Source organism: Sulfuricurvum sp., from assembly GCF_041651515.1.
Lineage (GTDB): Bacteria > Campylobacterota > Campylobacteria > Campylobacterales > Sulfurimonadaceae > Sulfuricurvum.
This window is the reverse complement of sequence record NZ_JBAZJF010000003.1, coordinates 1-115,343: the sequence shown is the minus strand read 5'-3', so window position 1 is coordinate 115,343 and position 115,343 is coordinate 1. Positions and strand designations below refer to the sequence as shown.

General features: G+C 42.2%; 114 protein-coding genes and 2 pseudogenes (1 of these 116 running past the window's edge). 59 read left to right on the top strand and 57 right to left on the bottom strand.

The features are described from left to right. The 3 genes from WC407_RS06090 to WC407_RS06080 all read right to left on the bottom strand — a co-directional run. Nucleotides 1-1,247 carry the 5' portion of a DUF4080 domain-containing protein gene (locus tag WC407_RS06090; protein ID WP_373021711.1) on the bottom strand. 250 nt of this gene lie to the left of the window's left edge, so the window shows 1,247 of its 1,497 coding nt (coding positions 1-1,247); it begins with the start codon at nt 1,245-1,247; the stop codon falls past the left edge of the window. 73 nt (nt 1,248-1,320) lie between these two features. Further along, nucleotides 1,321-1,506, bottom strand: a complete 186-nt coding sequence (locus WC407_RS06085; RefSeq protein ID WP_373021710.1) for a hypothetical protein — start codon at nt 1,504-1,506, stop codon at nt 1,321-1,323. Nucleotides 1,507-1,619: 113 nt separating this feature from the next. Beyond that, nucleotides 1,620-3,077 carry an acetyl/propionyl/methylcrotonyl-CoA carboxylase subunit alpha gene (locus WC407_RS06080; protein WP_373021709.1) on the bottom strand — a complete coding sequence of 486 codons (1,458 nt, stop codon included), beginning with the start codon at nt 3,075-3,077 and terminating at the stop codon, nt 1,620-1,622. 137 nt (nt 3,078-3,214) lie between these two features. On the opposite strand from WC407_RS06080, the gene ppsA reads away from it, so the two are divergent. The 6 genes from ppsA (at nt 3,215) to WC407_RS06050 (ending at nt 10,849) form a co-directional block, all read left to right on the top strand. Further along, nucleotides 3,215-5,617: a phosphoenolpyruvate synthase gene (gene ppsA, locus WC407_RS06075; RefSeq protein WP_373021708.1), complete on the top strand. Its 2,403-nt coding sequence runs from the start codon at nt 3,215-3,217 to the stop codon at nt 5,615-5,617. Between the two features lie 137 nt (nt 5,618-5,754). Beyond that, nucleotides 5,755-6,453, top strand: coding sequence for a DUF2231 domain-containing protein (locus WC407_RS06070; RefSeq protein ID WP_373021707.1), 699 nt, complete (start codon nt 5,755-5,757; stop codon nt 6,451-6,453). Further along, nucleotides 6,450-8,129, top strand: a complete 1,680-nt coding sequence (locus WC407_RS06065; RefSeq protein WP_373021706.1) for a 2-oxoacid:acceptor oxidoreductase subunit alpha — start codon at nt 6,450-6,452, stop codon at nt 8,127-8,129. The genes WC407_RS06070 and WC407_RS06065 overlap by 4 nt, the downstream gene beginning before the upstream one ends. After that, on the top strand, nt 8,126-8,986 hold the full coding sequence (locus WC407_RS06060; protein WP_373021705.1) for a thiamine pyrophosphate-dependent enzyme: 861 nt from the start codon (nt 8,126-8,128) through the stop codon (nt 8,984-8,986). The genes WC407_RS06065 and WC407_RS06060 overlap by 4 nt, the downstream gene beginning before the upstream one ends. A 13-nt stretch (nt 8,987-8,999) precedes the next feature. Next, nucleotides 9,000-9,173: a rubredoxin gene (gene rd, locus WC407_RS06055; protein ID WP_373021704.1), complete on the top strand. Its 174-nt coding sequence runs from the start codon at nt 9,000-9,002 to the stop codon at nt 9,171-9,173. 56 nt (nt 9,174-9,229) lie between these two features. Further along, a complete protein-coding gene (locus tag WC407_RS06050; RefSeq protein ID WP_373021703.1) occupies nt 9,230-10,849 on the top strand; it encodes a YcaO-like family protein in 1,620 nt (539 codons plus the stop codon). Here WC407_RS06050 and WC407_RS06045 read toward each other — a convergent pair whose 3' ends face one another. From WC407_RS06045 to WC407_RS06010, 8 genes are all read right to left on the bottom strand, one after another. Further along, complete coding sequence (locus tag WC407_RS06045) at nt 10,850-12,631, bottom strand: HD domain-containing phosphohydrolase (RefSeq protein WP_373021702.1); 1,782 nt, start codon at nt 12,629-12,631, stop codon at nt 10,850-10,852. An 80-nt stretch (nt 12,632-12,711) separates the two neighbouring features. Then, nucleotides 12,712-13,926: a hypothetical protein gene (locus tag WC407_RS06040; RefSeq protein ID WP_373021701.1), complete on the bottom strand. Its 1,215-nt coding sequence runs from the start codon at nt 13,924-13,926 to the stop codon at nt 12,712-12,714. 46 nt (nt 13,927-13,972) lie between these two features. Then, complete coding sequence (locus WC407_RS06035; RefSeq protein WP_373021699.1) at nt 13,973-14,551, bottom strand: hypothetical protein; 579 nt, start codon at nt 14,549-14,551, stop codon at nt 13,973-13,975. A gap of 67 nt (nt 14,552-14,618) precedes the next feature. Next, a complete protein-coding gene (locus WC407_RS06030; RefSeq protein WP_373021698.1) occupies nt 14,619-15,404 on the bottom strand; it encodes a polysaccharide deacetylase family protein in 786 nt (261 codons plus the stop codon). Nucleotides 15,405-15,441: 37 nt separating this feature from the next. Then, on the bottom strand, nt 15,442-16,227 hold the full coding sequence (locus WC407_RS06025; protein WP_373021697.1) for a hypothetical protein: 786 nt from the start codon (nt 16,225-16,227) through the stop codon (nt 15,442-15,444). A gap of 4 nt (nt 16,228-16,231) precedes the next feature. Then, the gene (locus tag WC407_RS06020; protein ID WP_373021696.1) at nt 16,232-17,368 is read right to left on the bottom strand and encodes an ABC transporter permease; all 1,137 of its coding nucleotides are present in this window, start codon (nt 17,366-17,368) and stop codon (nt 16,232-16,234) included. After that, nucleotides 17,361-18,284 (bottom strand): ABC transporter ATP-binding protein, encoded by a 924-nt coding sequence (locus WC407_RS06015; RefSeq protein ID WP_373021695.1) that lies wholly within the window; start codon nt 18,282-18,284, stop codon nt 17,361-17,363. The genes WC407_RS06020 and WC407_RS06015 overlap by 8 nt, the downstream gene beginning before the upstream one ends. Beyond that, nucleotides 18,271-19,233: an HlyD family secretion protein gene (locus WC407_RS06010; RefSeq protein ID WP_373021694.1), complete on the bottom strand. Its 963-nt coding sequence runs from the start codon at nt 19,231-19,233 to the stop codon at nt 18,271-18,273. Before WC407_RS06010 ends, WC407_RS06015 begins: the two co-directional genes overlap by 14 nt. A 120-nt stretch (nt 19,234-19,353) precedes the next feature. On the opposite strand from WC407_RS06010, the gene WC407_RS06005 reads away from it, so the two are divergent. Further along, on the top strand, nt 19,354-19,563 hold the full coding sequence (locus WC407_RS06005; RefSeq protein WP_373021693.1) for a hypothetical protein: 210 nt from the start codon (nt 19,354-19,356) through the stop codon (nt 19,561-19,563). Here WC407_RS06005 and WC407_RS06000 read toward each other — a convergent pair whose 3' ends face one another. The 6 genes from WC407_RS06000 to WC407_RS05975 all read right to left on the bottom strand — a co-directional run bounded on the left by WC407_RS06000 (nt 19,564) and on the right by WC407_RS05975 (nt 22,898). After that, entirely contained in the window at nt 19,564-20,829 is a 1,266-nt protein-coding gene (locus tag WC407_RS06000; RefSeq protein WP_373021692.1) for an NAD(P)/FAD-dependent oxidoreductase, read from the bottom strand. A gap of 47 nt (nt 20,830-20,876) precedes the next feature. Beyond that, nucleotides 20,877-20,999 carry a hypothetical protein gene (locus tag WC407_RS05995; RefSeq protein WP_373021691.1) on the bottom strand — a complete coding sequence of 41 codons (123 nt, stop codon included), beginning with the start codon at nt 20,997-20,999 and terminating at the stop codon, nt 20,877-20,879. A gap of 103 nt (nt 21,000-21,102) precedes the next feature. Further along, nucleotides 21,103-21,315 carry a hypothetical protein gene (locus WC407_RS05990; RefSeq protein WP_373021690.1) on the bottom strand — a complete coding sequence of 71 codons (213 nt, stop codon included), beginning with the start codon at nt 21,313-21,315 and terminating at the stop codon, nt 21,103-21,105. A 60-nt stretch (nt 21,316-21,375) separates the two neighbouring features. Then, nucleotides 21,376-21,654, bottom strand: a complete 279-nt coding sequence (locus WC407_RS05985) for a peptidylprolyl isomerase (protein WP_373021689.1) — start codon at nt 21,652-21,654, stop codon at nt 21,376-21,378. A 45-nt stretch (nt 21,655-21,699) separates the two neighbouring features. Beyond that, on the bottom strand, nt 21,700-22,614 hold the full coding sequence (locus WC407_RS05980; protein WP_373021688.1) for a DUF234 domain-containing protein: 915 nt from the start codon (nt 22,612-22,614) through the stop codon (nt 21,700-21,702). A gap of 77 nt (nt 22,615-22,691) precedes the next feature. Next, nucleotides 22,692-22,898 carry a hypothetical protein gene (locus tag WC407_RS05975; protein ID WP_373021687.1) on the bottom strand — a complete coding sequence of 69 codons (207 nt, stop codon included), beginning with the start codon at nt 22,896-22,898 and terminating at the stop codon, nt 22,692-22,694. Nucleotides 22,899-23,156: 258 nt separating this feature from the next. On the opposite strand from WC407_RS05975, the gene WC407_RS05970 reads away from it, so the two are divergent. The 3 genes from WC407_RS05970 to WC407_RS05960 all read left to right on the top strand — a co-directional run bounded on the left by WC407_RS05970 (nt 23,157) and on the right by WC407_RS05960 (nt 25,798). Next, entirely contained in the window at nt 23,157-23,576 is a 420-nt protein-coding gene (locus WC407_RS05970) for a hypothetical protein (protein WP_373021686.1), read from the top strand. A gap of 91 nt (nt 23,577-23,667) precedes the next feature. Continuing rightward, nucleotides 23,668-25,032 carry a phospholipase D-like domain-containing protein gene (locus WC407_RS05965; RefSeq protein WP_373021685.1) on the top strand — a complete coding sequence of 455 codons (1,365 nt, stop codon included), beginning with the start codon at nt 23,668-23,670 and terminating at the stop codon, nt 25,030-25,032. 13 nt (nt 25,033-25,045) lie between these two features. Next, nucleotides 25,046-25,798: an endonuclease/exonuclease/phosphatase family protein gene (locus WC407_RS05960; protein ID WP_373021684.1), complete on the top strand. Its 753-nt coding sequence runs from the start codon at nt 25,046-25,048 to the stop codon at nt 25,796-25,798. A gap of 19 nt (nt 25,799-25,817) precedes the next feature. Here WC407_RS05960 and WC407_RS05955 read toward each other — a convergent pair whose 3' ends face one another. Then, nucleotides 25,818-26,015 carry a hypothetical protein gene (locus tag WC407_RS05955; RefSeq protein ID WP_373021683.1) on the bottom strand — a complete coding sequence of 66 codons (198 nt, stop codon included), beginning with the start codon at nt 26,013-26,015 and terminating at the stop codon, nt 25,818-25,820. 151 nt (nt 26,016-26,166) lie between these two features. Between WC407_RS05955 and WC407_RS05950 the strand changes: the two genes are divergently transcribed. After that, complete coding sequence (locus tag WC407_RS05950) at nt 26,167-26,634, top strand: heme-binding domain-containing protein (protein WP_373021682.1); 468 nt, start codon at nt 26,167-26,169, stop codon at nt 26,632-26,634. A gap of 45 nt (nt 26,635-26,679) precedes the next feature. On the opposite strand, the gene WC407_RS05945 is transcribed toward WC407_RS05950, so the two are convergent. From WC407_RS05945 to WC407_RS05855, 19 genes and pseudogenes are all read right to left on the bottom strand, one after another. Then, a complete protein-coding gene (locus WC407_RS05945) occupies nt 26,680-26,835 on the bottom strand; it encodes a hypothetical protein (protein ID WP_373021681.1) in 156 nt (51 codons plus the stop codon). Nucleotides 26,836-26,936: 101 nt separating this feature from the next. Continuing rightward, nucleotides 26,937-27,488 carry a GNAT family N-acetyltransferase gene (locus WC407_RS05940; protein WP_373021680.1) on the bottom strand — a complete coding sequence of 184 codons (552 nt, stop codon included), beginning with the start codon at nt 27,486-27,488 and terminating at the stop codon, nt 26,937-26,939. Further along, entirely contained in the window at nt 27,485-27,685 is a 201-nt protein-coding gene (locus WC407_RS05935) for a hypothetical protein (RefSeq protein ID WP_373021678.1), read from the bottom strand. The genes WC407_RS05940 and WC407_RS05935 overlap by 4 nt, the downstream gene beginning before the upstream one ends. A 30-nt stretch (nt 27,686-27,715) precedes the next feature. Further along, a complete protein-coding gene (locus tag WC407_RS05930) occupies nt 27,716-28,330 on the bottom strand; it encodes a cupin domain-containing protein (RefSeq protein ID WP_373021677.1) in 615 nt (204 codons plus the stop codon). A 430-nt stretch (nt 28,331-28,760) separates the two neighbouring features. Continuing rightward, entirely contained in the window at nt 28,761-29,318 is a 558-nt protein-coding gene (locus tag WC407_RS05925; protein ID WP_373021676.1) for a hypothetical protein, read from the bottom strand. 139 nt (nt 29,319-29,457) lie between these two features. After that, nucleotides 29,458-31,338 (bottom strand): molecular chaperone HtpG, encoded by a 1,881-nt coding sequence (htpG, locus tag WC407_RS05920; RefSeq protein ID WP_373021675.1) that lies wholly within the window; start codon nt 31,336-31,338, stop codon nt 29,458-29,460. 100 nt (nt 31,339-31,438) lie between these two features. Continuing rightward, nucleotides 31,439-32,167: a tRNA pseudouridine(38-40) synthase TruA gene (gene truA / locus WC407_RS05915; protein WP_373021674.1), complete on the bottom strand. Its 729-nt coding sequence runs from the start codon at nt 32,165-32,167 to the stop codon at nt 31,439-31,441. Next, nucleotides 32,164-33,186: an LptF/LptG family permease gene (locus WC407_RS05910; protein ID WP_373021673.1), complete on the bottom strand. Its 1,023-nt coding sequence runs from the start codon at nt 33,184-33,186 to the stop codon at nt 32,164-32,166. Before WC407_RS05910 ends, truA begins: the two co-directional genes overlap by 4 nt. Beyond that, complete coding sequence (locus WC407_RS05905) at nt 33,179-33,928, bottom strand: A24 family peptidase (protein ID WP_373021672.1); 750 nt, start codon at nt 33,926-33,928, stop codon at nt 33,179-33,181. Before WC407_RS05905 ends, WC407_RS05910 begins: the two co-directional genes overlap by 8 nt. Beyond that, the gene (locus tag WC407_RS05900; protein ID WP_373021671.1) at nt 33,928-34,608 is read right to left on the bottom strand and encodes a di-trans,poly-cis-decaprenylcistransferase; all 681 of its coding nucleotides are present in this window, start codon (nt 34,606-34,608) and stop codon (nt 33,928-33,930) included. The genes WC407_RS05905 and WC407_RS05900 overlap by 1 nt, the downstream gene beginning before the upstream one ends. Further along, on the bottom strand, nt 34,605-35,873 hold the full coding sequence (gene coaBC, locus WC407_RS05895) for a bifunctional phosphopantothenoylcysteine decarboxylase/phosphopantothenate--cysteine ligase CoaBC (protein WP_373021670.1): 1,269 nt from the start codon (nt 35,871-35,873) through the stop codon (nt 34,605-34,607). Before coaBC ends, WC407_RS05900 begins: the two co-directional genes overlap by 4 nt. Then, nucleotides 35,873-37,177 carry a bifunctional UDP-N-acetylglucosamine diphosphorylase/glucosamine-1-phosphate N-acetyltransferase GlmU gene (gene glmU / locus WC407_RS05890; RefSeq protein WP_373021669.1) on the bottom strand — a complete coding sequence of 435 codons (1,305 nt, stop codon included), beginning with the start codon at nt 37,175-37,177 and terminating at the stop codon, nt 35,873-35,875. The genes coaBC and glmU overlap by 1 nt, the downstream gene beginning before the upstream one ends. Nucleotides 37,178-37,302: 125 nt before the next feature. Continuing rightward, entirely contained in the window at nt 37,303-39,483 is a 2,181-nt protein-coding gene (locus WC407_RS05885; protein ID WP_373021668.1) for a diguanylate cyclase, read from the bottom strand. A 36-nt stretch (nt 39,484-39,519) separates the two neighbouring features. Further along, the gene (locus WC407_RS05880) at nt 39,520-40,047 is read right to left on the bottom strand and encodes a methyl-accepting chemotaxis protein (RefSeq protein ID WP_373022062.1); all 528 of its coding nucleotides are present in this window, start codon (nt 40,045-40,047) and stop codon (nt 39,520-39,522) included. Between the two features lie 15 nt (nt 40,048-40,062). After that, a pseudogene (locus WC407_RS05875) lies at nt 40,063-40,203 on the bottom strand (chemotaxis protein); the annotation flags it as partial. Between the two features lie 438 nt (nt 40,204-40,641). Next, nucleotides 40,642-41,022 carry a PAS domain-containing protein gene (locus WC407_RS05870; protein ID WP_373021667.1) on the bottom strand — a complete coding sequence of 127 codons (381 nt, stop codon included), beginning with the start codon at nt 41,020-41,022 and terminating at the stop codon, nt 40,642-40,644. Between the two features lie 154 nt (nt 41,023-41,176). Further along, complete coding sequence (locus WC407_RS05865) at nt 41,177-41,842, bottom strand: response regulator transcription factor (protein WP_373021666.1); 666 nt, start codon at nt 41,840-41,842, stop codon at nt 41,177-41,179. Between the two features lie 89 nt (nt 41,843-41,931). Beyond that, the gene (locus WC407_RS05860) at nt 41,932-44,130 is read right to left on the bottom strand and encodes an ATP-binding protein (RefSeq protein ID WP_373021665.1); all 2,199 of its coding nucleotides are present in this window, start codon (nt 44,128-44,130) and stop codon (nt 41,932-41,934) included. Next, a complete protein-coding gene (locus tag WC407_RS05855) occupies nt 44,117-44,680 on the bottom strand; it encodes a biliverdin-producing heme oxygenase (protein WP_373021664.1) in 564 nt (187 codons plus the stop codon). Before WC407_RS05855 ends, WC407_RS05860 begins: the two co-directional genes overlap by 14 nt. A 352-nt stretch (nt 44,681-45,032) precedes the next feature. On the opposite strand from WC407_RS05855, the gene fliP reads away from it, so the two are divergent. Genes fliP through WC407_RS05835 form a run of 4 tightly spaced genes read left to right on the top strand, consistent with a single transcriptional unit; the run spans nt 45,033 to nt 50,039 of the window. Further along, nucleotides 45,033-45,740 (top strand): flagellar type III secretion system pore protein FliP, encoded by a 708-nt coding sequence (fliP, locus tag WC407_RS05850; RefSeq protein ID WP_373022061.1) that lies wholly within the window; start codon nt 45,033-45,035, stop codon nt 45,738-45,740. Nucleotides 45,741-45,757: 17 nt separating this feature from the next. Then, entirely contained in the window at nt 45,758-46,873 is a 1,116-nt protein-coding gene (trmA, locus tag WC407_RS05845; protein ID WP_373021663.1) for a tRNA (uridine(54)-C5)-methyltransferase TrmA, read from the top strand. Beyond that, nucleotides 46,870-48,705: a hypothetical protein gene (locus WC407_RS05840; protein ID WP_373021662.1), complete on the top strand. Its 1,836-nt coding sequence runs from the start codon at nt 46,870-46,872 to the stop codon at nt 48,703-48,705. Before trmA ends, WC407_RS05840 begins: the two co-directional genes overlap by 4 nt. Before the next feature lie 23 nt (nt 48,706-48,728). Continuing rightward, the gene (locus WC407_RS05835; protein ID WP_373021661.1) at nt 48,729-50,039 is read left to right on the top strand and encodes a phospholipase A; all 1,311 of its coding nucleotides are present in this window, start codon (nt 48,729-48,731) and stop codon (nt 50,037-50,039) included. An 18-nt stretch (nt 50,040-50,057) separates the two neighbouring features. Here WC407_RS05835 and WC407_RS05830 read toward each other — a convergent pair whose 3' ends face one another. Continuing rightward, entirely contained in the window at nt 50,058-50,570 is a 513-nt protein-coding gene (locus WC407_RS05830) for a rhodanese-like domain-containing protein (protein WP_373021660.1), read from the bottom strand. A gap of 147 nt (nt 50,571-50,717) precedes the next feature. Here WC407_RS05830 and WC407_RS05825 point away from each other — a divergent pair, with 147 nt between their 5' ends. The 6 genes and pseudogenes from WC407_RS05825 (at nt 50,718) to WC407_RS05800 (ending at nt 55,281) form a co-directional block, all read left to right on the top strand. Next, nucleotides 50,718-52,616, top strand: a complete 1,899-nt coding sequence (locus tag WC407_RS05825; RefSeq protein ID WP_373021659.1) for an ATP-binding protein — start codon at nt 50,718-50,720, stop codon at nt 52,614-52,616. Further along, a pseudogene (locus WC407_RS05820) lies at nt 52,617-53,474 on the top strand (methyl-accepting chemotaxis protein); the annotation flags it as partial. Nucleotides 53,475-53,477: 3 nt separating this feature from the next. Further along, nucleotides 53,478-53,939, top strand: a complete 462-nt coding sequence (locus tag WC407_RS05815) for a CZB domain-containing protein (protein ID WP_373022060.1) — start codon at nt 53,478-53,480, stop codon at nt 53,937-53,939. Next, the gene (locus WC407_RS05810; protein ID WP_373021658.1) at nt 53,936-54,307 is read left to right on the top strand and encodes a response regulator; all 372 of its coding nucleotides are present in this window, start codon (nt 53,936-53,938) and stop codon (nt 54,305-54,307) included. The genes WC407_RS05815 and WC407_RS05810 overlap by 4 nt, the downstream gene beginning before the upstream one ends. Before the next feature lie 126 nt (nt 54,308-54,433). Next, complete coding sequence (locus WC407_RS05805) at nt 54,434-54,877, top strand: DUF4395 domain-containing protein (RefSeq protein WP_373021657.1); 444 nt, start codon at nt 54,434-54,436, stop codon at nt 54,875-54,877. Then, nucleotides 54,877-55,281, top strand: a complete 405-nt coding sequence (locus tag WC407_RS05800) for an Rrf2 family transcriptional regulator (RefSeq protein ID WP_373021656.1) — start codon at nt 54,877-54,879, stop codon at nt 55,279-55,281. Before WC407_RS05805 ends, WC407_RS05800 begins: the two co-directional genes overlap by 1 nt. On the opposite strand, the gene WC407_RS05795 is transcribed toward WC407_RS05800, so the two are convergent. Together WC407_RS05795 and recO are read right to left on the bottom strand one after the other, a co-directional pair. Then, complete coding sequence (locus tag WC407_RS05795; protein WP_373021655.1) at nt 55,278-55,535, bottom strand: hypothetical protein; 258 nt, start codon at nt 55,533-55,535, stop codon at nt 55,278-55,280. The two genes, WC407_RS05800 and WC407_RS05795, sit on opposite strands and share 4 nt — an antisense overlap. A 48-nt stretch (nt 55,536-55,583) precedes the next feature. Continuing rightward, a complete protein-coding gene (gene recO, locus WC407_RS05790; RefSeq protein ID WP_373021654.1) occupies nt 55,584-56,201 on the bottom strand; it encodes a recombination protein RecO in 618 nt (205 codons plus the stop codon). 182 nt (nt 56,202-56,383) lie between these two features. Here recO and gltB point away from each other — a divergent pair, with 182 nt between their 5' ends. The 13 genes from gltB (at nt 56,384) to WC407_RS05725 (ending at nt 69,441) form a co-directional block, all read left to right on the top strand. Beyond that, nucleotides 56,384-60,817, top strand: a complete 4,434-nt coding sequence (gene gltB, locus WC407_RS05785) for a glutamate synthase large subunit (RefSeq protein WP_373021653.1) — start codon at nt 56,384-56,386, stop codon at nt 60,815-60,817. 6 nt (nt 60,818-60,823) lie between these two features. Beyond that, the gene (locus WC407_RS05780) at nt 60,824-62,206 is read left to right on the top strand and encodes a glutamate synthase subunit beta (protein WP_373021652.1); all 1,383 of its coding nucleotides are present in this window, start codon (nt 60,824-60,826) and stop codon (nt 62,204-62,206) included. After that, a complete protein-coding gene (locus WC407_RS05775) occupies nt 62,206-62,925 on the top strand; it encodes an inositol monophosphatase family protein (RefSeq protein WP_373021651.1) in 720 nt (239 codons plus the stop codon). Before WC407_RS05780 ends, WC407_RS05775 begins: the two co-directional genes overlap by 1 nt. A gap of 9 nt (nt 62,926-62,934) precedes the next feature. Further along, nucleotides 62,935-63,777, top strand: coding sequence for an acetyl-CoA carboxylase, carboxyltransferase subunit beta (accD, locus tag WC407_RS05770; RefSeq protein WP_373021650.1), 843 nt, complete (start codon nt 62,935-62,937; stop codon nt 63,775-63,777). Further along, a complete protein-coding gene (locus WC407_RS05765; protein WP_373021649.1) occupies nt 63,778-64,335 on the top strand; it encodes a thiamine phosphate synthase in 558 nt (185 codons plus the stop codon). After that, nucleotides 64,332-64,790, top strand: a complete 459-nt coding sequence (locus tag WC407_RS05760) for a 23S rRNA (pseudouridine(1915)-N(3))-methyltransferase RlmH (RefSeq protein ID WP_373021648.1) — start codon at nt 64,332-64,334, stop codon at nt 64,788-64,790. The genes WC407_RS05765 and WC407_RS05760 overlap by 4 nt, the downstream gene beginning before the upstream one ends. 9 nt (nt 64,791-64,799) lie before the next feature. Further along, nucleotides 64,800-65,153: an RNA polymerase-binding protein DksA gene (gene dksA, locus WC407_RS05755; protein ID WP_373021647.1), complete on the top strand. Its 354-nt coding sequence runs from the start codon at nt 64,800-64,802 to the stop codon at nt 65,151-65,153. An 11-nt stretch (nt 65,154-65,164) separates the two neighbouring features. Further along, the gene (locus WC407_RS05750; protein WP_373021646.1) at nt 65,165-66,190 is read left to right on the top strand and encodes a hypothetical protein; all 1,026 of its coding nucleotides are present in this window, start codon (nt 65,165-65,167) and stop codon (nt 66,188-66,190) included. A 57-nt stretch (nt 66,191-66,247) separates the two neighbouring features. Next, complete coding sequence (dusB, locus tag WC407_RS05745) at nt 66,248-67,237, top strand: tRNA dihydrouridine synthase DusB (protein ID WP_373021645.1); 990 nt, start codon at nt 66,248-66,250, stop codon at nt 67,235-67,237. Between the two features lie 142 nt (nt 67,238-67,379). Further along, nucleotides 67,380-68,273, top strand: a complete 894-nt coding sequence (locus WC407_RS05740) for a DUF2971 domain-containing protein (protein ID WP_373021644.1) — start codon at nt 67,380-67,382, stop codon at nt 68,271-68,273. Between the two features lie 100 nt (nt 68,274-68,373). Then, nucleotides 68,374-68,598, top strand: a complete 225-nt coding sequence (locus WC407_RS05735; RefSeq protein ID WP_373021643.1) for a hypothetical protein — start codon at nt 68,374-68,376, stop codon at nt 68,596-68,598. Beyond that, the gene (locus tag WC407_RS05730) at nt 68,599-68,886 is read left to right on the top strand and encodes a type II toxin-antitoxin system RelE/ParE family toxin (protein WP_373021642.1); all 288 of its coding nucleotides are present in this window, start codon (nt 68,599-68,601) and stop codon (nt 68,884-68,886) included. 90 nt (nt 68,887-68,976) lie between these two features. After that, nucleotides 68,977-69,441: a tetratricopeptide repeat protein gene (locus WC407_RS05725; RefSeq protein WP_373021641.1), complete on the top strand. Its 465-nt coding sequence runs from the start codon at nt 68,977-68,979 to the stop codon at nt 69,439-69,441. A 9-nt stretch (nt 69,442-69,450) separates the two neighbouring features. Here the strand turns inward: WC407_RS05725 and WC407_RS05720 are convergent, their stop codons facing one another. From WC407_RS05720 to WC407_RS05710, 3 genes are read right to left on the bottom strand one after another with little or no spacing between them, the layout of a single operon-like run. Next, nucleotides 69,451-70,350, bottom strand: a complete 900-nt coding sequence (locus WC407_RS05720; protein ID WP_373021640.1) for a hypothetical protein — start codon at nt 70,348-70,350, stop codon at nt 69,451-69,453. Beyond that, nucleotides 70,347-70,697 carry a flagellar motor switch protein FliN gene (gene fliN, locus WC407_RS05715; RefSeq protein ID WP_373021639.1) on the bottom strand — a complete coding sequence of 117 codons (351 nt, stop codon included), beginning with the start codon at nt 70,695-70,697 and terminating at the stop codon, nt 70,347-70,349. Before fliN ends, WC407_RS05720 begins: the two co-directional genes overlap by 4 nt. Before the next feature lie 3 nt (nt 70,698-70,700). Next, nucleotides 70,701-71,117 carry a chemotaxis protein CheX gene (locus tag WC407_RS05710; protein WP_373021638.1) on the bottom strand — a complete coding sequence of 139 codons (417 nt, stop codon included), beginning with the start codon at nt 71,115-71,117 and terminating at the stop codon, nt 70,701-70,703. Between the two features lie 120 nt (nt 71,118-71,237). Here WC407_RS05710 and WC407_RS05705 point away from each other — a divergent pair, with 120 nt between their 5' ends. The 10 genes from WC407_RS05705 to WC407_RS05660 all read left to right on the top strand — a co-directional run bounded on the left by WC407_RS05705 (nt 71,238) and on the right by WC407_RS05660 (nt 87,013). Beyond that, complete coding sequence (locus tag WC407_RS05705) at nt 71,238-71,975, top strand: sulfite exporter TauE/SafE family protein (protein WP_373021637.1); 738 nt, start codon at nt 71,238-71,240, stop codon at nt 71,973-71,975. A 3-nt stretch (nt 71,976-71,978) separates the two neighbouring features. Continuing rightward, on the top strand, nt 71,979-74,795 hold the full coding sequence (gene uvrA / locus WC407_RS05700) for an excinuclease ABC subunit UvrA (protein WP_373021636.1): 2,817 nt from the start codon (nt 71,979-71,981) through the stop codon (nt 74,793-74,795). 31 nt (nt 74,796-74,826) lie between these two features. Next, a complete protein-coding gene (locus WC407_RS05695; protein ID WP_373021635.1) occupies nt 74,827-75,642 on the top strand; it encodes an HDOD domain-containing protein in 816 nt (271 codons plus the stop codon). Between the two features lie 11 nt (nt 75,643-75,653). After that, a complete protein-coding gene (polA, locus tag WC407_RS05690) occupies nt 75,654-78,377 on the top strand; it encodes a DNA polymerase I (protein ID WP_373021634.1) in 2,724 nt (907 codons plus the stop codon). A 15-nt stretch (nt 78,378-78,392) separates the two neighbouring features. After that, nucleotides 78,393-79,298, top strand: a complete 906-nt coding sequence (locus tag WC407_RS05685; protein WP_373021633.1) for a hypothetical protein — start codon at nt 78,393-78,395, stop codon at nt 79,296-79,298. A 26-nt stretch (nt 79,299-79,324) separates the two neighbouring features. Next, nucleotides 79,325-81,040: an RNA-directed DNA polymerase gene (locus WC407_RS05680; protein ID WP_373021632.1), complete on the top strand. Its 1,716-nt coding sequence runs from the start codon at nt 79,325-79,327 to the stop codon at nt 81,038-81,040. Between the two features lie 12 nt (nt 81,041-81,052). Continuing rightward, nucleotides 81,053-81,349 carry a HigA family addiction module antitoxin gene (locus WC407_RS05675; protein ID WP_373021631.1) on the top strand — a complete coding sequence of 99 codons (297 nt, stop codon included), beginning with the start codon at nt 81,053-81,055 and terminating at the stop codon, nt 81,347-81,349. A 26-nt stretch (nt 81,350-81,375) separates the two neighbouring features. Continuing rightward, on the top strand, nt 81,376-82,728 hold the full coding sequence (gene gdhA, locus WC407_RS05670) for an NADP-specific glutamate dehydrogenase (protein ID WP_373021630.1): 1,353 nt from the start codon (nt 81,376-81,378) through the stop codon (nt 82,726-82,728). Nucleotides 82,729-82,803: 75 nt separating this feature from the next. Then, the gene (gene ccsA, locus WC407_RS05665; protein WP_373021629.1) at nt 82,804-85,914 is read left to right on the top strand and encodes a cytochrome c biogenesis protein CcsA; all 3,111 of its coding nucleotides are present in this window, start codon (nt 82,804-82,806) and stop codon (nt 85,912-85,914) included. 1 nt (nt 85,915) lies between these two features. After that, the gene (locus tag WC407_RS05660) at nt 85,916-87,013 is read left to right on the top strand and encodes a hypothetical protein (RefSeq protein ID WP_373021628.1); all 1,098 of its coding nucleotides are present in this window, start codon (nt 85,916-85,918) and stop codon (nt 87,011-87,013) included. Here WC407_RS05660 and dnaJ read toward each other — a convergent pair. Beyond that, complete coding sequence (gene dnaJ, locus WC407_RS05655; protein WP_373021627.1) at nt 87,006-88,121, bottom strand: molecular chaperone DnaJ; 1,116 nt, start codon at nt 88,119-88,121, stop codon at nt 87,006-87,008. The genes WC407_RS05660 and dnaJ overlap by 8 nt on opposite strands. A gap of 115 nt (nt 88,122-88,236) precedes the next feature. Between dnaJ and recR the strand changes: the two genes are divergently transcribed. The 6 genes from recR (at nt 88,237) to WC407_RS05625 (ending at nt 92,895) form a co-directional block, all read left to right on the top strand. Then, on the top strand, nt 88,237-88,806 hold the full coding sequence (recR, locus tag WC407_RS05650) for a recombination mediator RecR (protein ID WP_373021626.1): 570 nt from the start codon (nt 88,237-88,239) through the stop codon (nt 88,804-88,806). 126 nt (nt 88,807-88,932) lie between these two features. Beyond that, nucleotides 88,933-90,627 carry an acetolactate synthase large subunit gene (locus WC407_RS05645; RefSeq protein ID WP_373021625.1) on the top strand — a complete coding sequence of 565 codons (1,695 nt, stop codon included), beginning with the start codon at nt 88,933-88,935 and terminating at the stop codon, nt 90,625-90,627. Next, nucleotides 90,627-91,097 carry an acetolactate synthase small subunit gene (ilvN, locus tag WC407_RS05640; protein ID WP_373021624.1) on the top strand — a complete coding sequence of 157 codons (471 nt, stop codon included), beginning with the start codon at nt 90,627-90,629 and terminating at the stop codon, nt 91,095-91,097. The genes WC407_RS05645 and ilvN overlap by 1 nt, the downstream gene beginning before the upstream one ends. 8 nt (nt 91,098-91,105) lie before the next feature. Then, nucleotides 91,106-92,053, top strand: coding sequence for a UDP-3-O-(3-hydroxymyristoyl)glucosamine N-acyltransferase (lpxD, locus tag WC407_RS05635; protein WP_373021623.1), 948 nt, complete (start codon nt 91,106-91,108; stop codon nt 92,051-92,053). Nucleotides 92,054-92,069: 16 nt separating this feature from the next. Continuing rightward, on the top strand, nt 92,070-92,615 hold the full coding sequence (locus WC407_RS05630; RefSeq protein WP_373021622.1) for a hypothetical protein: 546 nt from the start codon (nt 92,070-92,072) through the stop codon (nt 92,613-92,615). A gap of 61 nt (nt 92,616-92,676) precedes the next feature. Further along, on the top strand, nt 92,677-92,895 hold the full coding sequence (locus WC407_RS05625) for a hypothetical protein (RefSeq protein ID WP_373021621.1): 219 nt from the start codon (nt 92,677-92,679) through the stop codon (nt 92,893-92,895). Nucleotides 92,896-92,937: 42 nt separating this feature from the next. Here WC407_RS05625 and WC407_RS05620 read toward each other — a convergent pair whose 3' ends face one another. The 6 genes from WC407_RS05620 to WC407_RS05595 all read right to left on the bottom strand — a co-directional run bounded on the left by WC407_RS05620 (nt 92,938) and on the right by WC407_RS05595 (nt 100,983). Further along, the gene (locus tag WC407_RS05620) at nt 92,938-94,104 is read right to left on the bottom strand and encodes a pyridoxal phosphate-dependent aminotransferase (protein WP_373021620.1); all 1,167 of its coding nucleotides are present in this window, start codon (nt 94,102-94,104) and stop codon (nt 92,938-92,940) included. A gap of 28 nt (nt 94,105-94,132) precedes the next feature. Continuing rightward, a complete protein-coding gene (locus tag WC407_RS05615) occupies nt 94,133-96,061 on the bottom strand; it encodes an EAL domain-containing protein (RefSeq protein ID WP_373021619.1) in 1,929 nt (642 codons plus the stop codon). Next, nucleotides 96,058-96,585 carry a hypothetical protein gene (locus WC407_RS05610; protein WP_373021618.1) on the bottom strand — a complete coding sequence of 176 codons (528 nt, stop codon included), beginning with the start codon at nt 96,583-96,585 and terminating at the stop codon, nt 96,058-96,060. The genes WC407_RS05615 and WC407_RS05610 overlap by 4 nt, the downstream gene beginning before the upstream one ends. Beyond that, a complete protein-coding gene (locus WC407_RS05605) occupies nt 96,582-98,594 on the bottom strand; it encodes a TonB-dependent receptor plug domain-containing protein (RefSeq protein ID WP_373021617.1) in 2,013 nt (670 codons plus the stop codon). The genes WC407_RS05610 and WC407_RS05605 overlap by 4 nt, the downstream gene beginning before the upstream one ends. 18 nt (nt 98,595-98,612) lie before the next feature. Continuing rightward, nucleotides 98,613-99,542 (bottom strand): GGDEF domain-containing protein, encoded by a 930-nt coding sequence (locus WC407_RS05600; RefSeq protein ID WP_373021616.1) that lies wholly within the window; start codon nt 99,540-99,542, stop codon nt 98,613-98,615. 235 nt (nt 99,543-99,777) lie between these two features. Next, entirely contained in the window at nt 99,778-100,983 is a 1,206-nt protein-coding gene (locus WC407_RS05595; protein WP_373021615.1) for an NnrS family protein, read from the bottom strand. Between the two features lie 180 nt (nt 100,984-101,163). Here WC407_RS05595 and WC407_RS05590 point away from each other — a divergent pair, with 180 nt between their 5' ends. The 6 genes from WC407_RS05590 to WC407_RS05565 are packed head-to-tail and all read left to right on the top strand — an operon-like array spanning nt 101,164 to nt 106,439. Next, the gene (locus WC407_RS05590) at nt 101,164-101,610 is read left to right on the top strand and encodes a cytochrome c (protein ID WP_373021614.1); all 447 of its coding nucleotides are present in this window, start codon (nt 101,164-101,166) and stop codon (nt 101,608-101,610) included. Nucleotides 101,611-101,619: 9 nt separating this feature from the next. Then, nucleotides 101,620-103,002 (top strand): cbb3-type cytochrome c oxidase subunit I, encoded by a 1,383-nt coding sequence (locus WC407_RS05585; protein ID WP_373021613.1) that lies wholly within the window; start codon nt 101,620-101,622, stop codon nt 103,000-103,002. Beyond that, nucleotides 103,002-104,768 (top strand): nitric oxide reductase activation protein NorD, encoded by a 1,767-nt coding sequence (locus WC407_RS05580; protein ID WP_373021612.1) that lies wholly within the window; start codon nt 103,002-103,004, stop codon nt 104,766-104,768. The genes WC407_RS05585 and WC407_RS05580 overlap by 1 nt, the downstream gene beginning before the upstream one ends. A gap of 12 nt (nt 104,769-104,780) precedes the next feature. Beyond that, nucleotides 104,781-105,572 carry a CbbQ/NirQ/NorQ/GpvN family protein gene (locus WC407_RS05575; RefSeq protein ID WP_373021611.1) on the top strand — a complete coding sequence of 264 codons (792 nt, stop codon included), beginning with the start codon at nt 104,781-104,783 and terminating at the stop codon, nt 105,570-105,572. Next, nucleotides 105,565-106,164 carry a cytochrome c oxidase subunit 3 gene (locus tag WC407_RS05570; protein WP_373021610.1) on the top strand — a complete coding sequence of 200 codons (600 nt, stop codon included), beginning with the start codon at nt 105,565-105,567 and terminating at the stop codon, nt 106,162-106,164. Before WC407_RS05575 ends, WC407_RS05570 begins: the two co-directional genes overlap by 8 nt. Nucleotides 106,165-106,175: 11 nt before the next feature. Further along, nucleotides 106,176-106,439 (top strand): cytochrome C oxidase subunit IV family protein, encoded by a 264-nt coding sequence (locus WC407_RS05565; RefSeq protein WP_373021608.1) that lies wholly within the window; start codon nt 106,176-106,178, stop codon nt 106,437-106,439. Here the strand turns inward: WC407_RS05565 and WC407_RS05560 are convergent. Beyond that, a complete protein-coding gene (locus tag WC407_RS05560; protein ID WP_373021607.1) occupies nt 106,434-106,847 on the bottom strand; it encodes an Rrf2 family transcriptional regulator in 414 nt (137 codons plus the stop codon). The two genes, WC407_RS05565 and WC407_RS05560, sit on opposite strands and share 6 nt — an antisense overlap. A 110-nt stretch (nt 106,848-106,957) precedes the next feature. Between WC407_RS05560 and WC407_RS05555 the strand changes: the two genes are divergently transcribed. Next, nucleotides 106,958-107,557 carry a bifunctional precorrin-2 dehydrogenase/sirohydrochlorin ferrochelatase gene (locus tag WC407_RS05555; protein ID WP_373021606.1) on the top strand — a complete coding sequence of 200 codons (600 nt, stop codon included), beginning with the start codon at nt 106,958-106,960 and terminating at the stop codon, nt 107,555-107,557. 22 nt (nt 107,558-107,579) lie between these two features. Here the strand turns inward: WC407_RS05555 and WC407_RS05550 are convergent, their stop codons facing one another. The 6 genes from WC407_RS05550 to WC407_RS05525 form a co-directional block, all read right to left on the bottom strand. After that, nucleotides 107,580-108,593 carry an Lrp/AsnC family transcriptional regulator gene (locus WC407_RS05550; RefSeq protein ID WP_373021605.1) on the bottom strand — a complete coding sequence of 338 codons (1,014 nt, stop codon included), beginning with the start codon at nt 108,591-108,593 and terminating at the stop codon, nt 107,580-107,582. Nucleotide 108,594: 1 nt separating this feature from the next. Next, nucleotides 108,595-109,341: a uroporphyrinogen-III C-methyltransferase gene (gene cobA / locus WC407_RS05545; RefSeq protein WP_373021604.1), complete on the bottom strand. Its 747-nt coding sequence runs from the start codon at nt 109,339-109,341 to the stop codon at nt 108,595-108,597. Next, on the bottom strand, nt 109,338-110,426 hold the full coding sequence (locus WC407_RS05540; RefSeq protein WP_373021603.1) for a cytochrome D1 domain-containing protein: 1,089 nt from the start codon (nt 110,424-110,426) through the stop codon (nt 109,338-109,340). The genes cobA and WC407_RS05540 overlap by 4 nt, the downstream gene beginning before the upstream one ends. Beyond that, nucleotides 110,423-111,544: a radical SAM protein gene (locus WC407_RS05535; protein WP_373021602.1), complete on the bottom strand. Its 1,122-nt coding sequence runs from the start codon at nt 111,542-111,544 to the stop codon at nt 110,423-110,425. The genes WC407_RS05540 and WC407_RS05535 overlap by 4 nt, the downstream gene beginning before the upstream one ends. Before the next feature lie 102 nt (nt 111,545-111,646). After that, complete coding sequence (locus WC407_RS05530) at nt 111,647-111,916, bottom strand: cytochrome c (protein WP_373021601.1); 270 nt, start codon at nt 111,914-111,916, stop codon at nt 111,647-111,649. Nucleotides 111,917-111,950: 34 nt separating this feature from the next. After that, entirely contained in the window at nt 111,951-113,591 is a 1,641-nt protein-coding gene (locus WC407_RS05525; RefSeq protein WP_373021600.1) for a cytochrome D1 domain-containing protein, read from the bottom strand. Between the two features lie 174 nt (nt 113,592-113,765). Between WC407_RS05525 and WC407_RS05520 the strand changes: the two genes are divergently transcribed. Continuing rightward, on the top strand, nt 113,766-114,407 hold the full coding sequence (locus WC407_RS05520; protein ID WP_373021599.1) for a Crp/Fnr family transcriptional regulator: 642 nt from the start codon (nt 113,766-113,768) through the stop codon (nt 114,405-114,407). 134 nt (nt 114,408-114,541) lie between these two features. Continuing rightward, nucleotides 114,542-115,009, top strand: a complete 468-nt coding sequence (locus WC407_RS05515; protein WP_373021598.1) for an HPP family protein — start codon at nt 114,542-114,544, stop codon at nt 115,007-115,009. Nucleotides 115,010-115,343 lie beyond the last annotated feature (334 nt).

Genomic DNA, 115,343 nt, shown 5'->3' with positions numbered 1-115,343 from the left:
AACCCATCAAAGACACTCTCTTCATTCCAAAGTAATTGAACCGTTGCGGTAAAATTACCGCTATTATAAAAAATATCCCAAAAACGGGCAAACCGTTTCATCTTCTGAATTTGTTCAAAACTCAAAAGATTATTTTGGAGAATATCATAGGGTGGTATATCGCTGTATACCATGCCATGCGCTTCATCATGACGAGAAAGTGTCGTACCGGAAAGATTTTTGAGGATACCGATCTGGATTTCACTGTGTGTTAGGGATACGAGCGTATTGAGATTGCGTCCAAATCCTTCTATACTCTCTCCCGGAAGTCCGACGATGAGATCGAGGTGCATATGTGCCGAGGTTTCCGTTTCTAAGAAGCGGAGGTTTTCATAAATTTTTTCCAGCCGCAACGGACGATTTATCCCTTTTGCGACAACCGGATCGAGAGTTTGAATCCCGATTTCAAGTTGGAGAGAACCTGCAGGGAACAGGGATATTTTCGATTTAAGAACATCGGGAAAGTGATCGGGTATCACTTCAAAGTGGGCGAAATACGGGGGTTCTTTTGAGAGGAAAAAATCGAGTATACGATTGGCGAAGGTCATATTGAGATTGAAGGTACGGTCAATAAATTTAAAACTTCGTGCTCCTCGCTGCCAGAGAATTTCAAACTCTTCGAGCAATTGATCGAGCGGAAAATTGCGTACTTTTTCATCGATAGAGGAGAGACAAAACTCACACTCAAACGGACAGCCTCGTGATGCTTCAACATAAATCATACGGTGTGCTACGTCTTCATCACTGTAGGCACTGTAGGGCAGATGAACCGTTTTAAGATCGATTAATGAAGGGCGGATGAAACGTTCATTCGGAATATCTCCGGCAAAAATATTCTTGCACAGTTCATAGAATGCTATCTCCCCCTCTCCGCTGATAATGAAATCTGCACGGCTGAAATCAACTCTATGAGGGAGGTGTCCTGCTTCTGGCCCTCCTAAGACAATGGTTGTTTGCGGCGAAACTTTTTTAATTATTTCGATCAGCTGAGCCGTTTCTGCCGCATTCCAAATATAAACTCCGATTCCGATAATACGCGGAGAATATCGGAGTAGATCCTCGGCAATGGTTTGTGTTTGGTCATTGATCGTAAACTCAACGATTTTGGCATGTTCTTGCAACTCTTTGAGGTTGGCATAAAGATATCGCAATCCGAGTGCCGTATGGGCATAGCGTGCATTAAGTGTGGTAAGGAGTATAGAAGTCATTGAGAAAGTATAGCTTATTTACGCTTTCTCTACTGTGCGAAAATGATAGTCTATGGGGATAAACCCCTATAGACTATGCTCGGATATCTAACGTTTGACCGATTCCGGTTACGGATGAACCTGAACTGGTAGCAGATGAAGAAACGGGGGCCTGAGCACTTTCAAGAACTTTTAAAATTTCTTGCCCTTGTATCTCCATCGCTTTTTTCATTGCATACAGTCCAGCACCGGTACTTGACGTCGAGTTAACAGAATCCATTGTGAATCCTCCTATGGTTTGGAGTTATACTACTATCGGTAAAAATAAGAAAAAAATGAAGTGAAAGAGAGGATAGAGAGAAGAGATATATCAATCTCTTCTTTCTGAAGTTTTTAGTGGCGGACGTTAAGCTTATTGGCTTTGATTGCGTTGATAATACCGGTAATTTGTTGCATTTTGGTCTCTTCATCTTCCATATTATGGATTGCGTCAAGATTAAAATGTTGTAATTTTGTATCAAGATAACCGGTGTCGAGTTTACCGTCAATGAAATCTTGGTCACGGACGATTTGGCGGTGAAGAGGGATATTGGTTGGAACCCCCTCAATGAGAAACTCATCCAATGCACGAGTTGCTTTACGCACCGCATCTTCCCATGTCAATGCGGAAACAATCAATTTACCGATCATTGAGTCATAGTTGGCAGGAATTTGGTAGTTGGTATATGCCATAGAGTCCAAACGTACTCCCGGACCACCCGGAGCCAAGTAATTGGTGATAAGACCCGGTGAAGGGGCAAACCCGAGTTTAGGGTTCTCCGCATTGATACGGAACTCAATTGCATACCCTTTGAGGTGAATCTCTTCTTGTAAGAATTTGAGTTGGTCACCTTCGGCAATAGCGATCATACGTTGGATCAAATCGATTCCTGAGATCACTTCGGTAACCGGATGTTCTACTTGAACACGGGTATTCATCTCGATGAAGTAGAAGTTATCGTCTTGGTCGACCAGATATTCGATGGTTCCGACACTTTCGTATCCGAGTTTGAACATTGCTTTGGTTGAAACACGGTAAAGTTCACGGCGTACCGCTGCATTAAGCAATGGTGATGGGGCGATTTCGATCACCTTTTGGTGACGGCGTTGAATCGAACAGTCACGATCTCCGAGATGAAGGACATTGCCGTATTTATCCGCAATGATTTGAATTTCGATATGGCGAGGGTTTTTGAGGTATTTTTCAATAAATACTTCGCCGCGTCCGAAGAAACGGATCGACTCATTGGTTGCCGATTCATACATCTCTTTGAATTCTTCGGCATTTTGAACGATACGCATACCGCGTCCGCCACCGCCAAAGGCTGCTTTAATAATAATGGGAAAACCAATATCGCACGCGATTTGTTCTGCATCGTCAATATTGTCAATCGGCTCATCGGTACCCGGAAGCATTGGGACGCCTACCGCGCGCATCGCTACTTTAGAAGCCATTTTGTCACCGAATAGGGCAATGTGTTCCGGTTTTGGTCCGATAAAAATAATACCATTGTCTTCACAGGCTTGAGCAAATTCAGCACTTTCAGAGAGGAAGCCGTATCCCGGATGGATCGCATCACAATCGGCTTTTTTGGCCAATGAGATAATGCGATCAAAGTCAAGATATGCTGCGATCGGGTCGCCAAGGATCGGATAACACTCATCCGCTTTGCGTACCCAAACGCCATTGATGTCTACTTCTGAAAAAACAACAACACTCTTAATGCTGAGCTCTTTACAGGCCCGGATGATACGAAGTGCGATTTCGCCACGATTGGCAATCAAAACTTTATTGATCTTTTTGGTTTTCACTTATTCCCTCATTTAGACGATGTTAAAAACGAAATAATAGCCGATTTTAGTTTAAACCGAGTCTTGCTTTCAGATAAAAACATTTTTTAGAGTCTTTTTTGTGCTATTCTTGTGCCATAAGTAGCAGAGGAGTTCGCATGAAATTAATCCGTCCTTTTCGTTCGTTAGGAATAGAAGATATTGCCATTGTCGGTGGTAAGAATGCTTCGTTGGGTGAAATGATAGCCTCGTTGAGTGAGCTGGGGGTCAATGTTCCGGATGGGTTTGCTATAACGGCTGAGGGGTATCGCCTCTTTGTTTCCTACAATAACTTTCAACCTAAGATCAGAGAATTTCTACTCGGAGTCGATTTAACGAATATTGACGCTTTGAAGCATTGCGGAGATAGCATCCGAGGTCTGATGCTCTCGGGAGAGATGCCGGAAGTATTAAAAAATGAGATAGCCTTGGCGTATAGTGAATTGGCACAACAATACGGTACCCCCTTAGTCGATGTTGCGGTTCGCTCTTCGGCAACAGCGGAAGATTTGCCGGATGCAAGTTTTGCCGGTCAGCAGGAGAGTTACCTCAATATTCGTGGCGAAACCATGCTGATTGAACACGTTAAGCGGTGTTTCGCCTCGCTCTTTACGGATCGTGCTATCAGTTATCGGCATAGTCGCGGATATGACCATTTCAGTGTTGCCCTTTCTGTAGGTGTACAAAAGATGGTACGCAGTGACAAAGCGAGCAGCGGAGTGATGTTTACTATCGATACCGAAAACGGTTCGGAAAATTTGATATTGATTAATTCTATATGGGGATTGGGAGAAAATATCGTCGGAGGGCGGGTAAATCCCGATGAATTTTATGTGTTTAAACCGACACTGAAGGCGGGAACCACATCGATATTAAAACGACAATTGGGGACAAAAGCATTAACGATGCGTTACGATGAGCGTCATCAGACGATCAATCTTGCTACTTCAGACGAGTTGCAGGGACGTTTTTCCATTAGTGATGATGAAGTTTCAACCTTAGCACGATATGCGCTGATCATTGAAGATCATTACACGCAAAAAGCGGGTGAATACCGTCCGATGGATATCGAATGGGCAAAAGACGGACTCAGTAATGAACTCTTTATCGTTCAAGCACGCCCAGAAACGGTGCAAAGCCAAAAAAGTTTTAGCAATATACTCGAACAATACCGTTTCGTAGAGACCCCTACGGCTAAAATTCTCTTCACCGGAAAAGCGATAGGAGAAAAAATCGGTACGGGAAAAGTCAAAATAATCCGTTCGGCACATGAAATAGATCGTTTTAATGCAGGTGATGTCCTTGTTGCCGATATCACTGACCCTGATTGGGAACCGATCATGAAAAAAGCCTCAGCCGTTATCACCAATCGCGGTGGACGAACGTGTCATGCGGCGATTGTGGCTCGTGAGATCGGTGTCCCTACCATTGTGGGGACGATTGATGCGACTGAGCGGCTTTTAGATGGGCTGGATGTGAGTATAAGCTGTGCTGAGGGTGAAAGCGGCAAAGTCTACAGCGGGATATTACCGTTCGAAATCATCCGTAACGATTTAGGACACATGATTGCTCCCAAAACCAAGCTTTATATGAATGTAGGAGATCCGGAACAAGCGTTTAAACTTGCAAAACTTCCGAACCAAGGTGTCGGTCTTGCACGGATGGAATTTATTATTAATACCTATGTTAATGCGCATCCTATGGCATTGGTCGAATTGTCGCAGGGTAAATCAATCAAAGATGAGAAAGGTGTTCGAGCCGCGATGCTGGGGTATGACGATCCCAAGCGCTTTTTTATCGATAAAATCTCTGAGGGGGTAGGGATGATTGCGGCGGCGTTTTATCCCAAGCCGGTGATCGTCCGTACCAGTGATTTTAAAACCAACGAGTATCGCAATATGACCGGGGGGAAAAATTACGAGAGGGATGAAGAGAACCCGATGATCGGTTTTCGAGGAGCCAGCCGCTATTATTCGCCGTATTACAAAGAGGCGTTTAAATGGGAATGCGAAGCCCTTAAAAAAGTACGGGATGATATGAAACTGGACAACGTCAAAGTCATGCTTCCGTTTGTCCGTACCCCCGATGAAGGGCGCAAAGCGATTGCGGTCATGAATGAAGCGGGATTAGTGCAGGGGGAAAATGGGCTGGAAATTTACGCGATGTGCGAAATTCCTGCCAATGTTATCCTCGCCGACCAGTTTTTAGAAATTTTTGACGGTTACAGCATCGGTTCAAACGATCTGACCCAGTTGACACTGGGAGTGGATCGCGACAGTACCCTTGTATCGGCGGTGTTTGATGAACGTAACGAGGCGGTGACGCGGATGCTCTCGATGGCAATACGCGCGTGTAAAGAGCGGGGAAAATATATCGGTATCTGCGGCCAGGCCCCCTCGGATTATCCCGAAATCACCCAATTTTTAGTCCAAGAGGGGATCGATTCGATCTCTCTTAACCCTGATTCGTTGTTAAAAATGTGGCAGGTAGTGAGTGCGATTGAAGCTAAAAAACAAGTTTGATATTTTGAATTAGTTTGTATCTATGTTTTATAATTTATAATTATTCATTAAAGTATCTCTGAGGGTTAGGGAGTATTGTGTAAATTCAATCAGATGTTCGTTTTGCATGAGCATTTACAAGGTGGAAGCAGGAATGTATGCAACAATTTACAGAGGAAGAGCTTCTAAAATATAACGGCAAGGATGGTATGCCCTCCTATATCGCCTTCAACGGTCAAGTATACGATGTTACTTCGTCCAAATTCTGGAAAGAGGGAACCCACTTTAAAAAACATTTTGCGGGGTGTGACCTGAGCGCCGAAATGGCGAATGCTCCTCACAGCGATCAGGTATTTGAACATTATCCGTGTGTCGGTCAATTTCTCCCCCCATCCAACAAAGTCCCAGAAACTAAAAAAGAGCGGTATCGGCAATGGTATATCAAATATCATCCACACCCCGCGGCGGTTCACTTTCCGATAGCATTGCATTATTTCAGTGCATTCGCCGATATTTTATTTTTAGCCAATCCCTCTAGTGAGTATGAAGCGGCTGTTTTTTTATCGTTTTTGATCGCTACCGGTATGGGATTTTTGGCTTTAATCACCGGTGTTTTTAGCTGGTGGATCAATTATGATTTTTCGACCTCAAAACCGTTTGTCATCAAACTGATCGGTGCCTTGTTTACCCTCATCATCGGTGTGATTCCGTTGATTCAGAAACTGCTAAATCCCGATGTCCCTTTTAGCACGGGAATGGACGGAATAACCTATCACACTATTATTTTTATTACGGTTGTCTCGATAACGGTTGTCGGGTATTACGGCGGAAAAATCACCTGGGGAGCAAGACAATGAGAGATTCGGTTTCGGTATTGATAGGGGGGAGTGCGGGGCAGGGGATCGCGAGTATCGAAACCCTTTTGACCCAAGGATTCAAGAGAGCGGGGTTTTATACTTTTTCGACCAAAGAGTTTATGTCCAGAGTTCGTGGCGGCAGTAATACGACGCTGATACGGATCTCCGATAAACCTGTCAATGCAGCTGATTTTAACGTCGATATTTTCGTCCCGTTGGATACGAACGCTTTTTTTCATGCGCAAAAGCGGATTACAAAAGAGACGTTTGTAATTGCCAAAAAAGGGGATATTGAGTGTGAATGTATTGTGTACGACCATGATTTAGCCGCGTTGGCGAAAGAGATCGGCAGTCCCATCGTCTCCAATACAATAGCTGCGGCAGTGGTATTTGGATTGCTCGGATGCGATGTTAATGCGTTGAAAGAGATTGTAGCGGAGTTATACAGTAATGAGATGCTGGAGGTTAATCTCAAAGCATTGGATGTCGGAGCGGCGCTGGTGCGAAATAACGGGGACTGCCGTTACTGCATCGAGCCAAATCACTCTGTTAAGCTTAAGAGAGACTTTTTTTTGAGCGGTACAGAAGGGGTCGGATTTGGAACCATTGCGGGAGGATGCAATTTTGTTTCCAGTTACCCCATGAGCCCCTCGACGGGAGTTTTGACTTTTTTGGCGAAGCAGAGTCAAACCTGTGGAGTATGCGTAGAGCAGGCGGAAGATGAAATTGCGGCGTTTCAGATGGGATTGGGTGTCTGGTATAGCGGCGGACGGGCAATCACGACGACGAGCGGTGGAGGCTTTGCTCTGATGGGAGAGGGGATGAGTCTCTCCGGGATGACCGAGACGCCGATGGTTGTTTATTTGGCACAACGACCCGGACCCGCGACCGGTCTTCCGACACGGACGGAACAGGGGGATTTGGAATTGGCCATCTACACGGGACACGGGGAGTTCCCCCGGATCGTGCTGGCTCCGGGCGATCCGAAAGCGTGTTTTGAACTTGCCCGTGATGCGTTTGACCTTGCCGACTTGTATCAGGTTCCGGTGATTGTACTGAGCGATCAATATTTGGCGGACAGCTGTTTTAACGTTGAGCGCTTTCAACTCGATGAAAAAAAGCCGATTAGCACGATTGTCAAAACCGATTCGCAGTATAAACGCTATCTTCTCACTGAGGAGGGGATCAGCCCGCGAGGAATCCCGGGATATGGGGAAGGGCTGGTGCTGGTCGATTCGGATGAACACACACAAGAAGGGCTGATTACTGAGAGTATGTCCGTGCGTAACGAGCAAAACGGTAAAAGGCTGAAAAAATATGAGTTGATTGTCGAGGAAGCCATGTCACCTGATGAGGATGGAGAAGGCGATATCGCCGTTATAGGATGGGGAAGCACCAAACATAGTATAAAAGAAGCGGTTGAAAGGTTAAAGGACGAGAGAGTTTCCTGTTTTCATTTTTTCTGGGTTCATCCGCTTAGCGAATCTCAGCTCGTGTCGCTCAAAAAAGCCAAACACATTATCGCAGTCGAAAACAACGCCACGGGGCAGTTTGCAAAACTCTTAAAGCTGCATGGGATTACCGTACACGATCAAATATTAAAATCCGACGGGCTAAGTTTTTTTGTCGATGAACTGGCAGAGAAACTCGCACTGTTGCTAAAGGAGATCCGATGAACACACGGTTTGACCGAATCGTAGAAGATAACGCATGGTGTCCGGGATGCGGGAATTTTTCGATACTTCAACATTTAAAAGAGGCGTTGGAGGAGATGGGGCTTGATCCTTTGATGAGCGTTGTTGTTTCGGGGATAGGGCAGGCGGCGAAAACACCGCAATATATGCATGTCCATATGTTTAACGGACTCCACGGCAGAGCATTGCCCGTCGCACAGGGAGTGAAAATTTCCAATCCCTCTCTTACCGTAATTGCCGAAGGTGGAGATGGTGATATGTACGGCGAAGGGGGGAACCACTTTATGGCGGCGATTCGTCGAAATGCCGCCATCATCAACATTGTCCATAATAATATGGTTTACGGTCTCACCAAAGGGCAGGCTTCTCCAACATCCCAGCGGGGATTTAAGACATCCGTACAAACTGAGGGGGTTCATGTAGAGCCTTTTAATCCGATCGCGACGGCGATATCACTCGATGCATCACTTGTCATTCGGACATTTTCAGGGAACAAAGAACACTGCAAAGAGATGCTCAAAATTGCCATTGCGCATAAGGGGTATGTTCTGATCGATATTTTTCAGCCGTGTGTCACTTTTAATAAAACCAATACCTTCAAATGGTTCAAAGAGAACGTGTATCTTTTAACGAGTGAATACGACCCAACGGATAAGGTCAAGGCGTTTGAAAAATCACTGGAGAGTCATCCGTTTCCTATTGGAGTTATTTATAAAAGTCCGCAAAAAGTTGTGTTGGAAGATGCTCTTCGGGATGAAAGTCACATAGGAAACAGACCGTTGTATCTGCATGAGATTGATTATGAGCGGCTTAATGAGGAAATGGAAAAATACATTTAATAAAGGACAGAAGATGAAACAATATGAATGCAATGTCTGCGGTTACATTTATGATCCGCAGATTGGAGATCCGGATGGCGGTATTGTTCCCGGAACAGCTTTTGAAGATATTCCCGATGATTGGGTATGCCCCGTCTGCGGTGTCGGAAAAGAAGATTTTAGCGAACTTGTAGTGCATTCATCATAACAATACGTAAACTCTTTTGGCTATACTTAGCGACAATTTATTTTAAGTGGATCAATATGAATTTAGTCTCCAAAAATGCCCCCGTCGAAGAGTCAATCGAGCGAATGCAAGCGATATTGAGCGAGATGGGATGCGCTCTGACGTTCTCGCAGGAGAAACATCCGCTGGAACATTGCTATTCCGTCAATTTGGCTTCGGTGGAAGCGCCGAAGCATATTTATTCCAACGGCAAGGGGACAATCTCTGAAGCTTCGATGGCAAGTGCGCTGGGCGAATACATTGAACGGTTGCAGACGAATAATTTTTTTATTGATTTTCATCTTCCGGAGCGTAAATACTATCCTGATGAGGTGGCATTTGAGGTAGGAGAATCGTATCTGAATGACGAATTGAGTGCGGTATATGATCCTAATGGGATGCTGAGCGATGAAGATTTGATCGACTTTAACAGTGACTATACGGATAAAATAGTTGCCTTACCGTTTGTGAAACGTTCCAGCGGTGAGAAGGTTTATATTCCTCTTAATATTTTGAGCAATCTCTATGTCAGTAACGGTTTGGCAACGGGTAATACCCCTTTTGAAGCGCAGGTACAGGGATTGAGTGAGATTTTCGAACGGTATGCCAAAATTGAGATCATTAAAAACGGCTATGCTCTTCCTAGCTACCCCGATGAAGTTGTCCGAAGCTTTGATAAATTGTATCATGATGTTACGGCTCTTCGCGAAGCGGGATATATTATCGAGGTGCTTGATGCCTCTTTGGGGGGTAAATATCCGGTTACTGCTATATCGCTCATTAATCCGAACAATGCGACCCTCTTCGTCTCATTCGGTGCCCATCCTATCTTGGAAGTGTCACTGGAGCGTACGATGACGGAACTGATGCAGGGGCGCGGATTGGATAATCTTGATGCGTTTGAAATACCGACGTTTGATATGAGCGTGGTCTCAGACAGCTTTAATCTGGAATCGCATTTTATCGATTCTAACGGCAAGCTGGGATTTGGATTTTTGAGCAGTAAAAAAAGCTTTCCTTTTACCTCATGGAGTTATACCGGTGAGGGGAGTGAGGATGAGTATGCGTATTTATACGCTATCGTCCGCTCTATGAATAAAGAGCTTTATGTGCGTGAATATGATTATTTGGGCTTTTACTCGTGCCAAATGATTGTTCCCGGAGTTTCGGAAGTCTATCCGATCGAAGATTTGACCTACAACAATAAAAACAGCGGAAAGTGGATTCGGGAAATGGTACTCCATTTCGATGAATTTGATCCCGAAGAGATTTTGGATCTCATCGATTCTCTCGAAGATACCCTGAATATGGAAAAATACATCGGTGTGATTTTTGAAAAGAATTTTACCATGGGTGAATTCAAAGCGCAAATTCATTTACTGGCCGATAATATGGACGAAGCACTAGCCTTACTCGAGTTCGGTACGAATAAGATGGGACATATCGTCGCTGAGCTTATCCGTATGCGAGAGCTTGAGCTGGAATGGACAGAGTATGAAGAGGCATTGTGTAATATCTATACGCAAGAAAAAGTGGAGCAGGCATTGTCGATTTTAGGGGGAGAAACATTCATAATTGATGTGACGTTACATCAAGATTATCACAATATGCTTGGGATGTATGATCGGTTGGAGGAGAAGAAAAACGTATTAGCATAGCTATTTTTGCTTGCTGATAGTCTCTTCTAGCTTGCTAATGCTGTCGATTTTTGCTTCGATTAAGTGAATGACGGTAACGGTAATCGTGATATCTATTTTTTGAAAATATTCGGATTTACTTAGACTTTCCGCCGAAAGATCGAGGTATTCAGGACTCAGTATAACAAAGGTATCTCCAAAAATACGATAAATATGATGGTGGTTGAAACGGTTTTTGAGGAGAGCTCCAAATTTTTCGAGGAGTATGTCTCCGCTGTGCCATCCGTTTTGACGATTTAGATTCATAAGATTTTCCAGTGAAATTACCGTTGCAAATCGAAACTCCCGCGTGTGCTGATTTATAGTTAGAATTGATTCGAGTGCCCAGTGGTTATTTAATCCTGTAAGTTGGTCTTTCAAATAGTAGGCAAACCGTTCCTCTTCAATTGCCGTTTTTGGGAATTGATCAGAAGCATCAATGGTAATTTGTTTCAGTACAGTGATTGCTGCATCCGCTACTTCGGGGTCAAACTGTGATCCTTTGAGTAATTCAATCTCTTTGAGTGCTTCATCAACGCTTTTACGTGGTTTGTATATCCGATCCGTGGTCATGGCATCAAAGGCGTCTGCCACGATCATTATGCGTGATAGAGGGGGAATAGCCTCTGCAGCAAGTCCATCCGGATACCCTGTCCCGTCATAGCGTTCATGGTGGTGACGCATAATCTCAGCGAGTTCTTTATACATATCGACTTTGGATAGAAGTTCATATCCGGCTATCAAGTGGTAGTTGATCAACTCTTTTTCTACCGGGGTAAGCTGCCCCGGTTTGAGTAAAATAGAATCGGGGATTGCAATTTTTCCGACATCGTGTAGCACAGATGCCTCTTTGATCTTTTGGACAATGGATTCATCATGATACAGAGCTCTTGCAATAATCTCACAATAATGGGAAACACGCTGTGAATGCCCCGCCGTGTAAGAGTCTCGTTTATCAATCAAATCAATGACTAAAGAAATCATACTTTGATAATTTTTGATTTTTTCAAGTTCTTTGTCGTATAACTGAAGTGCTTTATTTCGTATAATTCTAAATGCCGTGATAATGGCTGCTGATCCCAAAATCCACATCAAACTGAGCCAACCATACGTGTGGATCAAGGTCTGATACGTCATCGTTTCAAAGGCTTTGAGCGGGACGGAGATATCGATTCCACCGCGTATTTCTCCGATTTTGTTTTCGGATGGATTATGGCATTTCAAACAGCTCTTATCCGTGTACATAGGGATCATCATTCGTACATAGCTACCATCCTTGGTGTATTGCACGTCATCATAGTCGGTTTTGTCCGGATGGTTATGTAGATAGCGTAGGGCTTTTGATTCCCATTCGGTAGCTTTGTTATGTGGATTTAGAGGTTTGAGCGAAGTTATGCGCGTTTTTTCCCCGTATAATGTTCCATAATTTTCCATCATTTGCCGTAGGATATACGATGAATTCATCAAGGTAAGATGTTGACCCAAAGGGGTTTGGATATCCCGCTCCGGAATATGGGAGAGATAAGGGCTGGGGGGGGTGATCGCATTGATAGGGACATAAACACCACCGTGTGAAATGGTCCAGCTTCGAGTTGCAAGATCTTTGTTAAGAGCTGTTCTGGCAGTATTTTTTGCGAGGGTAATAATTTGCCGAGACTGATCACTCCAATAGAAGACGGCAGCCATGGCGACCAAAAAAGTCCAAATACTCAATGCTATAAAAAGCGATCGACGATACGAAATAATGGCAGCTTGCTTTTCCACCACCGATCCTCCTATTTATAGATAGTAATGTTATAGCACTTCAATTCTTTTAAGAGGATAAATGGCGAATATATACGGTTTTATTCACTCTCTTTTGGAGGTGTTAACGATTTGACATTGATCCGGCGTGGCGGACGTTTTGGTTCGCCTGTCGGTTTTGAAGTTCCTGAAGAGGGCTTTTTAGCGGCATCATACGGTTTTTTATCCCCATACGACTTCTTATCCCCGAAAGGCTTTTTAGCATCGTAGGGTTTTTTCTCTCCATAGGGTTTCTTGTCACCGAAAGCTGGTTTGTCCCCAAATGGTTTTTTACCTTCATACGGTTTTTTCTCACCGTTGTCAAAAGATTTTTTTCCTTCGTAAGGTTTCTTTTCATACGGCTTTTTATCCCCAAAAGAGGGCTTGTCTCCGTAAGGCTTTTTTTCATACGGTTTTTTACTATCGTAGGGTTTTCGCTCTCCGGAGAAAGGAGTTTTTTCCCCCTCAGTACGAGGTTTATCGGAATCTTTTTTATCGCCGAAAAATTTTGGCTTGCTTACATAGGGAGTTCGTGCCGCTTTTTCCGCATCGGTGCGAGGTTTACCATCGATGTAGTGATTGCGCTCGCGGGTTTTATTTTCAAAAATAGGCTTGCCGTTTTCATCTTTTCCTACAAAACGGGGTTTGGAATCTTTTTTCTCAAAGCCCCCCGATTTTGAATCGGAGAAGGGTTTTCTAGGGGGACGGGAATCTCCTCTCTCTTCACGTTTGAAGTCGGGACGATCACCGCGCGCTTTGTCGTCGCGTTTTGGTGCTCTTGGACGATCTTTTGAGCCTGACTCAGCTTTGGCTTCGCGCTCTGCTCGTCGTGCTGAGGCTTCTTCTTTGCTTTTTTGCTCTACTGCGATACCGAAATCCGGTTCAAATCCGCTGATAGCCTCTTGGGTGATAGTGCGCCCAAGAAGAGTTTCAATAGCGTAGAGAAATTTTTGGTCTTCGGCACCTAAGAGAATCAGGGCGTATTCGCGAGCCCGTGCGAATCGGGACATATAAACGATCGCTTTATCAGGGAGATCATAGCTGATAAGGATGTCGCAAGTGAGTTCACCCATTTGTGCCAGAAGCTCATCGGAAGTGAGGGTAATGTTTTTATCTTCCGGTACAGAAATAGTGGTTGGATCATTTGCCGTAACAATAAGAATCGATTTTCCGGCATATTCATTGATCAAATGAGTTAAAAGGGCATTTTTACGTGCACTATTACACGGATGGATTCGGTGGTTTTGGCGTTTAAGCGCGGGGGTTGCTGATGGCATAGGTAGTCCTTTGATTAATGACATTATACCCTAGGAGACCTATATATTAATTGCGTTGAAAATACTCCCCGTCTGTGGCGAAGAGTTTAAGGATTTTATTGTATTCGGCGTAGGCTTGTTTATAAAGATGCTGCGTGTGGTTGTTACTCTCAAACAGCTCAGTAGCACTCATACCGCTTTCCAGTGCATTTTTGAGGAGTTTGGTACGGCGCAGATAGGTAAAAGCAAGGTTGGGAAAATGTTCATGTATTTTTTCTCGGATCATGGCGGCATCATTGGAATTATCGATCATGTTTGCAAAGACAAGGATCGTTTTTTCTCGGAAAGCCTTAATAAAAATCAAGCTTTTCATAATGGAGTTCAAGTCGTTGGTTGTGGGGAGGAGAATAATATCCGATTGTCTGAGAATTTCATCGGCATGGGGATTTTCAAAACCTCCGAAGTCGTATACCGTATCGGGATAGAGGGGGATTTTATTCGGGTAATAACGGGCATTTTTGTATTTGGTCAGGACAACCGACATATCATTGGTTGCGTAGCGGTAACCCAGATCTTTTGCCAGTGAAAATGCTAAAGAAGTCTTGCCCACTCCCCCTTTTGTTGATGCGATAGAGATGATTGCCATGAGTACCTTCGGTAATTTTTTTCGTATCGTAGCATAAAGAGGATGTTATACTCAAAAAAAATGGCAATTAGCGATATGCCCTAATCCCCAGTAATTCATCAAGACGGAGAAAGCTATAGCCCATTTCCGTGAGTTTCTCGATAATTTCAGGGAGTGCTTCGACGCTCGAATTATTGGCTCGGCCGCTGTGCATCAGAATAATATCTCCGTTGCGGACATGGGTAATGACGTTTTCAATAATCGCATTTTTATCTTGCAATGCCCAGTCGAGAGAATCAAGCGACCAGAGGATTGCAGTGAATCCCTGTGCATTGATCGTATCTACCGTTTTTTGATTGATCGATCCGTAGGGGGGACGCATAAGAAGGGGATAGTGTCCGGTGAGAGTGTTGATGCGCTCGCTGGTGGTATTGAGCTCATAAGCGACCTCTTCTGAGGAAAGGGCACTCAATCGCGGATGGGTAAAGCTATGGTTCAATACAAGATGCCCCTCATTTGAAGCCCGTGTAACCGCGGTAGCGTTGAGATCTTCCATCGCTTGTCCGATCATGAAAAAGCCCGCTTGGACTTGATAGTGTTTGAGGATATCGAGCACTTTGTCGGTGTTGTTTTCATCCGGGGAATCATCAAACGTTAACGCGACTCTTTTAGCATCGGCTTTTCCGTTGACACGGACATTGGTGTAATTGCCCTCTTGGATAGGGGTGATGGTATCGTGCCGCCAAATATCCAAAAAAGTAGTGAGATTGGCATCCAGTTGGGGAGAAGAACCTCGAATATCGTAAATACCGTTTGTATCGGCAAAAAGGGTAAGGTTAAAGAGAAAAAAGAGAAAGAAAAAGAGTCTGTTCATACGGTTCATTTCGATAAAAATTGGTGGAATTATAGCGTTAAAATTCGTACACGGCCCCCGCTCCCCAAAATACTTGACGGGGTGAGTGGATATCTACAAAACTATCTACCTCTTGATACACCAGTAAGATCACATCGGGACTGATCTGGTAGTTTATTTGGAAGAGTCTGTCCCACTCGCTTCCTTTTGTATACGCATGTTTATCGGTATAGAGTATTTGTTCGGTTGAGAAAGAGAATTGATCCGGAAGATCGAGATCGATGTGCAAATCATAAATCATATTGGCTTCGCCACTGCCGTCAGGCCGTGATCCGTATCGGTTATTGGAAATTACTTTTTCAATATCAATGAGCCAATTCAGTTGAGAATCCATAAGAGTCGTACTGTCATTATATCTCCCCCCAATACCGGTGTATGAACGGATCATGGAGTGATTGGTGGGGGAATCATGCTCATATTCGATATACAGATCGATCACATCGTTGCGGTATCCGATAGTGAAGTCTTTATCAATTTCACTTAGAGCACTAAGGGAATTGGGGGAATCTTTGTCGGTCAAACAAGCAATATCAGTTTCCATAAAAAAAGTTTCACGTTGGAACTCGGCATCCAAATCATAACGGTTATACGCAGTTCCGCTAAGGTCGGGTCGAGCATTTAAGCTGCCGGGATTATTGAAAAAGTTGGTGATACTGCCATCTACACTGAGTGTTTCAAAGGTGTCGTTATCGTCAAATTCGGGGATATGGATCGTATGTTTGATTTTTGCAAACACCAATGTCGGGATTAGAGTTAATAGGAGTAAAAGTAGAAGTTTTTGCATGAATTTAATCTAGGGTCTTTTTATAGAATTTTACCGCAAAAAACATCATCACAAGGGTAATGATCATGAGCGGCCAAATATTCGGCCATAAGGTCGGCAGATCATTCCCTTTGAGAACCACTCCTCGAATGAGACGGTTGAAATAGGTGAGAGGGAGCAGTTCTCCAATATGTTGTGCCCATGAGGGCATTCCGGAGAAGGGGAACATAAAGCCTGATAGCATGATGCTGGGTAGAAAATAAAAGATCGTGAGCTGTAACGCCTGCAACATATTTTGTGCCAACGAAGAGATGGTGATGCCGATGGTGAGATTTACCGTGATAAAGAGTAGCGCAACTCCGTAGGCAAGGATAATCGAACCGTTAAAGGGGACATGAAAGACAAAGTATGATGCACATAGTATCAGAGTCGCTTGTAGAAGTCCTATAAAGACATAAGGGATGATCTTACCGGTCATGATTTCCAGCGGTTTTGCCGGGGTTGCAAGGAGATTTTCCATTGTTCCGCGTTCGCGTTCACGGGTTATGGCAAGTGCCGTCATCATGGTAAGCGTCATGGTCATGAGGGTTCCCATAAGTCCCGGGATGATGTTGTACTGATTGATACCGTTTGGATTGTAAAGGCGATGTACACGTATATCAAACGGCTTTGTTTGATAAGAAAGGGCTGAGAGTGCACCGTTTAAATCTTTTTTAGCGATTTGTGCCGCTATCCCCTCCATCGATAACAATGCGGTGGAAACCGTAACCGGATCGGTCGCATCGGCTTCGAGCAGCAGGGGCGGTTTTTCACCTCGCAGAAGCTTTTTAGTAAAATCAACGGGGATCGTAAGGATAAAGAGTATATCCCCTCGTTTTAATGCTTCTTGAGCTTCGCTCGGTGTTGTAAAGCGGGTATCTATAGCATAGTATTGTGATGTTTGCATGGTCGATATCAATGTGCGGGTAAACTCGCTTTCATCGTAGGAAACAACAGCGGTAGGGAGATGTTTTGGATCGGTATTGATAGCGAAGCCGAAAAGTGCCAACTGGATAATAGGGATGAGTACCATCATTGCAAACGTAATGCGGTCGCGTTTGAGCTGTAAGAATTCTTTGATGATAATTCCCCACCACCGTGAGAAGCTGAAAGCACTAGACATTCTCGTCTCCAAAATTATCTTTGGAGTTTTTCATCAGATAAATAAAAACATCTTCGAGGGAAGTTGGGATAGCGGTGTATCTATGCCCTTCTAATATCGTTTCGATTGCCTGAGGATTTTTTCCGCTGACATGAAGCGTTGAGCCGAAAATGACCGTTTGTTCGATTGCATCGTTTTGGGCAAGAAATTTGGAAATATTCATCAGGTTTTCACCTCTGACCTCGTAGGTGTATAGCCCCTGCGTTTGAATAATACTCTTTGCGCTTCCTTGCGCGAGGAGATTTCCATAGGCGATGTAGGCGAGTTTATGACACCGTTCTGCCTCGTCCATGTAGTGGGTACTTATGAGCACCGAAACCCCGGATGCCGCCAGCTCATGCAACTCTTCCCAAAAATCTCTTCGGGCACTGGGATCTACCCCTGCAGTCGGTTCATCCAGAAGGAGCAGTCTTGGGTGGCGAAGCATACATGCCGCGAGGGCAAGACGCTGTTTCCATCCCCCGGAAAGTGAGCGTGCCAACTGAGACGATCGTGAGGTGAGACCGAGCGTCTCTAGGGCTTCGTCAACAACGTGTTTGCGATTGGCAAGTTCATAGACCCGTGCGACAAAATCGAGATTTTCTCGGATACTCAAATCTTCCCAATAGGAAAATTTTTGGGTCATATATCCCACTTCGCGTTTGATGGCATCGCTTTGGGTCGCTATGTCATACCCCAAGCAATGACCGGTTCCGCTGTCTGGGGTCAACAATCCGCACAACATCCGAATGGCGGTTGTTTTTCCACTGCCGTTGGGTCCTAAAAATCCGACAATTTCTCCACGTGATACTTGTAACGAGAGATCTTTGACGACGTGTTTGTCACCGAAATACTTGTTCAAGCCTTGAACATCGATCGCATACTTATAGGGGTTCAAGGGAGATTTCCACAGGTTGACCCGGATGCAGCAGGGGTGCATATTTCAGATCGGGATAGGCTTCGATCATATAGATGAGTTTATCTTTGGTTTCATTGCTGTAAATGATGGGGGGAGTATATTCTGCTTCTGTTGAGATATAGGTGACACGCGCAGGGAGTTTTTTTCCATCGGAGCGAGAGTCGATAGTGATGTTTTGACCGATTGAGAGCTGCTCCGCAATTTTTTGGGGTACAAAAAATCGGATTTTAATGTTTTCAGGGGGGAGCAACCGTACGATGATCCCTCCCGCATTTACCCACTCCCCTTCTCGGTAGAGGGTATCAAAGACCAGTGCACTGCCCCGGGATTTAAGACTCTTTTCGTTGAGCTTCCATTGTGCTTGTGAGAGCGCGGATTGCAATTGTTTGATTCGAGCTTCTTGAGCTTTAAGCTGGTCGCTTCGTTTGGCAAGTTTGGCAACGTTCAACGAATCTCGGAGTTCTTCGACTTTGGCAGAGGTGCTTTTTTCCAAAGCGTTTGAGTCGTCAAATTGTGATTTTGAGAGGGCATTGGCACGGTACAGCAATTGATTCCGTTCAAATTGCAATGCTGCATTTTCAGCATTGGCGAGTGCTTGTGACAACTGGGCTTTGATGACACTCAGCTCTTGGGGACGAACCCCTTTTTGATAATCCTTCAGAGTAGCTTGGGCAACAGAGAGTTCAGATGAGGCTTGCTTGAGGGCTAACACTTCGCTCTCACATTCCAACGCGAAGAGATTGGAGTTTTTGGTGACATGATCTCCCCGTCGGACAAAAAGTTTATCCAGTTTACCGCTTTGGGAGGAAGAGATATTGACGAACTCCCCCTCTGCGTAGCCTTGATAGGTTTGCGGTGATTTTTCGGTGCACCCTACGAACAGAGTTGAGAGTGCGATCAAAGAGATAAAAAAAAGAGAATATTTCATAAAAAAGATTATAGCGCTTTTACTTTTTGTAAATACGTATATTGACCAACGGTTAACCGTTCAAGCTCATAATATGGTGTTAAGAGAATGTCGCAAGACAAATAAATCAAAGGGGCAACAATGGAAGCAATACAACAAGAGTTTGAATCTCGTAAGTCTGAAATCCTGCAAGGATTGAAACTTCTCTTTAAAGCAAATATGACGATTACCGATTGGGATATTCCTGAAGTCAATGATCGTGAAGCGGCTAAGATTTTGATTGCTATTATGCAAGAAGGATTGGATGAGATCAAAGCTGATATTGCGGCGGGAAAGTTTGATTATTATTAATCAGATACTTATATTCCCTAAATGTCCTGCCACGTACCCGCTGGCAAATGACCATTGTAAATTGTAACCTCCGCAAGGGCCGTCTAGATTCATTACTTCACCGCAGAAATAGAGCCCTTTGCGTATTTTGCTCTCCATCGTTTCAGGACGTATCTCTTTGAGCGAAATCCCGCCTCGGGTAATCATTGCCATTTTAAAACCGTCATGACCGATAACATTCAGCGGTGTCCATGCGAGGAGTTTGATGAGGTGATCACGCTGGATGCCGGGTAGCTTGTTAAACCCCATATCGGGATCAGCTTGGGCGAGGGTACATAGTGCGCGTGCAACCGATTCGGGAAGAAGGGTCATCATATGGGTTAATACAGATTGCTCCGGATTTTTGTATATCTCATCTTTGATGTGTGCGCGTATTTGCTCTTCATTCAGCCCTTTGGTCATGTTGATCAGCAGCGGTACCGAGCCGTATTTTTCGATCAAAGGGGTAATTTCACGAGCGACATCGAGGACGACGGGACCGCGTATACCGTTAGATGTAAAGATCAAATCTCCCTGCGCTCGGATATTTTTTGCTTTGCTTAGATCAATACGGATTTCCACCTTGGGTAAGGTGTCGGCGCGGCACTGTTCTACCCAGCTCTCTTTGACCCTTAGCGGCATCATGGCGGGGTAAAGTTCAGTGACTTTGTGCCCTACAGCTGCGGCAAGGGTAAAACCATCCCCCTCCGCCCCGAGTTGGGGATATCCTAAACCTCCGGTAGCAATTATGATATTCGGTGCACGGTAAATATCCTTAGACGTCTTAAGTCCGCTTATCTGTATACCATCATGCTCCAAGCTCTCGACGCGTGAAGAACAGATTAATGTGATACCCAGTCGTGCTATCTCCTCTTCGAGAGCAGCGATGATACTTACCGAGCTGTGGGATACCGGAAAAACACGATACCCATCGGGGGCATGGCTCTCAACTCCTATCTCAGCAAAAAAAGCAATCAACGCATGATGGTCGAAGGCATTCAGTGCAGGAGTCATAAACTTCCCCTCACGCCCAAATCGCGCCATGAAATCCTCATTAGAGAGGGTATTGGTAAGATTGCAGCGGCCACCCCCCGTAGCTTTGAGTTTAGCGCCTATTTTGGAGAGTTTTTCTAAGAGGAGGACTTTTTTACCGTGTCGTGCAGCTGTAATAGCCGCTATAAGGCCAGCCGCACCGGCACCGACAACAATCAGATCATAAGTGGTAAAAGGGTTTTGGGAATTTTGCATGCGCGATTATAGCGGTGCAGTGATCGAAAATCAAAGCGGGAAGGAAATTATCCATAAATGGCTATGGACTGAAACATTCCGAAGGTTCCCATTATGAGGTAGACAATCATCCCCTCTGTAATACCGACAAAAGTAGCAAATACGAGTTCGCGCCAAACCAAATTTTCCATATGCTCTCCCTTCTGAAAGCTATACAGGGCCAGTCTATATAAAAATAAACGAAAGGGAATAATAATAGTGTGAATAGGCTAATAATAATATTTGAAAACTAAATTAAATATCGGTGATTCTAACAAATGTCAGATATTGTTCCCCTTCTAAAATATTGAGGGATACCCCGTATCGTTGTGCAATGTGCTTTCGTTGCCCTTCGGTCAGTTCACTGAGGTGGATTTTGTAGTAATGGTGACCGCTATCGGAGGTCACTTGCATATGTAAAGAGTAAATCTCTTCGGGTGAGGGGTCATAGTGGATATATTTTTGCACAACATCTCCCAATAAGAATAGGGTGGTTGCCCCCAAATAGGAGCATTAGAACGAAGAAGATTACCCTCTGCTCGTTACTTCGAGTAAGTGGTAGCCGAATTGGGTTTTGATCGGACCGTATAATACACCGACATCACCGTTGAATACGGCACTGTCAAACTCTTTTACCATTTGACCCGGGCTGAATTTCCCCAAATCTCCCCCTTTGCGGCCGGATGGGCATTGTGAGTGATCGGCCGCTACTTCTGCGAAAGAGGCACCGTTTTCGATTTCTTGCTTCAGAGTGTTACACTCTGCTTCGGTCTTTACTAATATATGTCGTGCGGTTGCCCATGCCATGAGAATCCTTTTTTGATTGATATGTTTGGAATTTTACTAAAATTATCAGTATTTTTTGTTCGTATTGACGAGAAGATCTTTTTCATTCAGATCCTCCATCAATGTTTTAAGATTTTTGAGCGAGTAGAGCTTTAAGAAATCGCTTTTTTCTTTTTTGAACTCGCTTGAAAATCCGCTCTTCGAGAAAATGACATAGATGTCCGGATTGAGTTTCGCGTGGAGGCATTTCTCGTGAAGTTTGGTGAGTTCAGATTTATTGGCTTTGGCTTTGGAATATTTGCACGTTCCTGCGATAACTTTGCCCGATTTGGTTTGTCCCAGTATCTCTATCTCACCGTTTTTATCCCAGTAGGAACCGATTTTAGCCACCCAGTCCTCTTTGATGCTTTGTTTAACGAGGGCGATGACGAGCCCCTCGTACACGGTATCGAAAAACGTCTGTTTGGTATTCTCCCACTTCTCTTTCATCTCGGTGAAATCACCCTCTTTGATCCCTTTGTAATACGGTGAGACCGAGGAGAACCAAAAACGGAAGAATGGGGCACTAAAGACAAGTCGATCGGAGACCTCTTCGCTCTCATCGGCGGGCTCTTCTTGCGATTTCTCACGAATCAGCAATCCGAATTTGATCAAAAATGCGGCCGATTCTTCCCCCTCTTTCCGGGATAAGGCAGCACGTCTAAAGGCTGAATGCTCCCGTCGATCTCCGAGGGAAAGTGCCGTGAGGAGGGAATGATGTGCTTTGTTGCTTTGGGTAATCTTGGTTAAGTCGCCATGGATGTATCGGTAATTTGCCAATATTTTTTCTTCGATCAGCTCTTCGAGCGACTTGGTCATATCGACGCTCCATCCCATCCCTCCGAACACGGCAAAATACTCAATAGCGCGTTCGATATCCGTGGCTTCATTTTGAAAACAAAAGGAGCGAAATTGTTGTAAGAGGGTAGGGTGTTTGGACATAGATGAGAAGCCTTGGATTATTTTTCACCATTATAACCAAATGGGCAATAAGAATGTGGGCAAGAGCCGCATTCTCTTTACAGTTTTTCTGCCCCTTTTTGGGTCAAAACCAAGGTAACTCCGTCTTCTTTTACTTCGATTATCCCATCGCTTTTCAACTCTTCCATCGCAATACTAAAGGGACGATCTTGCTTGGAATCGATTTTTTTCAAAACAGCATTGATGACATCTTGCTTGGTCATGATATGGCCTGCAACCGCACGGCTGCTTATAAACCAGTTCATGAACATCGTTTTGATCTCATTTTTCTGTGTGGTTTCGAGAGACTCTTTTTTCGGGGGAGCTTTGCGTTGAAAATTGGGGGAGGGCTTTGAATAGGCTTTTTTAGGTTCTGATTTTCGATTGGTGTATGAAGGTTTGATAGGGTATCCTTGGTATCCGTTTAATAACCGTATTGTAATGATTTTTGCTAAAAATAGGGATACTTGCTAAAATAGTGATCTTTTTAACTGACTAATGAATCGTAATATGCAAGGAATGAAATGAAAGAATTGAGTGTAATTGATTTAAAGCTCGCATTTGAGCAAGATTTAAAAATGGCGCTCTACACCCTTGATAGATACAATATTGAGGCAAATTTGGCTTTAGTAGCGTGTGCGGATTACGATATTGATAAAGCACATCTGATTGAAAGCGTAAGACACAGCGATATCGCAAAAAAAATCAATGACCACTACATAGCGGTTTTATTTACGTTTGTGGATCATAATGGTGCCCGATGCGCCTTGGAAAAATTGCTTAATCGTTATGAGCAATATCATTTAAAAGGGAGTTTGATAATCTTGAAAAAAGGTGAAACCATAGAATCGGCTTGTGAACGGTTGTTACAAGCCAATCATTTCATCCATCAAGACCCTCACAATAAAATATTTTATGAATTCGACCATGCACTTGCTCAATAGAAAACGTATATTACAATTAACACCGCTGGAATTTTTAGAACGCTATAATCGATGATAGAATAGAGCAATAGGATAGGGAGGGTGGTAGAGAATGAACGCTATAACCTTTTATATTGTATTTCTTGTAGCTGCGCAAGTCGTGACAATGCTTCATATGCTCTATTTACGGAGAAACCATAGTACGATATTAGCATGGTTTATGGTCATACTCTTATTCCCTTTTCCTGCCTTTATCCTCTATTTTATTTTTGGTAATCGAAAGATACGACAAAAGAGCAAAAAAAAAGCGCTGATCCTTCATGGACAATATCAAACACAAAGTGCCCTTAATCCGATAGAGACGTTATTGGAAAGCCACTCCATTTCTCCTGTAACGATGCATAATGACATTCAACTCTGCTTTGAGGGGATGGAGGCTTACACCCTATTGATGCGCGAGATTTTGAATGCGAAAGAATCGATTTGGATAAGCACATTTATTTTCAGAAACGATTCTACCACCAAAATAATTTTGGAAGCACTCACTCGAAAAGCGTCACAGGGGGTTGATATCAAACTTTTAATCGATGCTGCGGGGTCCTATCTGCTATACCTATGGCAACGTCCGCTTCAGGCATTGAGAAATGCGGGGGGGAAAGCGGTATTTTTTATGCCGATTTTACGAGATCCGTTTAAAAACTATATCAACCTTCGCAATCACCGAAAAATTTATCTTTTTGACGGACATATCGTTTTAGCCGGCGGAATGAACATCGCGGAGGAGTATTTAGGTCCGAATCCGATGAAGAAACGGTGGATTGATATGATGTTTCGTATGGAAGGGGAAGCCGTTTTTTCGTATGTAGAGATTTTTGCCGCCGATTTTGAGTATGCAACGGAAAAAAAGATACTCATAAAAAAAAGGCTGACGCAGGGTGTTGAACAAAATGCCGTGCAGGTGGTTCCCTCGGGTCCGGATATGGCCAATGATGCTCTGTATGAAACGCTTCTGAGTGCTATCCATTCCGCTGTACAAAAGATATGGATTGTCAGCCCCTATTTTGTACCCGATGAGACGATTTTAAAAGCCCTTATGATTGCCAAACACAAAGGGATTGATGTGAAACTCATCGCACCGCGTACCTCAAATTGGATATCGGATTTAGGACGAAGCAGTTATATGCGTGAAGCCGAAGCAAGTGGAATCGAAATTTTCCTTTATAATGGCAATATGCTCCATACAAAAGCCATTTTATTTGATGATTATGCCGTTATGCTGGGATCGGTTAATATTGACAACCGGAGTTTATTTCTCAACTACGAAGTGGTCAGTTTTGTCTACTCGGAACGGGTCATTGTGCGTATGGAAGAGTGGATGGAGAATCTTTTGACACACTCGACAAAAGGGATAAAAAAGGGGTCTGTTAAACGGGTGATTCTGGAAAATTTCATGCGAATATTTTCGCCTCAATTGTAACGATGGGTAGCGCATGTTAACACCTGGCACAATGATTCACAGCACATCAGAACCCTACCGATATGAAACGCTCCCTCATGAGTTTGGACTTTTATGCTGGAATATCCACAAACAAAATCTCATGCTCCCTTTTAAACGCTATTTCGAGGAACTGCTTGAACGGTATACGATTGATCTCGTAGCATTACAAGAGGTTAAAATTAATTCTAACCGTACGGCTTCCTTTGAACGGTTTCATTTTGCCTTTGCCCCAAACATTAAATTTTTTGATCATGTCTACGGGGTATTAAACGGCTCACGCATTCGTGAGAAAGAGACCTTTTCCCTTCTCTCCACTCATCGCGAAAGCATGCTACAAACCCATAAAAGTGCAATCTTTTCGTATTATCCCCTCTACGACGGAGAGATACTTTTGCTGGTTAATCTCCATGCGATAAACTTCAGTACAACCCGGGTGTATCACAAAGAGATCGAAACCCTATTTGAAAAAATACGCCATCACCAAGGGGCGATGATTGTAACGGGGGATTTTAACAGCTGGAACAGAAAGCGAATGAATGTTGTTCTGAAATTGGCAGGAGCTTTGGATCTTCAAACGATTAAGATGGATCAAGCCCATTTGATTAAATCATTTATGAAATACAAACTGGATCATATTTTTTACCGAGGACTGCATTTAAAAGCGCATACGGTGATCGATAGTAAGCATTTTTCAGATCACAACGCATTGTACGCGCGTTTTGCATCCTTGTCGTCTATTGCCTAAAGGGAAATACCACACACACCTATGCAACAGTGTTGTTGTAACGGGCAAATTTTCTGCGCATCATCTGAAAATGGAGCAAGGAGACTGCTCCCAAAGCCGCTATTAAAATAATAAATCGGGAAGAATCCAAGCCGGCCGTTTTGGCTCCAAGGGCAATGCCAAAAAGAAGAAGTAAAAAGAAGGTTGTGAATCGGGAATAAAGTTTGGTTGTTTTCATCTCTACAGCTCACTTTTAAAATAGAAAAGCCATATCGGTTAGAAAATGATTTTATTTAGCGGGACGAAGGGTGATTATCGCAATTTGAGTGCTGTCGGTTACTTTAAACGGGTATGATTCCAGTTAAACTTGTAACATATAGGTGCAAAAGATGAAGATAGTAGTGTATTTTGTAATAGTTGTCGCAATCGCGATACAGTTTATTAGACCGGATTTTAACAATCCCGCAGTGGATGAGAAGGTTACGCTAAACGCCGATCCGCACGTTATGAGTACCTTGAAAACCTCATGTTATGACTGCCATTCCAGCGAAACAAAATACCCTTGGTATCAGAATGTTGCACCTGTCTCATGGATCATGTCGGATCATATTGTACGAGGGCGCAAGGCACTCGATTTTTCAAATTGGGCAAATATCGACCCTAAAGTTAAATTAGAACGATTAGAGCGTGCAAAACAAATGATCACTAATGAGATGATGCCAAAGCACGAATATCTTTGGATACATAAAAATGCCGTTTTAAACAAGGACGATAAACAAACGCTGGAACAATTTTTTGATGAGCAGATCAAAGAGTTGGGCGGTACACTTAATAACGTGGAAAAAGTGAAGATTTAATCACTTTGACCCGAATGTGCACTCAAGTATTTCCTCCCCTTTCTATTATTCCGTTTTTGCTTTGACGGAGGTTGCCCCTTCGTTTACTTCCCCTTTAGTCCAAGTGGTTGCACTCGAAGTATCTTCTTTCATCCCTTTCCAAGTAGCCGAGCATCCTGTGCAGAGCAGTAATGCGGTTGCGATAAGTAGTGTACGTTTCATGGTGACCCCTTTTTACGAATAAGTTAAAACAATTGTATCATTTAAAATAACACTTAATGTTAATTATTGTAACTAGAAGTGGCAAGTAAGAATTTGGTAGTTTATTGGGCGGTAAATTTCTGTCTCGTAACACTTCCCCAGTACGGATCATCATAGGAGTCTTCGGTATAAGCCGCTTCATTAAAATGTTCTATCGTTTTACGCCAAAACGCGGTGGCGTATTCGGCTCCCTGAATCTGTTTAATCTCCCAATCTCCGGGGTAACTTTTCCAGATGGCGTGGGCAAACTCCATTCCGATACCGTTTTTGCGAAAATAGGGTACAACGTAAAATTCACACACCTCGTAGGCTTGAGCCTCTTTGCACCGGATCGCAGCGATTCCGGCAGGGGTATCGTCGATGATGAGTAAAAAGCCCAGAGTATCGTCTCCTAGATGGGTATCGAGTTCGAACAGACCCGAAGCATTCGGTTTCTTTCCCGTGATAGGTGAGAATTCGGCTTCGTAGCATTGGACGAGGTTGTGATAGATAGGGGAATTGGTTTCGGTAACAGGGGTAATTTGCATGGGTCGTCGCCCTTTTGAATAATCGACGAATTCTGAAATATCTTCGCCGTTGTCAAATGCTTCATCAAATTCTTTAGCTGTTTTCATGCCGATTGCGGTGTTTTATCCAAAAGACGCATAAGTGTTCGTAGCGCTTCATTAACTGACTTGGAATCAGGAAATACTTTGGTCACGTCTTCATCGATTTTGACGATATTTACACCCTCATGGTACGCTTTTGCGTATTTGCCTCGAATGCCTTTGCTGAAATCGTATTCGTCCAGCATTTCAGGTTGTTTTTTCATTACTGTTCCTCATAAAATTTTTGTTCGTTTTTACAGATGACCCGTCTTGACTAAAATGACCGTCTCTTCTTCAACGTACGGGTAATGGTGGCTGAGGTGCGGGCTTCGAATCCAGCACCCTTTAGGGTATTTTCCGTGCTCATCCATAAACACTCCGCGCAGCACCAATATCTCTTCTCCTCCCCAATGCTTATGAGGGAGGAAGCGTTCGTTTTTGGGCCATTTGACGAGTGCGGTCTGATCGTGCAGCGGAATCACCTGCAGATTTCCCTGTCCGCTCAGCCAAGCGGTTGTAGGGGTGTGGATCATCACTGAGCTATCTGTGTCAAAATAGTTGGTTTTGCGAAAGACGATGCACCCCTGCGTCGTTCTGACCGATGATTCGTCTTCGGCGCTGAGTCGCAGATAGCTTCCTTGTGGGAACTCACCGAATTCGTTGATATAGCTCCCCTCCAGAACCAGCAATTCGACACTGTTAATTTTGGAGGACGGGCTTAACACCGTATTTGCTTTTAGCTCGATGAGGGCGGTCTCGGCATTGTCTCGGGAGGAGAGGAGTTTTTTGAAGACCCCTGCTTGATCTGTCGGTTCCCAGGAGAGTGTATCGGTATCGATTAATACGCGTTGATCGTAATCGCTGTTCATACTGGACCTATATGTATTTAGTTGAAGTTGTGTGGAGATTATAGCGTTTATGGTGTTATCTCTTTAGCAAGTCTAATCATACTTTTCTTTTTCATAAGAAAAGTACCAAAAGAAAATCGCCTTGCGACAAATCGCTGGCGGTACGTTTCGCCCTACGGCGAACGACCTTGCTCTGCGTAATGTCGCAAGACATAAAACTATTTGATGGAATGAGTTTCGCGTAATGCGAAAATAGTGGAAAATTTCCGTGATCCAAACCCTAGAGCCGTTCCGGAAGCAGTAGTGCCGAGAGGAACGAGCGTTCTTGGATCGCGGTATGCTCTTTTGGTATCTTTTCTCGCTAAAGAGAAAAGTACAGAGAAGGTTTGAAATGTGGGGTGAAGGAAGGGGACTAAAAAAGTAGCCTGTCCCCTTTTAGAAAGAAATAGAATCAAGTCGGAGTACTGTTTCTTTTTCCTCCCCAACCAGTAGCATCGAGATAAGTTTGAGATTGCATATTTGTAAAATCAATCATTTTTCCCAAAATTTCTAATGGATCTGTTCCTTTTGCTTTTTCTGTCTCATAGATAGAACGGCGTTGCACATCAATAACAGAAGCTTCTTTGTTAAACTTTGATATATAATTGTCGTCTACAATTTCTCCTGTACTGGATAATTTTCTAACGAATTCACCTTTACCATCACCAACGCCTCGTTGACCGCTAATGTCCCACATTATCATACTCGGTGATTTAGCCAGATCACTGGCAATTTTTTCTGCACTTGCTCGGTCAGAACTTGCTGCTCTCAACAAATTTTCCTGTGCAGGAGTTCTTTGCTGAGTAAAAACAGCATTATTTGCTGCCGCTGCAAGTGCCTTGGCTTCATCTGAAATAGTTACATTATCGAGATGGCCTGTTGTAGGCTTTGGAGAATCCAATTGTTCAGGTACAGGTTTATATGGTGTGTTATATGCATACGTAATATTGTTCAGAGCATTAATATCCATGAACTACTCTCCATTGTTAATATAATTATGGATTTATAAGCAAAAAATATACCAAGTATGAATATTTTGTGATCAGTGATAGAGAATGTATTCCCGATTTACCCACAAGGGGCATGTGAAGTCGGGAATGACGGAGATGTTATAGAGCCTTAGCCATAATACGGTTAAGACGTGCAATAAACCCAGCCGTATCTGCTAAGGTCTCACCCTCATAGAGTTTCGCTTGGTCAAGGAGAACGTGCGCCGCATCGTCGATGAGGTTCATATCTGCGCTATCAGAGAGCTTTTTGATCAACTCATGATTCGGGTTGATTTGTAGGATCGGTTTCGGAGCCGGAAAATCCCCGCCCATTTGCCCGAACTGTTTCATCATCTGCGCCATCATGTACCCTTGGTCTTCTTTATCGACTTTCAGACAGACGGCAGAGTCGGTGAGATCAAAGGTCGTTTCGACTTTTGATACGTTCTCGCCAAGAGCGTTTTGGAGCTGACCTACGAATGATTCCATCCCTTTGGCTTTCTCTTCGTGCTCTTTTTTCTCCTCTTCGGACTCTTCGAGGACGGCATCGACGACGTTTACGAATTTATACTCGTTGTACTCGCTTACCATCGGGAATACGATCGTGTCGATCTCTTCGTTCAATACTAAAACATCGATCCCTTTGGCTTTGAAACGCTCTAGGCTCGGAGAGTTTTTGAGCATTTGGAGAGACATTTTCGCAGAGATGTAATAGATCTCTTTTTTCTCTGCATCGACACCCTCTACGAATTTGCTGAACATGACCGGCTCGGCAGAGTTGAGGGTGTTGAGTTTGAGAAGCTCTAAGATTTTTTCACGGTTGCCCATGTCGCTGTAGAGTCCCTCTTTGAGGACGTTGCCGAACTCTTTGTAGAACGCGTCGTATTTCTCTGTGTCGTTTTCAGCTACTTTTGCGAGTTCGCTGAGGACTTTTTTGACCGATGCGTTTTTGATTTTCGCCATAACGCGGTTGCTTTGTAGGATTTCACGGCTGACGTTCAAAGGAAGGTCGGCTGAGTCGATCACCCCGCGAAGGAAACGCATATAGGTCGGCATAAGCTCTTTTTCATCGTCGGTGATAAAGACACGGTTGATGTAGAGTTTGATACCGCTTTGGTAATCAACGCGGTACAAGTCCATAGGTGCTTTGGCTGGGACGTAGAAGAGGGTGGTGTACTCTAGCGTACCCTCAGCCTTGTTGTGCATCCATAGTAACGGTTCGCTTGAATCGTGGGCGATGCTGGAGTAGAAATCTTTGTACTCTTCGTCGGTGATATCGCTTTTGCTGATCGTCCACAATGCGTTGGCTTTGTTGATCTGTTTGTTAACCGTTTCGTTGTGACCTTTTTCTTCGCCTTCAGCCGGTGCTACCCACTCCTCTTTGTCCATGAAAATCGGGAAAGGGATGTGGTTGGAGTATTTTTTGATGATGCTCTCGATACGGTGCGTCTCCAAAAACTCGCTCTCATCGTCTTTTAGGTGCATGATGATGCTGGTACCGTGACTGTCGCGCTCTGATGGCTCTAAGTCATACTCAGACCCTGCCATAGAAGACCATTTATAGGCTTGCTCCTCTCCGGCTTTGCGGGAGATAACTTCGACTTTGTCGGCTACCATGAACGCTGCGTAGAAACCGACACCGAACTGACCGATAAGGTTGGAATCTTTTTTCTGATCGCCGCTTAGTTTTTCCAAGAATGCTTTGGTTCCTGATTTTGCGATGGTTCCGAGGTTTTCAACCAAGTCCGCTTCGTTCATCCCGATACCGCTGTCGCTGATTGTGAGGGTTTTTGCCTCTTTGTCGATCACGATGTCGATACGAGGGGCAAAGTTTACCCCTTTGTAGGCGTCGTCGGTGAGGACGAGCATGTTAAGTTTATCAAGGGCGTCGGAGCTGTTGGAAACGAGCTCACGGACGAAAATCTCTTTGTTGGAGTACAAAGAGTGAATCATGAGATGCAAGATTTGTGAGACTTCAGTCTGGAACTGATGTTTTGCCATGTGACTAATTCCTTTAGATGTAATATTTTGAAGTGTGATTATAACAAAAGAGTCTTTGTAATGCAAGCACTATCAATATAGTTGAGTCAAAAAGACTAAACTAGTATTTGATACGTGTTAAATAGAGGCCATTATGGGGAGCGATATCGGTGGAGTGGCGCTTGATGCCGCTCAGCTGTTCGATCAGCTGCTCTTTGGTCGCTTTGCCTGCGGAGATGCGGAGTAAAAAACCGACCATAAGGCGGATCTGGGAGCGCAAAAATCCGTTACCTTCAAAAACAAGGATGAAATATCCTCGGTGGCTGTAAGCGTAGGCGCGGTAGATGATACGGGTGAAATGATCCATATCATTGCCGCTTTTTTTGAAGAGTTCGAAATTATGGGTCCCTACGAAACACCCGATTGCATCGGTAATGATCTCACGGTTGAGCTGGGGGATGAAAGAGACAAAATTGTCTTCAAACGGGTTACCGACTCCCTCTTTGATAATATAGCGGTAAACCCGTTTTTTGGCAGAGTAACGGGCGTGAAATTCACTCTCTACAAACTCTATTCGTCGGATACGGATGGAGGCGGGGAGCTGCATATTGAGCATTTCGGTGAGACGCTGTAAATCGTGCCAATAAAGGGGGAGATCGAGATGCATCACCTGATGGGTGGCGTGAACACCCCGATCGGTTCGCCCTGAGCCTTTGGGTGCGGTATGGATTTTGAGCCGTTTAAGGGCGATCAGAAGAGTTCCTATAACGGTTTCGTGCGTTGTGGGCTGCTGTTGGGATCCCATAAATGCAGAGCCGTTGTAGCTCATAGTGATTTTGACTCGATTCAAAACCGTTTACCTACCAAATTACGATAAAAAAGGTAGGTGCCGATCATCCACAAAAGGGCAACAACCCAGATGGTGTGAAAGCCGATCGCTTGGTAGGCAATAATGGCCGCCGAATAAAAAATAATGATTGAGACAAAGAGCCACAGGTATATCCACCGCTTTTGATGCCGGGCATGGACGATTCCCAATGCAATGATCAGGAAGATAGAGATAAAAGGGAAGAGACTAAGGAGGGTATTGGTTACGATACGCTGATTTTTACGCTCACGCAATTCGTTATTCGTCCAATAATCGATGGTATTTCGATAGACCGTCAGATCTGTGGTGAGCATATCATTGATATAGGCGGTTTTAAAAAGCATTTGCTTGAGCTTTTGGTCGTTATAGCTGAAACTCTCTCCATCGGTGAGCCGAAGCTTCAACACCCCTTCGGCATTGACCAACTCGGCTTGTTTGGCGACAATGAGTACTTCGTCTTTCATCTCTTTGTTATACAAGACGACATCGCTGAAAATTCGGTTATTCACATCACTTTTGTTGATGTAGAGCATCCAGTCGCCAAAGTGATGCCCGAATTCCGATGCGGTGAGATTGAATTTGGCTTCGGCCTTTTTTTGATCGATAAAATTGGCAGAGATGACTTTTATGTAGGGGGTTACGACTATGAAATCGACAAAGAGCAAAATTGAGAGGATAAATGCCGGTTTGGCTAATACCTTCGCGATAAAAATAGGTGAAATACCGAGCGAAAAAACGACGACCATTTCATTGTCATTTGACAATCGATAGAGGGTCAGTGCTGCTCCGACGACAAATGCGATCGGAAGGGTATAAAAGAAAAGCTCCGGCAGTACAAACAGGTAGAGTTTTCCCATTTCGAGAACACTGAGTTGGATCACCGATGTGTAGGTAGCCAGTTTGATCATAAAAATTACCGAAGCGATCGAAAACAGCGGCAAAAATATCGAGAAAAAGAGTATCGATAAATTCGATAAGATATAGTGGCGTAATTTATCCATATAACCCCGCCATATAAGCACTCACATAGGTGTCAAACATCAAAATAATCCAGGTTGCCATGGCTAAAAAGGGGATGAACGGGAGCTGTTTGGATTCATCGGTCTCATTTCGGGTCAGCAGCAGTGCAGGAAGAGCCAAAACTGCTGAGAGAAAAATGGCAGCGAGGGCGAGTTGTACCCCAAGCAATGCCCCCATGGTCGCGGCGATCATAATATCGGCTTCTCCCATGGCCTCTTTTTTGATGGCGTAGGAGAGGTAAAAACGAAGGAGGGTAAATCCCCCCGCAAACAGTAAGGCATTGGTAAAATTGTACCCGAGCTGCCCCAAGCTGCTTACACTGAGGATGGCAAGGGTGAGGGCGGTGAGATTGATGCTGTCCGGAACCATTTTGTATCGAAAATCGATAACGGAGAGGGCAAGGAGCATGTCAAAGACCAGAGCAACGGTGAGGGCTTGGAGGTTAATGCCGAGTTTTAATGCACTGAAGAGAAAAATCAAGGCACTTAGCGCTTCGATGATTGGATATTGGATAGAAATTTTTTCTCCGCAAAAAGCGCATTTCCCCCGTAAAAAAAGCCATGAGAGGATCGGTATATTGTGCCAAATCCGTAAAGGGGTGTTACAGCTCATACAGTGCGAAGCGGGGAAAGAGACACTTTCATCTCTCGGGGTCCGGAGTATGAGGACATTGAGAAATGACCCGACGGCAGCCCCCAGGATTCCTACGACAATCATTTCCATCAATTGATTCCTCCAAAGCGTCTCTCAACGGTTTTAAATTTTCTGATTATATCGTTTAACTCATTTTCGCTAAAATCGGGCCAAAGGGTATCGGTAAAAAACAGCTCCGCATACGCCGATTGCCAGAGTAAAAAATTGGACAGTCGGTTGTCTCCCCCGGTGCGGATAAGCAGATCCACATCGCTTGGGCAATCGAGGGCTTGCGTCAGCGATTCGGTGGTGATAGGTGCATTTGCTTCGCAGAGTTGGTTCGCCGCTCGGACGATTTCATCTTGCCCGCCGTAGTTGAGTGCGAGGCTCTGAACCAGTCCGGTGCAATGCTCAGTCGCTTCACGGACATGGGTAATGGTTTTGCGCAGGGACGAGGAGAAAAGGGATAGATCGCCGATCGGTTCAAAACGGATGTTCCCCTCCAGATAAGTGGGGAGTTCGTTTTTAAGATATTTTTCGAGAAGTTTCATCAAAAACTCGACTTCGAGTTTGGGGCGCTTCCAGTTTTCGGTACTGAAGGCATAGAGGGTTAGTCGTTCAATTTCGGGGTGGGTGGCACAGTAGGTTGTGATGGTGCGAACCACTTCAGCCCCTTTTTCATGTCCGAATGTGCGGGTTTTACCTTTGCTCTCAGCCCATCGGCCGTTTCCGTCCATTATGATGGCGATATGGCGAGGCTGATTGCTCATACCGACTCGGCTTGCGCTAAGATGTGAAAAGCAACGCTCAGCTTATCGGCTTTAGGGAGCCGTGTATTTCGGGATGGGGTGATAAAATCAATAAGATTGGAATCACCGCCAAAAGGGTTTGTTTCATCGATGACATTGAGACATACCGCATCCACTTTTTTCCGTTCCAATAAATTTTGGGCATTCAAGAGTGCCACGGCGGGATCGGTTTCGGCTTTGAAGGCAACGGTTTTGATCCCCTCTTTATTAAGAGATGCGATAAGATCGGTATTTTGATGCATTTCGATGTTCCAACTCTCTCCCAGCATCTCTTTTTTGAGTTTTCCGCTTTGAGGATGAGTCGGGAGATAATCGCTCACCGCCGCCGCCATAAACAAAAAGGGCTCTTTTTGAATCAAGGCAATCGGTGCATCATGAATAAGGGAAGCTTTGGAGAGTTTCCCTTTTTTGGCAATACGGATAGAGTCGGTAAGATATTCACTCATCTCCGCTGATCCTTCAACATCGATCGTATGGATACTCTTGGGCAAATCACTCTCCCATCGAGTCGCGATCAAGTTGACGTCGGCACCGCGTAAAAAGAGTGCCGTAGCGAGAGCCGATGCCATTTTTCCGCTGGAGAAATTACTGATATATCGGACATCATCGAGCCGTTCAATGGTTCCTCCACCTGTTACGATAACACGGCGATCCTCCCAAAAATCATTTTTGAGGAGAATGCGGGCAGTGTGATAGAAAATTTCCAAAGGTTCGGCCATGGCACCCTCACCGACAACCTGACAGGCTAACTCTTTGGTTTGGGTAGAGAGGATTTCATAGTTGGCAATGGCAAGCATTTTTTGGGAGGCTTGGATCATCGGGTTTTGGATCATATTAGTATTCGCCGAAGGGGCAATAAGTTTGAGTCCCGGAAAGGCTAACGCGCACTGGGTGAGGATCGTGTCTGCGATTCCATTGGCAAGTTTGGCAATCGTATTGGCCGTGGCAGGGGCAATCACCATTACGTCTGCCCAAGCGGAAATCTTGATATGGTTGAAATCATCCGCCCACGATTCATTCTCATCATCGAGAACACGATTACGGCTGAGGGCTTCAAAAGAGAGAGGTGCCACGAATTTTTTCGCTGATGGGGTCATAACTACCCGAACCTCGGCTCCCGCTTTGATGTAAAGACGGAGTAATTCGAGCGATTTGTACGCCGCAATCGACCCTGTCACTCCTAGGAGGATTTTTTTACCCGAGAGAAAATCAGGGGAGATAATCATCATTTCCCTTTTCCGAAAAATTTGGTGAAAAACCCGGCAACTTTTCGGATCGGGGTACGGCTGAGGATGAGAATATCGCTCTCATATTTACCGGATGTTACGGTGGTTCCTGCGGCGATCATGACATTATCGGCAATTTCGACCGGAGCAACAAGCTGGGTATCACTGCCGACGAAAACGTTTTTGCCGATGATCGTTTGGTATTTTTTCACTCCGTCGTAGTTGCAGGTGATGGTTCCCGCACCGATATTGCTCCCCGAATCGATGGTCGCATCGCCTAGATAGCTCAGATGCCCTGCTTTAACCCCCGTGAGGGTCGATTTTTTCACTTCGACGAAGTTTCCAACATGCGTCTCTTCCAATACGCTCTGCGGGCGCAAATGGGCCAATGGACCTACATCGGAGTTTTTAACGATGCTGTCTTCGATAACGCTGTGGGCTTTGATATGGGAGTTTACAATTAGGGTGTTACCGCACAGTCGTGCGCCGTTTTCGACGATACACTCCCCCTCGAACGTCACCCCTTCTTCGATATAAATAGTGTGAGGAAGCTGCATAATGACCCCCTCATCCATCCATCTCTTGCGGAGACGATCCATCATGATTATTTCAGCGTTGGCGAGGTCATTTTTGGAGTTGACCCCTTTGAACTCCACCTCTTCGACGATCAGCGGAGAGATACTTAACCCGTCAGTGCGGGCTAGGGCGATGACGTCGGTGAGGTAATACTCCGCTTGGGCGTTTGCATTGGAGAGACGGGGAATGTACGTTTCTAGGACATGGTGTTTGAACGCATAGACTCCCGCATTAACCGTATTGATCCCTTTTTCAGCATCAGAGGCGTCTTTCTCCTCGACGATTCTTTGGACTCGGTTATTGTCAATGACGACGCGCCCGTAGCCGCTTGGATTTTCGAGTTGAATAACGGACATGACGATGTCGCTATCCTTATTCATAAATGCATCAATTGAGGCTTTGGTCATCAGGGGCATATCGCCATTGAGTACGAGTACGTCGCCGTATTTAGGTTTGACCCCCATCATGGCTCCGCCGGTTCCGGGAAAATTATCGGTATCTTGGGTGATGAAAGTGAGGTTGTCAAAATGGTTTTTCATAGCTGCAATAACGGCATCTTTTTGGTGTGCGACGACGACAATCACATCATCGCTGATCTCACGCGCCGCTTTGATACTGTAGTAGAGCATCTGGCGTCCGCAAATCTCATGAAGTACTTTCGCTTTGGGCGATTTCATCCGGGACCCTTTTCCGGCGGCAAGAATAACGATGGAAAGGTTTTGAGACATTGCGACTCCTCTGATTAATTCGTGTAATTTTATCAGAATTTTCACAAAGGTTATTGATCCGTTAAGCCATGTTGAACGAATCCCATAGAGATTAATCCCTTTTTACCATAAGATTCTTCATTAGCTTAGAGCGTACAAACTCTATTTCTCCCTAGCTGCTTGGCTTTATAGAGTAAATCATCAGTATGTTTATAGATAAGATCACATGTGGAAAGTGGATAATTATTAGAAATAAATAACCCTAAAGAGATAGTAATATAGGGACTTGCACTATTTTTTTCATGTGGTATTGTTAACTTTTCAATATTACTACGTATCGTTTCGGCAAACTCGATTGCGTGGTCTTGCATTTGTGTTTTGAATAAGATCCCGAATTCTTCACCGCCTAATCTGAAACAATAATCATCTGCCCGTCGTAAAGAGTGTTTAATCGTTTCAGCTACTTTAATGAGAGCACTGTCCCCCATTTGATGTCCGTAGGTGTCATTGTAGAGTTTAAAATAATCTATATCAATGAGAATGAAACAGGCAATATCGTTGTTTCGTTTGGCACTTTTAATAAATTTAGGAAAAACTTCATTAAAATATCGTCGATTATAAATCGAGGTTAATCCGTCGGTAATTGAAATCTCTTCTATTTTCTTTTTATCGGTGAGATCGGTTCGAATAGCTGTGTAGCCGTATTTCGTCCCTTCTTCGGTATAGAGGGGGTATATTTTTGAATAAACCCAGTAATAGCTCCCATCTTTCTTTTTATTTTTAAGCTCACCCTCCCATACTTGATCGTTAATCAGCTTTTCCCATATTTCCGAGTAGATCTCTTTCGGCATATCCGGATGTTTCACAATCCGATGATTCTGTCCCATCAATTCTTCTTTTGAATAGCCGGATATGGTACAAAATGCTTCAGATGTATGCGTAATATCTCCTTTCAAATCGGTGCTGGAGGTTATGATGTTTTCATCGATGAGTTTGATATATTTTTTAGTTTCATTTTCCAGCTTTTTAGCTTCTGTTACATTTTTAGTGGTAATTAAAAATCGTTTTTTGTCCGGCATCAATGCTATTGCCATATTGACGATGACCTTTTTCCCATCTTTGACGATACAGGTTTTTTCGAAATTTTCCACAAACCCTTTTTCTATGACTTCGTCGACTATTTTAATCACACGCGGTACATCTTCGGGAACACTAAGACCTGCACAGCTTTTAGTATAGAGTTCATCGACACTGAATCCAGTCATAATAAGATAGGCATTATTGGCATATAAAAAATTGGTTTCTAAATCCGTTATGGTTATTCCGTCTTTGGAAGTAGCGAAAATGGCTTCTAATTCGGCATTCGATTTGTCCAATGCGGAAAGGATTTTTTGAAATCCATAATTTATCACCTGCATAATCAAAACAAACAATACAATGAGCAAAAGGCATAATTCCAATATAGTTTGCTGAAACTCATTGTACAAAATAGTTATATCTTGAATAAAGAGAGCCTTGGCTGTGACTTTGTCTGCAAAGTCATATAAATTAAAAGCATACACATTGTATATACGGTCATTATAGTTGATGGTTTTTGTGATGGTAAAATCGTAATTTATTGTTTTTAAATACCCAAGAATAGATGTATCTCTTAGAGTATTGGACTGAAGATGGTAGTTATGTATTGATAAATTATTTTTACAGCAAGTTGATTGGGCATTTTTTACGAGCAAAGCACCTTCCAAGCCATAAAAGTATCGCATTTCGCGTAATATCTGTTCAGGATTTGAACCAAACTCCAAGGCGCCGATATAATTTTTCTGCATAAAAATAGGGATTGCAAGTCGAAAGCTCAACCCGGTTTGACCTAATTCAAATCCGCTCACCGAACTTTTGCTATGATGTACTTTTGCTATCATCGGACGAATGTCAGCTATGCGGTCACCGTAATGATCAGGTTGATGCATCCGAAGAAAAGATGTTCCATCAGGAAGGTGAAAGTGCATGATTATGAGATAAGGATTTTCTTTTTGGAGCGTTTTCCATCTCCCTTTTGTCAAATCATATAATTTTTCTCTATTGTGTGCAGCAAATGTTTCTCTGACTCCGGGTGAATTTATATTTGCGATTGTTCGGTTGTAATAGAATTCTTTGTGCTTTGCTAGAATTTTTTTATACGATTCATGCATATTTTTATGGAAAGAGTTTTGTGCATTTTCAAGTTTATTTTTTTGATCAATGTAGATGGTGCCCACTAAAATCAGTACAAAGATTGTAAATAAAATACTTACCAACAAAAATGTTTTATTTTTTGCATTTAGTACCATATTTATCCAATCTATTGCTGGTATTTGGAGATTTCTCTAACTTAGTCGATCCATTGTATGAAGCAACTCTTCCATTTTGTTGTCTACGCTTCCTACATAGGTAGTGAGATCCATCATCTCATCCATGTTTTTATTAAGTGATTCACTGTTATCGGTGATTGCCTGAATTAAAATATTTATCGTTGCCGATGTTTCAGCTAGACTTTTTTGTGTCCGTTCAGCGAGCTTTCGCACTTCATCCGCTACAACGGCAAATCCGCGACCGTGTTCACCTGCACGTGCCGCTTCAATAGCGGCATTGAGAGCAAGAAGATTTGTTTGATCGGCGATATCGCCGATTGTGGTCAATATTTGTTTAGTCTCTTGCGCATTTCCGGCTAGTGATTGAAGGTTTCCGGAGAGTTCATGCTCTTTATTAGCAACTCTTTGTATGCGTTCTACGGTTGTATTGATCATTCCGTTAAGTTCAACAAACTCTTTGGCACGTAAAGATTCAATTGTATTTTTAAGCTGCTGGGTATTGTTATTCAATATCTCTTTGGCTTCAATATTTTGCTGTTCCATCGATTGCAATGCGCTACCCAACGCATTGATTTTTTTCAACATTTCAGCCATTTTGCCTTCAACATCAACCTTGGCGCGTGTCGAGAATTTCCCCTCACTTAAGGCTTCTAGCACCGTGATTGCTTGGTCGAGATTTTTTTCAGTCGCATCAAGCATAGCGTTCATTGTTTTTTTCAATAAATGGACATGGGGAGTTTTAGAATCACTCGCAACACGGCACATATAATGTCCTCTGCGAACTTTATCGGCAAGCAGTACCATCTCACCGGCGACTTTGGTGTCCTGTTCCAAAACTTTTTCATGCGTTTGAGCCAAATGGTTCAACTTTTCTTCCATAGTGCCGGGTTCTGCCGGATGCGCTTCCATTTGGTTGCGTTTAAACTGCATTAACTCTTCGAGTTCGCTCAATTGCTGTACCAATACTTTGGAATCTGAGGATGAAGCTACGCTCAAACCTATTGCTGTCCCCATAAGAACCACAATAACACCTCCGCTAATCCACGGAGAACCAATGGTTAGTGTTAATAGTAGACCTACAATCCCTAAACCCGATAAAATAATTAATTTTGTACCGTTATTCATACTGCTGCTGCCTTATCGCATTGTTTTATAAAGCGTTTCCGCTTTTTGGATTTCAGCCGGGGATGCTTTTCGTCGGCAGGACATATATCCCCCTTCACCATCACCGCAAGCGATATTCGGATAAACGGTTGCAAAAACCCAGTAAAATCCGCCGTTTTTTGTGGCATTTTTTACATACCCTTTCCACACTTTTCCGCTTTTGACGGTTTCCCATAAATCCCTGAAAGCCGCTTTGGGCATATCGGGATGGCGGACGATGCTATGCGGCTGCCCCATCAGCTCTTCGAGAGTGTATCCGGCAATTTTGCAAAAGTCTTCATTGGCAAAAAGAATTTTCCCTTTTGAATCGGTCTGAGATACCAAAAAATCGGTATCTTGAAGTATGTGTTCCATCGATTTTTTTCTCCTATGTTTATCGCTGAAAAATATGCAAAGCATAAAATAAACGATTCCAATTATTGAATAAGTAAAGGTTATTTTATCTGCAGGAATGTAAAAGAAGTGTAGTGAATCTTAATCGATACTTATAAGAACGTGTGATTGGCTTTTATGATAAAGAATACCCGACTTTTGGGATAGATCGAATAGTCATCGTCGGAATTTTCGCACGGAGATTTTTCACCAAACATTTGATAGCATTACGGTTGTTTAAAGCAGTTCCGTAGAGTACTTCTTCAATTTCGCTATAGGATACGATCTCTCTTTGATTATCAAGTAATAATTCTAACAGCGTAATCTCCAAGTTAGCCAGTGGAATGGTGTGCTCTCCAATACGAGCAGTTTTACTGGCATAATCATAGAAAGTTTCTTTTGCTTTATTGATGCCGACTTTTGTAGAGTGTTTTTTGATCTCTTTAGTATTCATTTTTTTTAAAAAAGAGTCTATTTTGTCGAATGTAATCGGCTTGAGAATGTATTCTTCCAACTGCAAGGGAATGGCTTGAAGCAAATATTGAATATCGGAATATGCACTTAAGATAACGATCGGTGTAACCTGATCATGTTGCCGAATTTTTTCAATCAATTTTAATCCGTCCAATTTAGGCATTTCGATGTCAGTAAAAATCAAATCAGGCATATACTCTTCATACAAACGCCAGGCTTCTTGCCCATCGTAGGCACTAAGCACTTGTTGGCACTTCTTACTCAGAAATAAAGTGAGATAATCATTGCTTTCTCGATCATCTTCAGCGATTAATATTGTTTTTATCACTTGAGATTACATCCTATTTAGCTGTTTAGCAAGATAAATTATAGTCAATTAATTTTACATACAGCAAAGAGATAGAGATCAAATGACATTTAAAAATTACGTACAGCTAAAAAGGTTAAGATAAAACATGTTTCATTAGAGGTGCTCATAGCACTTATTTTACCGCCGAAATGTTCTTCCACAATTAGTTTAGAAAGATATAAGCCTAGCCCTCGCCCTGTTCCATACGTTTTAGTTGAAAAATAGGGGGTAAATATCGCTTCGAGATGCTCACGAGGGACACCGCCTCCGTTGTCGCATATATTCAGATATATCTCTGTGTCTCTTTGCTCAAGTGTACAGTGTATGAAGGGAGACTCAATATTTTGTTCCATCAAGGCATCATAGGCATTGACCAGCAGATTGAGAATAACTTGTTTGAATTCGTTTTGGGAGCCGTAAATCTGTGCAGTATCGCCATCCATTCTGAACTCGATATTATGAGTGTGTAACTGTGGCAGGAGCTCATTATACACTTCATGAATCATTTGATGAATTGAAAAAGAGTTTTGTGTTGCATCGGGTTTGAAAAAATTACGAAAAGCATCCATGGTTTCTGACATGAAAGCTATTTTTTGCATACTTTTTTGTTTAATATCAGTAAGCATTTTTGGATTTTTATCGCATTCGCCGATCAATACGCTTAGGCTGTCGATGAGGATTGATAAGGCATTGAGCGGTTGTTTCCATTGATGAGAAATGGCACCGATCATGTCGCCCATCATGGCCATTTTTCCTTGTTGAATCAGAAGCTGATTTTGATGTTTTAAAGTACGATTTACATTGTCGAGTTCCACTATGGAGCCTAACTCTTTGTAAAGTTGTACTGCGAGAAGATGAGAGGGATTCCAAGGGATACTTTTCCCTCTTTGCTCAATCGTAAAAGTTTCAAACGATTTTCTCGGACTGATACGTTGTGAATGATTGATAACAGCTGCTTTGTCAGGATTGCCTGCCCATTTTAAAATTTGCACCCACTCACGACGAAACCAGATAATTTCAGTGCGAGGATTATGGGTAATAATGAGGCTTAAAACACCGCTGATCGAATCTGTAAGCAAAATATCACCCAGAGTGTGAGAGACAAAAAGATCGTTTTCATGAAAAGGATCGATCAAGCTTGAAAGTTCCCTGATATAGGCATGCGGGGGTACTGTTCCAAATACCGAACACTCGCTGTTTTGAAGCAAACATACCCCATCGCTCTCCATCGCTTCGAGCCATGATGAGCCAAGGGAAGTGAATGCTGTATGAAGATCGGATTGATCGGTGAGTGTTTGGAAAGCCTCTTTAAGAACGGAATAACGGTTTTTAAGACGGAAAAACAGTTGGGAGGACTCATTGGAAAGTCTTTCCTGAATGAGAGCGTTAAAAAGTCCTATAAACATCTCGCAATAGTGTCGTATGGTATATGCAAGGGGCAGCGGAGAGGGATGATGACACGCAAAAAGACCCCATAGCTTTCCATCGACGATAATTGAGAGACTCATGGAAGACGCAACATCCATATTTCGAAGATATTCGAGATGGATTGGCGATACGCTGCGCAGAGTGCTTTGACTCATATCGATCGGTTCACTTACAATGCTTTGGAGCGGAACCGGAACGTATGTGGCATTAGGGATGTAACGGATCAGATTGTTTCGATAGAGTTCTCGAGCCTGTGCGGGAATATCACCGGCCGGAAAATGGTGATTGAGATACGATTCCATAGGGGCGGTATTGGCTTCTGCGTTTACCCATCCGTTAAAATCTTTATCAAATCGGTAGGACATTACACGGCCAAAACCACTGAGGCGCTGCAAGGCTTGTGCTCCAGAAAGGCATAATTCATCGATTGAAGAGGTGTTTGTCAAGCCAATAGTTTCATTGACAAGAGATTGCGCCAGTGTGTCGGGAAAGAGATCGGCATTTAAGGCGGGTTCGGCTTCCAGAATAAGGGATGTATTATCGCGATGCATAGAAAAGATATAAAGAGACGACTCAATGGTGAAAATTTTCGGCAAAGGTTTAGCCGCATTTTGCTCTTCTTGCAACCACTGATGCAGAAAAGGGAAAAAAGTGTATAGCGACTGTGAGAGAATCTGTTGGGTGGAAAAAGTAAAAAAGTGATCGATATTGCTGCTTGCCGCGACAATGGTCATTGTCTTTATATCAACGGATAGAAAAAAACCGTGAGGCTGAATGGCTGAGGGAATGTGGATAGGCTCTTTGTCACATTCATTTAAATCTTGATTATTCAGTGTCATGGAAAATTTCCTCCAGTATTTCAAAAGCACGTACGGCGCCAGTTACAATTTCTTGGCGGATCGGTTCATTGTTATGTTGCTCCAGCAAGTCGATAAAGTTAATCCATTGCATCTCGGTATTTTCGCCATAGCCTTTTAGATATCGCATTGGCAGATGAGGTGCTTTTTTTTCAAGAAGAGCTGATAAAAATGCTCCCCCCTTTCGGGAACCTTCTAATACATAAAGCAGTCCGATTGCTTTACCTAGAGTGTCAAAATCTTCGAAGTATTCCGTATCAGTCGGTTCGAGAGTGATTCCTAAATCCATCAAATCATCTTGGAGCAAATGGATACGGCATCGTTGTGACATTTCAAATCCGTACGAATCGCCGAGCACGGATAACAGTTTCTTTTCACCTGAACGGCTGAAAAGTGCAAGATTTCCAAGGAGCCATCGGTACGGTTCATCCAAAGATTCATTATTGATAATGGCATGCATAAATGGATTGTCTTCTATACGTTGATGCAACGGGCGAGTTTCAGAAAAAAGTGTTTGTTGTAGAGAAGCCATTAATGAAAAATCCTTGGTAATTTAAAATATTATTAGACAGTTGTGACGTTAAATTAAATTTTTAAATAGAGATAATATCGTTTTTTAAATTTTTTATATATTTTAAAAAAGTTTTATAAAATTAGTCTTGGTGTAGGTTAAATGAAGTTTGGAATGATCCTAAAATACAACCGTTGGCAAAAGCTTCACGTACAGAGAGTGAGGCTGGATGTATTGCATTCCCAAAAAAATAACAAAATCTTTCTTGAAATTTAATCAAGATACACCCCTAGGTTGTGGTAATATCGCCTCATTAAAACTACAAAATATTTGCATGGAGATTCGTTTGGGTCGTTTAGTATTTTTGCTCTTGATGATCCCTTTTGCTTTATGGGCCGCTGACCCGCAGGTTCCGGCGATGAATTTCAATCTCACAGCCCCTGAAAATCCGCAGGAAGTCGTAAGCTCGCTGAATGTGCTGCTTATGCTCACGATTCTCTTTCTAGCTCCGAGTCTCGTTCTTGTGATGACTACCTTTACCCGATTTGTTATCGTATTTGGATTTTTGCGTCAGGCTTTGGGGACACAGCAAGTCCCCCCGACGCAGTTGTTGGTTATGCTCGCTCTTATCCTGACCGTCTTTGTTATGGAACCGGTCGCGACCAAAGCGTATGATGAGGGGATCAAGCCCTACAGCGAAAGCAAGATTTCCTACGATGAAGCATTTACGAAAACGACCGATCCGTTCAAAAACTTCATGGTGCGCAATACCCGTGAAAAAGATTTGGCCCTCTTTTTACGGATTCGTCATATGGAAAATCCTCAATCCATTAAAGAGGTCCCCTTAACAATTGTGATCCCTGCATTCGTCATCAGCGAGCTTAAAACGGCGTTTGAGATAGGATTTTTGCTCTTCTTGCCCTTTTTGGTTATCGATATGGTTGTCGCCTCCATCTTGATGTCGATGGGAATGATGATGCTCCCCCCTGTTATGATCTCGATGCCGTTTAAAATCCTCGTTTTTGTCATGGTGGACGGATGGAATTTGCTGATCGGCAATCTGATCGCCAGCGTAAAATAAAAAACAAGGTTTTATAAGTGCAGTGTGAGTATTTCGGGATTTGTGGCAGTTGTCGAGACTATGCTGAGGGGTATGAGGGACAATTGTCCCGTAAACTTTCGTCGGTACGTGAGATGTTCGCCCACTTTTATGAGGGTGAAATTAAAGTTGCTCAATCTCCTGCAGATCACTATCGCTCCCGCGCGGAATTTAAAATCTATCACAATGACGGGGTCATTTCCTACGCGATGAGCCGACTGGATCGTCAAGGTGCTGTGATGATCAACCAATGTTCGATTGTTTCACCGCTCATCGTATCGGTGATGGAGCGGTTGTTGATGGAAGTGGCTGATTTGGAGATAGGGCATAAGCTTTTTGGGGTTGATTTTCTCTCTTCATCAAGCGGTGAAGTATGTGTAAGCCTTTTGTACCATCGGCCATTGGATGAAGAGTGGAAAACCAAAGCATTAGTATTGCAGGAGCGTTTGGGGGTGTATCTCATCGGTCGAAGCCGCAGACAAAAGATGGTTTTATCCCAAGATTATGTTACGGAACATTTGAAGATTGATGGGCACGTGTACCGTTATGTCCATATCGAAAACAGTTTTACTCAGCCCAATGCCTCAGTAAATGAACAGATGATCGAATGGTCACTTGCCCAGTTGGAGGGTATCGGGGGTGATTTACTCGAACTCTATTGCGGCGCGGGGAATTTTACTATACCGTTTGCATCCAAATTTGATTCCGTATTGGCCACGGAGATTTCCAAAGCCTCTATCCTTGCTGCAAAACAAAATATGGAGTTAAACGGGGTACATAATATCGATTTTGTCCGCCTCAGCGCAGAAGAGTTCACCCAAGCGCTTGACGGTACTCGCGAGTTTCGCCGTTTAGAGGGGCTTGATGTAACCCATTATCACCTCAAAACCCTTTTTGTCGATCCTCCGCGTGCAGGACTGGGAGAAGAGCCGTGTGCATTTGCTTCGCGGTTTGACCATGTGCTCTATATTTCGTGCAATCCAGAAACACTGTTACGGGATTTGGAATTGCTCTCCTCCACCCATACGGTTGCGGCGATGGCAGCGTTCGATCAATTTCCTTATACTCATCACTTAGAGATGGGCGTAAAACTTATTAGAAAAGGGCTGACATGAGAGGATTGTTTATCAGCGTGTTAGCAGCGGGGTATCTGTACGGGGCATCAGAACCTCAAAGCATTCTTGGTGAAGTCGCTAAACTGCGTCAAAAATACGAAGAGTGCCGGCAAGGTCAGAGTGCCGTTTTAGGTATTGAGCCGAAGCTTTATCAGCAATGCGAAGCAGAGCGTAAAGATGCGACCGGAAAACTAAACGGATATCAAAGCCGTATAGCTTCGTTGGAGACGCAGATTAAGGAAAACAATGCCGCTCTTACGCGCCTTGAAACACAAAGCCGTGATTTAAATCATGAGCTTTCCCAAAAAATCGGCATTATCAAAAATATGGAACAGATGCTGACATCACGTGATAAACAGTATCGTGAAGCAGTAACGCAAAACGAGAGTTTACGGCAAAATATTAATACGGTAAAAGTAAGTAAAATTGAGCGAGAGAGTCTAAAAAGTGCCCTTGCAACTCTCAAAGAGGAGAAAGATGAACTTACGCGCAAGTTGAATAAAGCCGTTGCAGCGCATCCGGCTGCCGATGCCAGCGTGAAGCTTCAAACGATGCAAGCCGATCTCTCAAAAGCACAAGCGACAATAGCACGATTGCAAAGTGCCCCTACCCAAGCCGTATTAGCAGAAAAAGTGGTCTATAAAGACCGTCCGGTGATTCAAGAGAAGATTGTGACGAAAGTGGTCGAACCGACCGAGAAAATCAAAGCACTGCAAAGTGAACTCTCTGCTGCTCAAACCGTTATTGCTAATTTAAAGAGTACCTCCGGTGCAAAAGTGATCTATAAAGACCGTGTCGTGACACAGGAAAAAGTGGTTTACAAAGATCGTCCGGTGATTCAAGAGAAGGTAGTTTATAAAGACCGTCCCGTCGTTCAAGAGAAGATTGTGACCAAAGTGGTCGAGCCGACGGAGAAAATAAAAGCGCTGCAAAGTGAACTTGCCACCGCTCAAACGACCATTGCCAATTTGAAAAACGCTCCGGCAAAAGTGGTCATTAAAGAGAAAATCGTCCCACAAGAGAAAGTGGTTTATCAAGATCGTATCGTGACGCAGGAAAAAGTGGTTTACAAAGACCGTCCCGTCGTTCAAGAGAAGATTGTGACCAAAGTGGTCGAGCCGACGGAGAAAATCAAAGCGCTGCAAAGTGAACTTGCCACCGCTCAAACGACCATTGCCAATTTGAAAAACGCTCCGGCAAAAGTGGTCATTAAAGAGAAAATCGTCCCGCAAGAGAAAGTGGTTTATCAAGATCGCATTGTGACACAGGAAAAAGTGGTTTACAAAGACCGTCCGGTGATTCAAGAGAAGGTAGTTTATAAAGACCGTCCAGTTGTTCAAGAGAAGATTGTGACCAAAGTGGATGAATCCGCTCGCCGCCAGATCGATAAACTTTCCTTGGAGTTAGAACGTCAAAAAAGCAAGCTTGCTAAAGCTGTAATTCCTCCTCAGCCTAAACCGGTAGTTGTTAGAGCAGTCGCAGTTGCCGCACCTCAAACTGCCACGAAATTAACGGCGAAAAGTGTTACGGTACCGGAGAGTGCTAAAAAAACAGTTCCTCCGGTTTCAGCAAAACCTATCGCGTCAACTTCTACTCCTCCTGCTCCGAAAAAAAGGGGATCATCCGCCTATCGTATGGCAACCAATGCACCGATATACACGGCTCCCGGCGGAGCTCAGGTCGATACATGGGAAGAACGCCGATCTTTCACAGCGGGAAGTCCGTCAAACGGATGGGTACATATTACAGGGTACTTTGTCAATCGAGTGTGGACAGCGACGCGTGAGGATGAGAATTTGTGGGTAAAAGAGAGCGACGTTATCAAAAGATAAACTAATCAAGTCAAGGAGTGAATATGGATCGTCAAAGAGACACGGTATCTCCTGATATTAAAAGTTTGATCTTACTTTGCGTGTGTATTTTTTATCCATATTGGGCAAAGGCCGCTGAATATGTGGCGGACAGTAATCTCAGCGGTGAAAAATATTTTAATGAACATGTGTATGACAAGGCACTCCCGTTGCTTGAAGAGGAAGCAAATAAAGGGATCAAGCCTTCTATCTATCGTCTTGCCTATATGTATCAAAACGGCCTCGGTGTCGGGGTTAATTATAAAAAAGCGGCATTTTGGTTTCAGCAGGCTGCTTCAGAGTACAGCTATACCTTGACAGCAGAAACGGAAGAAAAAAAAGAAAAAAAATCTTTTTTTGAGAGTCTTCATGATCAGATGAATCCTGCTACCAACAAAGAGGGTACCGCCAATATATTGCGTCATATAGATACCAATACCTCCGAAACAGCTACCTTAGTGGACTCAATTCTTTACGGAGACTTCTTCGGACTGCGTCCGTATGAAACCAATTTTATTTTGCCGATCGGTTATTCGACCCATAAGTATCCGCATCCCTCATCTACTACCCCTCCTAATAACAATGCCGTTCAGCAAGATCAATACAGTAACACGGAAGCAGAATTTCAGATCAGTCTGACAAAAATGCTTATGTATAATCTTTTCGGCTGGAACGAAAATCTCAATTTTGCCTACACCCAAAAAGTGTGGTGGCAGAGCTACAGCAATTCGGCCCCTTTTCGTGAGACATTGTATTCGCCTGAAATTTTTATCGAATTTCCTGTATCGGGAGCAGTCAATGATATATACGGCCTGAAAGTTGCGCAATTGGGTTTTCTGCATGAATCAAACGGGCAGGACGGTTACCGTTCACGCTCTTGGAATCGCCTTTATCTTAGAGGGATGTGGCAGTGGGACAACCTTTTTCTCTCTACCCGTGTGTGGTATAAAATTCCTGAAAAGAAAAAATACAACGGATATTATGAGGGTGCCGTTAACCCAATATCGGGAACGTATGAGCCAAACTATCCGGGTGATGACAATCCGAATATTCAAGACTATCTCGGATACGGCGATATCACAATTAAATATCTGTACGAAAAACATGAAATCGGTGCATTGTTTCGCAATAATCTGAGTATTGGGGGAAAAAATAGGGGAGCAATCGATCTACACTGGTCGTACCCATTTTTAAATTCAGAAAATACGTTTTGGTATGTCAAGTTTTTTAATGGGTACGGAGAAAGTTTGATCGATTATGACCGGTCTGTCACTAAAGTGTTATTTGGCTTTTCTTTCTCCCGAGAGTGGTTTTGATAAAAAGAGGGGGAACTCTTAATACCCGTCATACGGCAATTTCGCCTCTTTCCATCCGAACATAAATCCGTTTTCCAAATTGTAGGCTTTGATCCCCTCTTTGGCGAGGAGATTGGCTGCCGCACTGGAACGGGGGCCGCTTCGGCATACGAGAATGACGGCATGAACATTACGCAATTTCATTGCCTTCATGACATCGGTGACGAAATTTTTGTTAAAGACCTCTTTAGCGTCATAGAGTTTTTGGATGTCAATGTGCCCTTTGGGTTTATCGGTTTTTAACTCAAATTCAGAACTTTTTACCCGCTCTTCGATCGATTTTGGGATGTAGGTCCACTCGTATGCGGGAATATTGATAAATCCCTCGCCGTGTCCCGTATAGATATACTCGAGGGTTGTGCGGACATCGACGATGATCGCTTCCCCTTTTTTTTGCATCTCATGCGCTTCGTTAGCGGTTAGATCCCCTTCATATATGTCATCAGCACTTAATGCCGTGCAAGCGAGCAGGATCAATAATATTTTTTTCATCGCACTTCCATTTGTGATATCTTGAATTATGGTGCGGATTGTATCGGAAAAAAATAATAGAAAGATGAAAATATACATTATAACGTCAGTGTAAGGGAACAGGGATATAATCTTAAGCAATAAAATAAATAAATACAATGTGGTACTATGGTAGAAGTCAGTCAAATCGTTTATGTCAGTGATTGGGTATTTAAAAATCAGGAGGGTGCGGTCTTAGACCCATTTTATGAGATTTTAAAAACGGTTGATGCTCATGTAACCATCAGAGGGGATTTTCCCAGCCAGTTTGATGACATAGATTTGCTTATCTTACATCCTACTTCTATGACTCCCGATGTCTTTGATACCATCAGTATCAGTAAATTCCGAAATCCCAATATCAAAACAGTAGTGATCTCCAGTGCACACGGCAGTGATCTGTTTTTACAGGCGATTGATGTCGGTGTGGATAAATATCTTCTCAAACCCCTTTTACCCAGTGCCGTTAAAAAGGTAGCTGAACGGTTGATTCACCACTCAATCGAGGCCAAACAGGCACAAAAGGCCTATAAACAAATTAATCTTATGTTCGGAGCCATATCAAAAACTTCTCTTTTAGTACGTATGGAAGAGAATGGGATAATTATCGAAGTGAACGATCTTTTGACCAAATTACTTGGTTTTCCCTCTGAATCGATGATTGATTCCCATTGGATGCGATTTGTCGAACGCCGATTTTGGGTCTATTTACGTTCTTTAATACGCGAAAGACTTAAAGCAGGGGAGATCCATCGGGGGATTATTGAATTGCTTAATGTAAATGGAGCGGCGGTTACCGTTGATGCCACCGTGTATGCAATACGTGACAAAAGAGGTGAGATTGAAGAGATTGTTTTTATAGGTCAGGATGTCAGTGAAATGAATCGGGCCATCTTGGTCAGTATGGAGCATCTGATTGATTATGATACGTCACTCGCTATCCTTTTTAACCATCGATATGAACCTGTTTTAGTCAATCGCAAATTTTTAGAGCTTAATGGTTATCAGAGCAGTGAGGATTTTTTTGCTTCGTGCGATGTATGGACATGGATGTCAGAAGATCATGATGTTCTGACTCCGATTTTATCTCATAAAAACTCTCAGAAAGAGATATTGGAAACGATCTTTATCCTTACACGCAGCGGTGATATTTCAGGCAGAATTGTTTCAGTGGATACGAATCAGACGAAACGCTATTATACGGTACACATTAGTTCTATGCCTAACCCTATGATTCGTAGTGAAGAGTATCATATCCTTTATTTTGTTGATGTCACGTATTTGGAACGGCTTAAAGAAGAGCGATTAAGCGATGCTAAACTGATTACCGTCGGACGGTTGGCTGCAGCGATTACGCATGAGATCAATACCCCGATTACCTATATTAAAGGGAATTTGGAATTGCTCAAATGGGAGTGCACAGATGCAATGAGTGATGCGGAAGAATTTTTCAAGTCGATTGATGAGGGGATAGTACGGATCGAATCGATTGTAAGTTCTATGTATGAATTTGCCGGTACGGGTAAAGAGGAGATGAAGCCGTGTAATGTCCATATGACATTGATTTATGCTTTACGCATTGTGATGAATCGGGCTAAACATGTTGTTCCTATTACGATTAACGGTGAGATATTTTCACCAGCTACCGTATACGATCCATCGGGATGTATGACCATGGGAATCTCGACTCGACTTGAACAAGTGTGGATTATTATTTTAAATAATGCTCTAGATGAATTTGAAAAAGGTACAATAGCGTATGAGAATCGTCATATCGATATCAAGTTTCACTGTGATTCCGAAGAGATCGTTATTCAACTCATCGATAATGCGGGAGGAATACCTGAATCGATTGTGAATGGGATATTTGATTTCGCAATCAGCGGAGAGAAAAAAAAGAGTATGGGTATCGGGTTGAATGTTGCAAAAGCCATTATTGATAAACATGGGGGAACGATCCGCGTCACTAATGAAAACCATGGTGCCGTATTCGAAATTATTTTGAAAACGTATGGGGAGAGCAAATAGATGTTTTTTGGTACAGAAGTAAAGAAATATAAGAAAGAAGCAGAAGAATTACGTATAGAACGTGATCGTTTAGCCGCCGAAGTACAACTTTACAAAGAGATTGCTGCGTTGAGTGACAAAGAGGCTGTCGTTGTTTTAAACGAAAGAGGCGAGGCGATCTTTTTTAATACACGAGCAGATGCGATTTCGAATAAAGAAGCGGTTATTAGAGAATTACTTACTGAGGCAAAAGAGATTGTTGTCGGAGAGTGCGAAGCTTCGGTTATAAGCAAAAACCTCGGGAACGGTACTAAAGGATTTATCTTAACCAAAGCCTCTATTGTCGGAGGTGAAGATAACCATCTCTTGGAAATGCATCAACAAAGTATCCGCGGTGCATTAAGTGCTACCCAAAAAGTATTTATGGATATTCTCGACAAACTCAAAGACATGGTGGAACAATCGCGTGAAACGGCACAAGGATCCGATGAGGGACTTAAAATTGCCAATCACGTGGACGCCGATATGAATAAATTGGCAGAATTGATGGAGGGGACTCTTTCGACGACAGCTGCTCTGGTGTCGCGTTCACATGAGGTATCGAGTGTTGTCTCATTGATCAAAGATATTGCGGACCAGACCAATCTTTTAGCCCTTAATGCTGCAATTGAAGCGGCACGTGCAGGTGAACACGGAAGAGGTTTTGCGGTTGTAGCCGATGAGGTACGAAAATTGGCGGAACGAACCCAAAAAGCGACCAAAGAGATTGAAATAGTTATTCAGTCGATGGAACAAGACACCAATGAAATCGAAACCGCTACCGAAGAGCTTTCCACTATCGTCTCGAGTACGAAAGGGGAGGTTACGCAGCTGTCGGATCGAATGGCAATCTTTCAACGTAATGCGTCTCGCAGTGTGTATGAGATTATGGATATCAGCAATTATATTTTTAGCAATTTGGCAAAAATTGATCATGTTATTTACAAAAACAATGTGTACGCTTTCTTATTTGGGCAAGAGAGCAATTTCAACGCAGTTGATCACCATAATTGTCGCCTTGGCAAATGGTACGATGGCGGAGTAGGAAAAGAGCAGTTTGGCACACTCAAATCCTATGGTCGTCTTGAAGGACCGCATGCACAAGTACATACGCAAGCTAATGCGCTAATCTCGGATTGCGGTGACGGAAAAAAATTGTGTTCACGTTCCCAAATTGAACAGCGTATTAAAACGATTGAAGAAGCAAGTACAGAAGTCTTTGCAGCATTGGATCTTTTGGTTGCGGAAAAAACAGAAGATTTGATGGGAACTGCCATTGAGCATTTATTTGGAGGATTAAAATGATACGTTTGATGATTGTGGATGATGAACCTTCTATCGGTACGATGTTAGAAAAAGCGTTAGGGCGATCAAAAGATTTTAAAATAGAGTATTATGATAATCCGATCAATGCTCTCTCACGATTTCGTGCCGGAGCGTATGATGGTGTTTTGCTTGATATTATGATGCCGCATAAAGATGGGCTGAGTGTCCTTGAAGAGATCAAGACCAAAGACCCTGAATGCGTTGTGATTATGATGACGGCGTATTCTACTTTGGATAAAGTATTACATTCACATAAAGTGGGTGCAGATCATTATCTTTTAAAACCGTTTGATTCCTTGGCAGCAGTAGAGAAAAAAGTTCGTGAATTGGTTCACGAACGTCATTGATTTTAGCATTGGGGGTAAGCCCCCTTTTTTTTTTTTGACCTGCAACTCTATACCATAGTAATTTAGTATGGATACTTGACAATAAGATATTGTTATTTTAATATGGTGATAAAAAAAGGAGATGTGATGGCTCAGCAATGCCCATTGATTTTTCGTCAAATTGATGCAAATACGGTTCGTATCAATACATTCTTTGTTATAAGTGTGGTAGCAGCTTATTTGGTTACCGGTGTGTTAAGTCTTTTGCTACTCTTAATAATCGATTTTTTACTTCGTTTATACGGATATAAACATTTTAGTCCGATTCAAAATCTTTCATTGATTATTCAAAAGAAGTTTTCTATACCTGCCAAAATGGAAGATGCGGGAGCCAAGCGATTAGCCGCTTTTTTTGGAGTCGGATTTACGGTAGCTCTGGTGATTTTTGATCTTCTCGGAATTAAGCTGGCTGTTGATGCTACTGCCGCTATTTATCTTTTTTGTGCAAGTTTAGAATTATTTTTCGGTTATTGTATTGCATGTAAAATATATTATATTGCCAAGAAAGTTTATCCACAAGGATTTAGATAATGGCAGCATTATCTTCTAAGGCAATCTATGGTCTTGCTGCGATGCATGTGTTGTGTCATGCACCGCGTGGAAGATCAATGCAGGTACGTGAGATTTCAGCTATGACACGAATATCTCATGGTTATTTGGAGCAGCTTCTCTCTATTTTGCGTCGAAATCATTTGGTGGTTGGTTTACGAGGAGCTTCAGGTGGATACAAACTTTCACGTCCTGCCAATGAGATTGAGGTAATTGAAATCATAGAAGCGTTAGAGGGGCCGTTTTATAATATAGAGGGTAATGTGGGGTCAAGTCTTATCTTAGAATACTTTTGGAGAGATATAGAAGATAAAATGCGTTCACTGTTCGAAATGAAACTTTCGGAACTCGATCAGGCGTATCAACCGCATTACTATGAAATTTAATGTTTATACGTGCCTGACGCTTCGATAAGACGACGGTTATGCACCATGATTGATTCAATTTCTGTTGCATTTTTATTATTATAAGGATGTTGTGTTTTTTTGCTATTGGCAGCATGAACTTCATGGTAAAAGTCGTTGAGGCTGCCCCCTTTTCGTTTTTTGGTAGAGCGGTATGCCGTAAACATATCAATGGGAGCGGCTTTAGGTTCAGAGTATTTTGAAAAGATAGCTTCAGCAGCTTTATTTTTACGCATAATTATCCAATAGTTCTAATATTCCCATCACAAGCAAATAAAGTTCCATTATAGACCTTCATTGACTACATACCACAGGCGTTCGATTTCTGCATCATCTAAAAACAGAGTAGATGCATGAGTGTAGAGCCATTCGAGTCCTTTAGTATTGATGGACAAGGTGTGTGAACACTCTTTGTGCGCCGGTAAAAAAGCACGTATCAACGAGACATTATCGGTGATAGGCTGATCACAAAAGAAGCACTCCATTTGACGATGCAGCCGCCCTTCGTAATCGAGTAATTTGACATACGATTCAATGGCTAGACGCTTTGGATTTTGATCACTCCATAAACGTGCCGCATTGTTTAGCAGTTCAAAATAAAACGATCCAATCTCTTCCGATTGCTGCAAATGAGGATAAAACAGCGAGATAAACTGCTGCCATAATCGTATCCGGTCATATTGGTTCATCCATGGGTATCCCAGATGGATAACATCACGCAATCGTCCGATGGAAGTTTTAATCGAATATTCAACTTCAAAGTCGATTTTAAATCCCATATTAATGGGGCTGTGGCGTGCTCCGAAAAAGCGATAAAGGGTCGTTAAGTCTTTTTCGGTTATGATAGTGACGATCATATCTTCATCGCGAGCGCGGTTGAGTTTTATGATAAATCCCTGCATATTTGGTTCTACTCTACACGCTTGACGCGAAATTTTTTTATAATCTTTGTCATTTTAATCATTTTTAACCTAAGAAACGTTAAAATAAGTAAATTTCATCTCCCTTTAGACTACTTATGTTTAAAAAGAGATTAAAAAATATCAATTTGCCGAAAACTTTCCGGTGAAAGGTGACGATTCCAGTGGAATACCGAGATTTATTACGTTCATTTAAAGATAACTGCGGATTTGGTTTGATCGCCAATATTAAAAACCGCCCCTCTCATGAGAATCTGGAAAACGCGATAACCGCATTAGAGCGGATGATGCACCGCGGTGCTGTTGCAGCAGATGGCAAAACCGGTGATGGAAGTGGACTGTTGCTCTCAATTCCTCATGATTTTATGCGTTCAACCGCATCAGAAAATGGGATAGAACTTCCGGAAATGTATGCTGTTGCGGTGATTTTTACCCGCGATGCTTCACAGTTGGCAACCTTTGAAAAAATTTGTGTCAATAATGACTTGAAAGTGGTTTTGAACCGAATTGTACCTGTAGATACGAATGCTCTTGGAGAACAAGCACTTGCATCGTTGCCTCAAATTCACCATCTTTTTATTACCGCTAATTCTTTAATGGCTTCTCGACGTTTTGATGCGTTGGTTTATCTTAGCCGTAAAGAGACCGAACATGCTTTGGTGGATGATGAAGATTTTTATATTGCATCAATGTCTTCACGGGTAATTTCGTATAAAGGGCTGATTATGCCCACTCATATTAAAGAATTTTATACTGATCTTCAAAATGAAAATTTCAAAATCTCTTTTGCCCTTTTTCACCAACGTTTTTCTACGAATACCCTTCCGAAATGGCGCTTAGCTCAGCCGTTCCGCGCCGTTGCACACAATGGTGAGATCAACTCGGTGGAAGCGAACCGTTTTAATGTTGCAGTCAAGTCCGAATCGATAAAAAGTGAAGTCTTCACCGATGAAGAGATTGCACGACTTCTTCCTATTCTTCAGCCGGGTGGATCGGACAGTGCAAGTGCCGATAACTTTTTTGAATTTTTGATCATCAACGGTATGGATTTCTTCAAAGCGGCACGTGCCGTTATCCCTGCTCCATGGCAAAATGCTCCTCATATGGACCCAAAACTGCGTGCATTTTATGAGTACCACTCTACCGTATTTGAAGCATGGGACGGTCCTGCGGCGTTTTCTCTCACCGATGGTCGCTATATCGGGTGTGTACTCGATCGTAACGGTCTTCGCCCTTCTAAATACATTATTACTCATGATGATACGCTCCTGATTGCAAGTGAATACGGAGTTATTGATATTTCCGAAGATCAGATCAAAGAGCGCGGACGATTGCAATCGGGTCAAATGATCGGATTGGATTTGAAATTCGGTAAAGTACTCAAAGATGAAGATATTAACCAATACCTAAAATCATCGAATCCCTATATGAAATGGCTCAACGACCACATGATCTATCTTCAAGAACATGTGGATGAGCAATACGTAACCCGTTGTGAATACGATGCGACAAACTTGATTGCACGTCAACGTTACTTCAATATTACCCAAGAGGTGGTTGAACAGGTTATCGAACCGATGATGCGCGATGGCAAAGAGGCAGTCGGATCGATGGGGGATGATACCCCTTTGGCGGCGTTCAGCAGCGTTCAACGTCACTTCTCTGATTATTTCAAACAACGTTTCGCCCAAGTGACCAATCCTCCGATTGACCCTATCCGCGAAAAAGTAGTCATGAGTTTGAATACCGGTTTTGGTGAAACTCATAATATTTTGGATGAGATCCCTTCTCATGCGAACCGCCTCAAAGCGATTTCACCGATCATTATTCGAGAAAAGCTCGAAGTGCTTAAATCGTTTGGGGATAAAAAATCTCCGAGATATCAGTCTTTTTATACGAATCAGGAATTTTCAACGACGTATAAAGGTGCCTTAAAAGCCGCGCTTGAAACGTTGGTGGATCACGTGGTCAAAGCAGTCCGCGAAGAGGGTGTCCGTATTGTTATCCTTGATGATAGCGGTTTTGACAAAGAACATAAAGCGATTCCGATGGCAATGGCGGTTGGACGAATCAGTCGTGCACTGTTGGATGCACGTATCCGCCATTTGGTATCGATTGTTGCGTGTACGTCCGAAGTGATCGATTCTCACGGTGCTGCAACACTGATCGCGTACGGTGCAAGTGCGGTTTACCCAAGCCTTCTGTTCGCTACGGTAGCCGCTCGTGCAGAAAACAGTGTCAATGAAGTGAACTGTTCGGAAGCCTTTAAATCGGTACACCACGCATTGAATGCCGGATTACTTAAAATTATGTCCAAAATGGGAATCGCAACTATCGCCTCTTATCGTAACTCAGGATTATTCGATGTTATCGGTTTGAGCAAAGAGATTGTACATGAGTGTTTCGGAGAGTCCCATGCAATGATTCCGGGACTTTCGTATGATGATATTGATGCGCGTTTGGAACGCAATCATAAAGATGCGTTTGAGGTGGGTGGATTTAACCGTATTTTTCCGCTTAAAATCGGGGGATATTACAAATTTTACAACGGACAAGAGCACCATGATTTCAATCCGGATGTAATTCACGCGATCCATCGTGTTTCCAAAACCGGCAAACGGGAAGATTTTGATAAACTCAGTGCATTGGTGAACGGTCGCGGACAAAAATTTATCCGAGATTTTTTCGAATTTAAATCGGACCGCCCAAGCATCGATATTTCTGAAGTAGAACCGAAAGAAGCTATTTTCAAACGATTCGCGTCAGCAGCAATGTCTTTGGGCTCGATTTCTCCGGAAGCACATGAGTGTGTGGCTGTAGCTATGAACACGATCGGGGCACAAAGTAACTCAGGGGAGGGGGGTGAAGATGCGGCACGTTTCGGAACCCTCAAAAACTCTAAAATCAAACAGGTGGCATCGGGACGTTTCGGTGTCACTCCTGCGTATCTTCGTTCTGCGGAAGAGATTCAGATTAAAGTAGCCCAAGGGGCAAAACCGGGTGAGGGGGGACAACTTCCTGGGCATAAAGTAAGCGGTCTTATCGCACGTCTTCGCTACACGATGCCGGGAGTAACTTTAATTTCACCTCCGCCGCATCATGATATCTATTCAATCGAAGATCTGGCACAGTTGATTTTCGATATGAAACAGGTCAACCCAAATGCAAAAGTAGCGGTTAAGCTCGTCTCTTCTGCAGGTGTTGGAACCATTGCTGCCGGTGTTGCCAAAGCATACGCAGATAAAATCATCATCTCCGGCGGAGACGGTGGAACCGGTGCAGCACCATTGACTTCGATCAAGTTTGCGGGGAATCCGTGGGAACTCGGTCTCTCTGAAGCGCATAATGCTCTCAAAGCAAATAATCTTCGCGGATTGGTTCACGTCCAAACCGACGGCGGACTTAAAACCGGTCAAGATATTGTTAAAGCGGCATTGTTAGGTGCTGAGAGTTATGCCTTCGGTACGGGTGCATTGACGATCATCGGATGTAAAATGCTTCGCATCTGTCACGTCAACAAATGTTCCGTGGGTATTGCAACCCAAAACGAAAAATTGCGTAGTGAATATTTTAACGGTACGGTTGAGCAACTTATCAACTATTTTACCTACTTAGCCGAAGATGTCCGTAAAATCATGGCTCAATTGGGTTATAAAACGATGGAAGAGATGGTCGGGAGAAGCGATTTGCTTAAAGTCGTTGATACCGAATTCGCGAAAAAATTTGACTTTAGTTCTGTTTTGCACCGCGAAGAGGGATTTAATACGTGTCAAGCTCCAAGCAATGAGCCGTTTGACAGCAATGAGTTTGAAAAAGAGGTTCTTTCCGAAGCGATGGATGCGATTAAAAATCCGGAACGTCCTATCCGTATGGTTCGTGACATTTGTAACTTAAATCGTAGCTTTGGTGCTCGAATCAGTGGAGAAATTGCTCAGTACTACGGGGATAGCGGTCTTAAATCCGATACGATTCGCCTCCAGCTCAAAGGTATTGCAGGTCAAGCCTTGGGAGCTTTCTTGATTAACGGGGTATCAATCCATCTCGAAGGGGTTGCGAACGACTACATCGGTAAAGGGATGCACGGCGGTAAAATCGTGATCAAATCCAAAAATCAAGGGGAGCGTTTCAGTGCCGGCGGTAACACCTGCCTGTATGGTGCTACTGGCGGTAAGCTCTTTATCTCCGGTTCAGTAGGGGAGCGTTTCGCAGTACGTAACTCAGGTGCATTGGCTATTGTTGAAGGTACTGGAGACAATGCGTGTGAATATATGACCGGCGGTGTTGTGGTAATTTTGGGTAAAACAGGTATTAACTTTGGTGCAGGTATGACCGGCGGTTTTGCGTTTGTGTATGACCGTGATCACAGTTTTGTCGAAAATGTTAACCGTGAGTTGATTGATGCACTCCGCATTGATACCGATGATGGGGATGAAGCACGTCATTATCTAAAGCGATTGTTAAAAGAGTACATTGCAGAAACGGAAAGTGAAATGGCGCAAAGCTTGCTCAAAAATTTCCGTGTTGAGATTCGAAATTTCTGGTTGGTTCGCCCGAAAAACTTAACCAAATTGCCACTTAATCCTGATAAAGGGGACTAAAATATTATGAGAGAATTTTTAACTATCGAGCGTATTGATCCGACAAAACGAGGTGTCGTTCAACGGCTCAAAGATTTTAGTGAAATTTATGAACCGATGGGGCAGAATGATGCTTCGTCTCAAAGTGACCGTTGTATTCAGTGCGGAGATCCGTTTTGTCTTAATAAATGTCCATTGCACAACTATATTCCTCAATGGCTAAAATCGGTTGCCGAGAAAGATTTGAAATTTGCATTTAACCTCTCCAATGAGCCCTCACCGTTTCCGGAAGTGATGGGGCGTGTTTGTCCGCATGATAGGTTGTGTGAGGGAGATTGTACCCTTAATGATGGACATGGTGCCATTACCATTGGATCCATTGAGACGTTTATCAATGAAGAGGGGTTTAAACACGGATTTAAACCGTATTTTCCCGGAATAACGACGGATAAAAAGGTAGCTGTTATTGGTTCTGGCCCAGCGAGCCTCTCTTGCGCTACTTATCTGCTTCGATCTGGAATTGCGGTAACGATGTATGAAAGAAGTGATCGTGCAGGCGGACTTCTCACCTACGGTATCCCAAATTTTAAACTGGATAAAAAGATTGTTGAACGTCGTATTGGGCTCTTAGTAGAAGCAGGTTTGAAATTAGTCGTGAATTGTGAAGTGGGTCGTGATATCGAATTAGACCAAATCGCTGATCAACACGATGCTCTCTTTATCGGTATTGGTGCGACTAAAGGCAAAGGTGCAAAAATTGCCGGTGAAAATGCTTCAAATGTGTATCCGGCTATGGAGTATCTTACTGCAATACAGCGTAAGAATTTTGGTCTTAGTTACGATAAAAAATTTGATTTTAAAGACCTTGAAGTGGTTGTCGTAGGTGGTGGTGATACAGCAATGGACTGTTTGCGTACGTCAAAACGCGAAGGGGCAAAAAATGTCACTTGTTTGTACCGTCGTGACGCACATAACATGCCCGGATCCGTTAAAGAGTATAAAAATGCAATCGAAGAAGGGGTAGAATTTGTTTTTCATGCTTCCCCCAAAGAGATCATTTTAAATGATTCTGGCAGAGCAGTCGGTATTCATATGGCAAAAACCGTTCTCGGGGCTAAAGATGAGAGCGGACGTCAAAAGATGGAAGAGGTTAAGGGGGGTGATTTTAATGTCAACGCAGACATTATTATCATGGCTCTCGGTTTTGACCCTGCTGTCCCTCCCTTCTTGGCAGAAAACGGCATTTCGGTTAATAACTGGGGCGGTATCATCATTGATGAAAAATACGAGACAACTACGCCGGGGATTTATGCCGGAGGGGATTGTTTCCGTGGTGCGGATTTAGTGGTAACTGCCGCTTATGATGGGCGAGAAGCGGCACGCTCAATTATTAAATCATTACTAAGCTAATGGACGATAATTTTATCGCTGCGGCCATTAATGCGTGCACTGAGATTCGCGCATCGGTATGCAGCGGTGATGAAGGGCTTTTTACCTCCTATTCGGTAGGACATGGCGGCGATATCAGCAGCGGAGCTGATTTACGTGCCGAATCAATCTGCTATCATCATCTTAGCTCGTACGGGGCATTGTTTTCCGAAGAGAGCGGTTGGATAAGTCCAAAGAGTACTATTAATATTATCTGTGATCCTATTGACGGAAGTGATAATTTTGCTTCCCATTTTCCCTATTACGGCGTTTCAATTGCCAGAGAGATAGAGGGAGTTACGACCGATGGACTTGTCTGCAATCTTGCAAACGGAGATATATTTATCCGGACTCCCAAGGAATATTACCGAACTTCATTGGATAATTTGACACTAAAAATCCCTATTGTTGCACCTCCTCATCCTAAAATTGGACTCTTTGAAAAATCCCCTGAACATCCGCAGTTGGCTAAAGTATTGATGGATGAAAAGCTGAAATTTCGCTCTCCGGGTGCACTTGCTCTCTCTTTAGCCTATGCCCCTTATGTTAATTATGTGCTATTTTTAGGTACAATGCGGCCATACGATATCCAAGCGGGTCTCTATTTAAGCCGCCATCTTCATACGTTTCAAAACGATCATGTTATCTTGCTTAGCCGGGATATTGAGGTATTTGAGCGTATCAGAGCGATTGTACAATAAGGAGATTTTTTGAGTCTATTTAACCTCTTCGGAGACTCCGAAAAGAAGAAACAACCTACGAAAAGCGAAGCACCATCACACTGGGTTAAATGCCCCTCTTGTCAGTCATTGATGTACTACAAAGAGATCGAAAAACAGAATCATGTGTGTCCAAAATGTGGTTTTCACCTCCGCATCGGCGTTAAAGAACGTCTTGCCCTTATTGCAGATGAGGGAAGTTTTGTTGAGTTTGACGGCAATCTTAAACCGACCGATCCGATCAGTTTCGTTGATAAAAAAAGCTATGCTGCACGTATTGATGAGGGATATGCTAAAAACGGTACTTACTCATCCGTTGTGAGCGGTGAATGCACCATTAATGATGTTCCCGTTCAACTGGTTGTTTTTGATTTTAACTTCATGGGCGGATCATTGGGCTCAGTTGAAGGGGAGAAAATTGTCCGCGCGATCAACCGTGCCATAGCCAAACGGATGGGTGTTATTATTGTCAGTGCCAGCGGCGGTGCACGTATGCAGGAGAGTACCTTTTCTTTAATGCAGATGTCTAAAACGTCTGCAGCTTTGGCAAAATTAGCCAACGCCAAGCTCCCTTATATCTCACTTCTTACCGATCCGACAATGGGTGGAGTCAGTGCTTCCTTTGCAACGCTTGGTGATATTATTATTGCTGAACCGGGTGCATTGGTCGGTTTTGCAGGTCAGCGGGTTATCAAACAAACCATCGGAAGCGATTTACCGGAAGGATTCCAACGTGCGGAGTTCTTACTCGAAAAAGGTTCGATTGATATGGTTGTAGCACGCAGCGAGCTCAAAGAGACGCTCAGTGATCTTCTCAAACTTTTACTCCCTTAAATGCGCCTTTACGCTCTTTGTGATATAGATATGCTCCGTGCCAACGGAGTTGACCTGGGCACCTTCGTCTCTCAAGCAAAAAAATACGACGCCGAGATACTTCAATACCGGAACAAACATGCAGACATTGCTACGATCAAAGGGGATTTGATTCTTTTGAGACAATTGTGGGATGGATTTTTGATTATTAATGATCACTATGAATTAGCCCCTTTTTGTGACGGTATTCATATCGGTCAAGAGGATTTGCTCACTATAGATTCTGATCCGGAACGTGCAATAAAAATTCTGAAATTGGCGATCGGTGCAGATAAAATTATTGGTCTTTCTACCCACAACGCCAACGAGATTGCAATCGCCAATACTTTGGATCTCAATTACATTGGTTTAGGGGCATTCCGGGCTACATTAACCAAGTCAGATACAAAGGTATTGGGGGATAGCTTAGATACGATTGCATCAGGTTCTAAGCATCCTGTCGCAGCTATTGGTGGGGTTAGATTGGAAGATAGATTTCAACATGTGACGTATAATGTAATTGGTTCAGGGCTACTGTGAATATTTCTATTGTTACGATTGCAAAAAAAGAGCGTTCGTTGTATGATCCTCTTTATCAAGAACAGATGAAAATGATCTCCCGTTTTGCTAAAGTGGATGATATAGAATTGTTCCCTAAAGAGGTCGTAAAGGCACATACTATCAGCCCTGAAGCATCTCAGATAGCATATTCGAAACTGTTATTACCGATGTTGGGTAAAAACTACTCGATAGCGTTACATCCGGAGGGGAAAAAAATAGATAGTTTTGCATTTAGTAAGCTTATAAGTGATAAAATTTCGTTGCAATTTTTTATAGGCGGGGCTTACGGCTTCGAGAAAAGTTTTGTGGATCAATGCGACGCTGTTATCAGTCTTTCTGATATGACAATGAGCCACAAAATTGCAAAAGCTGTTTTGCTGGAGCAAATCTATCGCGCCTATTCACTGTTGGCAAACCATCCGTACCATAAATGAGGAGCATTGATGAGAGATAATGAGCTGCACTACTTCGAAGAGATATTACTGGCACGTAAAATTCAGATTGTTAAAAATCTGACCGGCGTCGAGAGTGAGATGAAACAATTACGTGAGCTCGAACTCAATGACGAAGGTGACTATGCATCGGTCAGTAATGACAATATGGTAGAAAATGCTATTGGTGCACAACAGACACAAGAGCTCCAAGAGATTGAAGCGGCACTCTTCAAAATTAAATCAAAACAATACGGAATTTGCGAAATGTGTGAGGATGATATCGGTTTTCAACGGCTGAAAGTCAAACCTCATGCAAAATACTGCATTATTTGCCGACCAATCGTCGAAAAAAATAAAGGGTAGAGGGAAAATTAATGCAGTTAAAACGTTATACGATCGCTTCGCTAATTTTGATATTGCTTGTCGGTATAGCAGCATACAGTATTTCAAACGATTCAATCTCTTTTGATTTATTGGGAATGCATTTCCCTAATTTACCGATCGCATTTTGGGTAATTGTTCCTCTCCTGGTTCTTTATATTGCCAGCATGTTACACATGATGATTTATGCGTTGGTCGGAAATTTTAAACTTCGTCGTCTGAGTAAAGATAATGAAAAAATGATCGATGCGCTTCGTGATGCGTTACTGGGTGTAAGTGAGCGTAATTATGTGTATAAAACCGAAGCCTATAAACTGATAGGGAAGCTTATTGACAATTCGTTGCTCCTCCCTTTTAATACCCTTCGCTCTATCGGAAACGAAAAAATTGATGAAGCACTTCAATTGATGCGTGATGTTAATGAGAAGAAAAAAGTAGATATCAAAAAGTTTCATTTGTCCAACACAACATCAATCGCTATTCAAAATAATTTGAACCGTTTTGAACGGGGTGATATTGATGCCGATCGTATCCTTTCACGTAGTGAGGGCTACGGTGAAATTGTAAGTGCAAAAGCGTATGAAACGTATGTTCAGTCTGCTTCGGTCGGATCGATCCTAAAATACAAACACCTTTTTACAAAATCATCACTCCTCGATTTCGTACAGCGTATCAATGCAGCGGAAAACGGTATTGAAATGGGTAATGAAGAGCTTGTAAGCCTCTTGAGCGGTTTGAAACTGACGAATGAAGATTATATCGATGTATCCGATGCTATGTCAAAAAATATGCTTCCGGAACAGCGTATCCGTCTGTTTGAGATGCTTAGTGAGAAAAATGATGATGCGATGGAAGGGTATTTGTTTACGTTGTATGATCTTCAAATGATTGATACCGCCAACGAAATCCTCAATAATACATCCAAAGATGATTACCAAATTTTCAAAGCATACCGCGATCTCAAACGTGCCAATAAACATTACGACATTGCTATTTTTCTTCGTAGAAGCTGTAATTAATACTTTCAAACTTCGCCCTTAGGGCGATAATAATTTTTACCTCAGGTACACACTATAATGACTCCTAAACTCTCCTTTTCCTCTCCTGTATATGCCCTTGCACCTCTTGCCGGATATACCGATCTTCCGTTTCGAAACGTCGTCAAAAAATTCGGTGCCGATTTGACGGTGAGTGAGATGATCAGTTCAAATGCACTTGCACACGGTTCAACCAAGACCCTTAGAATGTTAGAACGCAGTCCGAATGAAGATCCCTATTCGGTTCAGATTGCCGGATCGGAAGAAGAGATCGTGCGTAGAGCGGTAGAGGTGCTTAATACTCAGGATGATATCGACATTATCGATCTTAACTGTGGGTGTCCGGTTCCGAAAATCGTTTGTCACGGTTCGGGGAGTGCGCTTCTCAATGATTTACCCCGTATGGCTCGCATTATCGAGATGATCAAAAAGACTTCGAATAAATCAACGCTGAGTGTCAAAATACGCCTTGGATTTGAGTCAAAAAATCATATTGAGATTGCGAAGCTTGTCCAAGAGTGCGGCGCTGATTTTCTGGCGGTGCATGGACGTACCCGTGCCGGTAAATTCAAAGCAGCAGTCGATTATGACGCTATAGCAGAGATCAAAGCTGCAGTAAGTATTCCGGTGATTGCCAACGGTGATATTGATTCCTTTGAAAAAGCGCAATGGGTTCTGGATCATACCAAGGCAGACGGTGTGATGATCGGTCGCGGAGCCGTAGGTGCTCCATGGATATTCCACCAGCTCAAAACGGGGAGTGCGACCGTCGATCCGATACTCAAGCACGCCATCATTATGGAGCATTTGGACAGTATGGTGAATTTTTACGGAGCGCGCGGCGTTGTGACATTCCGAAAACACGTTCATACCTACTCAAAAGGATATGAGGGGGCATCGGCAATGCGAGATATGGTCAACCGTATCGATGACCCTATCCACTTCCGAGCCGTCGTAGATGAGTTCTTCCTTACCCACCGTCAGATTGGGGAGGGGTTCAAAGCCTCGGATATGAGCTGTGAGTGTTAAATTCACTTCTTATTATTTCGATCTAAGATGTATATTGGAGATTGGTGATAGCTAATGTTTTTGTACCTTCACATATATTATCGAAGAATTCTTTCATACGTATGGTAAAGTATATATTTATAGTTAGTGTATAGGGAAAAGTATGAGTCTCTATAAATATTTAAGCATTGATATACTAAAAAAAGTAATCGCTGGAAAAATTCGTTTTACACAACCTGGAGCTTTTAATGATCCATTTGAAATGTTACCGGAACTCTATGTGCCAGAAAATTTCGATAAAAAAGAGATCAATATTAGATTTGATGTAATTGCTCCACGGCGAAATCCATCTATTGGCGATTTAAAGCTGGATTACGCGTCTGATTACTGTAGTGACATTACATCTAGAAAAATTTTAAAATCATTAAATCAATCAATAGGTATTTTATGTTTGTCAAAAAATCACGAGTCATTATTGATGTGGTCACATTATGCTGATAACTATTCAGGTGCAGTAATTGAGTTTGATGCTGAACATGAATTTTTCCAAGGGCAAATTGAGGTCCATTATCATGAGAGGCGGCCAATAAAAGACATTGGAACATACCTTAATAATAATGAAGCAATACCAATTTCCGAATTGTGCGTAAAATCAGATCAATGGATAGATGAGGCTGAAGTAAGATTGGTGAGAAGTCTTACTGATTGTATAAAAGACAAAGAAGGGGATAAGTTTCCAATATATGTAATGGATATACCTATCGATTGCATTAAATCGGTCATAATGGGTGAAAGAACTTTATTAGAACATCAAAGAGAAGTTTGGGAACTTGTTAAAGAAACTAATATTTCACTTTCGTTGGCTGCTATTTCAAACTGGGGATATGAATTTAGGCCAGAATTAATAAAATCAAATGAGCCTTACCCAAAAGTTAATCCTTTTATAAGTCCAAGAACTGCACATATATTTAAGGATTTTACTGGTGATTTAGGTGAACTAGCTCGCTGGATGATAGAAAATCATAAACTAAGTTGTATAGTAAATCAAACAGTATAAAGTATTAAGAAAATGGGGATGTCCTAAAACAAGAAAATCTCTTGATGAGTATAAGAAAAAATCTTTCGTTATAATGACAAATAGAAAATAGGAGGATAAGATGCATACGATCCGACTGAATATTCACGATACCATCTACGATAAGCTGATGGGATTATTGGAGATTTTGCCCAAAGACAAGCTTGAGATAGTCGAAGAGCATAATACATATCCTGCAATCTCTCTTGACGAGGCAAAACAAAAAGTTGAACGTGCTATCAACAATATTGCAAACAATGAAGGGTTGAACCTCAATACCGCCATCGACAAGGTTATGAAGTCCTAGATGACTTACTCAATCCTTGTTGAACCTGAAGATCTTCAAGACTTGAAAAATATCTTTCACTATATCTCAGAACAAGATTCCAAAAATAAAGCTGCCGATTTTATTAATGAACTTAGAAACGCTATCACGTCACTTTCCACCATGCCTTACCGATGCAGAAAAAGTTTTTATACCGATGATGAAAATACTAGAGATATGATTTATAAAGGGTATACGATTGTTTTTAATGTGCGAGAAGATAAGGTACATGTGTTAACGTTATTTAGACAAAAAACTTTTTTATTGTAACTCTTTGCTTCTCTTTTAAAGTAACCCTTCAACCATAGTTTTTCATTAGCCTCTTTGGGTACAATCGCCACAAAAAAAAGGTAATCCTATATGAATATTGATTTTTACAATGCGGGGATGAATGCTTTTGACGGTAAACGTTTTGAAGAAGCGCATGAGTGGTTTATGAAAGGGAGCGAAGATCCACGATGTTCGTATGCCCTTGCAACCCTCTATTATAACGGTCAAGGGGTAGAACGGAGTTTTGCCAAATCGACAGAATATTATGCCATTGCTGCAGAAGCGGGAATTTTACCGGCTCAGGTGAGTGCGGGATTTGCGTATGCCAATGCGATGGGAGTACCGGAAGATTTTGACAAAGCAGCCTATTATCTCAAAATGGCGGTTGCTCAGGGAGAGCCGGCGGCAAAAGTGACATTGGGGGAAATTTATGCCAAAGGATACGGCGGAGGGAGTCGTAAAGAGGCAGCGGTATTGATCAAAGAGGTTTTAGCCAGTACGGGCGGAGAAGAAGCGTATGACGTTTACAGCCGCTATGAGCTGCATAACGTATAAAAAAGGGTATTAATACCCTCCTGAAGCTTTCTCTTTATACGAATCAAACGGCTCGTCTTGTGCCGGGGCGAGTTGAAAATAGCCATCAAGCTCACGGTGTTTAGACTGCAAAAGGGTTTCAAAATCATTTTGGGTAATCGGAATATTATCTTGAAATTTGTCGAGCAAGAGCGTATTGTTGCCCAGTAATACCAGATAGCTTTGTGTCCCGTAATCGAGCATTGCAACGGTATGAGAAGGATCTAGCGTTTTTTGGAAGCGGATGTGAACGCCCCCTCCTATATCGGTAGATGCGGGTAGTGGGGTAGAGGGAGGCGTTGTAGGAGTTTTTGGTGTTTTGGCAAAAAGCCATGGATTTTTCGGTTCGTTTTGCATGGTTGCGGTACGTTTGGCAATGTTTTGTTTTAGCCAGAATAAAATACCGATACCAATCACTAAAATGGCAATAACAACGTAATAGCTTCGTTCAAACTCAGTGTCACTTTTGGTCGGTAATCCTCCGACGGTTGCCTCATCGATAGGCGGAGTCTCTGTTGATTGATTGCTTGCAGCAGCATTCATAAAACGAAGTCGCAATCCGTAGGAATCCGATGTTTTGGAGGCTTGCATAGTTACATTCGCAGAGGTATTGGCGGTTATCTCAATTTGTTCACCTTGCGGAGCAATGGAGAGTTTTTTGAGATATTTTGAATTGACACTTTTAATAATTGGAGCTTCAAGATATGCCCCCTCTAGTTTGATGATAACGGTGTCGTTTTGACGATTTTGACGTAAGACACCCTCATACGGAGTATCGAACGTCAGCATGACATCAACACGGTCATTTCGATCATAGATATTGTAACTTAGAACTTTAGAACCCCATAGCAATGGGGATAAAAGTAAAAAAAGGGCAATTATCGTTTTCATAGTCTCTCTTTTGATAGATAATAGAGTACGGCACTTGAATCAAGCACTTCGTTGATACGGATTGCAAGGTTTTTCTCATACACCATAACCTCGCCTTTTCCAATAATACGTCGGTTGACATAGGATTCGACACTCTCTCCTGCAGGCTTGCCCAGATCAATGACCGATCCTTTTTCGAGTTTTAGAATTTCTCCCAAGCTAAGTGTGGTTTGTCCCAAATCAGCGACAAATTCAACTTCCATATCGAGTAATCCCTCATAGTCCATCCAAGAAAGCTCTTTAATGGAATCGAACGGATGAAGATCTTTGATTCCGGTCAGTTCTTGTGGGGAAAGGGTTTCGTCCATGGGTTATAACCTTTTTATTGCAATCATCATATGGCCATTTTCTACGCCGATAAAACGGGTTTCATCTGCATCTAAATTCACTTCATTTAAAAAGAACGGAGTGGCTATTTTCATTGTTGTGTTATAACTTTCGGAAGCGAGTACTTTTGCACTTCCGACAATCATATTGGTTGTTTCCAACAGCATATCGACCAATGTTTGTTCATCACTTGCATCTTCTCCCAAAAAAATCTCAGCGATTGTTTGGATTAAAAGAGGATCGCAACCGATAAATGCGCGGTGAGCGCTTCCATCTTCCGTTTCAATATCAATATAAGCAAGAAGTGTTCTCATGCTATTGGACGTAGGAATAAGTTGATAGGGGAGTCGTATCTGATGAAGACAAAAATTTTCAGCGGCTTTAATAATGATTGGTAGCATCGCACCCTCTATTGGTATTCTTGTGGGAATTGATTATAGCGTAAAATCAAATGATATAAAAGAGTTTCCCTAAAGCCGGAAGCGAGTATAATCGCGCGATATGAACTGTAAAGCGAAATTATGACGATCGAATTAGCTGTTTTAGGAATTGTTGTCGGGACAATGTCGGGGTTCTTCGGAATAGGAGGAGGGACGGTGAATGTTCCGTTGCTTCTGTACCTTGGATTTGGTATTAAAGAAGCAATCGGCATTTCAATAATGCAGATGGTTGCAGGATCATTAATGGCGGCATGGCTTCACCAGAAACGCAAAACTTATTCAATTCATGAAATTAAATATTTTGGATTTGGGGGGATTGTAGGTGCTGTTATAGGGGCATTATTGGTCAAAATGCTCGAAGCATCATTTTTGGAATGGTTATTTTTAGGAATCGTTGCTTTTACGCTGGGACGATTGGCATTTTCGAATCCTGTACCGACACGTGAAGAAGTGGTTAATCGCCCTTTATACGCTGTTATAGGGGGTGGAATCGGAATTTTTTCGGGGATGTTGGGAGTCGGAGGATCGATTTTATTGACTCCGATACTGGTCAGTTTTATGGGATTTCCTCTTAAAAAAGCTTCGGCAGTCGGTCTTTTTTTCGTTATGTTTACCTCCATTTCCGCGTTTGTGACAATGGTGTGGTTGGGGTTGATCAATCTGTATGCAGGGCTTGTGATGGCATTTGCATCGTTGATTGGAATTTGGTTTGGGATTTGGTTGTTACACAAAATAAAAGTGACCCATTACAAGCAAATTCTTGTAGTATTTTATATCGTAATATTTATTTTAACAGCACACAAATTGATAGCGGGGTAAACCATGGACATGATCAAAATTATCGGTGCTAGAGAGCACAACCTTAAAAATATTTCTCTTGAAATTCCGAAAAACAAGTTGATCGTTTGTACCGGTATCAGCGGGAGCGGAAAATCAACTTTGGCTTTTGATACCCTATATGCTGAGGGACAGCGGCGCTATATCGAGTCACTCTCCTCATATGCACGGCAATTTTTGGATCGTGTCGGCAAACCGGATGTCGATAAAATCGAAGGACTAACCCCGGCTATCGCGATTGATCAAAAAACTACCTCTAAAAATCCCCGTTCAACCGTCGGAACGATTACGGAGATATACGATTACCTCCGTCTTCTGTATGCCCGTATCGGGGTGCAGCATTGCCATCTGTGCGGCAAAAAGATATCCAAAATGTCGGCACAGGATATTATCGATCAGGTGCATAAGCTCCCTGAAAACTCGAAAGTGGTTATCCTTGCCCCGTTGGTTCGGGAGAAAAAAGGCTCCTTCGCCGATATCCTCGAATCCTTGCGCCACAAAGGGTATGTCCGTGCCTCTATTGATGGGGTAATGGTCCGTCTGGATGAAGAGATAGAGCTTTCCAAAACGAAAAAACATACCCTTAAAGCGGTGATTGACCGTCTTGTTATTAAACCCGACAATCATGACCGTCTAGCACAAGATGTTGAAAAAGCGCTCAAAGAGAGTTACGGTGAAGTGGAGATCGAGATCCAAAATCACGAAGAGGTCGGGATGAGCGAGAAGCTGATCCACTACAGCGAGCACAGTGCCTGTTTTGACTGTAAAGTGAGTTTTGACCCTCTCGAGCCCCTTTCATTTTCGTTTAATTCTCCAAAAGGGGCATGCAGTGAGTGTGACGGGTTGGGGATTCGATATTCGCTCGATTACGACAAGATTATCGACTCTGAACTTTCCGTTGAAAAAGGGGCGATTAAAATCGTCTACGGCTTCAACAAAGGGTATTATTTTACCTTTTTGAAAGCGTTTTGTGCTACGGAAGGGATCAATATTACCGTACCGTTTTATACCCTCGAAGAGCATCAGAAAAAGGCGATTCTGCACGGAAGCGTCAACGAGGTGGAATTTAAATGGCAAGACCATCCGATAAAGCGAACCTGGCCGGGGATCGTCCGTATTGCATACGATATTTTCAAAGATGAAAAAGATCTTGCTGATTATATGTCTGAAAAACCGTGCAATATTTGTAATTCTCATCGTCTGAAACGTGAGTCACTGGCGGTTAAAATAGCCAATAAAGGGATCGGAGATGTCATCACGATGCCGTTAAAAGATTCGTATGCCTGGTTTGCAGATCCTAAAACGTTCGAGCATTTGAGTGAGCAAAATGCAATGATCGGCGCCTCGATTCTTAATGAAATCCGTGAAAGGCTCTTTTTCCTTTATGACGTGGGATTGGGATACCTCTCTTTGAGCCGTGATGCCCGTAGTATCAGCGGCGGTGAAGCACAGCGGATCCGTATCGCATCTCAGATCGGAAGCGGTTTGACGGGGGTGATGTATGTCCTCGATGAACCGAGTATCGGATTGCATGAGCGTGATACCCTTAAATTGATTCGAACCCTTCGTTCGTTGCAGGAAAAAGGGAATACGGTTATTGTCGTTGAGCATGATAAAGAGACGATTGAGCATGCTGACTTCATCGTCGATATCGGTCCGGGTGCCGGAAAATTCGGAGGAAGTGTTGTTTTTGCCGGAACCTTGGAAGAGATGAAAAAATCCGATACCCTCACCGCACAATACCTATCCGGACGGAAAAAAATCGAGTATTTTTACCGTAGAGAGCAAAAGGAATGGATGAGCATCAAAAATGTATCATTAAATAATATCAATAACCTCAGTGTCCGTATTCCGCTGCACAATTTTGTGTGTGTCACCGGAGTCAGCGGAAGCGGTAAAAGTTCATTGATCTTGCAGACACTTCTCCCCGTTACCCGCGAGATTCTTAATCATGCACGTAAAGTAAATCGTGTGGCCGGAGTCGAAGTTGAGGGGTTGGAAAAACTTGATAAAGTGATCTATCTGGATCAAAGTCCAATCGGGCGGACTCCGCGATCGAATCCGGCTACCTATACGGGGGTAATGGACGAAATCCGCAATCTGTTTGCTAAAACCAAAGAAGCGCAGATTCGCGGATACACAGCGTCGCGTTTCAGCTTCAACGTCAAAGGGGGACGCTGCGAGAAATGTCAGGGGGAGGGTGAAATCAAGATCGAAATGCACTTTTTGCCTGACATCATGGTCAAATGTGACGCGTGTCACGGCAGCCGCTATAACCTTCAGACGTTGCAGGTGGAGTATAAAGCCAAAACCATTTCCGATGTACTTAATATGTCTGTCGGGGAAGCGTTGCAGTTTTTTGCTCCGATTCCTAAAATTAAAGCAATCCTCCAAACACTGAGCGATGTAGGACTGGATTACATTACATTGGGACAAAACGCTGTGACCCTATCAGGCGGTGAAGCACAACGGATTAAACTGGCCAAAGAACTAAGCCGCCGCGATACGGGAAGCACCCTTTATATCTTAGATGAACCGACAACGGGATTGCATTTTGATGACGTCAATCGCTTGACGAAAGTACTCCATAATTTTGTCGAATTAGGGAACTCGGTGCTGGTGATCGAGCACAACCTTGACATGATAAAAAATGCCGACTATATACTCGATTTAGGGCCTGAAGGGGGCGATGGAGGAGGGTTGCTGGTTGCAGAGGGAGACCCTGAAAGTGTTGCTCGTGATTGGGAAAAAACCGGAAGTTTTACCGGAAAATATTTGGCTCTCGAATTAAGTAGGGTATAATACAAAACTTAACTTTTTTTATAGGATTAGAATGAAAAGTTCGATTATTGATAGTATTAAATCTTTGCCTCCACTTCCGAAAACCGTTATTGATATGCAGCGTGTTTGTAACGATCCAAACTCATCTATTCAGGATTTAGTCAAAACGGTTGAGCATGACCCGATGATCGTTGCCAATTTATTAAAAGCGGCAAATTCTCCGCTCTATAGTTTTCGTCGTGAAATCAATAATGTCGCTCAGGCTGTTTCATTGTTTGGAATGAGTATGACCCGCTCTATCGGTTTGGGGAATTCGGTTCGCAAACTTTTGAATGTTGATATGGAACCTTATGGTGTCAGCTCTGATAAATTTGCTGAAATTTCGTCAATGCAGGCGGCTTTGATGTACAAATGGTACACGCAGATCGATCGCCAAAAAGCGGATAAACTTTTTTTGGCTGCCTTTTTGCAGGAAACAGGAAAGATTATCATTGCCAGTGATGTTATTCAAGAAGACTTAGCCACCAATTTTAAATCCGATATCGAAATGGCTATCGATATCTCAAAAGTTGAATTTTCCTATGTTGAGGAGACAACGGCGACTGTTACGGCTGCAATCTTTACCCATTGGAATTTTGATAAAGAATTTGTTGAAATGATCGAATATTCGGATGCGCCGGACAAAGCCCCTGATGAGATCAAAGAGTTCTCTACGGCACTTAACATTGTTAAAACTATTATTCCGATCAATAACCCGTTCGGTGAACACGGAGTCGCTTTCGGGCTTAAAAAAGCAGAAGCTGCAGGATACGATATGGATAAACTTCAAAGTGCAGTTACGGCAATCTCTGAAACTTCCCGTTTGTAGTCGTGGGTACGATGGGTAAGTCTACCGTTACGGTAATTGATACTTTCGGCTTTTTTTTTCGTAGCTTTTACGCTCTTCCTCCTCTGAAAAATAAACAGGGTTTTCCTACCGGTCTGTTGACCGGATTTATCAATTTTATAGCCTCTTTACATAAAGATCACAGCAGTGATTATCTTATTTTCGCCCTCGATGCTAAGGGGCCTAGCTTTCGTTCCGAGATTGACCCTCAGTATAAAGCCAACCGTTCCCCCGCACCGGAAGAGCTGATTATGCAGCTTCCGATTGCAATTGATTGGATTGAGAAAATGGGGTATAAATCGCTGATGCAAAGCGGATATGAAGCGGACGATATGATTGCATCGGTTGTTCGTCATGCCCGTGCTCAGGGACATATTGTACGTGTCGTTTCGCACGACAAAGATCTCTATCAACTGATCGATGATGACCGGGTTGTATTGGTCGATGCGATCAGCAAGAAAGTGATGAACGAACGCCATTGTGACGAAAAATACGGTGTTCACCCTCGCCAGTTCATCGACTATCAAGCTTTGATCGGAGACACTGCCGACAATGTCCCAGGGGTTAAAGGGATCGGGAAAGTAACGGCACAAAAGCTTCTTGCTCAGTTTGGGACGTTGGATGAGATGTATGGACGTCTTGATGAAGTGACGCCGCCGCGTATTCGTGGATTATTAGAAACCTATCGAGACGATGCATTTCGCTCACGTGAGCTGGTACGTTTACGAGACGATGTTTTTGAGAGTCTTGATTTCAATGACTTTACAATGCATTTTGATAATCCGTTTCTCCCTATTTATGATGATTTAGTGCACTATGAGATGAACGCAGTATTGCGTACCCTAAAGGCAAAAGCACTCTTTGAAGAATCCTCTATACCGCTTAGTGTTTCTCCAAAAGTGGAACCTGTTGCTGCATGCATTACCCCGCAGGAAGGGTGTACTGTTTTAATTGACACTGAGGAAGCTTTGATCCGTTTGATTGCCTCTATTCCGAAAAATTCATTGGTCGCTTTTGATACGGAAACTACGGGTCTCAACCCTCATAACGATACGTTGGTTGGATTTAGTTTCAGCACGGATGGGAAAACGGGTTACTACGTTCCTCTGGCACACAGTTATCTTGGTGTCGGCGAACAAGTCTCATTAGAGAGCGCACGGCAGGCAATACGAGAGCTTTTTAACCACCGTATCATAGGACATAATATTAAGTTTGATCTCCATTTCGTTACCCGATTTTTAGGGGTAGATCGTTTGAGTATTCATGCAGATACGATGGTTCTTGCTTGGCTTACCGACTCGGCACGATCCCTCGCTATGGATAACCTTTCTCAGAGTCTTTTACATCATGAGATGATCCATTTCAAAGACACCGTCAAAAAAGGGGAAAACTTTGCCTCCGTTGCGATCGAAGATGCGTGTAAATACGCAGGGGAAGATGCTTACATTACCTATCGCCTCTACGACGTACTTCGTGAACAATTAGCCCTAAAAGGGGGGCAGGAAGCACTGGATGAAGCGTTTGATATTGAATTTCCTTTTGTCTTGACGTTGCTAGGGATGGAACGTGAAGGAATTGCCGTTGATACGGCGGTGTTAGAGTTATTTAAACAAGAGGTGGCTTCCGAGATCGCGACATTAATGGAGCAAATCCACAGTGCATGCGGAACGGTGTTCAATCTCAATTCCCCGAAACAACTCGGAGTTATCCTTTTTGAGACATTGGGGCTGGCGCACGGCAAGAAAACCAAAACCGGGTACAGCACGGATGAACAGGTTTTGGAGGGGCTTAAAGCGGAGCATACGGTGATACCGATGTTGCTTCAATACCGTGAATACCACAAACTCTACTCCACCTATATCGAACCGCTGATCGCATTGGGGCAAAACGATCCTGAATCTCGTATTTATACGTCGTTTGTCCAGACAGGAACGGCAACGGGGCGGCTCAGCTCCAAAAATCCGAACCTTCAAAATATCCCCGTCAAAACGGCGCTCGGGATGCGTATCCGTGAAGCGTTCGTTGCCCCTGCGGGTAAAAAATTGATCGGAATCGACTACTCTCAAATCGAATTACGACTTCTCGCACACTTTAGCAATGACACCGTATTGGTGAATGCTTTTAATGAAGGGCATGACATCCACATGCAAACGGCGATAGCGTTGTTTGGCGAAGCGGAAGCGGCGAGTAAGCGCAACATCGCCAAAACGGTCAATTTCGGTCTATTGTACGGAATGGGGCAGAAAAAGCTCTCTGATACCCTCGGAATCACGACGAAAGAGGCTAAAGAGATCATCGAGCGCTATTTCGAGACCTTCCCGAGTGTCAAAGGCTATTTCATCGGTATCGTTGAATTAGCTAAAGAGATGGGGTATGTCGAGACCCTCTTACACCGCCGCCGCTATTTTGATTTCGGTTCCGCCACCCCGATGCTCAAAGCGGCATACGAGCGCGAATCGGTCAATACGGTGTTCCAAGGCTCCGCCTCGGATCTCATCAAACTCTCGATGAACAAGATCGATACGATGATCCGTACTGAGGGTTTGCGTGCCCGAATGCTGTTACAAATCCACGATGAACTGATTTTTGAGGTGGATGAGGATGTCGCCGAGGTGTATGCCGCACGCTTTGTCGAGGTGATGGAAACGATTTTGGAACTCCGTGTTCCTCTAAAAACCTCGATGCATATTGGGAACCACTGGGGTGAGTTGAAATAGTTTTTAAAATAAAGTTTGGAAAAAATGGTACCAAAAAATTTATGGAAAAATAATGTTCTATATCAGTCTGAAAAACTTATAGAAGTCTATAGTAATAAATTGATTGAATTGTCGATATTTGATCACGCTAAAAATCATAAAAATGGAACTAACGGAGCTACTGGTGGCAAAAACATTGATGAAACAAAACAGCATTTTGCTGAAAGATTTTTAACATCATCTGCGAGAGTTCAATTTGTAGTAATTGACCCAAGAGAAGATTTTACAATAGTTTCAAATAATCTCAAAGCTACATTTGGCAGTGGTAAAATCTCAATATTAGATATTCCTGCGGGAACAGGTGCGGGAATATTATCTTTATTATCAAATTTAGCAGAACTAAGAATTAATTCTAAATTACCAAAATTACCTTTGCATATTAATATTCTAGGTGGTGATTACTCTCCATCTGCATTAAATATTTATAGTGATTTATTAAAAAATATAAAAAAAGAGTTAGAAAATCAATTAATATTTATTGAATATGATACTTATGAGTGGGATGCAACTAGCCCAGAGTCAACAAATCTATTAATAAGACGTTTTTTAAAAGATGAAAATAGTTATGAAGAGCATTATATATTTATGTCTGCATTTAGTGGTGTAGGAAGTAGTAATTACAAAAAGTTTGATAAGTCATTTGATTTTATGCAAACAGCTTTATCACATTTAAATACGACAATATTATATATTGAGCCAAATATGAAAGAAGCTAACAGTTTTTTAGAGTTTATACATAAATTACATACAAAACTAACAACATGGCTTTCAAAAGTTATTGATATTTCTATTGCAAAAGATGCTCGATTTGAATGGTATGATCCAATTACTGAGAATATCGCAAAAAGTGATATTTTACTAAAACAATATTTGAGAAAATGATTATGAATATTTACAGTAATCTTGCAATGAGATCACTCAACCAAGTAAAAACCATCAATCCAATCATGTATTTAGCTATCAGATGTTTTTTTGAAGATTTTACAGAATCAGCTGTCAAGAACAATTTATTTACTGATTTTATAAAAAGAAAACTTCAAGTTAGACAGCATTGGTCAACCAAAAAAAATAAGCTATTTAAAGAAAAAAATGCAGGGAAATATATTTATAGAGATACATTGTCTTTATCTCCGTTTGGAATCATTGCAGAATCATATTTAATGCGAATTATTTCACAACAATTTTATTTTGATGATATAGATTATGTCTATAGTTACAATCTGCCATTTCGGATTAATTCAACAAGAAACTATAATTACTACTTTGATGGTTATAAAAAAAGAAATAATGATATTTTAAATGTTTTAGAATCAGATAAAGACTTAATAGCTGTTGTACTTGATTTGGAAAAATTTTATCCATCTATAAATATAGAAATTGTAAAAAAATTATTCTTTCAAAAAATCAATTCTACTTCAGATAACACTACATATGAATTAGCAAAAAACTTAATAAGTTCTATTTTGGAACAATCACTTAAAGGTGTACCAATTGGTATGGACTTAAGCCATTTAATGGCACAAGTATATTTAGAAGAGTTAGATTATAAGCTTGCTGAAAAGTTTCCTAAAAAATATTTTAGATATGTTGATGATATTATCATTATATGTGATAAATCAGACAAAGAAAGTGTGATTGAATTTGTTCGAACAAATTTGCCAGATAGATTAAATATAAATGAGAAAAAAACAGATGAATTGAATTTTGCCGAATGGTCACTGCTTCATCAAAGTCATGATATGGTAGAAGGTAATTTAAATGAAGTATTAAATTTTATAACTGCATATATATCTATGCATCCATCAAAAATTGATAGTTTAGAAAAAGATATTAAAGCTTTAGGATGCAGTATTCCATTGAGCAGAATTAAAAAGCAAGCAAAAAGTAAAAGTTTTATATCCTATATCAAAAGCTTATTGAAAAATCATAGACGATATAGTATGTTTGAAATATATTTTGCAAAAAATGAATATATAGTTACTCAGCTAATAAATCTGCAAAAATTTTATTTGATCAAATTAAATAAACTTTTACAGCTTAATTATGACAATAGTAGTTCTGCAGAGAATAGAGCAAATACCCAACAATTAAAATACATACTCAATAGGCTATTATACCTATCTACAATAGAGGACTTATCAAGAATAAGAGATGCTATTCCACTAACCGAAAAATTTGAAGATACATTGGAAGTTATAAATGCTTTGGTTTCAAAAGATTTAACAAATGCAATTCAATATGGCGGTAAAGTTATACAAACTATATGCGAACTTTGGATTGAAAATGAATTTGATGTTATTGAGCTTAATAAAGAATATTTTGTACGAATTGAAAATATTAATGATGTTCTTGATTCTATAATTATTTTGTATCTTTATAAGATAATCAAATTTGATTTAATTGAAATATTAGATTTCCTTAATGAATACAATAAAGAATATATATATGTAGTTTTAGACGATAAATATGTTGTACAAAACAAACAGAATGATTTTTTACTTGAAATACAGGGATTATTACAAGGTCGAGATTTAGAAACAAAACATAATTTATTAATCACAAGATATGATAATGATGAAAGTATTCAGCTTGCTGGTTTGAATTTAGGGCTTACGTATTCATAAAGGAAAGACATCATGAAAGAGATCCGACCATCCACTCATCCGGGAGTCATCCTCAAACTCGAATTTGCCGAACCGCTTGGGCTTACGCAAGCACGCATGGCAGAAGACCTCTCAGTTGGGATCAAAACACTTAGCGAACTTTATAACCAAAAACGGGGTATCAGTGCGGTAATGGCACTAAAGCTCTCTGAATATTTCGGAACAACTCCACAATTTTGGATGACGTTACAGGATAATTTTGATTTGTATCAAGCGTATAAGCAAGAATATACATCGATTCAAAAGATTAAAAAACTGCAAGTGGCGTAAAAATTACTGATATGATAGGAGTATTTATGATCGAAAAAATCTTAGCCAATCTCGAAAAATCCAACTGTGCGACAGACAATATTTTTTTGCAGGCGGTGAGCGAAGTTCTCACCTCTTTGGAACCGATAGTTAAAAGTGATCCTCGTTATGAACAATACGCTATTTTAGAACGTTTAGTTAGCCCTGATCGGATAATTCAGTTTAAAATTCAGTGGCTGGATGATAATAATACTATCAATATCAACAATGGGTATCGCATCCAATTTAATAATGCTCTTGGCCCTTACAAGGGGGGATTGCGTTTTCATCCGAGTGTTACGACGGGAGTATTAAAATTTTTGGCATTTGAGCAGATTTTTAAAAACTCTTTGACAGGTTTACCGATTGGCGGAGCCAAAGGGGGAAGCGATTTTGATCCCAAAGGAAAGAGTGACTTTGAGATTATGAAGTTTTGCCACGCCTTTATGCGTGAACTTCACTCTTATATCGGTGCGCGTGTCGATGTACCAGCCGGAGATATCGGTGTTGGGAGCCGTGAAATCGGTTATTTATTCGGAGAATATAAGCATATTACCCATAATTATGACGGAGTTCTTAGCGGAAAACCTTATGCGTTCGGAGGCTCATTGATGCGTCCTCAGGCGACAGGTTACGGAGTCGTTTATTTCGCTCGTGAAATGCTCAAAGAGGAGTTACAAGAGTCTTTAGAGGGAAAAGTATGTACGGTAAGCGGTGCGGGAAATGTGGCTCTTCATACCATTGAAAAACTTCAGCAACTTGGAGCTATTGTAGTGACCTGCAGTGACAGTGATGGGACGGTATACGATTCAAACGGTATCAATTTATCATTGCTGAGACAGTTGAAAGATGAGGGGAAACGACATTCATTGGAAGAATATATCCAACAAATTCCGACTGCTCAATATACGAAGAAAGCCGATTATCCCAAAGATGCTCATGCCGTGTGGCAGTATCCGTGTTTCGCTGCATTTCCGTGTGCAACCCAAAATGAGCTTACCTTGAACGATGCACAAAAACTGATCGAAAATGGATGCGTTGCGGTAGTGGAGGGGGCAAATATGCCGACTCTGCCCGATGCAATCGAATGGTTACAGCGTGAGGGGGTACTTTTTTCGCCGGGGAAAGCATCCAATGCCGGAGGGGTTGCTGTGAGTGAGTTTGAGATGTCTCAAAATGCTTCCATGGAGAAATGGGATTTTGACAAAGTAGATCGCAAACTTGATGAGCTGATGCGTCAAATATATAAGAGGGTTGCATTGACGGCAAAAGAGTATGGAGTTGAGCGAAACTTCGTCGATGGAGCGAATATTGCAGCCTTTAAACGGGTAGCAGAAGCTATGCTACTTGAAGGTGTTTGATTTTCAAAATTCTCTTAACAAACATTTACCATTATACGACTACAATTGCACCAAAATTATATACATAGGTTAGACATGAATAAATTTTTCTCTCTCTTAAGCTCTATGAAAACGATGGCTGCCCTCATGCTCATTTTTGCCGTATCGATCGGCTATGCGACATTTGTCGAAAACGATTACGGGACGATGAGTGCAAAAGCGGATATTTACAATGCCCGATGGTTTGAAGTTCTTTTAGGCTTGTTAGCCGTAAATCTTATTTTGAACATTATCCGCTTTAAAATGGCTCGCCGTGAAAAAACATTGGTTTTTTTATTCCATGTTGCTTTTTTAATTATTCTTGTGGGTGCAGCGGTAACACGCTATATCGGCTACGAAGGGTCTATGCATATTCGTGAGGGACAAAGCAGTGATGTCATGCTCAGCAGTGAACCGTATGTCACGGTTGAAGTCGAGGAAGGGAATAATACTCGGAAATTTAATGAGCCTCTCTACCTCTCAAAACGTTCTCTTAATACCTTTGATAAAACGCTGGCTATAGGTGAGACACCTATCCGTATCAAACTTGACAATTATATGGGAGATGCTCGCTATGAAGCTGCTGCCGATCCCAAGGGGGAGGCAATTTTTAACCTAATGGTAACAGGAGAGCAGGGTGCACAGCAAATAACGCTGAAAAAAGGGGAATTTATCGAGGCCAACGATGTTGTTATCGATTTTGATTCCAATAAAACCTTTAATAAACCGGTTCTTGCAATAGGGGTCGAAGAAGATAAGCCCTTCGTAAATACTCCATTTGAAGTTGCAACCCTAAGTATGGATACCCAAAAAAGTGCCAAATTAAGTGTCGGGAAACATGAGTTGACAATGAGAACACTTTTTCAAACACCTAAGAGCGGTTTCGTATTACGCAAATTTTTCTCTAAAGGATCTATGAAACTGGTTTCGACTCCGGGTAAAAAAGGGCCTATGGTGCAAGGACAAGATGCATTGACCTTTAGTCTGGAACAGGGTGATAAAAAAGCTTCAGTCGTTGTTATGGGGACGGTAGGTCAAGTCGGAGAGGTCAAAACAACGAAACTCGCAGATACCACGATACGTGTCTCATACGGTTCAATTGAGCGTAAACTCCCTTTTGCTATTGCTTTGAACGATTTTCAGTTGGAGCGTTATCCGGGTTCAATGTCACCGGCATCGTATGCGAGTGAAGTGACTCTTATTGATCCTCAAGGGGCTGTGATTCCGTTTCGCATTTACATGAATCATATTCTCGATTACAAAGGATTCCGATTTTTTCAATCGTCGTATGATCAAGATGAGATGGGAACGGTCCTCTCGGTCAATCATGATCCGGGGACATGGGTTACTTATGTGGGGTATTTGCTTCTTGCTATCGGAATGTTTGGAGTGCTGATTGTGAAAAATGGACGTTTTAACGGATTGAGTGAGAAATTAAAATCGATTAATGCTCAAAAAGCTCTTGCTGCCTTGGCCGTAGTTTGTGTTACTTTTATGAGTTCGAATGCGATAGCTTCGGATAATGACAATCCGGTGATTCGGACGGCAAAAAGTTTTGATGCAGCACATGCAGAAAAATTTGGACATCTGATTGTTCAGGATGCCAGCGGGCGTATGAAACCGCTTGATACCCTTTCTCATGAGATTTTGGCAAAACTGTATCGTGACGATACAATAATGGGCTTGAGTTCCAATCAAGTTATTTTGGGGATGATGCTGCGTCCCGATGCGTGGCGTGAAATTGCTATGATTCGCACAAGTGATAAGGCGATCAATAAGGTTCTCGGTATCCCTGAAAATGTAAAAATGGCAGCATTTTCACAATTTTTTGAAACTCCAGATGACATGGGTGGCTATAAATTAGCGGCATTGGTGGATGAAGCGACACGAAAAGCTCCCGGCAAACGCGACAAATTCGACAAAACTCTTTTGCAAGTGGATGAACGGGTCAATGTCGCCTATATGGTCTATACCGGTGCATTGGTACGTATGTGGCCAAAACCAAATGATAAAAATCATAAATGGGATGCGACCATTGACGCATTACAGTCTTTACCGCCAAAAGAAGCCGAAATTGTTCGAATTCTTGCAATAACCTATTTTAGTGCTGTGGATGAGGCATTGAAAAGCGGTGATTGGAGTAAAGCGGACGAAGCATTAAGTCACATCGACAAATACCAGCGTTTTATCGGTGCCAGCGTTTATCCGAGCAAGACGAAAGTTAATGTTGAAATTCTCTATAATCAAACCAATATTTTTGAGCAATTATGGCCACTGTATTTTGTGGTTGGATTTACCCTTTTGCTTTTATCGTTTGTAAAAATTTTGAAACCCGCATTCAAGCTTGAAATTTTTACAAAAATAACGTTCGGATTACTCGTAGCTTTTTTTGCCGCTCATACAGCAGGATTGGCTATGCGTTGGTATATTGCAGGTCATGCACCATGGTCAAATGGATATGAATCGATGATCTATATCGGATGGGCAAGTTTACTTGCCGGATTTATTTTCTCACGTAAATCACCTATGACCCTTGCTGCTACAGGGATGATGACAGGATTAATTCTTTTCGTCGCACACCTAAATTGGATGGATCCGCAGGTAACGAATCTGGTTCCGGTACTTCAATCGTATTGGCTTAGCATCCATGTTTCGATGATTACGGCGAGCTATGGTTTCTTGGGTCTTGGTGCGTTGCTTGGAATGATTACGTTGATCCTTTTTATCCTAAAAAAACCGGAAAATGAGGCACGTCTTAGCTTGGCTATCAAAGAACTTAATGCGATCAACGAGATGAGTCTACTTGTCGGCTTGGTACTTTTGACGGTTGGAAACTTTCTGGGTGGAGTATGGGCAAATGAGAGTTGGGGTCGTTATTGGGGATGGGACCCAAAAGAGACATGGGCATTAGTGACGATTCTCGTCTATGCAGTTGTTTTACATATTCGATTTATCAAAGGTGCATACAGTGATTATGCCTTTAGTGTTATTTCATTGTTGGCATTTACCTCCGTATTAATGACCTATTTCGGGGTCAACTATTACTTAGCCGGTATGCATTCCTATGCGAAGGGTGATCCGGTGCCGGTACCTGATTTTGTACCATGGACTTATGCGGTGATTGCACTTGTGATTGCCGCCGCATACCCTAAGCGGATAACGCGATAATATGAAAGATGCGTTAAAAGAACTTTTTAACGCGTATAAACATCTCCCCGTCGGGGTGATGTTTTTTAAAGAAGAGAAACTCTTTTTTGTGAATGATCATCTTCGTACCACGTTACTCTTAGCGAATCTCCCCAGTGATGAAATTATTACGATTATCGGAAGTATGGTAGGGCTGGAAGATCCTTCACATGTGAATCTAAATAATTTTTTGTCCCATAATGACTTTTTGTTATATCGCGATCGTGTCATTCAAATTGAACATCAAAGTGTGGATAACATTACGGTATATGTATTGACCCGTCTCTCTGACAAAGTGATTGATGCTATTGATTCTACACGCTCCATTCGGATGCTGCGTCAACCAAAACTTCTTAGTGGTACTGTTAGTGTGGATGAACATGAGATATTAAGCCGTGCTCTTGGAAAATGGGAAGAGGGGCATTTTCCTTCTATTGTTTTGTATAAGGGAATCCCAATTAAAGGGGATTGCTCGATATTTGAAGCCGATAATGGGATTATCGGACTTAATGTGGAAAATAAGCAGCTTATAGCGGCTCAAATCGGTGCGCAATGGCTTATCGGATCCCAAAAGAATTCAATGCTGTTCGGAGAAGTTTGTCGTTATGATCTGAATTCTAATCGTATTTGGCTTGAGAATCTTACGATCACCTCAGAAGGGTTTCATTTACGTAATCTCATACGGTATGAAACAGAAGAGGGTGATCACATGATAATTTCTATTGCCGGGAAAAAGAGATCATTATCGTTACTTGATGTATCTGAAAAAGGGCTATCGATCCAAACGGATGATACGGCAGCCTTAGTCGCTTTTTCAGCAAAGGTCGGTAAAAGAGTAAAAGCAATATTGTTTTTGGGAGGGGAAAGCATCGAAATTGATGCCGAGTGGCTCAGTACGGTTGCATTGGATGACTCTTCAATGATGAAAGCAGCATTTGCGATCAACTATGACGTGCACAATGGAAATATTTTACGCAATTGGCTGAATGCTCAGCAACTCCGTCTTATTAAGGAAGTTCGAAACTTTGTTCAAATGATCCCCTCCCAAAAGAAGGAACCTTTGTCTGAATGGGTTATTTAAACCATCCTTTAACACGTTCAAAAGCCGATTCAAACAAACTTTCATGAGGCTTGGACTCGATGCCGAAACTCTCTTGGAGTTTTGTTAACAGCTCTTCTTGCTCTGCGCTCAGGCGGCTAGGGTAGGTGAGATGAATTTGAGCTATTAAATCCCCTTTTCCGCGTCCATGGACATCGGCTATCCCTTCACCTCGGAAACGGTATTGCTGGCTGTCTTTTGTTCCGGTTTCGAGTTCGAGTGTTAACTCTCCGGTAAGAGAAGGGATTGAGATATCTTCACCTAGAACTGCTTGGGTGAAAAATACAGGTACTTCGAGGTAAACATCGTTACCGTTTCGGATAAAATGGTTATCCTCTTCGACTTGGAATGTGACGTATAGATCGCCTCTTATACCGCTTTTACCGTTGTTTCCCCGTCCTGATACTCGAAGTCGATTTCCCGTATCTATACCTGCGGGGACTTTGACGGTGACACTTTCTTTAGTCTCTGTGAAACTCTTACCTTTACAATCGGGGCATTTTTCACTCGCCATTGTCCCCTCACCATGACAACCAGGACAGGTTTGGGAGAAGGTCATAAACCCTTGTCGAACATATACTTGCCCTTTTCCGCCGCATTGGCTGCAAGAGGTCACTTTACCCTCTTTAGCTCCGGTCCCTTTACAGGTTTTACAGGAATTTTTAGTGGTAAATGTGACCTCTTTATCGCATCCGAATACCGCTTCTTTAAAACTAATTCGGATCTCAACACCCATATCGAGCGGAAATTTGTCACTTGCAGCACGTGATTGTTTACGCCCACCTCCGGCAAAACCGTTGAACATTTCCTCGAAAATAGAGCCTAAATCGTCGAATCCGCCGCTGCTTCTACGTCCGCCACCGCCTTGCAGACCTTCTTTTCCGTAACGGTCATAAACCGAGCGTTGTTGATCGTCACTGAGGACTTGATACGCTTCATTACAAAGTTTGAATTTATGTTCTGCGGTAGGGTCACCCGGATTACGGTCAGGATGGTAGAGTTTCGCCATTTTACGGTAGGCTTTTTTAATCTCGTCACCGTTGGCGGATTTGGTTACCTCTAAAATTTCATAATAGCTCATTTGCTCCACGCGATAACTCCAAAAAGATATTTTTTGCGAATTATACCATATCAAAAAGAGTGTAAGCTTAATTGAGCCGTTGGGACTAAGGTATTAATCTATAAGAGTTCGCTACAATACTGAGATGAAACGTTCGCTAGAAAAATTTAATCGCCTTGTCGATGCACTACAACAACTTCCGACTATCGGACAAAAATCCGCAACCCGCTTGGCCTACCATATGGTAATGAACGACAGCTTCGGTGCTCTAAAACTTGCCCATGCGATAGAGAATGCCTTGACTTCACTGAAAAAATGTCACTCATGCGGGGGGCTTAGTGAAGATGAATTATGTGCCATTTGCAGTGATGAACGACGTAATCACGAACTATTGTGTATCGTTGAAAATGCGAAAGATATTCTTACCTTTGAAGAAAATGCCCTCTTTGATGGACGCTACTTTGTTCTGGAAGCTCTCGAAGAGCTTGATATTACCCATTTGCGTAATGTGGTAAAAAGCGGAATACGCGAAGTCATTTTTGCATTAACCCCTTCCATCGCGAACCAAGGAGTTATGCTCTATATTGAGGATAAACTAGGTGATTGTAATGTACGATTTAGCCGTATAGCACAGGGAGTTCCGACCGGAGTAAGCCTCGAAAATGTCGATATTCTCTCATTAACCAAAGCGTTAGAGGACAGAGTGAGTATTTAAGGGGTGTACAGCTTCTGATTTTCTCCTGAAATTCATCCCTTTTAACGTAATTTATAGCTTCCTTCTTTTATAATTGCCTACTTTTTTCCGATTATATTTACATTTTACACACTTAAAGGAGACGACATGCAAATCAGCGGTGCACAGATGGTTATCGAAGCACTCATCGCCGAGGAAGTCGAAGTAGTATTCGGTTATCCCGGTGGAGCGATCATGAACGTCTATGATGAGATTTACAAACAACGCTCATTTCAACATATTTTAACTCGTCACGAACAAGCGGCCGTTCATGCAGCAGAGGGGTATTCAAAAGCTTCAGGACGAGTTGGAGTGGCAATGATCACTTCGGGTCCTGGATTTACCAACGCCGTCACCGGATTAGCGGATGCCTATATGGACTCTGTACCTCTTGTGGTTATCAGCGGTCAGGTTCCTATGTCATTGATCGGTACCGATGCGTTTCAAGAAATTGACGCGGTAGGTATCAGCCGTCCGTGTACAAAGCACAATTACCTTGTAACGGATGCTGCCGATTTGCCGCGCATTTTGAAAGAGGCTTTTTATTTGGCACGTACCGGACGTCCGGGACCGATCCATGTGGATATTCCCAAAGATGTAACTGCCCAAATTGCTACATTTGATTACTCAAAAGACGTTGAACTTGAAACCTATAAACCGACCGTAAAAGGTAACGTTCGTCAAATCAAAAAGGCGATTGAAGCCATTGCAAATGCAAAGCGTCCTTTGTTGTATCTTGGGGGTGGGATCATTAATGCCAATGCGGCGGAATTGGTACGTGAGTTTTGTAAAATGACGCAAATTCCTGCCGTTGAGACATTTATGGCACGCGGAACACTGAGTTACGATGATCCGTTATTGATCTCTATGCTGGGTATGCACGGCTCGTATGCGGCGAATATGGCAATGTCTGAGACCGATCTTGTTATCGGTTTGGGGGCGCGTTTTGATGATCGTGTCACCGGAAAGCTTTCGGAATTTGCCAAAAATGCACAGATTATCCATGTTGATATTGATCCGGCCAGTATTTCGAAACTCGTTAATGCCAATTTTCCGATAGTAGGGGATGTGAAGAATGTTCTCGAATCGATGATTCCGTTGGCAAAAGAGCAAATCAATCCTGCACGCTACACTCCGTGGTTAAGTACCATTGCCAACTTTAATAAGCTTCATCCTCTTTCGTATAAAGAAGAGGGCGATCGCCTTAAACCGCAGTGGGTTGTTGAACGGATCGGACAGCTTTTAGGGGATGGTGCCAATATCTCTACCGATGTCGGTCAGCACCAAATGTGGACCGCGCAATTTTACCCGTTTACCCGTCCGCGTCAGTGGAACAGTTCAGGTGGCTTAGGGACTATGGGATATGGTTTTCCGGCCGCATTAGGGGTCAAACGTGCCGATATGGAGCGTGTCAGTGTCAATATTACGGGTGATGGATCTATTTTAATGAATATTCAAGAATTGATGACCGCCGTTGAGTATAAGCTACCGGTTATCAATGTTATTTTGAATAATAATTTTTTAGGGATGGTGCGTCAATGGCAAACCATGTTCTATGATAAGCGTCACTCAACCACTGACCTCTCGATGCAACCGGATTTCGTTAAGTTGGCTGAGAGCTTTGGCGGAATCGGTTACCGAGTTACCACCAAAGAGGAATTCGACGTAGCACTGCACGATGCGGTTGAGAAAAACGTTGTTGCAATTATTGATGTAGTCGTTAACCGTTTTGAAAATGTTCTACCGATGGTTCCGGCGGGCGGATCGCTCTTTAATATGATGCTAGAGTATAAGGAGAAATAATGGAAGAAGCACGACGCGTTATTTCCGTTATCGTTATGAATGAGGCAAGTGTATTATCTCGGATCGCAGGTTTGTTTTCCGGTCGAGGTTACAATATTGAGTCGCTGACGGTAGCACCGATTCCCGAGTCAAAATATTCACGTATTACTATCGTTACGGCAGGGTCAGTTCGGGTGATTGAACAGATCACCAAGCAATTGCACAAATTGATTCCGGTTTTAAGAGTTTACGAACATGCCGATCTAGTTGAAAAAGAGATGGTGATGGTGAAGCTTCCGATGAGTGAATCACTCGGAGATATTGAGGCTCTTTCACATGCATACAACGGTAATATTGTCAATGTAGGCAGCGATACACTGATCGTTATGGTCGCGGATGATCCGATGCGGGTTAGCCACTTTTTGGAAGCGATTAAACGTTTTCACCCCAAAGAGATCGTTCGAAGCGGCTCTGTGGCACTCGAACGATAAGGTTGAATATGACATTACATGAAATTGCGGAATGGATCGGTGTTGAATACAACGGCACGAATATTGATATTGCTTCAATGAATACCCTCAAAGAGGCAAACGGTAACGAAATTTCATTTTTGTCAGACAGTAAATACGAAAAAGAGCTTTTAGATACGAAAGCGGCGGCTGTGATTTTACCTGCCGCAAAAGCAGCACTTTTACCTGCAGGTGTTATCGCACTTATCTCGGATGAGCCTTATATGAGCGTTGCAAAGCTGTCGCGTTGTTTTGTAAAACCGATTTGCAGCAGTAATGAATCTCCGATCATTGGAGCGGGTAGTATAATTTATCCGACGGCACATATAGAAAACGGCGCACGTATCGGTGATAATTGTACTATTATGAGCGGTGTCTATATCGGTGCAGATGCCGTAATCGGTGATGATGTCACCCTTTATCCAAACGTTTGCGTATACCGTGATTGCAAGATCGGTAACCGTGTAATCGTACATGCCGGCAGTGTGATCGGAAGTGACGGATTCGGATATGCGCATACAAAATTGGGTGAGCATATTAAGCTTTACCAAAACGGCAATGCCGTACTTGAAGACGATGTGGAAATCGGGGCAAATACAACCGTGGATTGTGCTGTATTTGGCTCTACCATTATTAAACAGGGATCAAAAATTGACAATTTGGTTCAAATCGGACACAATTGTGTGATTGGAGAACATTCAATAATGGTTTCTCAATCCGGTGTTGCGGGATCAACGATACTCGGTAGAAATGTGGTGATGGGTGGCCAAAGTGCTACTGCCGGACATTTGAGTATTGCTCCCTTTACGACGTTGGCAGCCCGTTCGGGTGTCACTAAGAGCATCACAAAAGCAGGCGTCTACAGCGGCTTTCCGTTAATGGAACATAAATTATGGCTGCGATTTCAAGCAAAACTCGCTAAAATACTAGAATCTTGAAGGTTTGGGGGTGAAAATGAGAGTAGGAATTCTTAGTTTCGCATTAGTAAGTACCTTATTAAGAGCAGATGGAGAACCTACTGACATCCGTATGCCCGACATCGTATTAGATGCAATTAAGCATTGCGAATGTTTAATTGAAGATGGAGCCTGTAACCCTCATGTCATCCGTATCAATGCAATGGAAGATGCTCAAAGAGCGCAGGCGGCAGGATTTGCTGTAAATGGCCATCTTATACGATGCGCTTCTATTGATGGGTGCAGTGCACAAGCACAAGCGCTGATCGATGGAGGAATAACAAACCTTGATCTCGGACCTTATCAAATTAATTACAAGTATCATCCCAACCCTATGCTTCATGAATACTTTGATGATACAACCTCCCGTGAACAAGCGAATGCCATTTTGACCAAATTGGTGAAAAGTTTCGGCTATTCTTGGGAAACTTTGGGCCGTTATCACCACTTTAGTGCAACGGACCGAACGCGTAATGAGATCTATTATCGTAAAATGTATGCCTATATTTATGGTAATGAAGGAAAAGGGCAAGGTTCGGAATAGTTTTTTAAGATTGCTTTCGTTAAACTCTTCTCTCTATCATAATTAATATCTAGGAGAGACAATGAGTCACGAAGTAACTATTATTAAAGAGATCCCTTTGGACGGAACGAAAAAAGGGCAGATTACCGTGAGTAAAATTGATGAACCGTATGGGACGGGGAGTGACAGCGTTGCAAGCATCGGTATTTCACTTTCAGGGGATACTACTCCGGAGTGGAAAGTTCATATTCCGATGGGGAATATTGATGCTCTGGTAGAGGCTTTGCAAAGTATTAAATAATTTTCACTCCCAAATTATTTGGGAGTGAAAAGAAGATCAAGTTTATTTTTTAGAAGCTACAAACGCAGCAATACGTTTGATTCCTTCGCGGATACTTTCAATATCGGTTGCAAAGCTGAAGCGAAAATAGCCCTCACTTCCAAATCCGACTCCCGGTACAACCGCTATCCCTTGTTCTTCTAGCAAAGTTTTACAAAATTCCATAGAATCATTGCTTATCTTTTTGATATTCACAAACAGATAAAAAGCACCTGCCGGTGATAATACGGAAAGACCCTCAATTTCATTAAACAGTTTTACTGCTTCATCACGACGAATTTTAAAGGCTTGACGCATCGTTTCAATATCTGCATCTGCAGCACCGTTCAGTCCTTGAATAGCCGCTTTTTGAGTAATACTATTGATATTGGAGGTGCTTTGGCTTTGAAGCTTTTTGGTTGCTTGGATGATTTCGGTATTGGCTGCAGCCATATACCCAAAACGCCATCCGGTCATTGCAACGGATTTAGAAAGACCGTTAATTGTGATCGTGCGTTGGAACATATCATCACTGACCGCAGCAGCAGAGGTAAACTCACCATCGTAAATCAGTTTTTCATACATCTCATCGCTGGCTACGATGACGTTTGTCCCCTCTAATACTTTACCCAGAGCGGCAAGCTCTTCACGTGAGTAGACGGCACCTGTCGGATTTGACGGTGATGTAAGGATTAACATTTTTGTTTTAGGGGTTAATGCCGCTTTGAGTTGTTCAGGGGTAATTTTGAACCCGCTTGCATCATTGGTTTCTATCTCTACTACCGTGCCGCCGCAGTACATGACCAGTTCGGGATAGGTAACCCAGTAGGGTGCCGGAATGATCACTTCATCACCGTTTTGGATAGTACAGGCAAAAAGGTTGTAAAGCGAGTGTTTCGCTCCGTTGTTTGCGATAATTTGGTTCGCTTTGTATTCAAGTCCGTTGTCTCGTTTGAGTTTCAAAGCAATAGCTGCTTTAAGATCAGGAATACCATCAACAGCGGTGTATTTGGTAAAACCGTCATTAATTGCTTTAATTGCAGCATCTTTGATCACTTGAGGGGTGTCAAAGTCGGGCTCACCTGCGGAAAAACTGAGGATGTTTTTCCCTTGTGCTTTGAGTTCTTGCGCTAACGTAGAGATAGCAATGGTAATCGATTCGGAGAGTATATTGACGCGATCGGTTAACATGGATCAGCCCTTGTAAAAATTTTGCGAATTATAGCATGGATATATTTAAGAATTGCGGTTTCCCCGTATGAAACCCTTGCGCATAAGTGATTCCTAATTCCGTAACATTTTGAAGAATCTCTTCGGATGCGACAAACTCGGCAACGGTGTCGATCCCGATGCGGTGTGCAAAATCGACAATGGCTTCAACAACAATACGATGGCGTGAATTCTGATCAATTGATTTTATCAGCGAACCGTCAATTTTCAAGATATCAACATTCAACTTAAGGATATTTTCGTAGTTTGAATATCCGGTACCAAAATCATCAATCGCAATTTTTGCACCTAAAAGCTTCATTCGGCTAATAAAGGATGCCACTTCATCAAAATTTTCTATCCCTTCCGATTCCAGTATCTCAAAAATAACCCGATCCGCCGTTCCGGTTTGACGCAGTATGTTTTCGATTGTCGTAACGGTACGGCTATCACACATATCGCTGCTGGAGAGATTAATAGAAAATTGTTCATATCGTGCGGCAAAGAGGTTACATGCTTGATATACAACCTCTTGGGTAATATGATGATAAAGTTTTGTTTTTTGTGCGATCGGTAAAAAATCATTCGGTGCAATCAATGAGCCGTCTTCATTACGTATGCGTACGAGAGTTTCAAATTTTTCAATTTTACCTGTGGTACACGATACGATAGGCTGATATTGGCAAACGATACGGTGCTCTACTAACGCTTGTCGTATTTGAGCCGACATCGCGATATTGGCTTGATATTGGGCTTCGATCCCCTCTGAATAATCGTATACGGAATAGGGTAGTTTCAGGGACCGTGCTTGATTTAGGGCGACATCGGCATGGATAAGGGGTTTATCGCTATCGATTGCAATACCGACTGTAGCCCGGACATGTACGGTTTCTTCGGATATCATAAATAATTTTTCACTCAGCAGGGAGAGAATCATTTCAATCTCGTGCCGAAATTGTTCATGCATCACACCCTCTTTAAGTCGAAACGCAAATTCATCTCCCCCTATGCGATAAGGGGACAATTTCATCTCCTGAAGCCATCGCCCTATTTGGCTAAGCAGCCAATCGCCTGAATCGATACCGAAAAAATCGTTAATCTCTTTAAAGTCGTCAATATTTAAAATTGCGACGGTGCTGCGAGGAGTTTGAGAGAGGTCTTCTTGGAGTTTAAAACGGTTGGGAAGATTTGTCAGATTGTCATAATAAAGATGACGGATAGCTTCATGGGTTTGTTCAGCAACTTTAATTTGCAAGTCATTGTTAATCAGATGAAGTTGCTGGGCATAATTTGCCACACTTTTTTGCATGATTTCAAAGGCATGGATAATTTGGGAAAATTCACGTTGTGCGTAGGGTATATCGAATGTAATATCTTGTCCCGGTTTAAAGTTACGCAATTTTCGTGCAATAAGTTTTATTGGCAGGAGAAGGCGATTAATCCAAAAGAGCATTGCGATAAGGAGAAAAATAACCCCTGATAATAACCACGCGTATAGCGTATAAAAGCTATGCATCGTCTTGGTAAATTCTTCGCCTGAATAGATTAGGGTGATATAACCGATCGGTTTAGTAGAAGAGGGTTCGATAATGGTTTTGGTGATTTTGATGGATTCAACGGGAAATGGTGATGGATATTGTTGGTAATCAAAGAGTACTTTCCCATCAGCTGCTGAAAGTTTAAGGGCTAGAACTTCATCTAAGCGGGTAATTGCAGAGACTTTATCCCCCATCTCCTTTATCTCTAAAAACATGGAAACAGCGAGAGAAGGCTCAACCGTATCAATTAAAAGTTGTGCTTTTTCTTTTTGTGAAGCAAGGGTCAAATCACGTACAATACTAAATGTTGACCATGTGACCGTCGCAAAAACAACCAATGCTGTAATAACAAGGGTAGAAATAATTTTTGTCGAGATACGGGTGTTTTTTAAATGGGTCATTCTACAAGTCTCACAATTTGAAATAGGGCATTATTAAAACGGAATTTACCCGCTTTAAGAGTATTTTTACTGATATAAATAATAGTGTTCCTTTCAATAACAATGGAACCTAAAATACCATGTTCGAGCTCGGAAGGATCATATGAAAAGGTGGGTACATTATACATAGTTCCCCATTTTGCCAAGTGGGCGATTGAAGTGGAATTCATTTGTGTGGCATATGCGAAAGCAATATCATGGTGATTTATGAGCTCTTCTATGGAGAGGGCAATAGCAATAAAGGGAAGCCCTCCCACTTTTTCGTTGTAATAGGTATTCATCGCTTCGGCTATTTGAACAGCACTGTTTTTGTGCTCATCATAAACTACGGCTAAAACAGCTTTTCCAGATGGATTATGGGATAGAACTTGTGTATCGAGTGCCATGATTTTTGGAATCATTCGAATATGCGTGTTCAATAAAACGGCATCTTCGGCATGCAAAAAGAGAACTATACTTGAGAAAAGCAGGATTAAACGAATCAAAATTTCCATCCTGAACGGATCCAAAAGGTACGTCCAAAGATTGGATAATCCTCATTATAGGTTGATGCCGGAGCGGGATATCGGACGATTGTATTTGTAATATCTTTGAGTGCTGCTTGAACATACCAGCCTTGATGGGTACTCATATTCCATCCTAAGGCTAAATCGAGGGTATTATAACCGGCTAGACTATCGCGGGTATCAGGAATGTAGCGTTTTTTATCTCCAATATAGTGCCAAATACCTCCCAATGTCCAATCTTCAGCGAAATCATATGCGTAGGTTGCTTTTACCAGGTGTGAAGCCGCATAGGGAAGAGAAGCTGCATTATTAAAGATGTCCTCTACTTCACCATGGATGTAACTGTAAGAAAGGGAGAAGGTATTGTTCTGGGTGAGTTTTCCATGTGTTTCGGCTTCTACTCCTTGAATGGTACTTTTTCCATAGTTCTGAAATACTCCGGTTTGGTTGCGGACAATTTGCTGTGAGTTGGCAATATAAAAGAGGTTGATTCCTGCAGTGAGATTGGTGTTGAGTTTGCGAAGATACTGGGTTTCTACGGAACGGACATTTTCATGGTTGAGATTAGGATTACCGGTTCCGTAAGGAGAAGGAGCAAGATACATCTCTTGAAAAGAAGGGTATCTTTGCCCGGATGCTGCCATGAATTTGAAGATATTATTGTGGTTTGGCTGATACACAACCGCTGCACGCCCATACACATCAGAATTAATATCGGAAGTACGTATCATACCTCCTGTTAATGCAATAGCCGTTGTGCTATTGACGGTAATCATATCCGTGAGATAGAGATTAGTAGTTTGGCGCTTTGCACTTGCCGCATTGATAAAAGCAAGGGGCGTACCGGTATAATCTACGATTCCGATGCCTGTAATTTTATTGGTTGTATGAGAGTACGAATCAACGACTTCATCCCATGTTGATTCAATGCCCGCTGTGAAACTATGTGCATCAAATCCATTGTAATGAAGTGATGCGCCACTGCTGATACGCCGACTTTTGATCATTAACGATGCCCAGTAACCATCCGGTAAGGTGAGTTTATTGTAAATGAAATTGGGAGGAAGAGGGCTCGAATCACTCATCCAACTGCTTTCCATTACAGATGTTTTGAGAATAAGGCTCATATCCCGAGCTAAAGGAAGGGTATATTTGCCTTGAATGTACCACGAGGGTTCTTTAATTGTCCCCTCCGGATTGGGAAGAATATTGAGATTGCCAAAAGCACTATCATTTTGGTAATTATTGTATCGCCCGCGCAAATCAAATCCGCCATTCTCGTAGGCTATTCCAAAACCGCTTTGCTTCATACCTAATTGTGCATATCCTAAACGTCCTGAAGCGTCTGTGACACTGATGGGAGTTTGTTCATTATGTTGCTGCGTGAATGCATCAAGGGAGAGTTTCCATGTTTCTCCATGGTATTGACTCCATCCGCCTAGCGCTGCCGCACCGCTGCTGCCACCCGAGGCAAAAATTGCGCCTGTTTTCCCTTTTTGCAGTTCAGATTTGGCATGGGTAATGACATTTATCGTCCCGGCGTAACCGTTGACTCCTTCGATAAAACTTCCTGACCCTCGTACGACTTCGATCCGATCTATCAGTTCGATTGGCAAATCGAGATACGCATTATAATTGCTAAAAAGGTCATCATTTACGACGATTCCATCGATGGCAAGTGTCGATTGTCCATATGCGGTGGAATTGGAACCACGAAAAATGGGGGTGCGATTGTTCATGGTATTAGTCGCCATATCGACGCCAGGGACGAGGATAAGTGCCTCCCCCAAAGTCTTTACTCCAAGTTTGGATAGGTCATCTTCGTGTAAAATTGAAAGTATAAAAGGTTGATAGTCAATATTGGAGTTGGTATCAGTCGCCATTTTTGCTGCTTCTGCCATATCTTCATTTAATGAATCGATGATAGGTTGTTCGGATGCGCTAAGGGTTAGCGCAAGCAGAGAAGCTGTGCAAAGGGGAAATTTCATATCACTCTTTTGAAAAAATTAATCAATTAAAACGGTTTTATTTTTACCATCTTGTTTTGCACGATAAAGGGCACTGTCTGCACGAGCTATAAAGTCATCAAAACTGTCTTTGTTATGATGAACCGTGACGCCAATGCTAACCGTAACATGTATGGTCTTACCGGAATAAATCAAATGTTTGTGCTCGATTTTTGAGCGAATATTATCAGCAATTTCGAATACTTTATCATAATCACACCGGTTTAACACTACCGCGAATTCTTCTCCTCCGAAGCGATATACTTTATCTCCGGTACGAATAATGGATTTAATACTTTGTGCCAAGAAGTAAAGTACCTTATCTCCTGCAACATGACCATGGGTATCATTGAGGCTTTTAAAATTATCGGCATCAATCATCATAAGGACCACAGGAAGCTGTTTGGACTGACCCGCATCAATAACTTTTTCTAAATCCTCAATAAGCCCTTTGCGATTTGTCACCTGAGTGAGGGGATCGGTTGTTATTTCAGCTGCTGCTTTTTCAAGTTCAATCGTAAGTTCATCGATTTTTGCTTGTGCTTTTTTAAGCTCATTGGACATGTCTTCACCCAAAGTTGTCAGTCCTCCTACAAGATCAGCGCAACGTTCCCCTTGATGAATACTCCCGTGTGTGAGATATTTTGTTTGCATACGAGCGACGTGTGAAATATCGGCATGAGTTTCGACAAATGCAATCACAGAACGCTGAGCAATATCAAGATATTTACCGATTCCATAGTTTAACTGAACAAGAGATTCATCCTCTTTCTTTGCATTTTTAAGGGCTTCATCTGCTTGTTCGATAAAAATTTTATCAAAATAAATTTTGTACTGGCTGGGATAAGGGGCAATATGAAGTGCTCTGAGCATAGCGATCGTTTGATCGTGAATGTCCGTGATCTTATCAAATACCGTATCGTCTGCCATACCATTCTCTTTTTTTCACTATGTTTAATAGTGTTATTATAACATTTTGTATATGTAGTTGTCTTTAACTCTTATAGAAGTGTCATATCAATTTAATATTTTCATTACGCCTAGCTTTTTCAGATAATGCTGGATACAAATAAGTTGTAAAAAAATCGGATGAAGCCTTCTATTATGTTAAGAAAAATCCAAGAAGTAAAGGATTGGCATTTTATACTTCATATTGAAAATGCTATTATTTTTTTCCATAAACTAAGATTCTTCCATATCTCCATCCCCATACAATGAACAATACGATCCATGTGGCAGACGCAATGTCAAAAATCCATGGATGGGTACTTCCGAATGCCGTATCTACGGAAAGGGCAATCCGTGATAAGAGCACAACTTGGGTCCACCAAAACAGGCTAATGGCTAGCGCATCGGCATGTGGTGGTTGTCCGGAATGACCTAATGTAACTCGTGTTCCAAATCCAATCAGCACCGTTGTTAAAAATCCTAACACGAGTAGATGAATTCCCATAAATAGCAATGAAATTCCATAGACAGTTTCAAGGATTTGTGCACATGCGCCGATAAACAGTCCGATCGGCAGCCAAAACAAAGCTAGATGAAGTACCCATACAATGGCCGGTGAACGGAAGAGGGGGAGCTTCCAACGCAAAAATTCTTTTAACAAATAGAGGGAAAGAAATATACTTACAATTGCTTCTGCTAGCGAAAATGCAAAAACACTGAAAAGTGTTTTGAGAACGAATAGGACAAATACGATGCTTACAAACCGGGGTGTTCTGGACTCTATGGAGTGGCTGAAAAATGGGATCATCCGCTGTGCTACGGAAAAGGTGAGAAAAATCAAAAAGAGATTGACAATAACGGGACTGATGAGCGATAACCATTCATACGATACCCCCAGAAACCTAATTCCAAACGCGATAATCCACAGAGTGTGTGCCGCAATACCGATACCGTGTGCAACAAGTATCCAATAGGGGTCTTGTTTGAGAGGTGATTGACCGATTTTATAGACCCAATGCAGCGTAAATAGCGCCATAGCATGGGCAAATAAAACTCCAATCATAGCAATCAAAACGATCCACGATGAGGTCAGAGCACCTATGAAAAAAGCCGCCGCACTTAGCTGATACAGCCAGACAATTCTGACATAGACATCCCGAGGTATCGCCATACTGGTACAAAAGCGCGGAAAGGTCGTAAATAAAAATCCGTGAAACAACTGGGCAAAAACGATAAAGGCAAGGGTATAGAGGTGAAACTCATTCTCGGGAATACTGAGGATTATTATTCCCTTATGAGAGAGGATAAATAGAACCATAGACAATATTGCCCAAAGGAGACCGAAGAGAAAAAATGGCTGATGAGGCTGGGATAAGAAATAGCTCTTTGGTTTTACAGGGGGGTGAGTTGAAAAGGTAATCATGATTTTATCCTTATAAATATATAAGAGTATAGCGCGATGGAAAGAAGAGAGGATTGATATAAATCAAGAATATGGAAGAAAAAAGTAAAGATAAATAATTACTACTTAAAGGTTGAATTAAAAAAATTCAGGTACTATTTCAATTACTACCTTATGGTGGAATAATAAAAAGGGGTTGAAATGACTGAACGTATTACTAAAAATATGGCCAGAAATATCTACTTTGGTGGAGGGCTCTTCGCCATTTTGGTATTTACAGGGCTTACTTTTGATACTGTAAAGCAAATTCCAAAATTAAGTCATGATGACAAAATTACCGAGTCCGTTGCTCTTGGAAAAAAAGTATGGGAGAACAACAACTGTGTCGGTTGTCATACCATAATGGGTGAAGGCGCTTATTATGCTCCGGAGCTTGGAAATTCATTTCAACGTTTAGGTGGAGGAGATGAAGCAGTATTTAAAACCTATCTGGCAAGTTGGATGGCGGCACAACCGCTAGAAGCTCCAGGTAGAAGAAAAATGCCACAGTTTCATTTAACGCCGGAACAAGTAAATAATCTTGCAGACTTTTTGATTTGGACCTCTCGTGTCAACAATCAAGAGTGGCCACCAAACATTAAAGGATAAGGAGAGTCTATGAAATATTCATCTCAAATGGTCGCAAAACCATATTTTATTTTTGCACTTATTCTCCTGGCTGGAGAGATTGTTTTTGGTCTTGCCATGGGAACACAATACCTCTTTGGGGATTTTTTATTTCCGGCGATTCCGTTTAATGTATTGCGCATGGTTCATACGAACTTGCTGATTGTCCTTTTGTTGTTCGGATTTATGGGTGCGACGTATTACCTGATTCCCGAAGAGAGCGAACGGGAACTTTGGAGCCCGATGCTGGCAAAACTCACGTTTTGGATTTTTGCAGCAGCAGGGGTAGCAACTATCCTCGGCTATCTATTGGTCCCGTATGCCACATTGGCTGAGTCACTGGCAAACAGCTTTTGGCCGACCATGGGACGTGAGTTTTTGGAACAGCCGACACTTACCAAGGTTGGTATTGTTGTTGTTGTACTCTCGTATATTTTAAACGTCACGATGACGGTTATCAAAGGTCGTAAAACGACGATTTCGGTCATTTTATTGACGGGGCTGTTTGGATTGGCATTTTTCTTTTTGTTTGCCTTTTATGTTCCGACGAATCTTTCTATGGATAAATTTTTCTGGTGGTTCGTTGTCCATTTATGGGTTGAGGGGACGTGGGAACTTATTTTAGGTGCTCTTTTAGCGTTTGTTCTTATTAAAACAACGGGAGTTGACCGTGAGCACATTGATAAATGGCTTTATTTGATTATTGCGATGACACTCATCTCCGGACTTGCGGGAACAGGGCATCACTTTTTCTATATCGGTACTCCGGGTTATTGGTTGTGGATCGGATCGATCGCCTCTGCTGCAGAGCCTATCCCGTTTTTCTTGATGATCCTTTTTGCCTACAATATGGCGAAAAATCGCCGTATCCAGCATGACAATAAAATTGCTTTGACATGGGCAAAAGGAACCGCCGTAGTGGGCTTTTTGGGAGCAGGCGTTTGGGGCTTTTTGCACACACTTGCACCAGTTAACTTTTATACACACGGTACGCAATTGACCGCTGCACACGGACATCTTGCCTTTTTCGGTGCGTATGTAATGATCTGTTTCACGATGATTTCGTATGCGATGCCAATCCTTCGTGGACGACCTCATGGAAATGGACCGAAGTCGCAAAAAGTGGAACTCGCCAGTTTTTGGATGATGGTACTCGGTATGATCGGTCTAACCTTGGCATTAACCGTTGCAGGTATTATGCAAATTGAGATGCAACGTCTTCCTGACGCGGCTCATGCGTTAGGCTTTATGGAAACACAAGCGGCTATTTCTAAAGTTTATATGGTTCGTTTAGCCTTTGGGGTAATGGTTCTCTTGGGACTGTTGACCTATTTTTACAGTTTCTTTGTCAAAGAAGAGAAAGTGTACGCGTAATGGATGAAAAAGTCGGTAAGTTCTGGGATCACTATGTCACCCAAAAAGCGTCTCGTCTTTTTAAAGAGGAGACCGTTGTATTTGCGGACATTGCCAAAGGATTAAAACTCTTTTATCACCTCTTAGGGGGTGAAAAAGCCAAAGAGCTTCATGTTACCGACAAAAGATCGATTAAAACCTCACGAACACTGCTTGAAAAAATATCAGGAACCGGTAAAACCTTTTTTCTTGTCTGGCAAGATGAAAAAGGGCTTTACCTTCCTGCCTCTTTAGCCTATTTTCCTCTCAAAGCACACAATGAAATGCACTATTATTGGTTAATCGCTATGTTGGCCAACGTGAATATCAAAGCTAAGAATATAGAGCACGAGAATACCAATGCAGCCAATGGTCTCATTGAAACATACGCTGGATTTAGCGAATTTTATGCCTATGCAGACTCGTTTTTAATGCGTAGCTATCCTGAATTATCCACGATTGAATCTTCATTCGAAGACTCATCAGCGGATACTTATCCCAATCCTTTGTGGATTTATCCTTCTCTTTCTACCTCTGGCAAGCTCCTGAATACAGAGGATGAAGAGGACGTTGAAAGACAAAACGACGAACCGCGCAAGAGTGAAACCTTGCAAATGAAGAAAAAAAGCGAACAGATCGATGATAAAAAAGAGACGGACGGACTTCTCCTCTTTTTGCCCGAATCGATTCTGAGTTTTATGGAGCAAGTGCGGGTTGATCGGCAGGAAAACGACAGTTTTGATGAAGATGCCCTCTATAATGCCGAAGATTTAGATGAGATAACGCTGGGACAAAAAGATGCCAACCTATCCGCACGAATTAAAATGGATTTAGACATCTCGGCAAATAGCGTTGAAGAGTATCCGTTGGGCAAAGGGCATTTTCTCGATGAATGGGATTACAAGAAAGAGGTCTATCTCAAAAACTATGTCTGTATAAAACCCATGATTTCCCCCCATACCGAACCCATTGAATTGCCTAAGCGGCTGCAAAAAATGATGCGCCGTATCCAGAGTGAACTCGATTTAATGGAACTCGATAGGATCAAAAGAGATAACCTTCCTTATGGTGATGAGATCAACATCGATACATGGATCGATTACAAAGGACACCAAAACCGCTCCAATCATCCGCAGCGATTTTTCGAGACGTTTGAGCGAAAGACGAGAGATATGTCCACCTTGATATTGGCGGATGTTTCCCTCTCCACCGAAGCGGGAATCACCCAAGAGATACGAGTTATCGACATGATACAAGATGCCCTGATGGTCTTCTCCGAATCGTTGCACCGTCTTCAAGATCGGTTTGCCATCTATACCTTTTCATCGATCAAAAACACGAAAGTCAACTTTCATATCATTAAAAATTTCAAAGAGAGCTACAGCGACAACGTTCGCGGTCGTATTCATGCCATTAAACCGGGGTATTACACCCGTATGGGGGCCGGTATACGTGAAAGCGCCAAGATTTTAGAGAAACAGCAAAGTGCCAACAAGCTTCTTCTGATTCTCAGCGACGGAAAGCCTAATGATGTTGATCGCTACGACGGACGATACGGGATTGAAGATACGAAAAAAGCGATCGAAGAGGTGAAACAAAAAGGGATCACGCCATTTTGCATTACGATCGATATCGATGCGAAAGAGTACCTCCCTTATCTTTTCGGACGAAACTCCTATGCCGTGATCCGTGATGCCAAAAAACTCCCCAAAGTGTTACCCGAAATCTACATGAATTTGACCAAATAAAAGGAAATGACTATGTCTAAAATGTACTATGTGCCTCAAGGCAATGAAATCGAGCTTTTCAAAGCGGCGGCGGGGATGAATCTCCCTGTGTTGATCAAAGGACCTACGGGCTGCGGTAAAACACGCTTTATCGAAGCGATGGGCGAAGAGTTGGGGCGTGACGTTTACACCGTGGTGTGTCATGATGATCTCAGCGCCGCCGATTTAGTCGGTCGCCACCTCATCGATGAAAACGGAACCTACTGGCAAGACGGACCATTGACGAAGGCGGTGCGCAACGGCGGTATCTGCTATCTGGACGAGATTATTGAAGCGCGGAAAGACACGACGGTCGTTTTACACTCCCTCGCTGATTATCGACGGGTTCTACCGATAGATCGTACCGGGGAAGTGATCGCTGCCCATCCCGATTTCATGCTCGTTGTTTCCTATAATCCGGGGTATCAGAATGTGTTAAAGGGGATGAAACCCAGTACCAAACAACGCTTTATTTCGCTTAGTTTTGATTATCCTGCGCCCGAAATTGAGAAACAAATTCTCCTTAAAGAGAGTGGTGTGCAGGATCCGATAGCCCAAAAACTGGTAGCTATTGCGGGTGAAATCCGCCGACTAAGCGACAGCGATATCCAAGAAGCGGTATCGACACGATTGCTCATTTATGCCGGAAAATTAATTGCCCACGGATTTGATCCCTATCAGGCATGCATCCATTCGATTGTCGAATCGCTTAGTGATGAAGAGGACGTACTCGAAGTGCTTAAAACGCTGATATCACTTCATTTTCCCCAAAGTTCAAATGCCTAAAACTCTCTCCATAAAAGAGCCCTACCCACCGGGTGATTTTGCGATATGGATTATTGTCTATGTGGAATTACTCACCTTTGGTGTTTTATTTATAGGGTACGCATTTTCTCGCAGAATTCATCTGCAACTATTTAATGACTCTCAACTCCTACTCAACAAGAATATAGGAGTTGTCAATACGTTTCTTTTGATCACGAGCAGTTTTTTTATCGTAAAAGCCATTCAAAAAATCAAAAATATGACGTACGAGAGCCGTTATGAAGCAAGTACTATCGCTTCAAAATGGCTTTTGTCCGCTATGCTCTTTGGGATACTTTTTCTGGTTTTAAAGCTAACAGAATTTTCCCATATATTTAGTCAAGGAATTACCCTCAGTACCAATATCTTCTTTATGTTCTATCTATTATTGACTATGTTCCATTTTATGCATGTTTTTTTGGGTGTCATAATTTTGTTTAATTTGTATCAAAAAACAAAAAAACAAGGGTACAACCGTGAGGATCACAGAGGCCTTGAAACAGGTGCTATTTACTGGCATTTGGTGGATTTACTGTGGATTGTTCTTTTCCCATTAGTGTATATTCTACGATAGGAGTTGTTACTATGAAAATGATGACAGAAAGAGTTTGGGCTATTTTGATATTACTTACCGCTTTTGCATTTTTCGTAGGATACTTAAACCTGATAAATACATTTTTAGTTTTCGTTTTGTTGATAAGTACGTTTATCAAAGGGCAACTGGTAATTGATTATTTTATGGGTTTAAAAGAGGTTGAACTTAGATACAGAATAATACCAACAGTTTGGCTTACTGTTGTATTATTTACAGTTGCTATGACATATTATTTACCATTGCAAAAATTATAATTTTGTCTCTTTATTATTGACAAGAGAGGCTAGGGTAGTGGTTGTAAGCATTGTTTCAATCATCTCTTTTGGCATTGCCCACTGATCGTGCAGGGCGCAAGGATTGGAAGCATCACATTTTTCAAATCCTAGAATACAGCGCTCGGACTCAAGTGGTTCCCCAATTGCCTCGAGAATGTCGCATAAATGGATGGTTTCAGCACTTTTTGCAAGGCTTAGTCCTCCATCCCGTCCTCTAGAGGCATTGACAAGTCCCTTTTTAACCAATTCGGTCATCATTTTGGTAAGATATTTGTAAGGAAGATCTAATTTCTGATGCAATACATTTACAGAGTGAGAGGTTGATGGGTATCGGTGCAGATAGGACAATACCCGGATGGCATATTCGGTAGTTTTCGAAAAATGCATCACCTGTCCTTCTATTGTAATTAGGGTATTTTAGCAAAGTTTTCTTTGGATAATATATTTGTCTACTTTATGGTAGTATTATATAAAAATTAAGCAAAAAAGAGTATTGAATGCAAGACCCATGTTATTTTCCGATGGTTATGGATATTCGAGAAAAAGCATTTCTCCTAGTGGGGGGAGGGGTTATAGCATGCGAAAAATTTAGCCGTATACGCGAATGGACAAATAACATTTCTATAGTGGCGTTGGAAATATCTGATTCTATGCAGAAGATGGCTGACGAAAGCAGTGTCAAAATAGAGCATAGAGCATTTGCTATGAGTGATTTGGATTCCATCGATATTGTGATTGTTGCGGTAAATGATTTGGGACTGCAGCGCGATATTTTTTATGAAGCAACTCGCAGAAAAATCTTATGTAATGCTGTTGATTTGGCAGAATATTGTCATTTTATATTCCCGTCTGTTATCCGGAAAGGGGATTTGATTGTAGCAATTTCGACGTCAGGTGCATCACCTGCTTTTGCTAAATATTTACGACGATTTTTTGAGAAACTCATTCCTCTTGATATTGGAAATTTTTTGGCAGTAATGCGAGATAAGAGAGCAACCATGCCCAAAGGAAAAGATCGAATGCAGTTTCTTGACATAGAAGCACAAAGTTATATGAAGCAGATGGCTGAATATGCTAAAAAAACGTTAAATACATGAAAATTTCATTGAAAAAAATATATTAGGATAAAGTTCTTCCTCTAAAGGGTAATTCCCATGCATATATATCGTGAGTAAAATATTTGATTCGTATTTTCTTGTATTCATGCAAAGATGTGAGAACGAAGTGATCACGTGCATCTAACTCTGCATCCATTTTCTTAATTATTAATCCCAATTCTTCATTTGAAGAGGCATGGATCATAGTAAAAAGATTATAATTCCATCCCTTGAATTTTGGTCGTAAATAACAATGTGATACAGCAGAGAATTCAGCGGCTTTTGTGCCAATGGTTTCGGCTACGGCATCGTCAGTATCCCAAACAACCATTGCATTAGCAATAAAGCCTGCATTTCTGTGGTTAAGGATAGTGGCATACCGACGCATATATCCACCACGTGAGAGATCGTCTATACATGCGAAAAAGAGGGAATAATCAATCCCTAAAAAGTCAATCATTGGTGCAAATGGTTCGGCACAGGGGGTTAAATCTTCTTGTATTTGAGCCATGATTTGATAGTGTAATGCACTGAGCTCGATGGGGACAATCTCTTTTTTGAGCACTTCTTCTTTGAGTTCTTTGGAGTTATTGGTATCGAGTTTGACTGATATCTTAAACATTTTTAATGTCGGAAGAAGCATTGATTGTGTTGCTCTAACTTTGCGTGCGAGTAAATCAACAGTATGTTCCAGGCCTAGTGCTGAATCTGGAGGAACAGCAATCGTAAACCAGAGGTTATAAGCGTGGGCACGTTTATAGTTGTGACTTACTCCCGGATGGGTGCTAATAAATGCGGCTGCATGATCAAGTTCGGCTTCGTCTACCTGGAAAGCGACCAATGATGAGAGATAGCCTAGTCGTTTGGTATCCAAAATTGCTGAGGTTTGACGGATTATCTTTTCTTCTTTGAGTTGCGAGTACAGCTCAATAGCCTCTTCTTCCGTACTATTCAGCCGTGTAGCCAGTTCCAAAAAGGGACGTATACACAGAGGAAATCCTTCTTGGACTACAGCTAAAAAATCACCGCTGTTCATCTTAGACTCCAAACCATTGCAATTGCTCTTGAAGTCCTATTGTTTCACCAACCACCACGATGGCGGGTGAATTCATCACAATGGATGCTTCTACGATGGTTGCAAGGGTTGCGGTAACGCATTTTTGGGTCGGCATGGTTCCGTTTTCGATAATGGCACAAGGGGTTGAGGGCGATGCACCGTTTTTTACCAATGAGGCAATAATTTTTTCCAATCCGTGTAATCCCATAAGGATAACCAGAGTCTCATTTTCACGTAATACCCCTGCATCAAACCCGTGATCTTTTCCGCATTTGTGACATGCGGCTTGATGTCCCGTCATTACCCGAAATGAAGTATTAATCCCTCGATGGGTAAGCGGAATGCCTGCATAGGTAGGAACAGCTATTGCTGAACTTATTCCAGGGATAAATTCAAATGCAATTCCATTTTTAGCAAGAAACAGAGCCTCTTCTCCCCCACGTCCAAACACCAGTGGATCACCTCCTTTTAGACGGACAACTTTGGGATATTTCAACGCATACTCATGGAGCTTGGCATTAATTTCTTCTTGAGGCATGGTGTGACGTCTGTCTTCTTTACCGACATAGATGAGGAGTACTCCCGCTTTGGCTTCCTTTAAAATCTCTTCATTAACAAGGTGATCGTATAAGATTACATCGGCTTGACGAATTGCCCGTCGTGCTTTGATGGTTAAAAGCTCTGGATCACCCGGACCCGCACCTGTAAGATAGACTTTACCGCTCATTTACGCTCCTTTGATGTTTGGTATAAAAAAATACCGGATGGACGTTTGACGGGGACGGATCCTCGTTTTTCCCAGGTTAGCGTATCGAGAATTTGTATCTCATCCGCGGTATTTACGGAGACAAAAAGCTGCGGGTCTACTTCACTCCATCGTACATGTAAGACATTTCCCTCAAATTTAAGAGTTTTTACTATTGTGAATGTTTTGGTATCAATAATCTGAACAATTGGGAAATCTTTACCGCTAAACGTCACCGCCAACCATTTTTTGTCTGGGCTGAGAGATGTGAATACAGGAAGACCTTCAGTTGGGATTCGAGAGAGAAAGTTGAAGTCGTTATCAAATGCCATTATCGCAGATTCGCCTACACTGGGGATAAAAATTGTATGCTCACCGATGCTCCAAAATCCGAAATGGGGAACTTTTAAAACAGGTTTATTTTCTTCTTTATGTATCGGGACTTTTTTATAACTCATTGTGTCCAAATTAACAACACCTATCCACGGAGAGTTAAAAAATCCAACAATATAGAGATTGCTTTTAATCATTGCATCAAAAGGTATCTCTCCGACCGCTTCAAATTTTTTGGTTAAAGAAAAAGAAGGTATTGTTTTTCCGTGAGTAGTATCTTGAAATACCCAAAGCTCATCTTTGTCCATCAGAGCAAATATCATTTTATCTTTATAGGTTTTAATCCCGACATTTTTAGAATCGGTTTGGATGGTTTGTAAAGGTTTGAGATTACGGTCGAGAATTTCAACGGTTTTCGTATCGTAATTGGCAACTGCTACGTAATGAGGCTCTACAACAAAACCGATGGAGCTATGAGCAACTTGATACTCGGCAAGTTTTATGTTCTTTTCGGGGTCAAATTTGATGACATAACCGTCTCGTGTAATAGCATATCCATCCACTCCTTCAAATTTTACAGTGGCATGGTTCATATTGTGCATATTATCTATGCGATCATTGAGCATGCCGTTTTTGATAACTGCCAGAGAGGAGTTCTCACGCTCCACTACAAATAGTTTTTCATTGCCGAACAATGACGTTAAGAGTAAAAGTAAAAAACTTAGAGATTTCATACACTATCCTTGTGAAAAGTTTGATAACACGATGGATCATCCCCGTTTAATATGCCATGTACGGCATAGGCGCGGGCACGAGAACCGCCATTGCAAATACTTAGATACTCACATTCACGACATTGCCCCTTAAGAATTCTTGGGTGAGTGCGCAGTGCGCTAAGGAGTTCATCATTAGGATTGTTCCAGATTGCGCCAAAGGACTTTTCTTTGATGGAGCCAAGGGTCAGGGGGAAAAACGGATCGGGCTTGACATTGCCGTGACTGTCGATATTAACCAGTTTCCGTCCTGCTGAATTTCCTCCCCATTTGAGGAGACGATTATGCAATGCGGAGGAATTCTCTGGGTATCGGAGTGAGAATTCTTTTAAGAGGGCAATCGCATCCATCTCCATATTCCCCGTCACCACTTCGATAGGCTTATGGGTTTCGTAATACTCAAACGCTTTGGATAGGACAAATTTAACCGCATTCATACGTTGTTCTATACCCAAATCCATCGCACGATTTTCAAGACCGCGCCCAGAATAGACCAAATGAGAGATATAGACTTTGGGGATACTCAGTGATTCGGCAAGCTCGAAGATAAAGGGGAGGTCGTCAAGTGTTTGGGTGGTGAGTGTAAATCGGATACCTACACGATCGGAATATTTGAGTAAAAGTTTGATGGCTTCGAGAGAGAGTTTAAATGAGCCCTTCAGACCTCGAAAGTGGTCATGTGTCTCTTCACGACCATCAATACTTACTCCAATATAATCAAATGCGGCGACGATTTTTTCAACATTGCTTTTGTGAATATAGAGTCCATTGGTGGAGAGATAGGTGATGATTCCAAGCTCTCTGGCATAGGTGGCAATTTTAAAAATATCATTGCGGGTCAGCGGTTCTCCCCCTGAAAAGATAATAAATTTGATACCGCTTTGTGCCATCTCTGACATAGTTATGAAAATCTCTTCGGTACTTAATGCATCCGCACTCTCCAATGTCGCTTTGGAATAACAGTGTAAGCACGATAAATTACATCGATTGGTAAGATTCCAAATGGCAATTGTGCCATCAAGAACCCGCTCTTTGCTTCCTAGAAGTGAAGCGCGAATTAAATTTGAAACTCGTAACATAGAACCCTCCAAGCTCTTAATATACTAATATTCTTTCTCAGAGTTGTCTCACTATAAGAGTTGGAGGTCTTGAGAATAATGAGACAACCCCGAGAAAAAATATTATTTAAAACTTTGTATATATTTTGTAATGTCTTGCAACTCTTCGCTCGTAAGGGTAAAGGGTGGCATGGCATTACGGGTGTAACCTAATTGTTTATAGAGAAGATCAGGACGCGTTATCTGTCCTTGTATTTCACTGTTTGTTCGTTTACGGGCAATAGTTTGAAATGAGGGTCCAAAAGCTTCGGCTGTTGGATGATGACACCCCCAGCAGAGCTTCAGAAACAGCACTTCTCCTTTAGTTACGTCATTCGCACCTAAGCTCAGCATGCTTAAGAGAATCGTAAAGGTTCCTATTTTTAACTTATGCACCCGGTATTTCCATCCGGTGTTCAATAGAATAGGTAAAGGTAGGAGTCGTTAGTCCATCGATTTGGGTAATGTATTCACCTGTTTTGGCATTGAAGACCAAAATCCGTCCGCCTGTCCAATCGGAGATGTACATATGTTCACCGTGCATAGCAGGCTCTGCATGCAATAAACGTGGGACAATTGCTTCTCCTTTAGCATTTTTAAGTGCACCTGTTGACCACTCTTTGATGATCTTGTGGGTATTTGGATTGATGAGTTTAATGGTTCCATCACTGTTGGCTTCAATAATTCGATCTACCATTAATGTTTCTTTATTGATTAAATCAATTTTATTATAGTTGGCTTCACCGCCAATGACATTATCAGCCCAAACATAAGGAGTTTTTTCGTTGGTTCCGACAAATAATCCACCCCCTTCAGTATTAATTTGTTTGACAACATTCCATTTATTATCCCAAACGGTTGTTTGACCAAGATTCATATTCACCGTTGCATGCAATTGTCGAGCTAATTTTTCAGAATACCAGCTTGACCCTTGTCCTGGATGAGGTTTGCTGCCCGGACCGGTATACACTTTACCTGCTAACGTTTTAGTTTTAAAGTCTACGATTCCTACGACATCACTCCCTTGAGAAGCGATCATGTAATATCGCCCGATTTCTTCTCCTTCATTCAAGAATGCATCATGTAAAATTTTCCCAATTCCCGGAATATCTCCTACAATGGGGAAATCAGGCTTGGAGTAGTCGATGATATACACATGTCCGGCATCTTTCAGTGCAAAGGCAATGTACGGTCCATAAGGGGTATCCGCAATCGATGCAACACGCGACGTCCCAAGATTTCCATCCATATCAATGACGCTGCTCGTTGGATAAACTTTGAGCGGTTTAAGGGTCATAGCATCAAGTAATACAGCTCCACCAGGCACGTAGTTACCAGCCATAACGTATTTACCATCTGGAGTACACGCCAGCCCACGGCTATCACTACCAACACGAATTTTTGCGATCATTGGTTGCCCTGGAGCATTAAGGTCAAACATATTGACCCAACCATCACGACTGATGTTATACACATACCGAGGAATACGCTTATTCACCACGGTTACGTGCGTTGCAAATCCTGACTCATGTTTCGAAAGAACTTTGTTTGTTGTTCCATCGATAAACCCAACTTTGGAAGCATCACGCTCAGTAAAGATAACAATATCATGAACACTTTTGACATCGGTCGGGGCAGGGTACTTTTTGTACAGCTCTTCACGATCCAGTAGAACTTGATGGGTTGCTGCCACATCATCTAGGGTAAGATTTTTTATTTGTTGATGTTCGTATTTGAGAAGATAATCGACCATTTTATCGGCATCTTCTTTATTCATTTTTCCTTTAAAGGAAGGCATAGCAGTTCCTGCTCGCCCTCCCATAATTGTCTCTACAAGAAAATACGCATTCTTTTTGCCAATTATTTTTGGATCAAGACTGCTTCCCACTCCCCCTTCATGGTTTGGACCATGGCATCCTTGACACTCTTTTTCAAACATTTTGGCAACATCCATTTTGGACTCGCCTGCTATAAGTGGAATGCTTGCCAATAAAGCTCCAGCAAGAGTTATACTTAGAATTTTTTTCATTTCGTTACTCCTTGTCTACAATCTCATTATCAGCGAGAGTTTACTATTAAACTAAAACGGAATGCATTGATGTAGATCAACTTTTTTACATAACGGATATTTGACTTACATCAATACGTTTTTCTTTAAAATCAACTAAAATATAATGAATTTTCATGTATTAAAAGGCTTTGGATGAATACACAGTTAAAGAACATTTTTTTATTCAAACAACTTGAAGAGAATGATCTTACAAAGCTTAGTCACATCAGTAAAATAAAGCGCTACAACGCAGGGGAGATAGTCTTTTATGAAGGAGATCCGTCCGTGAAGCTTTTTATTCTGCTTGAGGGGATACTCAAAGCGTATAAAACGGATATGAAAGGAAATGAAATCGTTTTACATTACTTTTATCCCTATTCAATGGTTGCTGAGATGGCAAATCTTCATCGTATTCCTTTTCCGGCAACGGCTAAATGTGAAACAAATGTTACAGTGGCAGAGATTGATTACTTCGTATTTGAAGAGAATTTTTTAAAAAATCCCCTTATCGCATTTGAAGTCATTAAATCGCTTTCCCAAAAAGTAAAATTTCTTGAGAATATTATTACGACCCATCTGACTCTCGACGCTACTTCTCGCGTTGCAAAATTTTTGTATGACAACGAAAAGTTCTATCTTACATTGAAACATAATAAAATTGCTACGATTCTTAATATGACCCATGAAACGCTTTCTCGAACACTTAGAAAACTTAAAACTCTTGGTCTTATCAGTGATGATGGGAAAAAATTTCAGATCCTAAATAAAGAGGGTTTGTATGAGCTTTTTACATGACTATTTATGAGATTGTGGTTTTATATCGATCAACATACATGTACGTCATGTAAATTAATGTGATTTATAAAAGATATATACCACTATTTAGTAGTATTATTTTATAAATAAAAGTGCTATGAGGTTAATGAAATATGCACCCAATAAAAAAAAGAAATTTTTTCCATTTTACGGAAAGTATGATTGCCGGAGTAGGGGCATTTATAGGTTTGTCCTTAATCGGACTGATTGCCCAAAAAGCTGATACGATGATGATAATTGCTCCTTTTGGTGCAACGGCTGTTCTCCTTTTTAGCGCGCCTGCTAGCCCATTCTCAAAACCATGGAATATTTTTGGTAGTTATTTTATTGCAACAATAATGGGAACGCTTGTGCTTGTGTATACGGATGGCGGATGGTTTTCTATAGGAACTGGGCTGGGGATAACCATCATGCTCATGCATCTCGCTAAAGTGATACATCCTCCGGCGGGTGCCAATTTCTTAATTGTTACTCAGGGGCATTTATCCATTTACCTATTAGAACCGCTTTTACTGGGGTTGCTAACTCTAATAATAATTGCTATTGGAATTGAAAAAATCAAGAAAAAATTTGTGTTGTAGCTAAACGAATTGCGAAAACATGAATATGCGATTTATTCGAAATATAGATTGAACTGAGTTGTCAATTTAGGGGTGATTAGTGTAAAACAATAAGTGTGAAGTTTATGTGATAGTGGGCAAGCAGCGGTAAGGATTCTTATAAACAAGCTTAAGGAGGTCTGTTTTTTTATGAAGTGTTGCTGCCTGCACATTATGCCCCGAAGGGCATGAGAATCTTAGAATTTATAGTCGAGTTGAAGCCAGATTTTGCTGGTATTTGCAGTAAAACCAGAGACATCACCGGCTTTGTAATAGGCGGCTTTAAGTAAGCCGTTAAGCCCTTTGACACCGGGGA

Excerpts from the sequence above, each read along its gene's own strand:
- WC407_RS06085 (WP_373021710.1), bottom strand. The coding sequence starts at position 1,506 with ATGGATTCTGTTAACTCGACGTCAAGTACCGGTGCTGGACTGTATGCA.
- ppsA (WP_373021708.1), top strand. The coding sequence starts at position 3,215 with ATGAAATTAATCCGTCCTTTTCGTTCGTTAGGAATAGAAGATATTGCC.
- WC407_RS06070 (WP_373021707.1), top strand. The coding sequence starts at position 5,755 with ATGCAACAATTTACAGAGGAAGAGCTTCTAAAATATAACGGCAAGGAT.
- WC407_RS06065 (WP_373021706.1), top strand. The coding sequence starts at position 6,450 with ATGAGAGATTCGGTTTCGGTATTGATAGGGGGGAGTGCGGGGCAGGGG.
- WC407_RS06060 (WP_373021705.1), top strand. The coding sequence starts at position 8,126 with ATGAACACACGGTTTGACCGAATCGTAGAAGATAACGCATGGTGTCCG.
- rd (WP_373021704.1), top strand. The coding sequence starts at position 9,000 with ATGAAACAATATGAATGCAATGTCTGCGGTTACATTTATGATCCGCAG.
- WC407_RS06050 (WP_373021703.1), top strand. The coding sequence starts at position 9,230 with ATGAATTTAGTCTCCAAAAATGCCCCCGTCGAAGAGTCAATCGAGCGA.
- WC407_RS06040 (WP_373021701.1), bottom strand. The coding sequence starts at position 13,926 with ATGCCATCAGCAACCCCCGCGCTTAAACGCCAAAACCACCGAATCCAT.
- WC407_RS06035 (WP_373021699.1), bottom strand. The coding sequence starts at position 14,551 with ATGGCAATCATCTCTATCGCATCAACAAAAGGGGGAGTGGGCAAGACT.
- WC407_RS06030 (WP_373021698.1), bottom strand. The coding sequence starts at position 15,404 with ATGAACAGACTCTTTTTCTTTCTCTTTTTTCTCTTTAACCTTACCCTT.
- WC407_RS06025 (WP_373021697.1), bottom strand. The coding sequence starts at position 16,227 with ATGCAAAAACTTCTACTTTTACTCCTATTAACTCTAATCCCGACATTG.
- WC407_RS06020 (WP_373021696.1), bottom strand. The coding sequence starts at position 17,368 with ATGTCTAGTGCTTTCAGCTTCTCACGGTGGTGGGGAATTATCATCAAA.
- WC407_RS06010 (WP_373021694.1), bottom strand. The coding sequence starts at position 19,233 with ATGAAATATTCTCTTTTTTTTATCTCTTTGATCGCACTCTCAACTCTG.
- WC407_RS06005 (WP_373021693.1), top strand. The coding sequence starts at position 19,354 with ATGGAAGCAATACAACAAGAGTTTGAATCTCGTAAGTCTGAAATCCTG.
- WC407_RS06000 (WP_373021692.1), bottom strand. The coding sequence starts at position 20,829 with ATGCAAAATTCCCAAAACCCTTTTACCACTTATGATCTGATTGTTGTC.
- WC407_RS05995 (WP_373021691.1), bottom strand. The coding sequence starts at position 20,999 with ATGGAAAATTTGGTTTGGCGCGAACTCGTATTTGCTACTTTTGTCGGT.
- WC407_RS05985 (WP_373021689.1), bottom strand. The coding sequence starts at position 21,654 with ATGGCATGGGCAACCGCACGACATATATTAGTAAAGACCGAAGCAGAG.
- WC407_RS05980 (WP_373021688.1), bottom strand. The coding sequence starts at position 22,614 with ATGTCCAAACACCCTACCCTCTTACAACAATTTCGCTCCTTTTGTTTT.
- WC407_RS05975 (WP_373021687.1), bottom strand. The coding sequence starts at position 22,898 with ATGAACTGGTTTATAAGCAGCCGTGCGGTTGCAGGCCATATCATGACC.
- WC407_RS05970 (WP_373021686.1), top strand. The coding sequence starts at position 23,157 with ATGAAAGAATTGAGTGTAATTGATTTAAAGCTCGCATTTGAGCAAGAT.
- WC407_RS05965 (WP_373021685.1), top strand. The coding sequence starts at position 23,668 with ATGAACGCTATAACCTTTTATATTGTATTTCTTGTAGCTGCGCAAGTC.
- WC407_RS05960 (WP_373021684.1), top strand. The coding sequence starts at position 25,046 with ATGTTAACACCTGGCACAATGATTCACAGCACATCAGAACCCTACCGA.
- WC407_RS05955 (WP_373021683.1), bottom strand. The coding sequence starts at position 26,015 with ATGAAAACAACCAAACTTTATTCCCGATTCACAACCTTCTTTTTACTT.
- WC407_RS05950 (WP_373021682.1), top strand. The coding sequence starts at position 26,167 with ATGAAGATAGTAGTGTATTTTGTAATAGTTGTCGCAATCGCGATACAG.
- WC407_RS05945 (WP_373021681.1), bottom strand. The coding sequence starts at position 26,835 with ATGAAACGTACACTACTTATCGCAACCGCATTACTGCTCTGCACAGGA.
- WC407_RS05940 (WP_373021680.1), bottom strand. The coding sequence starts at position 27,488 with ATGAAAACAGCTAAAGAATTTGATGAAGCATTTGACAACGGCGAAGAT.
- WC407_RS05935 (WP_373021678.1), bottom strand. The coding sequence starts at position 27,685 with ATGAAAAAACAACCTGAAATGCTGGACGAATACGATTTCAGCAAAGGC.
- WC407_RS05930 (WP_373021677.1), bottom strand. The coding sequence starts at position 28,330 with ATGAACAGCGATTACGATCAACGCGTATTAATCGATACCGATACACTC.
- WC407_RS05925 (WP_373021676.1), bottom strand. The coding sequence starts at position 29,318 with ATGGATATTAATGCTCTGAACAATATTACGTATGCATATAACACACCA.
- htpG (WP_373021675.1), bottom strand. The coding sequence starts at position 31,338 with ATGGCAAAACATCAGTTCCAGACTGAAGTCTCACAAATCTTGCATCTC.
- WC407_RS05910 (WP_373021673.1), bottom strand. The coding sequence starts at position 33,186 with ATGGATAAATTACGCCACTATATCTTATCGAATTTATCGATACTCTTT.
- WC407_RS05905 (WP_373021672.1), bottom strand. The coding sequence starts at position 33,928 with ATGGAAATGATTGTCGTAGGAATCCTGGGGGCTGCCGTCGGGTCATTT.
- WC407_RS05900 (WP_373021671.1), bottom strand. The coding sequence starts at position 34,608 with ATGAGCAATCAGCCTCGCCATATCGCCATCATAATGGACGGAAACGGC.
- coaBC (WP_373021670.1), bottom strand. The coding sequence starts at position 35,873 with ATGATTATCTCCCCTGATTTTCTCTCGGGTAAAAAAATCCTCCTAGGA.
- glmU (WP_373021669.1), bottom strand. The coding sequence starts at position 37,177 with ATGTCTCAAAACCTTTCCATCGTTATTCTTGCCGCCGGAAAAGGGTCC.
- WC407_RS05885 (WP_373021668.1), bottom strand. The coding sequence starts at position 39,483 with ATGGTACTAAATGCAAAAAATAAAACATTTTTGTTGGTAAGTATTTTA.
- WC407_RS05880 (WP_373022062.1), bottom strand. The coding sequence starts at position 40,047 with ATGGAACAGCAAAATATTGAAGCCAAAGAGATATTGAATAACAATACC.
- WC407_RS05870 (WP_373021667.1), bottom strand. The coding sequence starts at position 41,022 with ATGGAACACATACTTCAAGATACCGATTTTTTGGTATCTCAGACCGAT.
- WC407_RS05860 (WP_373021665.1), bottom strand. The coding sequence starts at position 44,130 with ATGACACTGAATAATCAAGATTTAAATGAATGTGACAAAGAGCCTATC.
- WC407_RS05855 (WP_373021664.1), bottom strand. The coding sequence starts at position 44,680 with ATGGCTTCTCTACAACAAACACTTTTTTCTGAAACTCGCCCGTTGCAT.
- fliP (WP_373022061.1), top strand. The coding sequence starts at position 45,033 with ATGATCCCTTTTGCTTTATGGGCCGCTGACCCGCAGGTTCCGGCGATG.
- WC407_RS05840 (WP_373021662.1), top strand. The coding sequence starts at position 46,870 with ATGAGAGGATTGTTTATCAGCGTGTTAGCAGCGGGGTATCTGTACGGG.
- WC407_RS05835 (WP_373021661.1), top strand. The coding sequence starts at position 48,729 with ATGGATCGTCAAAGAGACACGGTATCTCCTGATATTAAAAGTTTGATC.
- WC407_RS05830 (WP_373021660.1), bottom strand. The coding sequence starts at position 50,570 with ATGAAAAAAATATTATTGATCCTGCTCGCTTGCACGGCATTAAGTGCT.
- WC407_RS05825 (WP_373021659.1), top strand. The coding sequence starts at position 50,718 with ATGGTAGAAGTCAGTCAAATCGTTTATGTCAGTGATTGGGTATTTAAA.
- WC407_RS05815 (WP_373022060.1), top strand. The coding sequence starts at position 53,478 with ATGGCAATCTTTCAACGTAATGCGTCTCGCAGTGTGTATGAGATTATG.
- WC407_RS05810 (WP_373021658.1), top strand. The coding sequence starts at position 53,936 with ATGATACGTTTGATGATTGTGGATGATGAACCTTCTATCGGTACGATG.
- WC407_RS05805 (WP_373021657.1), top strand. The coding sequence starts at position 54,434 with ATGGCTCAGCAATGCCCATTGATTTTTCGTCAAATTGATGCAAATACG.
- WC407_RS05800 (WP_373021656.1), top strand. The coding sequence starts at position 54,877 with ATGGCAGCATTATCTTCTAAGGCAATCTATGGTCTTGCTGCGATGCAT.
- WC407_RS05795 (WP_373021655.1), bottom strand. The coding sequence starts at position 55,535 with ATGCGTAAAAATAAAGCTGCTGAAGCTATCTTTTCAAAATACTCTGAA.
- recO (WP_373021654.1), bottom strand. The coding sequence starts at position 56,201 with ATGCAGGGATTTATCATAAAACTCAACCGCGCTCGCGATGAAGATATG.
- WC407_RS05780 (WP_373021652.1), top strand. The coding sequence starts at position 60,824 with ATGAGAGAATTTTTAACTATCGAGCGTATTGATCCGACAAAACGAGGT.
- WC407_RS05775 (WP_373021651.1), top strand. The coding sequence starts at position 62,206 with ATGGACGATAATTTTATCGCTGCGGCCATTAATGCGTGCACTGAGATT.
- WC407_RS05765 (WP_373021649.1), top strand. The coding sequence starts at position 63,778 with ATGCGCCTTTACGCTCTTTGTGATATAGATATGCTCCGTGCCAACGGA.
- dksA (WP_373021647.1), top strand. The coding sequence starts at position 64,800 with ATGAGAGATAATGAGCTGCACTACTTCGAAGAGATATTACTGGCACGT.
- WC407_RS05750 (WP_373021646.1), top strand. The coding sequence starts at position 65,165 with ATGCAGTTAAAACGTTATACGATCGCTTCGCTAATTTTGATATTGCTT.
- dusB (WP_373021645.1), top strand. The coding sequence starts at position 66,248 with ATGACTCCTAAACTCTCCTTTTCCTCTCCTGTATATGCCCTTGCACCT.
- WC407_RS05740 (WP_373021644.1), top strand. The coding sequence starts at position 67,380 with ATGAGTCTCTATAAATATTTAAGCATTGATATACTAAAAAAAGTAATC.
- WC407_RS05735 (WP_373021643.1), top strand. The coding sequence starts at position 68,374 with ATGCATACGATCCGACTGAATATTCACGATACCATCTACGATAAGCTG.
- WC407_RS05730 (WP_373021642.1), top strand. The coding sequence starts at position 68,599 with ATGACTTACTCAATCCTTGTTGAACCTGAAGATCTTCAAGACTTGAAA.
- WC407_RS05725 (WP_373021641.1), top strand. The coding sequence starts at position 68,977 with ATGAATATTGATTTTTACAATGCGGGGATGAATGCTTTTGACGGTAAA.
- WC407_RS05720 (WP_373021640.1), bottom strand. The coding sequence starts at position 70,350 with ATGAAAACGATAATTGCCCTTTTTTTACTTTTATCCCCATTGCTATGG.
- fliN (WP_373021639.1), bottom strand. The coding sequence starts at position 70,697 with ATGGACGAAACCCTTTCCCCACAAGAACTGACCGGAATCAAAGATCTT.
- WC407_RS05710 (WP_373021638.1), bottom strand. The coding sequence starts at position 71,117 with ATGCTACCAATCATTATTAAAGCCGCTGAAAATTTTTGTCTTCATCAG.
- WC407_RS05705 (WP_373021637.1), top strand. The coding sequence starts at position 71,238 with ATGACGATCGAATTAGCTGTTTTAGGAATTGTTGTCGGGACAATGTCG.
- uvrA (WP_373021636.1), top strand. The coding sequence starts at position 71,979 with ATGGACATGATCAAAATTATCGGTGCTAGAGAGCACAACCTTAAAAAT.
- WC407_RS05695 (WP_373021635.1), top strand. The coding sequence starts at position 74,827 with ATGAAAAGTTCGATTATTGATAGTATTAAATCTTTGCCTCCACTTCCG.
- polA (WP_373021634.1), top strand. The coding sequence starts at position 75,654 with ATGGGTAAGTCTACCGTTACGGTAATTGATACTTTCGGCTTTTTTTTT.
- WC407_RS05680 (WP_373021632.1), top strand. The coding sequence starts at position 79,325 with ATGAGATCACTCAACCAAGTAAAAACCATCAATCCAATCATGTATTTA.
- WC407_RS05675 (WP_373021631.1), top strand. The coding sequence starts at position 81,053 with ATGAAAGAGATCCGACCATCCACTCATCCGGGAGTCATCCTCAAACTC.
- gdhA (WP_373021630.1), top strand. The coding sequence starts at position 81,376 with ATGATCGAAAAAATCTTAGCCAATCTCGAAAAATCCAACTGTGCGACA.
- ccsA (WP_373021629.1), top strand. The coding sequence starts at position 82,804 with ATGAATAAATTTTTCTCTCTCTTAAGCTCTATGAAAACGATGGCTGCC.
- WC407_RS05660 (WP_373021628.1), top strand. The coding sequence starts at position 85,916 with ATGAAAGATGCGTTAAAAGAACTTTTTAACGCGTATAAACATCTCCCC.
- recR (WP_373021626.1), top strand. The coding sequence starts at position 88,237 with ATGAAACGTTCGCTAGAAAAATTTAATCGCCTTGTCGATGCACTACAA.
- WC407_RS05645 (WP_373021625.1), top strand. The coding sequence starts at position 88,933 with ATGCAAATCAGCGGTGCACAGATGGTTATCGAAGCACTCATCGCCGAG.
- ilvN (WP_373021624.1), top strand. The coding sequence starts at position 90,627 with ATGGAAGAAGCACGACGCGTTATTTCCGTTATCGTTATGAATGAGGCA.
- lpxD (WP_373021623.1), top strand. The coding sequence starts at position 91,106 with ATGACATTACATGAAATTGCGGAATGGATCGGTGTTGAATACAACGGC.
- WC407_RS05630 (WP_373021622.1), top strand. The coding sequence starts at position 92,070 with ATGAGAGTAGGAATTCTTAGTTTCGCATTAGTAAGTACCTTATTAAGA.
- WC407_RS05625 (WP_373021621.1), top strand. The coding sequence starts at position 92,677 with ATGAGTCACGAAGTAACTATTATTAAAGAGATCCCTTTGGACGGAACG.
- WC407_RS05620 (WP_373021620.1), bottom strand. The coding sequence starts at position 94,104 with ATGTTAACCGATCGCGTCAATATACTCTCCGAATCGATTACCATTGCT.
- WC407_RS05615 (WP_373021619.1), bottom strand. The coding sequence starts at position 96,061 with ATGACCCATTTAAAAAACACCCGTATCTCGACAAAAATTATTTCTACC.
- WC407_RS05605 (WP_373021617.1), bottom strand. The coding sequence starts at position 98,594 with ATGAAATTTCCCCTTTGCACAGCTTCTCTGCTTGCGCTAACCCTTAGC.
- WC407_RS05600 (WP_373021616.1), bottom strand. The coding sequence starts at position 99,542 with ATGGCAGACGATACGGTATTTGATAAGATCACGGACATTCACGATCAA.
- WC407_RS05595 (WP_373021615.1), bottom strand. The coding sequence starts at position 100,983 with ATGATTACCTTTTCAACTCACCCCCCTGTAAAACCAAAGAGCTATTTC.
- WC407_RS05590 (WP_373021614.1), top strand. The coding sequence starts at position 101,164 with ATGACTGAACGTATTACTAAAAATATGGCCAGAAATATCTACTTTGGT.
- WC407_RS05585 (WP_373021613.1), top strand. The coding sequence starts at position 101,620 with ATGAAATATTCATCTCAAATGGTCGCAAAACCATATTTTATTTTTGCA.
- WC407_RS05580 (WP_373021612.1), top strand. The coding sequence starts at position 103,002 with ATGGATGAAAAAGTCGGTAAGTTCTGGGATCACTATGTCACCCAAAAA.
- WC407_RS05575 (WP_373021611.1), top strand. The coding sequence starts at position 104,781 with ATGTCTAAAATGTACTATGTGCCTCAAGGCAATGAAATCGAGCTTTTC.
- WC407_RS05570 (WP_373021610.1), top strand. The coding sequence starts at position 105,565 with ATGCCTAAAACTCTCTCCATAAAAGAGCCCTACCCACCGGGTGATTTT.
- WC407_RS05565 (WP_373021608.1), top strand. The coding sequence starts at position 106,176 with ATGAAAATGATGACAGAAAGAGTTTGGGCTATTTTGATATTACTTACC.
- WC407_RS05560 (WP_373021607.1), bottom strand. The coding sequence starts at position 106,847 with ATGCATTTTTCGAAAACTACCGAATATGCCATCCGGGTATTGTCCTAT.
- WC407_RS05555 (WP_373021606.1), top strand. The coding sequence starts at position 106,958 with ATGCAAGACCCATGTTATTTTCCGATGGTTATGGATATTCGAGAAAAA.
- WC407_RS05550 (WP_373021605.1), bottom strand. The coding sequence starts at position 108,593 with ATGAACAGCGGTGATTTTTTAGCTGTAGTCCAAGAAGGATTTCCTCTG.
- cobA (WP_373021604.1), bottom strand. The coding sequence starts at position 109,341 with ATGAGCGGTAAAGTCTATCTTACAGGTGCGGGTCCGGGTGATCCAGAG.
- WC407_RS05540 (WP_373021603.1), bottom strand. The coding sequence starts at position 110,426 with ATGAAATCTCTAAGTTTTTTACTTTTACTCTTAACGTCATTGTTCGGC.
- WC407_RS05535 (WP_373021602.1), bottom strand. The coding sequence starts at position 111,544 with ATGTTACGAGTTTCAAATTTAATTCGCGCTTCACTTCTAGGAAGCAAA.
- WC407_RS05530 (WP_373021601.1), bottom strand. The coding sequence starts at position 111,916 with ATGCTGAGCTTAGGTGCGAATGACGTAACTAAAGGAGAAGTGCTGTTT.
- WC407_RS05525 (WP_373021600.1), bottom strand. The coding sequence starts at position 113,591 with ATGAAAAAAATTCTAAGTATAACTCTTGCTGGAGCTTTATTGGCAAGC.
- WC407_RS05520 (WP_373021599.1), top strand. The coding sequence starts at position 113,766 with ATGAATACACAGTTAAAGAACATTTTTTTATTCAAACAACTTGAAGAG.
- WC407_RS05515 (WP_373021598.1), top strand. The coding sequence starts at position 114,542 with ATGCACCCAATAAAAAAAAGAAATTTTTTCCATTTTACGGAAAGTATG.